104 protein-coding genes and 1 tRNA gene (2 of these 105 cut by a window edge) are annotated in these 115,343 nt (G+C 52.9%); 32 read left to right on the forward strand and 73 right to left on the reverse strand.

Going from position 1 to position 115,343, the window contains the following annotated elements:
• From BM477_RS01840 to rpmE, 19 genes are all read right to left on the reverse strand, one after another.
• On the reverse strand, positions 1 to 33 hold the beginning of the coding sequence (locus BM477_RS01840; protein ID WP_075360980.1) for an alpha/beta fold hydrolase. 738 nt of this gene lie to the left of the window's left edge; 33 of the gene's 771 nt are visible here — the first part of the coding sequence; it begins with the start codon at positions 31 to 33; the stop codon falls past the left edge of the window.
• 42 nt (positions 34 to 75) lie between these two features.
• The gene (locus BM477_RS01845) at positions 76 to 381 is read right to left on the reverse strand and encodes a hypothetical protein (RefSeq protein ID WP_075360981.1); all 306 of its coding nucleotides are present in this window, start codon (positions 379 to 381) and stop codon (positions 76 to 78) included.
• A 28-nt stretch (positions 382 to 409) separates the two neighbouring features.
• Positions 410 to 1,606 (reverse strand): N-acetylglucosamine-6-phosphate deacetylase, encoded by a 1,197-nt coding sequence (locus BM477_RS01850; protein WP_075360982.1) that lies wholly within the window; start codon positions 1,604 to 1,606, stop codon positions 410 to 412.
• A 35-nt stretch (positions 1,607 to 1,641) separates the two neighbouring features.
• Complete coding sequence (gene nucS / locus BM477_RS01855) at positions 1,642 to 2,337, reverse strand: endonuclease NucS (RefSeq protein ID WP_075360983.1); 696 nt, start codon at positions 2,335 to 2,337, stop codon at positions 1,642 to 1,644.
• Between the two features lie 45 nt (positions 2,338 to 2,382).
• Positions 2,383 to 2,820: a DUF2550 family protein gene (locus BM477_RS01860; RefSeq protein ID WP_075360984.1), complete on the reverse strand. Its 438-nt coding sequence runs from the start codon at positions 2,818 to 2,820 to the stop codon at positions 2,383 to 2,385.
• Between the two features lie 4 nt (positions 2,821 to 2,824).
• Positions 2,825 to 3,085: a F0F1 ATP synthase subunit delta/epsilon gene (locus tag BM477_RS01865; protein ID WP_075360985.1), complete on the reverse strand. Its 261-nt coding sequence runs from the start codon at positions 3,083 to 3,085 to the stop codon at positions 2,825 to 2,827.
• Positions 3,086 to 3,087: 2 nt separating this feature from the next.
• Positions 3,088 to 4,548: a F0F1 ATP synthase subunit beta gene (gene atpD / locus BM477_RS01870; protein ID WP_084543645.1), complete on the reverse strand. Its 1,461-nt coding sequence runs from the start codon at positions 4,546 to 4,548 to the stop codon at positions 3,088 to 3,090.
• 8 nt (positions 4,549 to 4,556) lie between these two features.
• Positions 4,557 to 5,477, reverse strand: coding sequence for a F0F1 ATP synthase subunit gamma (locus tag BM477_RS01875; protein WP_075360987.1), 921 nt, complete (start codon positions 5,475 to 5,477; stop codon positions 4,557 to 4,559).
• A 3-nt stretch (positions 5,478 to 5,480) separates the two neighbouring features.
• A complete protein-coding gene (atpA, locus tag BM477_RS01880) occupies positions 5,481 to 7,109 on the reverse strand; it encodes a F0F1 ATP synthase subunit alpha (RefSeq protein WP_075360988.1) in 1,629 nt (542 codons plus the stop codon).
• Between the two features lie 29 nt (positions 7,110 to 7,138).
• Positions 7,139 to 7,951, reverse strand: a complete 813-nt coding sequence (locus BM477_RS01885; RefSeq protein WP_075360989.1) for a F0F1 ATP synthase subunit delta — start codon at positions 7,949 to 7,951, stop codon at positions 7,139 to 7,141.
• On the reverse strand, positions 7,951 to 8,499 hold the full coding sequence (locus BM477_RS01890; RefSeq protein ID WP_075361196.1) for a F0F1 ATP synthase subunit B: 549 nt from the start codon (positions 8,497 to 8,499) through the stop codon (positions 7,951 to 7,953). The genes BM477_RS01885 and BM477_RS01890 overlap by 1 nt, the downstream gene beginning before the upstream one ends.
• A gap of 5 nt (positions 8,500 to 8,504) precedes the next feature.
• Entirely contained in the window at positions 8,505 to 8,708 is a 204-nt protein-coding gene (gene atpE, locus BM477_RS01895; RefSeq protein WP_075360990.1) for an ATP synthase F0 subunit C, read from the reverse strand.
• Between the two features lie 53 nt (positions 8,709 to 8,761).
• Positions 8,762 to 9,577, reverse strand: a complete 816-nt coding sequence (gene atpB / locus BM477_RS01900; protein WP_075360991.1) for a F0F1 ATP synthase subunit A — start codon at positions 9,575 to 9,577, stop codon at positions 8,762 to 8,764.
• Positions 9,578 to 9,696: 119 nt separating this feature from the next.
• A complete protein-coding gene (locus BM477_RS01905; RefSeq protein WP_075360992.1) occupies positions 9,697 to 10,104 on the reverse strand; it encodes a hypothetical protein in 408 nt (135 codons plus the stop codon).
• A complete protein-coding gene (locus tag BM477_RS01910; protein ID WP_075360993.1) occupies positions 10,091 to 11,218 on the reverse strand; it encodes an MraY family glycosyltransferase in 1,128 nt (375 codons plus the stop codon). The genes BM477_RS01905 and BM477_RS01910 overlap by 14 nt, the downstream gene beginning before the upstream one ends.
• On the reverse strand, positions 11,215 to 11,862 hold the full coding sequence (locus BM477_RS01915; RefSeq protein ID WP_245792809.1) for an L-threonylcarbamoyladenylate synthase: 648 nt from the start codon (positions 11,860 to 11,862) through the stop codon (positions 11,215 to 11,217). Before BM477_RS01915 ends, BM477_RS01910 begins: the two co-directional genes overlap by 4 nt.
• A gap of 49 nt (positions 11,863 to 11,911) precedes the next feature.
• Positions 11,912 to 12,781 (reverse strand): N5-glutamine methyltransferase family protein, encoded by an 870-nt coding sequence (locus BM477_RS01920; protein ID WP_075360995.1) that lies wholly within the window; start codon positions 12,779 to 12,781, stop codon positions 11,912 to 11,914.
• A gap of 8 nt (positions 12,782 to 12,789) precedes the next feature.
• The gene (gene prfA / locus BM477_RS01925; protein ID WP_075360996.1) at positions 12,790 to 13,887 is read right to left on the reverse strand and encodes a peptide chain release factor 1; all 1,098 of its coding nucleotides are present in this window, start codon (positions 13,885 to 13,887) and stop codon (positions 12,790 to 12,792) included.
• Positions 13,888 to 13,990: 103 nt separating this feature from the next.
• Entirely contained in the window at positions 13,991 to 14,203 is a 213-nt protein-coding gene (rpmE, locus tag BM477_RS01930) for a 50S ribosomal protein L31 (protein WP_075360997.1), read from the reverse strand.
• 217 nt (positions 14,204 to 14,420) lie between these two features.
• Between rpmE and BM477_RS01935 the strand changes: the two genes are divergently transcribed.
• Positions 14,421 to 16,415 carry a DUF6541 family protein gene (locus BM477_RS01935; RefSeq protein WP_075360998.1) on the forward strand — a complete coding sequence of 665 codons (1,995 nt, stop codon included), beginning with the start codon at positions 14,421 to 14,423 and terminating at the stop codon, positions 16,413 to 16,415.
• Positions 16,416 to 16,427: 12 nt separating this feature from the next.
• Here the strand turns inward: BM477_RS01935 and BM477_RS01940 are convergent, their stop codons facing one another.
• From BM477_RS01940 to BM477_RS01990, 11 genes are all read right to left on the reverse strand, one after another.
• On the reverse strand, positions 16,428 to 17,174 hold the full coding sequence (locus tag BM477_RS01940; RefSeq protein WP_075360999.1) for a class I SAM-dependent methyltransferase: 747 nt from the start codon (positions 17,172 to 17,174) through the stop codon (positions 16,428 to 16,430).
• A gap of 80 nt (positions 17,175 to 17,254) precedes the next feature.
• A complete protein-coding gene (gene rho / locus BM477_RS01945; protein ID WP_075361000.1) occupies positions 17,255 to 19,159 on the reverse strand; it encodes a transcription termination factor Rho in 1,905 nt (634 codons plus the stop codon).
• A 163-nt stretch (positions 19,160 to 19,322) separates the two neighbouring features.
• Entirely contained in the window at positions 19,323 to 20,303 is a 981-nt protein-coding gene (locus BM477_RS01950) for a homoserine kinase (RefSeq protein ID WP_075361001.1), read from the reverse strand.
• A gap of 86 nt (positions 20,304 to 20,389) precedes the next feature.
• Positions 20,390 to 21,634: a hypothetical protein gene (locus BM477_RS01955; RefSeq protein ID WP_075361002.1), complete on the reverse strand. Its 1,245-nt coding sequence runs from the start codon at positions 21,632 to 21,634 to the stop codon at positions 20,390 to 20,392.
• Between the two features lie 4 nt (positions 21,635 to 21,638).
• On the reverse strand, positions 21,639 to 23,315 hold the full coding sequence (gene argS, locus BM477_RS01960; RefSeq protein ID WP_075361003.1) for an arginine--tRNA ligase: 1,677 nt from the start codon (positions 23,313 to 23,315) through the stop codon (positions 21,639 to 21,641).
• Between the two features lie 59 nt (positions 23,316 to 23,374).
• Positions 23,375 to 23,953, reverse strand: a complete 579-nt coding sequence (locus tag BM477_RS01965) for an SGNH/GDSL hydrolase family protein (protein WP_075361004.1) — start codon at positions 23,951 to 23,953, stop codon at positions 23,375 to 23,377.
• 30 nt (positions 23,954 to 23,983) lie between these two features.
• Positions 23,984 to 24,059, reverse strand: a tRNA-Arg gene (locus BM477_RS01970).
• 84 nt (positions 24,060 to 24,143) lie between these two features.
• A complete protein-coding gene (locus tag BM477_RS01975; RefSeq protein WP_143230173.1) occupies positions 24,144 to 24,902 on the reverse strand; it encodes a glycerophosphodiester phosphodiesterase family protein in 759 nt (252 codons plus the stop codon).
• A 65-nt stretch (positions 24,903 to 24,967) separates the two neighbouring features.
• Positions 24,968 to 25,858, reverse strand: coding sequence for a M23 family metallopeptidase (locus BM477_RS01980; protein ID WP_158024334.1), 891 nt, complete (start codon positions 25,856 to 25,858; stop codon positions 24,968 to 24,970).
• Positions 25,859 to 25,953: 95 nt separating this feature from the next.
• Positions 25,954 to 27,006 carry a hemolysin family protein gene (locus BM477_RS01985; protein ID WP_075361007.1) on the reverse strand — a complete coding sequence of 351 codons (1,053 nt, stop codon included), beginning with the start codon at positions 27,004 to 27,006 and terminating at the stop codon, positions 25,954 to 25,956.
• Complete coding sequence (locus BM477_RS01990; protein WP_075361197.1) at positions 27,003 to 28,313, reverse strand: hemolysin family protein; 1,311 nt, start codon at positions 28,311 to 28,313, stop codon at positions 27,003 to 27,005. The genes BM477_RS01985 and BM477_RS01990 overlap by 4 nt, the downstream gene beginning before the upstream one ends.
• A gap of 225 nt (positions 28,314 to 28,538) precedes the next feature.
• On the opposite strand from BM477_RS01990, the gene BM477_RS01995 reads away from it, so the two are divergent.
• Positions 28,539 to 32,219, forward strand: a complete 3,681-nt coding sequence (locus BM477_RS01995) for a multifunctional oxoglutarate decarboxylase/oxoglutarate dehydrogenase thiamine pyrophosphate-binding subunit/dihydrolipoyllysine-residue succinyltransferase subunit (RefSeq protein ID WP_245792811.1) — start codon at positions 28,539 to 28,541, stop codon at positions 32,217 to 32,219.
• 53 nt (positions 32,220 to 32,272) lie between these two features.
• Positions 32,273 to 32,848 (forward strand): GDSL-type esterase/lipase family protein, encoded by a 576-nt coding sequence (locus tag BM477_RS02000; protein ID WP_075361008.1) that lies wholly within the window; start codon positions 32,273 to 32,275, stop codon positions 32,846 to 32,848.
• Between the two features lie 76 nt (positions 32,849 to 32,924).
• Here BM477_RS02000 and BM477_RS08605 read toward each other — a convergent pair whose 3' ends face one another.
• The 3 genes from BM477_RS08605 to BM477_RS02010 form a co-directional block, all read right to left on the reverse strand.
• Positions 32,925 to 32,999: a 50S ribosomal protein bL37 gene (locus tag BM477_RS08605; RefSeq protein ID WP_418214809.1), complete on the reverse strand. Its 75-nt coding sequence runs from the start codon at positions 32,997 to 32,999 to the stop codon at positions 32,925 to 32,927.
• Positions 33,000 to 33,126: 127 nt separating this feature from the next.
• Entirely contained in the window at positions 33,127 to 33,399 is a 273-nt protein-coding gene (gene rsrA / locus BM477_RS02005) for a mycothiol system anti-sigma-R factor (protein ID WP_075361009.1), read from the reverse strand.
• Positions 33,392 to 33,997: a sigma-70 family RNA polymerase sigma factor gene (locus BM477_RS02010; RefSeq protein WP_075361010.1), complete on the reverse strand. Its 606-nt coding sequence runs from the start codon at positions 33,995 to 33,997 to the stop codon at positions 33,392 to 33,394. Before BM477_RS02010 ends, rsrA begins: the two co-directional genes overlap by 8 nt.
• A 133-nt stretch (positions 33,998 to 34,130) precedes the next feature.
• On the opposite strand from BM477_RS02010, the gene BM477_RS02015 reads away from it, so the two are divergent.
• The 5 genes from BM477_RS02015 to BM477_RS02035 are packed head-to-tail and all read left to right on the forward strand — an operon-like array spanning position 34,131 to position 41,544.
• Positions 34,131 to 34,655: a DoxX family protein gene (locus BM477_RS02015; RefSeq protein WP_075361011.1), complete on the forward strand. Its 525-nt coding sequence runs from the start codon at positions 34,131 to 34,133 to the stop codon at positions 34,653 to 34,655.
• Positions 34,652 to 36,067 (forward strand): 3-phosphoshikimate 1-carboxyvinyltransferase, encoded by a 1,416-nt coding sequence (gene aroA / locus BM477_RS02020; RefSeq protein ID WP_075361012.1) that lies wholly within the window; start codon positions 34,652 to 34,654, stop codon positions 36,065 to 36,067. The genes BM477_RS02015 and aroA overlap by 4 nt, the downstream gene beginning before the upstream one ends.
• The gene (gene rsgA, locus BM477_RS02025; protein ID WP_075361013.1) at positions 36,064 to 37,098 is read left to right on the forward strand and encodes a ribosome small subunit-dependent GTPase A; all 1,035 of its coding nucleotides are present in this window, start codon (positions 36,064 to 36,066) and stop codon (positions 37,096 to 37,098) included. Before aroA ends, rsgA begins: the two co-directional genes overlap by 4 nt.
• Positions 37,099 to 37,150: 52 nt before the next feature.
• The gene (locus BM477_RS02030; RefSeq protein WP_075361199.1) at positions 37,151 to 38,404 is read left to right on the forward strand and encodes an exonuclease SbcCD subunit D; all 1,254 of its coding nucleotides are present in this window, start codon (positions 37,151 to 37,153) and stop codon (positions 38,402 to 38,404) included.
• The gene (locus BM477_RS02035; RefSeq protein WP_075361014.1) at positions 38,401 to 41,544 is read left to right on the forward strand and encodes an AAA family ATPase; all 3,144 of its coding nucleotides are present in this window, start codon (positions 38,401 to 38,403) and stop codon (positions 41,542 to 41,544) included. Before BM477_RS02030 ends, BM477_RS02035 begins: the two co-directional genes overlap by 4 nt.
• A 6-nt stretch (positions 41,545 to 41,550) precedes the next feature.
• Here the strand turns inward: BM477_RS02035 and BM477_RS02040 are convergent, their stop codons facing one another.
• Genes BM477_RS02040 through BM477_RS02050 form a run of 3 tightly spaced genes read right to left on the reverse strand, consistent with a single transcriptional unit; the run spans position 41,551 to position 44,134 of the window.
• The gene (locus BM477_RS02040; protein WP_075361015.1) at positions 41,551 to 42,009 is read right to left on the reverse strand and encodes a DUF6912 family protein; all 459 of its coding nucleotides are present in this window, start codon (positions 42,007 to 42,009) and stop codon (positions 41,551 to 41,553) included.
• A gap of 40 nt (positions 42,010 to 42,049) precedes the next feature.
• The gene (locus BM477_RS02045) at positions 42,050 to 43,492 is read right to left on the reverse strand and encodes a CpaE/TadZ family protein (protein WP_143230174.1); all 1,443 of its coding nucleotides are present in this window, start codon (positions 43,490 to 43,492) and stop codon (positions 42,050 to 42,052) included.
• A gap of 6 nt (positions 43,493 to 43,498) precedes the next feature.
• A complete protein-coding gene (locus tag BM477_RS02050; RefSeq protein WP_075361017.1) occupies positions 43,499 to 44,134 on the reverse strand; it encodes an SAF domain-containing protein in 636 nt (211 codons plus the stop codon).
• Positions 44,135 to 44,282: 148 nt separating this feature from the next.
• On the opposite strand from BM477_RS02050, the gene BM477_RS02055 reads away from it, so the two are divergent.
• Positions 44,283 to 44,501, forward strand: coding sequence for a helix-turn-helix domain-containing protein (locus tag BM477_RS02055; protein WP_075361018.1), 219 nt, complete (start codon positions 44,283 to 44,285; stop codon positions 44,499 to 44,501).
• Positions 44,502 to 44,508: 7 nt separating this feature from the next.
• On the opposite strand, the gene BM477_RS02060 is transcribed toward BM477_RS02055, so the two are convergent.
• Positions 44,509 to 45,036 (reverse strand): hypothetical protein, encoded by a 528-nt coding sequence (locus BM477_RS02060; RefSeq protein WP_075361019.1) that lies wholly within the window; start codon positions 45,034 to 45,036, stop codon positions 44,509 to 44,511.
• Positions 45,037 to 45,140: 104 nt separating this feature from the next.
• On the opposite strand from BM477_RS02060, the gene BM477_RS02065 reads away from it, so the two are divergent.
• Together BM477_RS02065 and BM477_RS02070 are read left to right on the forward strand one after the other, a co-directional pair.
• On the forward strand, positions 45,141 to 45,914 hold the full coding sequence (locus BM477_RS02065) for a LysM peptidoglycan-binding domain-containing protein (protein ID WP_075361020.1): 774 nt from the start codon (positions 45,141 to 45,143) through the stop codon (positions 45,912 to 45,914).
• On the forward strand, positions 45,911 to 46,450 hold the full coding sequence (locus BM477_RS02070; RefSeq protein WP_075361021.1) for an Rv3235 family protein: 540 nt from the start codon (positions 45,911 to 45,913) through the stop codon (positions 46,448 to 46,450). The genes BM477_RS02065 and BM477_RS02070 overlap by 4 nt, the downstream gene beginning before the upstream one ends.
• A 5-nt stretch (positions 46,451 to 46,455) precedes the next feature.
• Here the strand turns inward: BM477_RS02070 and secA are convergent, their stop codons facing one another.
• The 6 genes from secA to mtrA all read right to left on the reverse strand — a co-directional run bounded on the left by secA (position 46,456) and on the right by mtrA (position 55,295).
• The gene (secA, locus tag BM477_RS02075) at positions 46,456 to 49,287 is read right to left on the reverse strand and encodes a preprotein translocase subunit SecA (RefSeq protein WP_245792813.1); all 2,832 of its coding nucleotides are present in this window, start codon (positions 49,285 to 49,287) and stop codon (positions 46,456 to 46,458) included.
• A 171-nt stretch (positions 49,288 to 49,458) separates the two neighbouring features.
• On the reverse strand, positions 49,459 to 50,109 hold the full coding sequence (gene hpf / locus BM477_RS02080) for a ribosome hibernation-promoting factor, HPF/YfiA family (protein ID WP_075361022.1): 651 nt from the start codon (positions 50,107 to 50,109) through the stop codon (positions 49,459 to 49,461).
• A 191-nt stretch (positions 50,110 to 50,300) separates the two neighbouring features.
• A complete protein-coding gene (locus tag BM477_RS02085; RefSeq protein WP_075361023.1) occupies positions 50,301 to 51,041 on the reverse strand; it encodes a ComF family protein in 741 nt (246 codons plus the stop codon).
• Positions 51,042 to 51,126: 85 nt separating this feature from the next.
• Positions 51,127 to 52,806, reverse strand: coding sequence for an LpqB family beta-propeller domain-containing protein (locus BM477_RS02090; protein WP_075361024.1), 1,680 nt, complete (start codon positions 52,804 to 52,806; stop codon positions 51,127 to 51,129).
• The gene (gene mtrB / locus BM477_RS02095) at positions 52,803 to 54,602 is read right to left on the reverse strand and encodes an MtrAB system histidine kinase MtrB (protein ID WP_075361025.1); all 1,800 of its coding nucleotides are present in this window, start codon (positions 54,600 to 54,602) and stop codon (positions 52,803 to 52,805) included. The genes BM477_RS02090 and mtrB overlap by 4 nt, the downstream gene beginning before the upstream one ends.
• 12 nt (positions 54,603 to 54,614) lie before the next feature.
• A complete protein-coding gene (gene mtrA, locus BM477_RS02100) occupies positions 54,615 to 55,295 on the reverse strand; it encodes an MtrAB system response regulator MtrA (RefSeq protein WP_075361026.1) in 681 nt (226 codons plus the stop codon).
• A 128-nt stretch (positions 55,296 to 55,423) separates the two neighbouring features.
• On the opposite strand from mtrA, the gene BM477_RS02105 reads away from it, so the two are divergent.
• The 5 genes from BM477_RS02105 to BM477_RS02125 are packed head-to-tail and all read left to right on the forward strand — an operon-like array spanning position 55,424 to position 60,630.
• Positions 55,424 to 56,557: a DUF7847 domain-containing protein gene (locus BM477_RS02105; protein ID WP_075361027.1), complete on the forward strand. Its 1,134-nt coding sequence runs from the start codon at positions 55,424 to 55,426 to the stop codon at positions 56,555 to 56,557.
• A 6-nt stretch (positions 56,558 to 56,563) separates the two neighbouring features.
• Entirely contained in the window at positions 56,564 to 57,184 is a 621-nt protein-coding gene (locus BM477_RS02110) for a DUF4129 domain-containing protein (RefSeq protein ID WP_075361028.1), read from the forward strand.
• Positions 57,181 to 58,311 carry a DUF4350 domain-containing protein gene (locus BM477_RS02115; protein ID WP_075361029.1) on the forward strand — a complete coding sequence of 377 codons (1,131 nt, stop codon included), beginning with the start codon at positions 57,181 to 57,183 and terminating at the stop codon, positions 58,309 to 58,311. The genes BM477_RS02110 and BM477_RS02115 overlap by 4 nt, the downstream gene beginning before the upstream one ends.
• On the forward strand, positions 58,308 to 59,336 hold the full coding sequence (locus tag BM477_RS02120; RefSeq protein ID WP_075361030.1) for an AAA family ATPase: 1,029 nt from the start codon (positions 58,308 to 58,310) through the stop codon (positions 59,334 to 59,336). The genes BM477_RS02115 and BM477_RS02120 overlap by 4 nt, the downstream gene beginning before the upstream one ends.
• 1 nt (position 59,337) lies before the next feature.
• A complete protein-coding gene (locus BM477_RS02125) occupies positions 59,338 to 60,630 on the forward strand; it encodes a DUF58 domain-containing protein (protein WP_075361031.1) in 1,293 nt (430 codons plus the stop codon).
• A 55-nt stretch (positions 60,631 to 60,685) separates the two neighbouring features.
• On the opposite strand, the gene BM477_RS02130 is transcribed toward BM477_RS02125, so the two are convergent.
• Positions 60,686 to 61,684, reverse strand: a complete 999-nt coding sequence (locus BM477_RS02130; RefSeq protein WP_075361032.1) for a stage II sporulation protein M — start codon at positions 61,682 to 61,684, stop codon at positions 60,686 to 60,688.
• 18 nt (positions 61,685 to 61,702) lie between these two features.
• On the opposite strand from BM477_RS02130, the gene BM477_RS02135 reads away from it, so the two are divergent.
• Positions 61,703 to 62,575: an RDD family protein gene (locus tag BM477_RS02135; protein WP_075361033.1), complete on the forward strand. Its 873-nt coding sequence runs from the start codon at positions 61,703 to 61,705 to the stop codon at positions 62,573 to 62,575.
• Here the strand turns inward: BM477_RS02135 and BM477_RS02140 are convergent.
• The 3 genes from BM477_RS02140 to BM477_RS02150 are packed head-to-tail and all read right to left on the reverse strand — an operon-like array spanning position 62,539 to position 64,123.
• Complete coding sequence (locus tag BM477_RS02140) at positions 62,539 to 63,453, reverse strand: cation diffusion facilitator family transporter (RefSeq protein ID WP_075361034.1); 915 nt, start codon at positions 63,451 to 63,453, stop codon at positions 62,539 to 62,541. The two genes, BM477_RS02135 and BM477_RS02140, sit on opposite strands and share 37 nt — an antisense overlap.
• Positions 63,454 to 63,455: 2 nt before the next feature.
• Positions 63,456 to 63,662: a Trm112 family protein gene (locus tag BM477_RS02145; RefSeq protein WP_075361035.1), complete on the reverse strand. Its 207-nt coding sequence runs from the start codon at positions 63,660 to 63,662 to the stop codon at positions 63,456 to 63,458.
• 35 nt (positions 63,663 to 63,697) lie between these two features.
• Positions 63,698 to 64,123: a DUF3499 domain-containing protein gene (locus tag BM477_RS02150; protein WP_075361036.1), complete on the reverse strand. Its 426-nt coding sequence runs from the start codon at positions 64,121 to 64,123 to the stop codon at positions 63,698 to 63,700.
• Positions 64,124 to 64,190: 67 nt separating this feature from the next.
• Between BM477_RS02150 and BM477_RS02155 the strand changes: the two genes are divergently transcribed.
• A complete protein-coding gene (locus BM477_RS02155; protein ID WP_075361201.1) occupies positions 64,191 to 64,661 on the forward strand; it encodes a metallopeptidase family protein in 471 nt (156 codons plus the stop codon).
• A gap of 22 nt (positions 64,662 to 64,683) precedes the next feature.
• Here the strand turns inward: BM477_RS02155 and BM477_RS02160 are convergent, their stop codons facing one another.
• From BM477_RS02160 to BM477_RS02170, 3 genes are read right to left on the reverse strand one after another with little or no spacing between them, the layout of a single operon-like run.
• Positions 64,684 to 66,171: a DUF5719 family protein gene (locus tag BM477_RS02160; RefSeq protein ID WP_075361037.1), complete on the reverse strand. Its 1,488-nt coding sequence runs from the start codon at positions 66,169 to 66,171 to the stop codon at positions 64,684 to 64,686.
• Positions 66,168 to 69,311 (reverse strand): glycosyltransferase, encoded by a 3,144-nt coding sequence (locus BM477_RS02165; RefSeq protein WP_075361038.1) that lies wholly within the window; start codon positions 69,309 to 69,311, stop codon positions 66,168 to 66,170. Before BM477_RS02165 ends, BM477_RS02160 begins: the two co-directional genes overlap by 4 nt.
• Positions 69,308 to 69,607 (reverse strand): WhiB family transcriptional regulator, encoded by a 300-nt coding sequence (locus tag BM477_RS02170; RefSeq protein ID WP_075361039.1) that lies wholly within the window; start codon positions 69,605 to 69,607, stop codon positions 69,308 to 69,310. The genes BM477_RS02165 and BM477_RS02170 overlap by 4 nt, the downstream gene beginning before the upstream one ends.
• 165 nt (positions 69,608 to 69,772) lie before the next feature.
• Between BM477_RS02170 and BM477_RS02175 the strand changes: the two genes are divergently transcribed.
• From BM477_RS02175 to BM477_RS02185, 3 genes are all read left to right on the forward strand, one after another.
• Entirely contained in the window at positions 69,773 to 70,495 is a 723-nt protein-coding gene (locus BM477_RS02175; RefSeq protein ID WP_075361040.1) for a hypothetical protein, read from the forward strand.
• Between the two features lie 101 nt (positions 70,496 to 70,596).
• Entirely contained in the window at positions 70,597 to 72,120 is a 1,524-nt protein-coding gene (locus BM477_RS02180) for a polysaccharide pyruvyl transferase family protein (RefSeq protein WP_075361041.1), read from the forward strand.
• Positions 72,121 to 72,141: 21 nt separating this feature from the next.
• A complete protein-coding gene (locus BM477_RS02185; protein WP_075361042.1) occupies positions 72,142 to 73,137 on the forward strand; it encodes a glycosyltransferase family 2 protein in 996 nt (331 codons plus the stop codon).
• On the opposite strand, the gene BM477_RS02190 is transcribed toward BM477_RS02185, so the two are convergent.
• The 10 genes from BM477_RS02190 to BM477_RS02235 all read right to left on the reverse strand — a co-directional run bounded on the left by BM477_RS02190 (position 73,138) and on the right by BM477_RS02235 (position 86,735).
• Entirely contained in the window at positions 73,138 to 73,869 is a 732-nt protein-coding gene (locus BM477_RS02190) for an ABC transporter ATP-binding protein (protein WP_075361043.1), read from the reverse strand. It lies immediately after the preceding gene.
• 1 nt (position 73,870) lies between these two features.
• Entirely contained in the window at positions 73,871 to 74,749 is an 879-nt protein-coding gene (locus tag BM477_RS02195) for an ABC transporter permease (protein ID WP_075361044.1), read from the reverse strand.
• 51 nt (positions 74,750 to 74,800) lie between these two features.
• The gene (locus BM477_RS02200; RefSeq protein ID WP_075361045.1) at positions 74,801 to 76,696 is read right to left on the reverse strand and encodes a glycosyltransferase; all 1,896 of its coding nucleotides are present in this window, start codon (positions 76,694 to 76,696) and stop codon (positions 74,801 to 74,803) included.
• Positions 76,693 to 77,877 carry a UDP-galactopyranose mutase gene (gene glf, locus BM477_RS02205; RefSeq protein WP_075361046.1) on the reverse strand — a complete coding sequence of 395 codons (1,185 nt, stop codon included), beginning with the start codon at positions 77,875 to 77,877 and terminating at the stop codon, positions 76,693 to 76,695. Before glf ends, BM477_RS02200 begins: the two co-directional genes overlap by 4 nt.
• The gene (locus BM477_RS02210; RefSeq protein WP_075361047.1) at positions 77,867 to 78,475 is read right to left on the reverse strand and encodes a glycosyltransferase; all 609 of its coding nucleotides are present in this window, start codon (positions 78,473 to 78,475) and stop codon (positions 77,867 to 77,869) included. The genes glf and BM477_RS02210 overlap by 11 nt, the downstream gene beginning before the upstream one ends.
• Positions 78,472 to 79,881: a glycosyltransferase gene (locus BM477_RS08525; protein ID WP_075361048.1), complete on the reverse strand. Its 1,410-nt coding sequence runs from the start codon at positions 79,879 to 79,881 to the stop codon at positions 78,472 to 78,474. Before BM477_RS08525 ends, BM477_RS02210 begins: the two co-directional genes overlap by 4 nt.
• A gap of 41 nt (positions 79,882 to 79,922) precedes the next feature.
• On the reverse strand, positions 79,923 to 81,959 hold the full coding sequence (locus BM477_RS02220) for a DUF6541 family protein (RefSeq protein WP_075361049.1): 2,037 nt from the start codon (positions 81,957 to 81,959) through the stop codon (positions 79,923 to 79,925).
• Between the two features lie 48 nt (positions 81,960 to 82,007).
• Positions 82,008 to 83,309, reverse strand: coding sequence for a nucleotide sugar dehydrogenase (locus tag BM477_RS02225; protein WP_075361050.1), 1,302 nt, complete (start codon positions 83,307 to 83,309; stop codon positions 82,008 to 82,010).
• 89 nt (positions 83,310 to 83,398) lie between these two features.
• Positions 83,399 to 85,453 carry a DUF6541 family protein gene (locus tag BM477_RS02230; RefSeq protein ID WP_075361051.1) on the reverse strand — a complete coding sequence of 685 codons (2,055 nt, stop codon included), beginning with the start codon at positions 85,451 to 85,453 and terminating at the stop codon, positions 83,399 to 83,401.
• 103 nt (positions 85,454 to 85,556) lie between these two features.
• A complete protein-coding gene (locus BM477_RS02235; protein WP_075361052.1) occupies positions 85,557 to 86,735 on the reverse strand; it encodes a glycosyltransferase in 1,179 nt (392 codons plus the stop codon).
• 108 nt (positions 86,736 to 86,843) lie between these two features.
• On the opposite strand from BM477_RS02235, the gene BM477_RS02240 reads away from it, so the two are divergent.
• Positions 86,844 to 88,436: an asparagine synthase-related protein gene (locus BM477_RS02240; RefSeq protein ID WP_075361053.1), complete on the forward strand. Its 1,593-nt coding sequence runs from the start codon at positions 86,844 to 86,846 to the stop codon at positions 88,434 to 88,436.
• Between the two features lie 6 nt (positions 88,437 to 88,442).
• On the opposite strand, the gene BM477_RS02245 is transcribed toward BM477_RS02240, so the two are convergent.
• Together BM477_RS02245 and BM477_RS02250 are read right to left on the reverse strand one after the other, a co-directional pair.
• Positions 88,443 to 89,726, reverse strand: coding sequence for a glycosyltransferase (locus BM477_RS02245; RefSeq protein ID WP_075361054.1), 1,284 nt, complete (start codon positions 89,724 to 89,726; stop codon positions 88,443 to 88,445).
• A 34-nt stretch (positions 89,727 to 89,760) separates the two neighbouring features.
• Positions 89,761 to 91,044: a lipopolysaccharide biosynthesis protein gene (locus tag BM477_RS02250; protein WP_075361055.1), complete on the reverse strand. Its 1,284-nt coding sequence runs from the start codon at positions 91,042 to 91,044 to the stop codon at positions 89,761 to 89,763.
• Between the two features lie 164 nt (positions 91,045 to 91,208).
• Between BM477_RS02250 and BM477_RS02255 the strand changes: the two genes are divergently transcribed.
• Positions 91,209 to 92,168 (forward strand): glycosyltransferase, encoded by a 960-nt coding sequence (locus BM477_RS02255; protein WP_075361056.1) that lies wholly within the window; start codon positions 91,209 to 91,211, stop codon positions 92,166 to 92,168.
• Between the two features lie 12 nt (positions 92,169 to 92,180).
• Here the strand turns inward: BM477_RS02255 and BM477_RS02260 are convergent, their stop codons facing one another.
• From BM477_RS02260 to BM477_RS02275, 4 genes are all read right to left on the reverse strand, one after another.
• The gene (locus tag BM477_RS02260; protein ID WP_075361057.1) at positions 92,181 to 93,308 is read right to left on the reverse strand and encodes a glycosyltransferase family protein; all 1,128 of its coding nucleotides are present in this window, start codon (positions 93,306 to 93,308) and stop codon (positions 92,181 to 92,183) included.
• A gap of 99 nt (positions 93,309 to 93,407) precedes the next feature.
• Positions 93,408 to 94,400 carry a Gfo/Idh/MocA family protein gene (locus BM477_RS02265; RefSeq protein ID WP_075361058.1) on the reverse strand — a complete coding sequence of 331 codons (993 nt, stop codon included), beginning with the start codon at positions 94,398 to 94,400 and terminating at the stop codon, positions 93,408 to 93,410.
• A 1-nt stretch (position 94,401) separates the two neighbouring features.
• Positions 94,402 to 95,505: a DegT/DnrJ/EryC1/StrS family aminotransferase gene (locus tag BM477_RS02270; protein WP_075361059.1), complete on the reverse strand. Its 1,104-nt coding sequence runs from the start codon at positions 95,503 to 95,505 to the stop codon at positions 94,402 to 94,404.
• The gene (locus BM477_RS02275) at positions 95,505 to 96,104 is read right to left on the reverse strand and encodes an acyltransferase (RefSeq protein WP_075361060.1); all 600 of its coding nucleotides are present in this window, start codon (positions 96,102 to 96,104) and stop codon (positions 95,505 to 95,507) included. Before BM477_RS02275 ends, BM477_RS02270 begins: the two co-directional genes overlap by 1 nt.
• A 208-nt stretch (positions 96,105 to 96,312) precedes the next feature.
• Between BM477_RS02275 and BM477_RS02280 the strand changes: the two genes are divergently transcribed.
• The 4 genes from BM477_RS02280 to BM477_RS02295 all read left to right on the forward strand — a co-directional run bounded on the left by BM477_RS02280 (position 96,313) and on the right by BM477_RS02295 (position 100,028).
• Positions 96,313 to 96,990, forward strand: coding sequence for a glycosyltransferase family 2 protein (locus tag BM477_RS02280; protein ID WP_075361061.1), 678 nt, complete (start codon positions 96,313 to 96,315; stop codon positions 96,988 to 96,990).
• A gap of 5 nt (positions 96,991 to 96,995) precedes the next feature.
• Positions 96,996 to 97,409, forward strand: coding sequence for a DUF2304 domain-containing protein (locus tag BM477_RS02285; protein WP_084543649.1), 414 nt, complete (start codon positions 96,996 to 96,998; stop codon positions 97,407 to 97,409).
• A gap of 97 nt (positions 97,410 to 97,506) precedes the next feature.
• Complete coding sequence (locus BM477_RS02290; protein WP_075361062.1) at positions 97,507 to 98,673, forward strand: LCP family protein; 1,167 nt, start codon at positions 97,507 to 97,509, stop codon at positions 98,671 to 98,673.
• A 32-nt stretch (positions 98,674 to 98,705) separates the two neighbouring features.
• Complete coding sequence (locus BM477_RS02295) at positions 98,706 to 100,028, forward strand: LCP family protein (protein ID WP_245792815.1); 1,323 nt, start codon at positions 98,706 to 98,708, stop codon at positions 100,026 to 100,028.
• A gap of 3 nt (positions 100,029 to 100,031) precedes the next feature.
• Here BM477_RS02295 and galE read toward each other — a convergent pair whose 3' ends face one another.
• The 4 genes from galE to BM477_RS02315 all read right to left on the reverse strand — a co-directional run bounded on the left by galE (position 100,032) and on the right by BM477_RS02315 (position 104,235).
• Positions 100,032 to 101,018 carry a UDP-glucose 4-epimerase GalE gene (galE, locus tag BM477_RS02300; RefSeq protein ID WP_075361063.1) on the reverse strand — a complete coding sequence of 329 codons (987 nt, stop codon included), beginning with the start codon at positions 101,016 to 101,018 and terminating at the stop codon, positions 100,032 to 100,034.
• Between the two features lie 65 nt (positions 101,019 to 101,083).
• Positions 101,084 to 102,394: a sensor histidine kinase gene (locus tag BM477_RS02305; protein WP_075361064.1), complete on the reverse strand. Its 1,311-nt coding sequence runs from the start codon at positions 102,392 to 102,394 to the stop codon at positions 101,084 to 101,086.
• A 31-nt stretch (positions 102,395 to 102,425) separates the two neighbouring features.
• Positions 102,426 to 103,112 (reverse strand): response regulator transcription factor, encoded by a 687-nt coding sequence (locus BM477_RS02310; RefSeq protein WP_075361204.1) that lies wholly within the window; start codon positions 103,110 to 103,112, stop codon positions 102,426 to 102,428.
• Between the two features lie 49 nt (positions 103,113 to 103,161).
• Positions 103,162 to 104,235 (reverse strand): adenylate/guanylate cyclase domain-containing protein, encoded by a 1,074-nt coding sequence (locus tag BM477_RS02315; protein ID WP_245792834.1) that lies wholly within the window; start codon positions 104,233 to 104,235, stop codon positions 103,162 to 103,164.
• Between the two features lie 38 nt (positions 104,236 to 104,273).
• Here BM477_RS02315 and BM477_RS02320 point away from each other — a divergent pair, with 38 nt between their 5' ends.
• Positions 104,274 to 105,002 carry a Maf family protein gene (locus BM477_RS02320; protein WP_075361065.1) on the forward strand — a complete coding sequence of 243 codons (729 nt, stop codon included), beginning with the start codon at positions 104,274 to 104,276 and terminating at the stop codon, positions 105,000 to 105,002.
• A 55-nt stretch (positions 105,003 to 105,057) separates the two neighbouring features.
• Here the strand turns inward: BM477_RS02320 and fdxA are convergent, their stop codons facing one another.
• The 3 genes from fdxA to typA form a co-directional block, all read right to left on the reverse strand.
• Complete coding sequence (fdxA, locus tag BM477_RS02325; protein ID WP_075361066.1) at positions 105,058 to 105,405, reverse strand: ferredoxin; 348 nt, start codon at positions 105,403 to 105,405, stop codon at positions 105,058 to 105,060.
• Between the two features lie 125 nt (positions 105,406 to 105,530).
• The gene (locus tag BM477_RS02330) at positions 105,531 to 107,246 is read right to left on the reverse strand and encodes a VanW family protein (protein ID WP_075361067.1); all 1,716 of its coding nucleotides are present in this window, start codon (positions 107,244 to 107,246) and stop codon (positions 105,531 to 105,533) included.
• Positions 107,247 to 107,286: 40 nt separating this feature from the next.
• The gene (gene typA, locus BM477_RS02335) at positions 107,287 to 109,206 is read right to left on the reverse strand and encodes a translational GTPase TypA (protein ID WP_075361068.1); all 1,920 of its coding nucleotides are present in this window, start codon (positions 109,204 to 109,206) and stop codon (positions 107,287 to 107,289) included.
• A 333-nt stretch (positions 109,207 to 109,539) separates the two neighbouring features.
• Between typA and BM477_RS02340 the strand changes: the two genes are divergently transcribed.
• From BM477_RS02340 to BM477_RS02355, 4 genes are all read left to right on the forward strand, one after another.
• Entirely contained in the window at positions 109,540 to 110,520 is a 981-nt protein-coding gene (locus tag BM477_RS02340) for an ABC transporter permease (protein ID WP_075361069.1), read from the forward strand.
• 4 nt (positions 110,521 to 110,524) lie between these two features.
• Positions 110,525 to 111,457, forward strand: coding sequence for an ABC transporter permease (locus BM477_RS02345; RefSeq protein ID WP_075361070.1), 933 nt, complete (start codon positions 110,525 to 110,527; stop codon positions 111,455 to 111,457).
• On the forward strand, positions 111,454 to 113,562 hold the full coding sequence (locus BM477_RS02350; protein WP_075361071.1) for an ABC transporter ATP-binding protein: 2,109 nt from the start codon (positions 111,454 to 111,456) through the stop codon (positions 113,560 to 113,562). Before BM477_RS02345 ends, BM477_RS02350 begins: the two co-directional genes overlap by 4 nt.
• A 181-nt stretch (positions 113,563 to 113,743) precedes the next feature.
• Positions 113,744 to 115,343, forward strand: the 5' portion of a protein-coding gene (locus tag BM477_RS02355) for an ABC transporter family substrate-binding protein (RefSeq protein WP_075361072.1). The gene runs 86 nt beyond the window's last position; 1,600 of the gene's 1,686 nt are visible here — the first part of the coding sequence; its start codon is at positions 113,744 to 113,746; the stop codon falls past the right edge of the window.

A 115,343-nucleotide genomic window follows, 5' to 3' on the forward strand; every position in this document is an offset into this window, starting at 1 on the left:
GTCATGATTCCAAATTTGGTATTTCAGGTTCATATAACCGCCTCTTTTTCCGTCTTATTTGGATGTAATCAGCCGCTAATATAGTGGCCGAAGCCCACGATCCCAGCAGTGCGTGTGCCAGTGCCGACGTTGCGCTAAATCGGCTTCCGGCCCAAACAAAGAATCATTTGGCCAGGCCACCACATGAGCGGATCCAGTAGGCACAATCTGACCGCAGGCAGGACAAGTGTAATCCTTGACAGCGGCACTGATACGGCGAACCGTATATGGTCTGCCATCTGGTCCACGTTGAGTGACGGGGATACTAGCTATCCGATTCATATCGAGGGGGCGATGCCCCGCCGAGTAGTCTCGTTTCTTCGAATGACGCCGTTTAGGCATAGTCAGGCAAAATAATTAGTCTGCGGTGTTACTTAACCAGCTGACCGCGCCGGTACACCTTCACGCAATCCAGTTCGGGGGTGGTCACAACTAGATCAGCCCGCTTCCCAACGGTAAGCGAACCAATCGTGCCATCATTGAGGATTGCTGCGCCCTGCACAGAAGCGCAGTAAACCATGTCGACGATTGGCATCCCAAAATCAACAAGTTTCTTTACCTGATCCATCAGGTGGGAGGTACCTCCCGCAATGGAGTCACCTCCTGCGAGTCGAGCGACACCATCCTTCACTCGCACTGCCTGCGGTCCGAGCACATATTCGCCGTCAGCCATGCCTGCAGCTGCCATAGCGTCGGTTACGAACACCATGTTCTCACGTCCGACCAGTTCATAGACATCGCGAATAATATTGAAGTTCAGATGGATGCCATCTCCAATCATTTCAACAATCGCTCCGCCTTTAGTGGCGTCAGCAATGAACTCCATGATTGGCCCTGGATCGCGGTGGTGAATCGGCCGCATACCGTTGAACAAGTGGGTGATGGTAGCACGCCCACTCAAGCGGTTCGGCTCATTGTCCAACAACTGGCGAGCATCCTCAAGCGCGGCGCGGGCATCCTCGGGTGCTGAATCGCTGTGTCCAAAAGAAGGTAATGCGCGGCCAGATATCAGCACCCCATTCACGCCCTCTCGACCCAAAATATTAGGTTTCTCAGGGGCAATAGTCATGGTTTTAACGTGGCCGCGACCAGCTTCGATGAGTTCCTTGGTGAGCTGGGGGTCTGGATCAATGATGAAGCGGGGATCCTGAGCTCCGCAACGCTCTTTAGAAACAAAGGGGCCTTCAAAGTGGATACCGGCGAGCTCGCCCTCATCGCACACGTCCGCCATCAGCTGTGCACGACGTTTCAGGACATCGGGAGCAGCCGTAACGCAGGAACCCACCATAGTGGTAGTGCCGTGGCGACGGTGTTCCATTACCGCCGTACGTACGTCGTCATGAGTTTCCGCATCCGGGAATGATGCTCCACCACCGCCATGGCAGTGTACATCAACTAAGCCAGGAAGAATATAACCGTCGATTGTCTCAGCGCCGGACAAATCAAAAGAAGCTTCAGCAGCGGGACCAACGAAAGTTAGGGTGTCGCCAACAAATGAAACGACGCCATCTTCGATGACGGCATCGGGAGTAACTACAGAACCACGTAAAATAATTTGTTCACTCATGACTCCATTATGTCACTTTTGCGCACTCATTGTCATTAGAACAATCGTGATTGTACGTCGTCAAAACCGCGCAGAGCATCATAGTCAACGACTATGCACTGGATTCCTCTATCCTCAGCTAGGACTCGCGCTTGGGGCTTGATAGTTTGCGCCACATATAGTCCGGTGAGGTTCTTCAGGAGCGGGTCGCGACCCAACATTTCCAGGTATCTGGTGAGCTGTTCGACACCCTCGATACCTCCCACACGTTTGACCTCGGCGATTACTGCATCACCCTCGCTATTGCGTAGCATTAAATCCACCGGACCAATCGGGGTTGGATACTCTCTACGCACGAGGGTTAAGCCTTTGCCAAGTACCTCCGGCTGGGCTGCTAATAGTGCTTGCAGGTGCGCTTCCACCCCATCTTTTTCTAGGCCTGGGTCCTCACCCAGCTGGTAGGAGATTTCGGAAAACACCTCAAAGATGGTGATTAACAAACGGTCATCACTTTTTTGAGCTCTAACTTCCCAGATCTCTTTAGCCCCAAGTTCACTCTGTTCAGGTGATGGCTCACTCACCGTTAAACGGCAGGGTGCGCTCATCCAGTTCAGCGGCTTGTAGGAGCCTCCATCAGAATGAACTAGAAGTGAACCGTCCGCTTTTGCCATCAGGACCCGAGGCGCGCGATCTAGGTGCGCAGTTAGGCGCCCAGAGTAGTCGACGGAGCATTCGGCAATCACAATACGCATGAAAGAAAGATAGCCCTTCTACAGTAGTTTCGGTTTTAGCTAGGTTTAGCTGGGGAAAGGGGAATCAGCAAAAATATCATCGGCAACCGGAGGGGCTGAATCAACCCAAGAGACCAGTCCCCGATAGGAAGACTCATGCATCGCTAACCAGCGAACGCCTTGCGGATCTACTACACGCACCTCGACGACATCAGAGCCTTCACGGCGAACCAAATCTGAGAACAACATGGTGCCACGTCGGAAACGATATTTGGGGCGCAACGAGAGAGAAACCGTGCGATGCCACTCTAAAGAATCTGTTGAGTATAGACCGATACCGCTGGTCCACTGGCTCTCCCCTTCTAAATGAAGAGCCAGTTCAAATGAGCCAACTCGTCGGGCAATCATTCGCACTCGATAAAAGTACAGCAGGATTAACCCAACAATAATCGCCAAGCTTGAAAGAACGCCAACGGTCGCAAAGAACCAGAGTGCCCCTTCCATGCTTTTACGCCCCAGCAACACTGCCGCTATGCGCGGCAACCGTGACGACGTCGGAGTCAATAGAGAAAATACCGCCTGCAACCACGAACTTATGGACCTGACCATCGTCGGTAATTCGGACGCTACCTGATCCCAGTACTCCAATCAGGGGCTCGTGACCTGAAAGCACACCAAGCTCACCGGTTTCAGCCGGAAGTACAACCATACTGCCGGAACCGGAATAGAGCGTTTCGGTGCGGGTCACCACTGACACGGTCATCGCCATAATCAGTTGCCCTCGTCCTCAGCCTGAAGACGCTTCCAGTTGTTCTCGAGGTCCTCAATGCCACCGATATTGTAGAAGGCCTGTTCTGCAACATGATCATATTCGCCATCGGCAATGCGGCGGAAGGCTTCAATGGTTTCTTCCAGCGGCACAGTCGAGCCGGGAACGCCAGTAAACTTCTCAGCCATGTAGGTGTTCTGAGAGAGGAACTGCTCAATCCTACGGGCACGGGCCACAGTGACCTTATCCTCTTCAGAAAGTTCATCAACACCCAAAATTGCGATGATGTCTTGGAGTTCTTTATTTTTCTGCAAAATCGACTTAACGCGGGTAGCAACCTGATAGTGCGTTTCACCCACGTAAGCGGGATCAAGAATACGCGAAGAAGAAGTCAACGGATCCACAGCTGGGTACAGGCCTCGGGAAGCGATTTCACGGTTCAATTCCGTGGTCGCATCCAAGTGGGCGAAGGTAGTAGCCGGAGCCGGGTCAGTGTAGTCATCCGCCGGAACATAGATGGCCTGCAGTGATGTAATCGAGTGACCGCCAGCTGAAGTAATCCGCTCCTGCAGTAGACCCATTTCATCTGCCAAGTTGGGCTGATATCCCACCGCTGAGGGCATACGGCCCAGCAAAGTGGAAACCTCAGAGCCAGCCTGAGTAAAACGGAAGATATTGTCGATGAACAACAATACGTCCTGGTTCTGCACATCACGGAAGTACTCGGCCATGGTCAAAGCTGACAATGCCACGCGTAGACGAGTGCCCGGCGGCTCATCCATCTGACCGAAAACGAGCGCGGTCTTATCGAACACGCCGGCTTCTTCCATCTCGACGATTAGGTCATTACCTTCACGAGTACGTTCACCCACACCGGCGAATACAGAAACGCCACCATGGTCTTGAGCCACGCGCTGAATCATTTCCTGAATCAGAACTGTCTTACCAACACCGGCGCCGCCGAACAGACCAATCTTGCCACCCTGAACGTAGGGGGTCAACAAGTCGATAACCTTAATACCGGTTTCAAACATCTTGGTCTTCGACTCAAGCTGGTCAAAGTTCGGGGGCTGACGGTGAATCGGCCAACGCTCAGTAATCTCTAGGGTCTCGCCTTCCTTCAGGTTTAGCACCTCACCAGTCACGTTGAAAACGTGGCCCTTGGTTACGTCACCAACCGGGACTGAAATGGGAGCACCAGTGTCACGCACGCGCGCACCGCGCACCATACCATCAGTCGGCTTCAGCGAAATCGCACGCACCATATTATCGCCCAAGTACTGTGCGACCTCGAGAGTAATCTTTGAGGTCTTCTTGCCACCGTCCTCTGTCTCCAGATCAACCTCGATCTCGAGGGCGTTGTACATCTGCGGAATCTGATCCGGCGGAAATTCGATGTCAACGACGGGGCCAATCACACTCGCGATCCGACCGACGCCGGCATTCTGATCTTTCGTAGTCATTTGATTCCTCATTCCTTAGCGGCGCTCAGTGCGTCTGCACCAGAGACGATTTCGCTGATTTCCTGCGTGATTTCCGCCTGGCGAGCCGTATTTGCCAAGCGAGTGTAGTTAGTAATAAGTTCCTGAGCATTGTCAGTAGCAGTGTGCATGGCGCGCTGACGGCTCGCCAGCTCTGAAGTAGCAGCCTGCAAGAGCGCGTTGTTTACGCGGGTAAAAATATAGAGAGGGAGAATCTGATCCAAAACTGCTTCTGGAGATGGATCAAACTCATAGAGCGGTTCAGGGTTTGAGTCCCCGTCATTCTCGTTAGAAATTGGAGCCGAGCCAGAATCCACCACAGTCAACGGCAGCACCTGACGGACCTCAACATTCTGTTTCACCATATTTTGGAACCGCGTGAATACAAGATGCACTTCGGAGACCGCTGAATCAGAATCCGGGTCCAAGAAACGCTCGAGAATCTCATCTGCAATCTCGGAAGCCATACGCTTTGAAGGAGCATCAGACTCACCGCTCCACATCCGTTCTACTGGACGGTTACGGAACTTGAAAAAACTCGCTCCACGTCGACCCGAGGTGTACAGAACAGGCTCTTTGCCTTCTTCCTGCAGTCTTTCCAACAGGTGTTCAGTCGCCCGCAGAACCGAAGCAGAATATGCGCCAGCCATGCCGCGATCAGAAGTCACGCACACCACTGCAACCCGGTTGGTGTCCTCGCGATTACGGGTCAATGGATGATCGAAATCCGTGTGCAAAGCAACCGCAGCTACTGCTTGGGTTACTGCCCGCTCGAAAGGACCGGACTGGTCGGCTAGCGTTCTAGCTTTACCAATCCGGGAAGCAGCAATGAGTTCCATCGCCCGGAACACTTTCTTCAGTGTTTCAGTCGACCGAATCTTCTGCTTATAGATTCTCTGTTTGCCACCCATTTATCAGGCCTTTGCGCCGCCGCGAACGATTTCTTCACGAGTGGTTTCTGCTTCCGGCTCGCTGGCACTGTCGACAGATTCTGCTACCGCTCCGCGGAATGTGCCGGCGAAGGCTTTAAGCGCCTCATGCAATTTGCTTTCGGTATCCTCATCCAGCTTGCCGGTATCACGGATGGTATCCAGTAAGTCGTAATTGGAGTGCAGGTAGGAAAGCATTTCCTTCTCGAAGCGACGCACATCGCTGACTGCTACGTCATCCAAGTAGCCGTTGGTACCCGCCCAGATAGAGGCAACCTGATCTTCCACGCTGTAGGGAGAGTACTGCGGCTGTTTGAGTAGCTCCATCAAACGCTCACCACGAGCCAACTGGCGGCGGGTAGTGGAGTCCAAGTCCGAAGCGAAGATAGCGAACGCAGCCATGGAGCGGTACTGAGCCAAAGTCAGCTTCAAAGTACCGGCAACCTGCTTCATTGCCTTAATCTGCGCTGCGCCACCGACACGCGAAACCGAAACGCCGACATCGACAGCGGGACGCTGGTCAGAGTTAAACAAGTCGGACTGCAAGAAAATCTGACCGTCAGTAATCGAAATTACGTTAGTCGGAATATAGGCAGAGACGTCATTTGCTTTGGTTTCAATAATCGGAAGGCCAGTCATAGAACCGCCACCGAGCTCGTCAGAAAGCTTCGCACAACGCTCCAGCAGACGCGAGTGCAAGTAGAATACGTCACCGGGGTAAGCTTCGCGACCCGGTGGACGACGAAGCAGGAGAGATACTGCACGGTAGGCTTCAGCCTGCTTGGAGAGGTCATCAAAGACAATCAGAACATGCTTGCCACCATACATCCAGTGCTGTCCAATGGCAGAGCCAGTGTAGGGAGCCAAGTATTTGAAGCCGGCCGGGTCAGAGGCAGGAGAGGCCACGATGGTCGTGTACTCCATTGCGCCGGCATCTTCCAAAGCGCCGCGCACGGAAGCAATGGTAGAGCCTTTCTGGCCGATGGCTACGTAAATGCAACGAACCTGCTTATTCGGGTCGCCGCTACGCCAGTTTTCACGCTGGTTCAAGATGGTGTCAATAGCAATAGCAGTTTTACCGGTCTGACGGTCACCAATAATCAACTGGCGCTGTCCGCGGCCAATCGGAATCATAGTGTCAATAGCTTTTAGACCAGTCTGCAAAGGCTCATGCACAGACTTACGAGCCATTACACCAGGCGCCTGTAGTTCAAGCACACGACGCCCTTCAATATCTTCAATCTCACCACGTCCGTCAATTGGACGACCAAGCGGATCGACTACACGCCCGAGGTATCCATCACCAACGGGAACCGAGAGAACTTCGCCGGTGCGGTAGACACGCTGGCCTTCTTCGATACCGGTGAAGTCGCCCAGCACGACGACACCAATCACGCGTGGCTCGAGGTTCATTGCCAAGCCGAGGGTTCCATCCTCGAAGCGCAGTAGCTCATTCGCCATGGTGCCAGGCAGTCCTTCGACTTGAGCAATACCGTCGGCCGCAAGGGTTACGTGCCCAACTTCCTCGGTCACCGCTTTCGGCGGTTGATAATCCTCCACGAAGCTATCAAGGGCAGCCCGGATTTCTTCGGGACTAATGTGTAAGTCAGCCATAGTTAGTTTCCTTCAACTCTTTTCTTATCTCACACGCCCAAGCGTTGCTTCACGCCGGCGATGCTTGCCTGTAGGGTTCCGTCAATGGCATCACTGCCTACCCGCACGCGCAAACCACCAATAAAGTCGGGGTTGACTGCAGTATTAATACTGACTGGACCATATTTTTTACTTAAAACACTGTGCAGACGCTGGAGCTGCTCTTCAGACAACGGCGTAGCAGACGTGACGCGAACCAAACGCTTCTGGCGGGCATGAGCAACCCGTGAAGCTACCTGATCCAAGGCCGCCACCGTGGACGCATGCTGCGGATGCGACACCAGACGGCTAACCAGATGCAAGGTGGAGGCAGTAGCCTTCCCTGCAAGAACTTTTCCGACCAGAGCCACACGCTGCTCTGCGTCAAGTTGCGATGCTGGAGATAGCGCAATACGCAAATCGCGGTTCTCCCGCAGAAGATTACGAATCAATCCCAGCTCATGCTGAACCTCAACCAATTGATCTGCCTGTCGAGCCATCTCAATCAGCGCATCGACTCCAAGCTCCTGCAGAGCTCGAATCAAATCCTTTTCGGTTGACCAACGCGCCGCAACCAGAGTCTTCATCACAGCTTGTGTAGGTGCCAAGACTTTTCCGTCCAACAAGTGATCTGCTAGGGATTGCTTATCCTCTGCGGTACGAGACGGGTCAGAAAGGGAACGACGCAGAGAGCCTTCCTCTTTCAAGACGTCGGCAAGCGCAAAAAGCTCTTCGGCGACGCGTTCGGCCGAATGATCGCCGAGCAGGCTCGCATCCAGAGTATTACGCCCCGATTCTAGTGCTTGTGCGCTTGCTGTACGCATTATGCCTCCTGCATTGCCAGTTCGTTTTCAAGGTCATCCAGGAAACGATCAATCACGCGGTTCGTCAGGTCCTGATCGCGAAGCTGTTCCCCGACGATCTTTTCAGCCAATTCCGTAGCCAGCCCGCCAACATCGGTGCGCAGACTCTTCAATGCGGCCTCACGCTCAGCGTTAATCTGGGCGCGCGCGACCTCATCAATGCGCTGCGCTTCCAAAACTGCCTGCTGCTTAGCTTCAGCGATAATCCGACTGGCCTCATCATTTGCCCGAGTGCGAATTTCTGCCGCCTCACGGTGTCCTTCTTCACGGATTGCTTCAGCGTCCTGACGGGCTCGAGCTAGAGAAACACGTGCCTCTTCGGCTTCATCAATCCCCTGCTGGATAGTTTCCGAACGCTCATCCAGAACAGTTCGAAACTTCGGCATCACATACCGGAGCATCACATACAGGAAAGGTAGGAACGCTACAACACCCCACACCAAGTCATAGGTGTGTGGCAGAAGCGGGTTGTGCGTAGCGCCGTCCGCGGCGGCGCGTACCAAGGTCATCAACACTAGAAGATAAGACCTGCAACTAGACCAAGCAGACCAAGTGCTTCAACGAAGGCGATAGCAAGAATCATGTTCGTGAACAGAGGGCCGCGCACCTCAGGCTGACGAGCCAAAGACTCCTGAGTCTTAGCCACCAGCATACCAATGCCGATTGCAGGGCCGAGAGTCGCTAGGCCGTAGCCAATGGTAGCGATTGAACCGGTCATATTATTTCCTCCTAATAGAAGATAGGACGCTTTGGTCCTACTGTAGTTTTCAGTTAGTGTTCACTAACCGACAGTTGGATGTAGACAGATGTCAACATGGCAAACACATAAGCCTGAACGACGGCGACCAGGAGCTCCAGCGCAATCACAAACAGGGAAGCAAGCAAAGTCAGCGCGCCGACCGCCTGAATGTAACCCTGAGCGTAAAAGAACAGGTAATGAGTACCAAAGAACGTGAGAGCTAGCAGAATATGACCAGAAATCATATTGGCTAGGAGACGGATAATCAAGGTGGCGGGTCGTACTACGAAAGTTGAGAAAGCCTCAATCGGGGTGACGAGGAAGTAAATCGGCCACGGCACACCCGACGGGAAGAGTTGAGACTTAAAGAATTTGAAGAAGCCCTGCTGAGCGATACCCGCGCCAATGAAAAGCACATAGGCAAAAATCGCGAAGACAATTGGGGCTCCCACGACGGATGATCCAGCAATATTCATGAACGGCAACACACCAGTGATATTAAGTGCAAATACGCCCAAGAAAATAACCGTAATCTCAGGGGTGTAACGACGCGCCATCTTCGGCGATTCAATCACTGATTCAACGATCTGCACGCGAGCAAAATCAAGCACCAACTCAAGCGCTGACTGGAAACGCCCCGGCACGAGCTTGGCGCGAGAGGCACCCACTGCAAATAAAACCGTCACAGTAAACAAAGAGAGTAGACGAATCAGCATAATGCGGTCAAGCGCGAAAGCAGTTCCCGCGAACAAAATTGGCTCAGGGTAGAAATCCCCTAATCCGGGAAGCTCTGGGGCATCTGCGCCCACCATGAGGCCCGCTGTGTTAACCAGCAGTTGGAAACTCATTAAGAAGCCCCTCCGCGATGTTCGTCGAGTGAAATCATTACCAAAGTATAGTCTACACGTTTGCGTCCAGTCTCTCTGCTCATGTGGCAAAGAACCCTGAACCTATTTGAAAATGTGAGCTACCGCTCCATGTTCAAGCTGTTTGGGTAGTACTTAATCAAAGCGACCGCTTCGGCAATCAAGGTACTAAGTATTCCCACTGCAATCACAATCATGGCACATATATTACAAATCGGCAGGTGACGCGCCAACACCCCCACCACTAGTACCATCACCATCTTAAACAAAAAAGAAAAGAGCGCTATCGGCAACATATGCGTAGAATGATTCGCCAAGGCTTTCAGCTCAAAAATAGTTGCGGCAGTAAGCAGTGCTAAACCGAAACATCCAAGCAGTGTTCCCCAAATGCCGGCGCTTCCCGCCAACCACCATGCTAGGCCAACTGCGATTACCCCCTCGGCCAATACCACCACGGAAAGCGCTAGGGCTACCCGCTTCTGCGCTTGATTCTCACTAAACTTTCCCACGGGCTTCCTTTCCTAGGCGCTCCACCCGGCGACGCCAACTAGGAATCAATCCGACCGTTAAAACTGTGGCTCCCACAGTAGAAGGGACCAAAATCAGCAGCATCTGCCACCAGCTCAAAACCACCAAAGAAGCCATACAGAAGGCCACTACCGCGGACCATACGTAAAGCAGCAAGACAACTCTGGTATGGGAATGTCCCAAACGCAGGAGCCGATGATGTAAATGCTTAGTATCAGGATAGAAGGGCGACTTACCCTTTAATGTCCGCCTAAACACCGCCAAAGTCATGTCCAGCAAGGGGATAAACAAGACCGCGAAAGGCAAGAGGATTGGTACGATTGCAGAAACTTGCCTGGTTGACTCTAACCGGTTGGGATCAATCTGGCCAGAAACAATAATGCCAGCTGAAGCCACAATCAAACCTAATACCATCGCCCCGCTATCTCCCATGAAGATGGAAGCAGGATGGAAGTTAAACAGCAAGAAGCCAATACAGATTCCGACCAGCGCCACGCACACCAATGATGCTAAGGACGCATATGAGGGCGCCTGCATAACCCTAGTTAAGAAATAGGAATAGGTGAAAAAGGCTGCCGCGCCGATCGCCAAAGTACCAGCCGCTAGACCGTCGAGGCCATCGACAAAATTGACGGCGTTAACAGCTGCCACGACCACAATCACGGTTACTAATGCCGACAGTCGCGCAGAACCAATCGTCACACCAAAAACCGGGAAAGAAATCAGTTGCACTCCCTGCCATGCCATTGCGCCCACAATAATGAACTGTCCAGCCAGCTTCGTGTACCAGTCCAAATCCCAAATATCATCAGTCACACCCAAAGCGCACATAGCGATAGTCGCCCAAATCAGCGGCCAAGCCTGGGAAGAATCAAAAATCGGCTGCAGATATGGCATCGAATAAGCCATCAGCATGGCTCCGGTAAAACCCACCGTCATTGCCACTCCACCTAGGCGAGGAATCGGATGCGCATGCACATCGCGATCACGCACCGGCGTGAGTACCCGCGCCATAATGGTGAGCCGACGAATAATCGGCGTCACCAAGGCGGTGAAGGCAACAGCAATCAGCAAAATCAGCAGGTAAACTCTCACGACTGAGTTTCCTCCACCGTGACAGAAAGCGCCGAAAGTGCCTGGTTGAGTTCTGCAAGGCTGATTGCTCCCATGCGAAGAAGCCGAGGGCGCACTCCAGTTACGTCAACGATGGTGGAAGGGACTCCCCCGTCCACTGTGCCTCCATCGATGTAAATATCAACCTCTTGATGGAAATACTCGATGGCCTGAGAGCAACTCAAAGCCGGCGGGGCCTGCGTCAAGTTAGCGCTAGTGAGAGCTAAAGGCCCCGTATGCTCCAGAACAGATAAGAGTTCACCGTGGTCGGGGATGCGGACCGCTAGGGTGCGTAAATCCCCAAGGACTGAAACATAGTCTGCGCGAGCGGGCAAAATTAATGTCAAAGCACCCGGCCAGAAAGCCTGAGCCAGAGCCTGCGCTACGGCATTAAAATCTGTTACCACGGCAGAAAGATCAGAAATCTTGGCGGCCACCACTGGCGGCGGCATCTGACGCCCTCGTCCCTTAGCAGCTAACAGTTTTCTTACTGCCTCCGAATCGGTGGCCTGCGCACCAATTCCGTAGATTGTGTCGGTGGGGGTTACCAGCAGTCCACCCTCAGCCACGACCTGCGCAATCCGAACGCGGGCATTCTCAGTCAAAGGCGTTGACACAGTTTCCACGATACTCACCTGTCCATTTTTACATAAGAGCGGTTAAGAAACCTGCCAACTACCGGCGGGCCAATAAAAATCGGTCCCGACCGGCTAGATCCAATCCGGTTTCTGCGCTACTAAAACCTTGTTGAAGTGCAGTTTCACGGGTGGCTTTACCTTGCGTATCATCGTGCTCCATCACAAGGGCTCCCCCGCTGACCAGCGCCTGAGCTGCGAAGTCAATAATTTGGTGCGGGATTTGCATTCCATCAACCCCGCCTCCAAACAGTGCGGCGTGAGGATCATTCTCAATCACGTCAACGGGTAGTTCAACCCCTGCTGGGACATAAGGAGGGTTTGAAACAATTAGGTCCCAGCTCTCCCCCTGCCACCATTGTCTCCATACCGTCACGTCCTCGTCGCGTATCAGGATTTCTGCCCCAGCTTGGTCTGCGTTCTGAGCCGCTAGCTGCCGGGCGGCAGCGGAGATCTCTACCGCAGCAACTTGAGGATCAAGGCCGAGAGCTCTCAACTCTGTCTGCAAAGCAATCGCAATAGCTCCCGAACCCGTACAAAGATCCATAATCCGTAACCGGGTTTTTCCAGCTGCAGCTAGACGCCTAGCCTCCGCAATAGCGGATTCCACCACCATCTCTGTTTCAGGTCGGACAATGAACACGCCTTCTCGGGCCTTCAGCCGCAGGTGCCGGAAATACATGTCGCCGGTAAGCAGCTGGATGGGTTTACCAGCTATCCTTGCCGCCACCAATTCTCGCATCCGAACGGTTTGTTCTTCTCCGACAGTAGGCGGTGCCAGCACTAGGTGCTCCACCTGCAGGACGTATTCTGCTAGGGTTTTGGCTTCAACCGCGGCCGACGGGTAGCCGGCCGAGGCCAGAGCGGCCTCCGCTTCAATGAGGAGAGAACGCAAGGAGGAAGCGGACATGGGTGGGTTTACTCGGCGCGACCGTTGGCGTTAGCTAGGCGTTCCGCCTCATCCATCTCAATACAGGACTGGATAACCGGACCCAGTGCCCCATCCAGCACTTGGTCCAAGTTGTATGCTTTGTAACCGGTACGGTGATCAGAGATTCGGTTCTCCGGGAAGTTATAGGTGCGAATCCGCTCCGAACGGTCTACCGTGCGGACCTGAGAGTGCCGCATATCTGCTTCCGCAGCGGCGCGTTCGGCCTGCGCTTCCGCTAGGAGGCGGGCACGTAATACGCGCATAGCGGCCTCCTTGTTCTGCAACTGAGACTTTTCATCCTGCATGGAAACCACAATGCCCGAAGGAATGTGGGTGATACGTACTGCGGAGTCAGTCGTGTTCACTGACTGGCCACCTGGACCAGAGGAACGGAACACGTCAATCTTCAGCTCATTCGGGTCGAGGGTGATTTCATCATCGTTATCGTCAGCCTCCGGCATCACTAAAACACCGGCAGCGGAGGTATGGATCCGGCCTTGGGATTCGGTAACCGGCACGCGCTGTACGCGGTGCACACCACCTTCGAACTTGAGCTGCGCCCAGATCCCCTCTTCGGGGCTAGGATTTCCCTTGGCCTTGAATGCGATCTGTGCATCTTTAATGCCACCCAAGTCCGAGGGCGTAGAAGAGAGCACCTGCGTTGCCCACCCCTTCGTTTCCGCGTATCGCATGTACATGCGCATTAAATCTCCGGCGAAGAGGGCAGATTCGTCGCCGCCTTCACCAGCCTTAATCTCCATGATGACATCGCGGATATCATCCGGGTCGCGCGGAGCGAGAACCTTAAGCAGGGCGGCATGAGAGGATTCGAGCTCTGCTTCCATGCCGGGGAGCTCAGCGGCAAAAGAATCATCTTCACCGGCTAGTTCGCGGGCAGCTTCCAGCTCGTTTTCCGCTTCACGGTACCGGTTCACGGCCTGCACAATCTTGCCTAGCTCAGCATAACGGCGGCCCAGTTTGCGGGCTTTAGCCTGATCGTCGTGGACGGTCGGGTCGCTCAACTGTTTTTCTACGTCCGCGTATTCATCTAGTAGCGGTTGTACTGCCGCCAGCTGGTCAGTCATTCTTTCCTCACAAGATTTCTAAAGTGCACTCATCCGCACTGATTGTACTGTAAACAGGTACGGCAAAGCGCCGGCGGAATTCCGCCGGCGCTTTGCAGATAAGCTACTTATTACGCTTGCCGTAACGAGCTTCGAAGCGAGCCACACGACCACCGGTGTCCATAATCTTCTGCTTACCGGTGTAGAAGGGGTGGCAGGCTGAGCAAACGTCAACACGCATGGTGCCTGAGGTCAGGGTTGAACGAGTGTCGAACTCGTTGCCGCACGTGCAAGTCACGTGGGTCGGAACATACTCGGGATGGATGTTCTTTTTCATGTTTATCTCCTTAAGGGATTCGAGGATGCCGGGTCCACAGTGAAATCCACTGCGGTGAACCGGAAACGCCGAACTATTATCGCATAGTTAAACGGCGATTCTCTACCCCAGATTCCTGCTTTGCGTGTGATTTCTAACCCATTGGGCAAACTATTTTCTCTGAGAGAATAGTTTTCTTTGATTATCTAAGATAATCTTAGCTGTGATGAGTTTCTTAATGTTTGTATTTCTGCTTTTAGCGTTGCTTGTTCCCGGCGCGGTATTCGGGTATTTCTTAAAACTGCGTGGCTACATGCTAGTTGCTGCAACGCCCCTGTTATCTGTGGCGCTTAGCGGCCTGCTTGGTGTGGTTTCCGGCTTCACCCCCCTGCCATACAGTATCTTCACCTATCTGATTTGGTCAGCTCTAGGATGCGTCGTAGCTTGGGCGATTTCCCGTTTCTTCCAGCCCACCGAGTCATTCCTGACAAAGTCGGTTAGTGGGAAAACTGTCGTAGATTCATGGGAGTCGATTATCGCGCTGGTAACCGGCCTGGTCTTCGGCTTCGGCATTTTTGGTTACGTCTTCTTCAAGTCAATCGGAGATATCACCCTAACGCCCTCACTTTGGGATTTGCAGTTCCACGCAAATCTAGCCCGCTGGATTGCAGAAACCGGCGAAGGTTCACCTCTCACCGCAGCCTCATGGGCGGGCAACACTCCGTTTGCGAATAGTGGCTTCTATCCGACCGGCCTGAACCAGTTTGCCTCCTTGCTTGGCGCAGATAATGTGATGCTGGGACTGAACCTAACCGAAATCATTATGATCGGTCTCTTTGGTGCAGGAATGTCCGTGCTGGCCACTGTGGTCTCTCGCCGCTACCTGTGGCTCCCCATGTTCACTGTAGCTGTAAGTGCTCTCTTCCTGACCTACTCCACCAAGCTCCATGCCACCGGCGGACGCTGGTCCTTCGGATTTGGTTTTGCCCTAGTCCCCTGGGTTTTTGCTCTGTTCTGGCTGTTGGCAAGACGCACTCTTGCTAACCCCAATCAGAACGAAATTGCCCGCACTGTACTGATCGCCTTGACCGCCACTTTTGCGCTTGGAATTGGGCATCCTGGCGCCATCTATAGTCTTGGTTTCGCCCTGATTCCCCCAGCTATCGCCACGGTTTGGATCCATCGCAAAGACTCAACCAAACGCCTACTCGCCTTGGTTGGCGCCGCATACATCAGCTTGTTAACCGTGTTCCTTGGAGTGTGGGGACACCTCTATATTGGTGCAATCTCCTATCCGCAGCTTTCCGGTTTCAAGCGCGCTTTGGTGGAAGGCCTTTCCGCGGGAGAGATGTCACGCTGGTATCGCGGTTATGAGCAGGTCGGATCATACTGGGTGCTGATCTTGATTCTGGCGTCCCTCGCCCTCGTCATCTGGCGTGGTCAGCGTTGGGTGCTGTTCAGCTACGCAGGCGGACTACTCCTCTACATCACTGCCACCTACAAGCAGTTGCCCGGCGGCCGGTTGCTCCCTTGGTATGGTATTTTGCAGCCGCTTTACAACGACAGGACACGTTCTGCCAGCTTGCTGGCGGTTGTCGGGCCGCTGCTCATCACGATTGGCGCCGTCCTGTTCGCGCAGTGGCTGACCAAGCGCATGCGAGTACGGAAGAATCCTGATGCATTTATTCGTAGTCTTCCCGTAGCTGCCGCTGTAGTTGTGATTATCGCAATGGCGATTAGCACCGGCGGATTTCGTGCAGATGAGCGCTTCTATATCGTCAACTCGGTAGCCCGGGTCCAGGACCGGAATTTCTTGGAGCAGGACGAGGTCGCTATGATGCGCGAATTCGCTCAGCATTATCCTGAAGCTAAAGTCATCGGTCATCCAGCAACAGGTTCACCCCTGTTCTATGCTGTGGCTGGGATTCCGGCGCTTCCTCGATACTCCAGTATTAATGTTTCTAGCCGCGAATACCAGACCATGTTGCATGTGGCTGATATTACTAAGCCCGGTGGCGCGAAGAAGTACTGCAAATCCTTCCAAGAGGAAGGAATTGAGTTCTTCTACACCGACTCCGAACAGTACCGCGGCGGCGAAATGGGTTCCAAGAAGTCATACCAACAATTGGTGGATTTGGCCGCAAAACCTAGTGGATTAACTCCGATTATGTCAACTGAGACAGCTGTGATTTACCACTTGGACCCGTGCTTCCCTGACTTTGTCAAGAAGTAGCCCCAGCGCCTACTATTCGCTATCTAGTTGCGCTTGCCAATGATAGGTGAAGTACGGTAGTGAAACTAGCGAAGTCTCTGAGATTTGCAGGTGCTCACGCAAGTACCAGCTCAGATTAGCCTGCATACGCTCTTGCTGTGCCCTAGGAGAGGTCAAATATGATGATCGGGTCCGGCCCAACCTCAAGATGTCTTCGATTCTTAGTTTTGCACACCAATAATGGTCAGTGCGCACCGGGGTTGCGAAGCCCCCAGTGAGGGTTGGGATCTGATCGGGGCGGTGCACATCCCCTGAACGCATAATTCTAGTCAGACGCTTCACCCAAGGAACCCGAACATCTAGCTGGTTATAGATAATATGTACTGAGCTGCCCGGCACAAGGATTCGTTTCAACTCTAGGCTGGTCGCCTCCGGATCACACCAATGCCATGACTGTGCGAATACCGCTCCAACCCTAGACGCTTGCGGCAGACCAGTTTCTTCCGCAGTGCCCTTTCGCACCGTCACAAGCCCACCTTCTAGGGTGCGAAGCTTCTCCAGCATTGAGTCAGCAGGTTCAACTGCATCCACTGAGAGACCAGCCCTAAGTAGCATCCTCGTCATTTTGCCTGTGCCCGCGCCGAGCTCAACCAAACGACTGGTATCCTCCCCATCTGCCACCCGCAAGGCTACAGACTTAATCTGCTCAACCACCGCAACCGGATATTCTGGGCGCACCTGATCGTACAGTCCAGTTTCGAATATATACGGATTTGCCATGGGAGGGCACCAGTTCCTTCTACTACAGATAATAAAATGGCCCTCACAGGTTAAACCATGTGAGGGCCATTTAAGAAGTTTTACTCAGCGACAGGCGAGTTCTTCGCCACTGTCATCAAGAACTCCATATTTGAGTTAGTATCCTTCAAACGAGAGAGGACCAGCTCTGCGGCCTCTTGAGTTTCTAGAGCACCAAGGACGCGGCGGAGGCTCCACAGAATCTTAAGCTCCTGCGCTTCGAACAATGCCTCCTCACGGCGGGTGCCGGAAGAGTTAATGTCAACAGCCGGGAAAATACGCTTATCAGCTAGCTGGCGAGACAGGCGCAGTTCCATATTGCCCGTACCCTTAAACTCCTCGAAGATGACTTCGTCCATCTTCGAACCAGTCTCAATCAAAGCGGTAGCCAGAATCGTCAATGAGCCACCACCTTCAATATTGCGGGCAGCTCCGAAGAATCGCTTCGGTGGGTAAAGCGCAGAAGCATCCACGCCACCGGAAAGGATCCGCCCTGAAGCGGGGGCGGCCAAATTGTAGGCACGACCCAAGCGGGTAATAGAGTCCAACAGAACCACTACGTCTTGCCCCAGCTCCACCAGACGTTTAGCACGCTCAATGGCTAGCTCAGCTACCGTGGTGTGGTCAGAGGCCGGACGATCGAAAGTAGAAGCAATCACTTCACCGCGCACGGTGCGCTGCATATCGGTGACTTCTTCGGGACGTTCATCCACGAGGACGACCATCAAATGCACTTCGGGGTTGTTCACCGTAATAGCGTTAGCAATCTGCTGCAAAACAATCGTCTTACCGGCCTTAGGCGGGGAGACGATCAGACCACGCTGCCCCTTACCAATCGGAGCGAAGAGGTCAATCACGCGCGGGGTAATGGCTTTAGCGGTGGTTTCTAGGCGCAGCTGCTCATTCGGATACAGGGGAACCAACTTAGAGAACTCAACGCGCTCTTGCGCCTGTTCCGCATCCATACCATTAATGGAGTCCAAACGAACCAGAGCATTGTACTTCTGGCGGGGCCGCTCCCCTTCCACAGTGGGACGGACAGCACCCTGGATGGCATCACCTGAACGCAAGCCCCAACGTCGTACCTGGCCCAAGGTCACGTAGATATCGTTCAAACCAGGCAAGTAGCCGGAAGTACGAATGAAAGCATGATTGTCACGAACATCCAAGATACCGGCAACCGGCACTAGGTTGTCATTGCGGTCATCTGCAGACTTATCTTCATTATCGCTTTCATCGCGATCATTGTTGCGGTCGCTATTGCGCCCGCGACGGTTATTGTTACGATCGCGACGGTTATTGTTGCGGTCGCGGCCACGGCGGCGGCGGGTGCCGCGCTCATCATCATCGTCATGACCATTGGTGGAGTGCTCCTCCGGAAGCGCAATCTCATCGAGAGACTCAACCTTGTCCCGGCGACGCCCACGTGAACCAGACTGCTCAGTGCCATCTTCGCGCTTTACTGACTGCTTATTTTCATTCTGCGTGTTATCACTAGAGTCATTAGTTCCGGAAGCCTTGCGCTTCGCCTGAAGTTCAGCCTTCACGTCAATCTGGACGGCTGGACGGTCTTCGTCCTGACTATGCGGAGCACCAGCCGGGGCACTAGCGCGACGCCGGCCACGTCCACGACCACGCACCGGACGCTCATGTCCATTTTCACGCGGCTTAGAGTCGCGTGGAGACACTACCTCGGCTTCTCCCCCCTTAGCTTCTACAGAATCATCTGATTTCTCTGCTAAGACTCTAACTGGCTGGAAACCTTCTGTCTGCTGACGCTTTGGTTTCCGGCCACGTTTCGGGGCGGTCCCTGATGCTACGCGAGCCTCACGGATTAGATTGATTAGCTCGGGACGACGCAACTTCTCTGTGCCGGTTAGTCCCATTTCTGCAGCTAATTGATGGAGTTGGGCTACACGCATAGCGGAGAGCGGGCCCGTTTTGTTGGTATTGCTATTGTCGCTCACTGGATTCCTTAAACTTGACTTATGCTTCTTGATCGAAGCATGACGTAACTATCGACTAGAGATAGTGAGACAACCGTAAAAGACGGTTAATACCCGAGAACGCGACATGTTCAAACGGGCTAAAACAGTTTTCTTAACTGTTAAGACTAAAACTATCAAAAAACTAATCTATTGTCACTATTTCAGCACCATTTGGGATATGTGTGACACGTCCCGCCTTCCAGCCGGCATTTTGTGCGGCAAAAATGATTTCTTTATTCACCTTTCCCAGCGCCGCAACCGAGGATCCCAAACCGGCAATGAAGGCCGGTACTTGTGACTGGCGAAGCCACTGCACCATTTCTACAGTGGCCGGGATAACTGGATGCAAAGCTTCCAAAAGGCCTGGATTATCAGTAACAGTCATGTTCGAAAAAACATCCGCATCACTGTTCAGCAGTTTCGCTCCATACGCAGCAGCCCTAGTATTGGCGATTTCAACTTGGGATAGATCTAGTGTCGCCCCGCGCGCGGCGGTCACCAAATCAGTAGAGCTAACTTCCGTATCGGGAATGAAAAGGGTAAATACTAGCGGCTGCACCGGACGCAGATCAGCGATTTCAATCCAGCGTTCACGCGCGCCACCGTTCGCGGCTGGTAGCAGCGCCTGTTCCTCCGGGGTGGCGCCGCGAGGCAAAGCGAGTTGCACACCCCCACGCATGATGGCGGAGGCCGCAGCAACATTATCTAAGAGGTCCCAAGCTAACTGGTGCATAGTCGCATCTGCAAGTTCGGGTGGGTTTCCCAAGAATCCTCGCGCCGCCATTAAACCAGCGGTAATTTGAGCGATGCTATCCCCCAGCCCGCGATAGGCCGGGATTGCTCTGCCGTAATGGATTTCTAAGCCAGCTTGCGGTTGTCCAATCATGTCTATGACATGCCGGAAGGCTCGAACTGTGAGATTCTCGTCGCCTTCGATACGGGTATATTCACCCTGTCGGATAGTGACCGTGGTGGGCGCAATTGTCGTGGCTATCCGGACCCGATCCCAGATGCTAACCGCACAGGCCGCCCCACCTGAAGACAGCATAGCCGAACCCAGCACCCCGAAACCATTGACAGTTGCGGGGATGCGCATGTTTAGCCGAGAATGCTGGTATCTCATGGCCTCTAAGCTACCTTAACCATCCCGCTTAAAGTGAGTGACCCGCCCATGAGTCTGCGCACAGGCAGTTTTCTTTTCCCTATTTCTTAAGCGACCGACACTGAAACTCTGTTAATCTCTGGAGCTGCCTGCGCTTCTCCGGTCATGGGAAGGGCAAGAATATCGCCTACTTGAACATTCCCAGGCACTATCAGTTGCGCTCCCCCACTAACTTCCGCAAGTTGTGCGGGACTATTAGCAACGCGGTTAGCGAGGGTGGCACAGTAGTCCGGGCACCTTGTGGTTTCCATTTGTTTCCGAGGGGGAATCGGCCCACTCAACATCAGTTTTAGTGCAGCGCCCGCGGCCTCGGAAGTTTCCTCTACCTTCGTGACTTCCACTAGGGTGACTCCGGCTGAGGCAAAAAGATTCTGACTGGCACAAACTAGTACCTGCGGGACTTCCTGCTGCTGTTGCTGCGTGTACAGATGCAAAAACTCCGCAGCAGATTTTGCCCAAGTAGTCGGATTAAGCACTGGTTCCACGGTCGGCAAATAATGCACACCCAAACCATCAGCTAGTTGAATCAGAGTAATCTGCTGGCCCTGCTCAATCAGTTTGCCCCGCAAATCAAGCAGCTGAAAGTATGACTCTTTTAGCTTTTCCTCTTGTCTTACCGGTACTGGATAACAGATGCGTAAACCAATCAGATTCCAATTGTTTTGGGACAAAAGAGGCAAAAGCACAGACCAGTTTTCCTCCGCAAAACCAAGTTTTGCGGAGGATGCCGTAACCGGTATAGAAAGGATAATCTCCCTCTCTGGGGGGAGCTGTAACTCTTCATTCAGGAGCAGCTTCAAAGCCGCAGACGCATCCAGAACGTACCTCACTAATCCTGCTTCTGCCGCACGATTAAGCAAGGCTGAAGCTTGCTCTCCCTCAGTCTCCTTTAACACCACCAGAACCTGTTCGGATTTAATCTGCAGGTCTTTGACTACGTCTAGCTGCGCTAAGCTGCTAATCTCGACAAGCAAACCAGATTGAAGCAGGCTTTGGAGCAGTAACCTTGAAGCAATCTGTTCTATTGGGAAGGAAACTTCAGCGCCGGCCAGACCATAACCGTCCCAGAATTCTTCTCCCCACGCAAAATTCCATACGGTTGCCCGGCCTTGCAGGTCATCCTCGTCAATAATCCGCAGTGACGGCCCATGCAACTCACGCAACTGTGAGGCAGTAAGGTTCCCGAAGGTTAGCTCTCCCTCGTCGTTACGGGAAACACTCCACGGCCAAAACCCAGCTAGCTCACCTGGTTGCGGGCAGCTGAAAGCGGCAGGATTACAACTTGCCGGCATCTACCTACATCCGTTCCGGAGCAGACACACCCAATAGCGCCAAACCATTCGCTAACACCTGGGTAACAGCGTCATTGAGCCACAGCCGTGCAACATGCTCCGGCATAACTTCACCCTCACGCGGGGTAACCCGGCAGGAGCCATACCAAGTGTGGTAGGCGCTGGCGAGCTGCTCAAGGTAGCGGGCCACGCGGTGTTGCTCACGCAAAGTGGCAGCTGTAGCTACAATCTCAGGGAACTGCGCCAAGGAACCCAGCAGCTGGTTATCCGCTTCGGAGCTCAGCATGGCAGGATCAAAGCCCAGTTCACGTTTGACCCCGTAATTTTCCGCATTTTTGTGCACATTGCGGGTGCGGGCATGCGCGTACTGCACGTAGTAAACCGGGTTCTCATTGCTGGAAGATGCTAACAGATCCAAATCAATATCGATATTTGAATCCATGGAAGAGCGAGCCAGGGCGTAACGAGCGGCATCCACGCCCACGGCGTCCACCAAATCATCAAGGGTGACGATGGTGCCGGCGCGCTTAGACATGCGTAGCGGCTGGCCGTTCTTGAGCAAGTTCACCATCTGACCAATAATGATTTCTAGGTTCTCCTTCGGGGTGTCACCAAACGCTGCACACATCGCGTACATACGGCCAATGTAGCCATGATGATCAGCGCCCAGCAGATAGATGGCGGTGTCTGCGCCACGCTCACGCTTGTTCAGGTAGTAGGCAATATCGCCACTGAAATAGGCGGCCTGACCATCTGACTTGATAATAACACGGTCCTTATCGTCACCGAACTGTGAGGTCTTCAGCCAGACAGCGTTATCGCGGTCTTCAATCACACCGCGCTCACGCAGACGCTCAATCGCTTTGTCGACTGCACCAGAGGTATGCAGGGAATCCTCATGGAAGAAGACATCGAAATCGGCACGGAACTCGTGCAGGTCTCGCTTAATCTCATCGAACATCAAAGCCACGCCGTTAGCGCGGAAGACTTCCAGAGCTTCCGTGTCAGGCAAATTGGTCGGGTCAGTCTGGCCGGCTTCAGTAACTAGCTTAATAACTTGTTGCGCAATATCTTCGATGTATTGGCCACCGTAGCCGTCCTCTGGCACTTCTTGCCCGCGGGCGCGGGCCAGAAGTGAGTGCGCGAAACGGTCGATCTGGGATCCGTGATCGTTGAAGTAGTATTCGCGGGTCACCTCTGCCCCTTGAGAGGTGAATAAACGAGCCAGGGTGTCGCCCACAGCTGCCCAGCGGGCCCCACCTAGGTGGACAGGGCCGGTAGGGTTCGCTGAAACATACTCTAGGTTAATGCGCTTGCCGGACATGGTTTCCCCAATACCGTAAGCAGGGCCGGATTCCACAATAGTACGAGCCAGCTCTCCCGCAGAAGCAGCTGATAAACGCACATTCAAAAAGCCTGGACCGGCCACTTCCACTGCGGAGATGCCAGCTTGTGCGCCCAGCTTTTCTACCAGCAGGGCAGCAAATTCTCGCGGATTCATACCGGCACGCTTCCCGAGCTGCATAGCAACATTGGTAGACCAGTCACCGTGGTCACGGTTGCGGGGCCGCTCCACCTTGACCGGATCTGGGACTGCTTCAGCTTCTAAGTTGAGCTGGCCATCAGCAATCAGTGAGAGCAAGATAGTACGAATTAAAACAGCAAGTTCTGTAGGAGTCATGCAACTAGATTAGCGGGTGGAAAGTCTCAGCGCAGTCTTAGTTGCCTAAGCGTGGTGCTTTACACGTCGAGGAGGCGGGCAATGGTATCTTCAATCGCTAGAGCCAGCTCAGCGTGTCCGCGCATCGATGGGTGAATCCCGTCGTTGCTGAAGTTGCTGGGAAGTCCTTGCAGAGGACCAATTAGGGCATCAGAAAAGTAGAAACCGTGCTCTGCGGCGGCTTGCTCTAGGTACATGCGGAGCCGCCCTGACCGTTCAGATAGCTCGGGAATTGGGTAGAACATAGTGACCAGCACCGGGGTGTGTGGATGCGCCGCTTTTAGTCTGGAAAAGTCTAATCCAATCGCCTGTGCTACTTCAGCGTCACGTTCACGCATTAGTGGGATATCGTTAACGCCAAGGCAAGTCACAATTAGATCTGCTGACGTATCACGGACTTCATCCAAAAATGAGTTATCACGACCAGCAGTAGTTTCTCGCTGAGCTAGGAAACCCATGCCGTCTTGGGAGAAGTTTCGTTCTTGGGCGCCGAGGCGAGCTGAGACGAGGGTGGACCAGCGATAGTCTGGAGCGCCAGCGCGAGCATAACCGCTCACAATCGAATCACCGTAAAAAACAATCACTGGACGCTTAGGCATTTGTTTACCCCTCTTTGGGCGATAATTGAGTGGTACCCCGAACAGGATTCGAACCTGCGACCTTCTGCTCCGGAGGCAGACGCTCTATCCACTGAGCTATCGGGGCAACTGTGCAATGATAACACCTCTTTAAACTTTGATGCTAAGGCAAAGCCAGTTGTGCCAAAACAATCACAGTCAAAAATTTAGATTAGCGTTTTATGACCTGCGAAACTTCCAGCGGGTAATCAGTGATAATGGCATCTACGCGGTGCTTATCACCGATCAGTGAGGGAATCATGTCTAGCTCATTGATTGTCCAAACATGCACGTCAAAACCAGCTGAGTGCGCGGTGGCTACGAATGACGGGGTGATCACGGGGACCAAATCAAAAATGGTCCGCACCGGAACTTGGGCAGCTAGCACCCTGTCATTGAAACGAGACTGCCCAGAGAGAATAAGTTTGCGCAGCTGGGCTTTTCTCGATTGCGTGCTACCGGGGAGATAACGAACCGAGGAAAGGATCATGAGACGCAGCACTTCGAGCGGACTCAGTGAGGTCGCAATCCTTCCCTGCGTTCGGGCGCGCAGCGCCTGCAGTCTGCTATCTGAAAAAGATGAGATACAGACCCTCTCTTGGGCATTCGTGTCTTGCACAGCGGAGAACACTGAATCTAAAGCCCCTTCATCTTTCATATCGATATTGAAATATGTGTCAGGGAAAGCAGAGAGCGCTTCATCAACTCTCATTAGGGTTGAACTGTCGTGGAGTTTAATCCGCTTGATTTCATCCCAAGTGAGTGCTTGAACCGGAGTGGAAACATCTGAAACAGTAGAAAGATCGGGATCGTGGATGAGTACGGCAACACCATCTTTGGTGGTTCTCGCATCAGTTTCAATCACATCTGCAGGTAGTTTAACTGCAGCTTCGAAGCTGGCCGAAGTATTTTCCAGGTAATGCCCAGACATTCCCCGGTGTGCTACTACTAATGGAGCGTGCGGACGCCCCCAAAGTTCAGCAATCACGACGGCCTCTAGTTACAACCGTCACCGTCGTTAATGTGCCGGGCTTTATGCTGACTCATCCAACTCTGCGGGTCAATCGCGGTGTTGGTTTCTGGCGCGTTCCCCTTGTGCACTTCAAAATGAACGTGGGGACCCGTTGAGTTTCCACTAGAACCGAGCTTGCCAATTCTCTGACCAGCAACTACTTTCTGGCCCACCTTCAGAGGAGATGATCCGCTAATCATATGGCCGTAGACTGTGGAGACGTTCAGATGGGAATGATAAATCTTCACCGCGTAGCCAAGTCCGTTTGTCCCGCCAACGCTCAATACCACTCCGTCAGAAGCGGCCACCACCGGCGTCCCCATGGAACCGGCCATATCGACACCAGAGTGGAGACGGTAAACGCCAAGCACGGGGTTTACCCGCATACCGAAGGGAGAACTGAAGTGATAGGAGCCGTTTGCCAGCGGCCAGAAAAGCGCAGGCTCGTTCTTTTCCTCCGTCAGTGCAGTCCTGGCTCCATTCGCAGAAGCCTTATTGTTCAAGCATTTGTCAATTTCCACCTGATCGCGAATAGCGGCGCGAGTGGCTGCGGCCGGATCAGTATGCAATGTGTCAGTGTCTGAAACATCTACCTGTGTCTCCAGAGAGGACCAGGAGGCATTGTAAATGCCGGCACTGGCAAAAGAGATTGCTGGGGTTGCCACACCAGAAACTGGAATCACCACTGTAACGGCTGCGAGTCCGCCGAGTAATGCGACTTTAGCCGCAGAAATCAGGGCGGAGCGCTGAATAGTCTTATCTGACCTGCGCTGGAAAGTAGAGGAAGTTTGAGGGGAGGATGAAGACTCTTGTGCCCTTAAGCTAATCCGTGACGGAATACTGGGATGGGATTCCATCTCGTTCTGCTCTTTCACAAGCATCTCCTCTCTTTGCCCACTATCACAAAATGATAACTGATAAAAATCTTTTTAGCTACGAAACTTGTTTTAAGTTCGCGTATATCACCTTTTTACTGCTCTGTACGCTGCATTGTGTCGCGCACTTCACCAACCAGAGCTTCAATAATGTCTTCTAGGAAGATGACGCCAATCTGCTGGTTCGCTTCAGTAACGATTGCGACGTGGGTAGCGGAGCGTTGCATCTGCTGGAGCACGTCCTCAATCTCAACCTCTGGACTGACGCTGGCCAGTGACCGAATCCGCCAGGCATCAATCGGCCGTTCCCGCGCCTCGTCTGAACTCTTTTCAGACGCGTAAAGGACATCCTTAATGTGGATATAGCCAACTAGTTGCTTCTGCTCATCTTGGATTAGGAACCGAGAAAAACCAGTTCGCGCAGAGGCTCGCTCGACCTGGGCGGGGGTGGTATCTTCGGGGAGAGCCACAATCTTATCCACCGATACCATCGCGGTCCGAGCAATCTCTTCAGAGAACTCTAGGGTGCCACTGAGCAACCCAGCTTCGTCATCAAGGAGACCTTCTGCCTGGGAGACTTCCACGATGGAGGCAACTTCTTCCAGGGTGAAGGTAGCAGCCACTTCACCCCTTGATTCGATACCGAATAGTCCCAGCATCCAGTTCGCGAAATGGTCTAGTCCACGCACGATAGGGCCGAGAAGGCGTTCTACCCAGACCAGCGGAGGGGCAAGTAACAAAATGGCTTTATCAGGAAGCGCTACCGAGAGGTTCTTCGGAACCATTTCGCCGAACACCACATGCGCGAAGATTACGATGGTAAGAGCGCCTGCGAATCCGAAGATGTGAGAAGTTGAAGATGGCAATCCCAAGCTCACCAGTGGATTATGAATCAGATGGGCGATAGCCGGTTCAGCAACCGCACCTAAACCTGTTGAGCATAAGGTCACACCCAGCTGCGCGGTCGCCAGCATCACGGTAACGTGCTCGATTGCCCACATGGCACTGACCGCACCACGGCGTTTGGCCGCCAATAAGGGCTCAACTTGGGCACGCCGAGCCGACATAACTGCAAATTCTGACCCCACGAAGAATGCGTTGGCGAGCAGCAGGAAGATAGTTACGGCTAAAGCAGTAGTAGTGCTCATTTGGTTTCCTCCTTCACTGCAGTAGCTATGGGGTGCACCAAAACTGATTCCACGCGCCGTTTTTCCATGCGCCGTACCGTAAGTTGTGCCTGCCCGGATTTAACGCTGTCACCATAGCGCGGGATTCGCCCTAGCGCATGCATGATTAGCCCACCCAGAGTTTCGTATGGACCCTCATCGAGGACCAGAATCGAGGTGAGCTCCCCAAGTTCATCAGGACGCATAGTGCCGGGAACAATCCAGTCATTTCCAACGGTCCTAGAGCCCGCCCGGGTCCGCCGGTCGTGCTCATCTGCAACTTCTCCGACGATTTCTTCAACAATGTCTTCTAGGGTGAGCAGACCAGAGGTTCCCCCATATTCGTCAACTACGATTGCCATCTGGAAACCACCGTCACGTAGCTCCACCAGTAGCGGAGCCAAGGAAGCGGTTTCAGGAACGCGGTGTGCTTCAGTCATTAATGACTGGCTGGTAACTACTACGTTGTCTCGCTTTTCGTAGGGAACAGCGATGGCACGTCGCAGGTACACAATGCCGAGGATGTCGTCGACGCTATCTCCAACTACTGGGAAACGTGAATGTCCGGTACGCGAAGCTAATTTGATTACGTCAGCCGCTGTCTGACTTTCACTAATGGAATGCATAGTGGAGCGGTGCGTCATCACGTCCACCGCGAGTAAAGAGCCCAAACCGACGGTCTTAGCAAATAGGGTTGCGGTGGAAGGATCCAGTACGCCTTCTTCAGCGGAGTGACGCACTAGGGAGGCTAACTCGGTTGCCGAGCGGGCTGAAGAGATCTCTTCTGCCGGTTCCACCCCCAACTTAATCAGAATCCAGTTTGCTGTACCGTTCAGGACATAAATCAGCGGCCTAAACAGCGTGGTAAAAAACACCTGTAGGGGCGTCACCCAGCGGGCGGTCGCCAAAGGGTCGGCTAGAGCCATATTTTTCGGAATCAGTTCACCAAAAATCATAGAGAAGGCGTTCACTAGGACAGCTGCAACCAAAACTCCGATGGTGGTGGCCAAAGTAACCGCTAAACCGAAACTATTCCCCAAATCAGCGAAGAACAAACTAAGGGAAGTCTGGGTGGTGTAACCCAACAAAATGGTGGTCAGCGTAATCCCAATCTGCGCACCGGAAAGATGGGTGGATAGTTGTTTTAGCGCTTTCGCAATTTTCGCAGCACTCTTATCGCCACTTTCCGCACGGCGTTCTACGGTCGCGGAGTCTAGGGCCACCATCGAAAACTCTGCGGCCACGAAGATTGCCGTACCGACAGTTAGGACGACACCTAAGACAATCATCGCAATATCACCCCACACGGTGCTCACCAGATTTCATGAGGTAGTCCGCCTAGGTTTCAACGCGGGTCTGTCAGACCCCTTTTCTTTATCCATCTCGTCCATCATAACGGTTCTAAGCTCAGGTCGACAAAGATATTAGAGTTGGCGTCGTGTTGCCGTTGAGTTATTAGGCATTTCGTCCTAATGTTTAACTAATGTAAGTTGGCAGACTAATGGAGACTTAGCGTGACAATTCAAAGACGAAACTCAAAGCCGGACTCGTTCTCCTTTGTCCCCTCCCAGCAGGCACAGAAAATTCCCCCGCGCCCGCCGGTCGGACACGATGATCTTGAGGTGGCTCCGGCTTCAGAAGCTGCTATGCCAGAGACCTCCACACCTCAGACTCTTCCAAACTCGATTGATATTTCGCGTTCTGATCTCCCCCCTCTTCCCCCGGTACGTGTTGCCCCACCAACCTCCACCTATGTGCGCACCCGAACTAAAGCCACCACGGAGCGCGGCACTCTAGATGATGAGTCAATGGAGACTCTACATGGCGTGTCAGCAGCTATTGCACGCAATATGGAAGAATCCCTGCAGGTCCCCACCGCTACTTCTGCTCGCACCCTGCCAGTGCGTGTGATGATTGAGAACCGTCGATTGATTAATGCCCACTTGGCACGTACCACCGGCGGCAAGGTCTCCTTCACTCACTTGATTTCATACGCTTTGCTGGAAGCTATGATTGAGCACCCCGACATCAACGTGCGTTATGAGCTCAAAGACGGGAAACCCGCGATTCACCGAATGCCCCATATCGGCTTCGGTATTGCTGTCGATGTCCCCACCAGAAAAGGCCGCGCTCTATTGGTTCCCGTATTGCGTAAAGCCGACACTCTATCTTTTCCAGAGTTTTGGCGGGCTAGCCAGGACCTCATCGACCGAGCACGCGCAGGCAAACTCACCAATGATGACTTTGTTGATGGCACTGTCACTTTGACGAATCCTGGCGTCATCGGCACTGTCCATTCGGTGCCTCGACTGATGAAGGATCAGTCTTTGATTATTGGCGTAGGCGCCATGGACTTACCAGCAGAATGGGCTGGTGCTTCGATTAGGCAGCGTGCTCACGCTGGAGTTGGCAAGGTCATGACGGTGACCTCTACCTATGATCACCGCGTGATTCAGGGCGCACTATCGGGCATGTTGTTGCGTACCGTGGAGCTAAAGCTTACCGGCCAGGATGGCTTTTATGACCGTATCTTCGACTCGCTACGACTGCCGATTGAACCATTACAGTGGGCGCAAAACCATGACTGGGACGCCCACAATCAGATGGGTAAGTCAGCCCGAGTTTCCGGCCTCATCCATGCCTACCGTTCCCGCGGACACCTCGCTGCTGACACCGACCCGCTACACTACCGCGTGCGCCGTCACCCCGACCTACGCCTAGAACAGCATGGGCTTTCCATTTGGGATTTGGATACAGAGTTTCCTACCGATGGTTTCCGCGGCACTGACAGTCTGACTCTCCGCGAGATTCTTAGTCAGCTCCGTGACACCTACTCACGCTCGGCCGGGATTGAGTACATGCATATCCATGATCCGGCTCAGCGCCGGTGGATGCAAGATCGGATTGAACGTCCCTATGAGAAGCTCAGCACTGATCATCAGCGACGTATCCTCTCTACCTTGAACCAAGCGGAAGCTTTTGAAACCTTCTTGCAGACCAAATATCAGGGCCAAAAGCGTTTCTCCCTCGAAGGCGGTGAAACCCTAATTCCGATTCTAGAAAGCATCCTTTACCATAGCGCACAAGATGAACTGGATGGGGTGGCCATCGGGATGGCACACCGAGGACGTTTGAATGTACTAGCGAATATCGCCGGCAAGTCTTACGCACAGATTTTCCGAGAGTTTGAAGGCGGCACAAATCAGGACCTCTATGCAGGCTCAGGCGATGTCAAGTATCACCTCGGCACCGAGGGCACATACACGGCCTCAAACGGCAAGCAGACGGCCGTGTATTTGGCCGCTAACCCTTCCCATCTGGAAGCAGCCGACGGTGTCCTTGAGGGCATCGTTAGGGGCAAGCTTGACGCTTTGGGGACGGAGGCTTCGGTGCTCCCAATTCTGATTCACGGTGACGCTGCCTTCATTGGACAAGGTGTCGTCTACGAAACCTTGAATATGAGCCAGCTAGCCGCTTACCGGACCGGCGGTACCATCCATGTGATTGTCAATAACCAGATTGGCTTCACGACCGGCCCCACCTCGGCCCGTTCCACTAACTACTGCACGGACTTGGCCAAGGGCCTGCAAGTTCCCATCTTCCACATCAATGCGGACGACCCTGAAACTGCGGTACGGATTGCACATCTGGCTTATGACTACCGTCAAACTTTCAATAAGGACGTCATCATTGACATGGTTTGCTATCGTCGTCGCGGACATAACGAGGGTGATGATCCTTCGATGACACAGCCCGTTATGTATGGTCAGATTGATTCTCTCCCGTCGACTCGCGAAGTTTACACCCGCAACCTAATTGGGCGCGGTGATATTACCGAAGCACAGGCCTCCGCTGCCTTGGCGGAGTACAAGGAACATTTGAACGAGATCCTGACGCAGACCCGTGAAGAGGTCGAGAAGTCCGATCAGGGCAATGACTCCGCAGATATTGCAAACTCTACCACCGCTGTGCACGGTCTGGATAAACCGGATGCTCAGCTACCTGGTACTGCTCAAGTATTGGGCTGGCAGTCCGCGGTATCGCCTGATATTTTACGTCATATCGGATCAGCACATGTCAATGTGCCGGAAGGATTCTCCCCGCATCCGAAGCTACGTCAGCTGCTGGAGCGCCGCCAGAAGATGTCCACTGAGGGACACATTGATTGGGGCTACGCTGAGACTCTCGCCTTTGGTTCTTTGCTACTGGAGGGAACTCCGGTCCGTTTGGCTGGTGAAGATAGCCGCCGCGGCACCTTCGTGCAGCGGCACGCCGTCCTCCACGATCAAGAGACTGGCCGCGAATGGACGCCCCTGCAGAACCTAGCTGAAACACAGGGTAAGTTCTCAGTCTACGACTCTTCGCTTTCAGAATTCGCTCCAATGGCTTTCGAGTACGGCTACTCGGTAGAACGGCCAGACGCCCTCGTCCTGTGGGAAGCCCAGTTCGGTGATTTTGCTAATGGGGCACAGACCGTAATGGACCAGTTCATTTCTTCTGCAGAGCAGAAATGGGGACAGCGATCTTCCGTTGTTCTATTGTTGCCGCACGGCTTCGAAGGACAGGGTCCAGACCACTCCTCCGCACGCATTGAACGCTACCTACAGCTATGCGCAGAAGACAATATGCTGGTCACCCAACCCTCTACTCCGGCAAATTATTTCCATCTGCTGCGCACGCAAGCATATCAGCGTCCCCGTAAGCCGCTAATTGTTTTCACCCCGAAGCAGCTGTTGCGTTTGCCTGCAGCACAGTCCGCGGTGGCTGATTTCACCAAAGGAGGCTTCCTGCCTGTTATTGGTGAGCATGATGAACGCATCCTCGGCGATTTAGCACAGGTGAACCGCGTGCTACTTTGCAGCGGTCGAATCTACTACGATTTGTTAAAGGAACGCGAAGCGCGACAGGACTGGTCCACTGCAATTATTCGACTTGAGCAGCTGTACCCCTTAAATGTTGAGGCCATTAGCGCCGCTCTTACACCATTCGGTTCGGCTGAGCATGTCTGGGTCCAGGATGAGCCGAAGAATCAGGGAATCTGGTCTCACCTGGCTTTGAACCTACCTCACGAGGTCACAAATGGTCCGCTACGTGTCGTTTCACGACCCGCGGCCGCTTCCACCTCTACAGGTTCGCCGAGGGTGCATCGAACCCAAAATGCCGCCATCTTGAAAGCGGCGTTTGACCGCGATTAGTTCAGCACTGCCGTATGATAGGGGCATTGAACTAAAGCCAACAAGGAGTTGTCATGACCCGACTGATTATTCTTGGTGATGAGCTAGTCGCTGGAACCGGAGACATGCGTGGTTTAGGCTGGGTGGGCCGTGCCGTCGCACGCACAGAGTTTACTTCTGAAACTCACGTGATTAGTTTGCCAGTCCCACATGAGAATACCTCTGATTTGGCTGCTCGCTGGGAATCTGAGGTCATGCGCCGGCTAGGTCCTGATGACGAGCCACTCTACGCTGCTGTGGCGATGGGGGTTCACGATATTCCTGCTGGGATTGCGGGAGCTCGGACACGCTTGAATCTGGCCAATACGCTAGACGGGCTTTACAAGTTGGGGGCTCGTTGCATGCTGGTCGGGCCACCTCCACTGCCGGGTGTTGATTCAGCTTCAATTGAGGCGCTGGTTAAGATTGGTAAAGAGGTAGCCCACCGTCGTAACATCCCATGGGTGGACACGTACACTCCCTTGGTGAATCATGAGCATTGGCGCGCCGAGTTTCTAGAACCGGGGGCCAGCTACCCTGGCCAAAGTGGCTACGGATTACTAACTTGGGTGGTCCTACACGAAGGCTGGTACGAGTGGCTTTCTGCCTAGGCTCTCTAATCGTATGACTGATTAGAATTGCAGTAACCCCGCATTTTCATGCGGGGTTACTGCTTAAGTTTATTTATCACGCGTTGGGACGACGGCCATGATTAGCGGCGTTCTTCTTCCGTGCGCGACGTTTGCGACCACGCTTTGACATGATGCTCCTCCTCGTTCCATCGGCTCGCCGCCGACCATAAGGAGCGGTCTCGCGGCATTACAACCTCTTTAGTATCTCACAATCAGGCTCAAGCACAAACTGACTGGTCTAACTGTGTTCAAGTTAATCATCTCGGGTTCTTTGCGCGAAAGCGGATTTCTTGTTTAATTCTCAGTCTCAGACTAGCCGGAGCTTGCTGTACGCAGGCTGAACGCAAGATTTCCCGTAGATGCGCTTCCACGTCCACTGCATCTCGGCAGTACTGGCACTTATTGATATGCACATCTACGCGATGCTGAGGATCTTCGGAGAGCTGACCATCCATGTATGCAAAGAGGTTTTCCAGCACTTCCGCACAGTCTCCACTCTCGATACAGTCTTCGATTTTATCTTCACTCATTGTTGACCCCAATACCGTATTCAGAAGCTAAGTCCTGTAGTTGTTCACGCAGCTGCCTCCGCCCCCGATTTAACCGTGACATCACGGTACCAATCGGAATCTCAAGTGCCGCCGCAATTTCCTTGTACGACAATCCTTCAACGTCCGCTAGGTACACAACCATCCGTCGTTCTTCGCTCAGCGAATCCATTGCCTTCGCAATCTCATCTGAGGGAATTGCATTTAACGCTTCAGCTTCAGCTGAAACTAGGCCCGTCCCATCATGTTTGGCTGCCTCATAGAGCTGCCAATCTTCAACCGTGTCGGTTCCATTCCGCTGAGGGCTACGCTGAGCTTTGCGATAGGAGTTGATAAAGGTATTTTTCAAGATGCGATACATCCAGGCACGGAAATTAGTTCCTTGCTGATATTGTCCGAAGGCAGAGAAAGCTTTCGCATAAGCTTCTTGCACAATGTCTTCTGCATCTGCCGGGTTACGGGTCATCCGCAAAGCTGCAGAGTAGAGTGCATCGAGCATTGGCAAAGCTAGTTCCTCAAAGCTTCCATTCGAAGGAATCTCCGAGACTTCATTTTCGGCTAAGCTTCTTTCAGTTTCCATCAGTTAAGAGCCTACCGCCTTTCTGCTTTCCCTGACGTGTCAGAGTGCTAAACCCGATACAATAGCAACTGAAGCTAAGAATACACTCCTAGTTTCATCTACAGTTCAGCATACACAACCCGGGAATAACGCCATGAATATTTTAAGAACTTTGATTCGCCCCATGATAGCCGCTCCCTTCATTGCCGATGGTGTTGACGCGGTCCGTCGTCCGAAGGCGCACACCAAGAAAATGCAGCCCTACGCCCCACTGTTGCGCCGTTGCGGTTTGTCTTATGTAGCTGACAATCCGGTGTTGGCGACTCGAGTTACCGGTGTAGCTACCATTGTTGCCGGTAGCCTTTTGGCGGTTGGGAAGTTCCCCCGCACGAGCGCAGCCGTACTTACCGCGATTTCCATTCCAACCTCAGTTATCCAGACTTCTGCGGAGAAGACCACCGCAGATAAGATTTCTAGCGGCATCCATCGGGGCGCATTGACTGGCGCGATGGTTCTGGCAGCTTTGGATCGTCAGGGTGAGCCTTCCGTTGCCTGGCGAGCTTCCAACTGGATGAATCGTCAGCGCATTCTAGCTGCCGCTAAGTGGAACTCATTGCGAGATTCCGCAGAATCTGAGCTGGACGTCGCCCGCTCAAATGTTTCCGCTCTGCTCGGTTGAGCATTTCAGATTCGCTCTGGGAGGCACCTGCCGCCCGAGGTCCAGTTACTGGAAAGATTCGGGTTCCCGGCTCCAAGTCTTTAACTAACCGTGAAATGGTTCTCTCCACTTTGGCGGATGGTCCTTCCCTGTTGCGCGGCGCACTTTGGTCGCGCGATACGCAGCTAATGCTGGATGCCATCAAGTCCCTTGGCGCTAAAGCGAAGGTAGTTCTTCCTGACTCTACTTCAACCAGTAGAGTCGACATTGAGGTTAGCCCCGCGCATTATTTGTCTTGGCGTGCAAATACTGCGCAAGCCACCTCTGGCTGCGAACGCACAGGCAGCGCGATTACTTTAGCCGAGGTCGATTGTGGCCTATCCGGTACGGTCATGCGATTCATTCCGCCTCTGGCTGTGTCCCTAGGCGTTAGCGCCCGCTTTGACGGTGACCCGCAGGCTTATCTTCGACCACAGGCAACCCTGATTGACGCACTTCGGCAGCTCGGAGCCGTCATTGTGGAGCATGGTGATCCTGGATCTCTGCCTTTCACAGTGCAGATGCCCTCCGAATCAGCGCGACTTTCCTCTCCCGCTGAGAGTTTGACTACTCCCGTAGTCACTATCGACAGCTCCGGTTCTTCCCAGTTCGTTAGCGCTCTATTGTTGATCGGCGCTGCTCTCCCTCAGGGATTATTCTTACGTGCCCGCGGCAAACTTCCTTCCCTAGCCCACGTAGAAATGACGATTGACTGCCTGGCACAGCGGGGCGTCACAGTCCATCAAGTCAAATCTGGCTACCTTAACGAATGGAAAGTTGATCCCGCTCCGATAGCTATGCGTAGCGTCCGGCTGGAAACTGATTTATCCAACGCAGGCCCTTTCTTGGCCGCCGCAGCAGTGACCGGGGGTGAGGTCAGTATCTTAGACTGGCCCGAGCACACGACCCAAGCCGGTGACGCGTGGCGGGAGATTATGCCCCGATTGGGGGTAAAGATTAGCTGGGAGAACGGAACTTTAACCGCACGGGGGCCAGCTGGAGGCGCCTCCGCCCTGCATGGCATTGATTGTGACCTGTCGGCTTACGGAGAACTGACTCCCACCCTCGGCGCCATCTGTGCTCTCTCCTCTGAGCCGTCTCGGATTCGCGGGATTGGCCACTTACGTGGTCATGAAACCGACCGCCTTAAAGCGCTGGTTACCGAGGTTGAACGTCTGGGTGGCAGAGCCCGGGCCAGCAGGGACGAGATTGAGTTCCTCTCCCCCGTCACGAAGCCAGGAGTGGTGGAAAGCTATCATGACCACCGGATGGCGACTTTCGGGGCTATTCTAGGGCTTAAGCTACCTGGCCTGCGGGTAAGAGAGATTGAGACTACCGCGAAAACACTACCCGATTTTGTGCAGTTATGGAGCAGTTTGGAGGGGCTAGCATGAGCCGTCGTGATACTGGCACCGATGATCCTCGGGTGAAGGTGCGCCCGGGAAAGCGTTCTCGTCCGCGTTCTAAACTGCGTCCGGATTATTCTGATCGCCCAATTGGTCACGTGATTGGCGTGGACCGTGGCCGTTTCCGGTTGCGGATGGAATCTGGCGAGAATGTCGATGCGATTAAAGCGAAAGAGCTCCCTAAGGGTAGCGTCATTATTGGCGATCGAGTTCGCGTTACCGGTGATGTGTCAGGACGTCCCGATACCTTGGCGCGCGTGGTCGAAGTTTTGGAGCGGACCTCAGTTTTACGTCGCTCCAGTGAGGACCGCGATGTTCGCGTGGTGGAGAAAGCCATCATTGCTAATGCTGATTTGATGGTGATTGTGGTTGCTTTGGCTGATCCTCCGCCGCGTCCACGCATGATTGATCGGTGTTTGGTGGCGGCTTTCGCTGCGGGGATGGACACGCTGTTGTGCCTGACGAAAGCTGACTTGGGTGAGCCTGACGATTTACGGGTTCTCTATGAGCCTTTAGGGGTTCCCGTAATGGTGACCTCTTTAGCTGAGGGCACTGAGCAGGGCGTCTCCTTAGTGCGCGATTATCTGACTGACCACACATCTGTGTTGGTTGGACATTCGGGCGTGGGGAAGTCTACGCTTTTGAACGCGCTGATTCCAGGGGCGGGGCGTTCTACCGGCGCGGTGAATGAGGTGACGGGCCGAGGGCGCCATACCTCGACATCTGCAGTGGCGATGGAGCTTCCCGAGGGCGGATGGGTAGTTGACACACCGGGGGTGCGTTCTTTCGGCTTGGCCCATATTGATGTGGATACAGTAATTGCGGCTTTCCCGGACGTGGCCGAAGTGATTGATACGTGCCCGCGCGGTTGCACACATGAGGCTGACGCACCAGATTGTGCTTTGGATCCGTGGATGAAAGAAGCGGGCTTGGAAGAGCCGGAGAGGCTTCGCCGCGTGGCTCGCGTCGAGTCTTTACGACGGTTGTTAGCTTCACGAATTGATGAGCTAGATTCCTAGAGGTTTCGTGGACTTCGCTTAAATGTCCCGCGGCCCTTATAGGATTGATGGCATGAAGATTTTACACACCTCGGACTGGCATATCGGCAGAACGCTGCATGGCGCGGATCTCTCTGCCGCGCATGATCTGTTTTTCCAGGATTTGGAGCAGATCATTAAGGCCGAGGAAGTGTCAGTCCTCTTGGTCTCCGGCGACATTTTGGACCGCGCAGTGCCCTCTACACAGTCTCTGCTGCAGTTGGAGCGGGCGCTGGAATCTTTAAGCCATTTGTGTCCTGTGGTGATTGCGCCGGGAAATCATGACTCTGCGGCCCGGCTTGGGTTCCTTTCTTCTCAATTGCGTGATCGGGTGCAGATTATTGCGCGTGACAATCGTGTCGGCCGGGCCGTAGAAGTCACTGACAAGAACGAAACTGTATTACTTTATCCTCTGCCCTATCTTGATCCTGATATGTGGCGGGAGGTCCTAGCTGATGAGCTTGGCTCTGTCCTGCCCCCTGCTGAGGACGAGGGCGAGGGCGATCAGCTTCTCAGACTACCGCGCTCTCATGAGGCGGTGATGGCGGCTGCTTTGCGTCGCGTCGGTCGTGATTTGGATGAACGCAATATCTCCGCACAGGATGAACAGCGTCCGCCGGTGATTGTGATGGCTCACGCTTTCATTACTGGTGGCGCGGCTTCGGATTCTGAGCGTGATATTTCAGTCGGTGGCGTGGATAGTATTCCTGCTGCTGTGATGTTGAGTTTGGGTAATCCGACTGGCCTTCCTGATTTGCGTTTAAGCTATGTAGCCTTAGGCCATTTGCACCGCCCACAAATAGTAGCGGACCAGCCTAAGCTCCGCTATTGCGGGTCTCCAATTGCTTTTTCTTTCTCTGAAGCTGGGCAAAAGAAGTCTGTGCTGTTGCTAGAAACGGATGGACCAAGTATTTCTGCTCGTGAGGTTGAACTGTCTGTGTGGCGTGAAATCTACCGGCTTTCTGGTGCAATGAATGAAGTCATGTCTCACCAAAACGATCCGCAGATACGGGACGCCTTTGTTGAGGTGACCGTGACTGACACTGTTCGACCGGAGAGCTTCCACCAGCGGATTAAAGCATCCTATCCCCATGCGCTTGTGATTAGACACCTGGCGGAGCGCCCCGCCTTACCCTCGCATGCCCCAGCTTCAACTCAGGCAACTAGAGTTCAAGATGTGCTGGTGTCTTTCCTAGCAGATATGAAGGGCTCAGACCCAACTGAAGGGGAAGTGAAAGTTCTTCTGGATGCATACGATAGCGTACGGTCAGAAAGGAACAGCGGATGAGACTATTGAAACTTACTTTCGCCGGAATTGGTCCGTTCCCTGGAGAGCACACAATTGATTTTGAGTCTGCGGAGGACTCTGGACTATTTTTGCTGGAGGGCCCCACCGGTTCAGGAAAATCCACGATAATCGATGCAATCACCTTCGCCCTCTTCAACGATGTCGCTGGTGAGAAAGACTCATCAAAAGACCGGATCCGTTCCGATTTTTGCGCCCCTAGCGACGCTAGCTTTGTCCGCTTGACCTTCTCTGTTCCTCGCGGCACCTATGTGGTTGAACGTACCCCACAGTTTCTGAAACCGGGTAATAAGTCAGCCACCCCGGGTAAAGCCACCCTGTGGCGGGTGGATTCTGAGTCTGGAGTCTTAGAGCCAGTTGCTACCAAATCGAACCAGGTGGGCGCTGAGATGAGCCAGCTATTGCCTTTGAAAAAGGAACAATTCCTGCAAACGGTTGTGTTACCACAGGGCAAATTCAATACGTTCTTAAGCGCAGAAAGCGGGGAGAGAGAGAAAGTCCTGCGCACCATCTTTGGCACTGAAATCTACACTCTCATCATTGAAAAGCTCAAACAACAAGCCCATGAGTATCAAAAACAGATTGATGCCAGTGGCGCCTCTCTGGTCTCCGCATATGAATCTCTCCAAGAGTCTATTTCCGCGCTTAAGTTAAACCAACCAGTGCCGGAACTTGAAACACCTGATCTAGGAGCCTTGAAGCAGTACGCCAGCCCTCTGCTTTTTTCTGGAAGCCTAGATAATCTACAGGCTGAATTAGCCGCCCACGTGCAGCAGCTAGAAGATAGCGTAGAGAAATACAGTATTGCTGCCAATGAGAAAATGGATACGGCTAAAGTACGCCAAGACGAAGCTACTTCAGCTCATGAAGCGGGCAAGCGCCTAGTTAAGCTACTCAAACAGCGCGAAGAAGCTATCTCCCATCGAGAGGCGCTCGCCTCACAATCCACCGAGATTGAAAAGCAACGCCGCTCTCTGCAGCTTGCGCACCGGGCGGAGCTAGTACAAAAAGCCTTAACCCGAGAACAACGCGCTGAGACTAAGCAAAGAACAGCGTCAGAGGAATCTAAGAAGAAGCAAACGGCGTGGAATCAGTTCTTCTCCTCTGCCACCGGTAAAAAACTCACTTCACTCCGGCCTATGGTTGTGGCACGGGATGAAGAGAACCTAATTGAGCTAGAGCCGCTTTCCGCAACTGTTTCCTGCCCAGAAACTGCTGAACAGCTTGCCGGTAGCGGCTATCTTGAGCAAATTGCTGAGAGCCTTTTAACGGCTAAACAGGTCGAATCCGAAGTTGCTTCTTTAGAGAAACAAATCAAACAAGCTGAAGTTGAAAACGGCCAACAACTGGATTCATTAAAAGAGCTGGAGGCAAAACTCAAACAGCTACCCGACCAGCTCACCAAAGCAAAGGAGCTCCGCGAGTCCCTTACGCAACAAAGCAGCCAGGTACAGGCTTTGGAGCTCACGGTAGACAAGCTCCAGGAAGTCGAAAAACTCTTCAAAGAGCTCGGCTCCACGCAGACTCGGGAAGCCAAAGCCGAAAAGCAGTTCAAGACAGCCGAGGCAGCTCTGGTGGAAGCTGATGCGCAGAAGAAATTAGCTCAGACCATCTGGGAAGAAGGAGCGGCAGCTCGCCTTGCCAAGGAGCTGGACGAGGGAGCTCCCTGCCCGGTCTGCGGTTCCAAGGCCCACCCGTCCCCTGCCGAAGGCCAAGCAGATTCTTGGGAAGAAGACACCTACAAGGCAGCCCAAGAGCGTCTCGACAAAGCCCTTGCTGAGTGGAACCAGCGCAAAACTGAGCTGGATACAGCGAAAGCACAAGAAGCAGAGCTAAGGGCCCGCATCGGAGAGCGCAAAGCAGCAGACACCTTAACTCTCCTCTCCGAAGCTCAAGAAAATCTGACGCGAGCCCACCGCGCAAAAGAACAACTCCCTGAAGCTGAAGCTACCCAAAGCCGCCTAGAGGAAGCATCCCAGAAGCTGGCTACACAAATCAGCCAGCTACGAGGGCTATCTCAAGCCCAAACTCGAAAGGTCAAAGCCTTAACTGCGCAAAAAGAAACGGCCACCAAGGCACTATCTGCATGGCTTTCCCCTTTCAGTAAGGTTAGCGAAGCACAAAAATCACTCAACCAAGCCACTGAAGCGCTAAGTGAATACCGTAAAGCCGAAGCGAACCAGAAGCAGGCTGAGAATAGTTTGGCGGAAGCCCAGGCGGAGAGCCGTTCTGAACTGTTAGAGTCACCCTTCAAAACCACTGAAGAAGCCCAGGCGGCTCGGTTAACCGCCAGTAAACTGACTGAACTTGAGGAAGCCATCAAGACCTACGACGCCGATCTAGCTAAGACTTTAGGAGTTCTAGAATCAGAAGAAATCATGGCTCTGCCCAAGGACATTACCCCTCCGGATCTAGCGGAACTAGCCGAAGCTACCCAGAACGCTCAGAAACAGTATCAGGAAACCTCCAGTCTAGCCGGCACTGTCGTGACACTGACGCAGCAGGCAAAGCAAAATACCGACCGCTTCCAAGAGCGTTTCCAAGAACTCGCAGACTACTATAAGCAGAATCAGGAGCTTCTCAGGGTCAGTGCCCTAGCCCAAGGCAGAGGCTCTGAAAATGATGAGTCCACTTCCCTCTCAACCTATGTTTTGCTCTCTCGTTTAGAAGACATCTTGGCACACGCAAACCCGATTCTGTCGCAGATTTCGGGCGGCAGATACCAGCTAGCCCGGACACACAAAGAATCACGTCAGCAGTCTCGCTCAGCTGGCTTAGGGCTAGAGATTATTGACCATCAGACCGGCCACCAGCGTTCCACCAAGACACTATCTGGAGGTGAAGGGTTCTACACTTCACTATCTCTCGCTCTTGCTTTGAGCTCAGTAGTGACTTCAGAAGCCGGCGGGATCAACATAGAGACCATGTTTATTGATGAAGGATTTGGCACTCTCTCACCCGAGTATCTAGACCAAGTAATCAGTGAGTTGCACAAGCTCTCCAAAGGTGGAACCACAATCGGCTTGATTTCCCATGTTAAAGAACTACAAGAACGCATCGCTGACCGGATTACCATCCGCACCAACATGGATGGACACTCCACTTTAAAAGTCAGCTTCTAAGGCAAATCAGGACTGCTGAAAAGTCCTAATAATCCGCATCCGCTCAGAGGCGTCATACCAAGCTAATGAGGTCTCAGAGAGCTCCTCCCAAGCGGATTCGTCTCCCTGGGCAGTTTGCGTTACTAACGTCTCTACGCCCTCGTCATCAATCAAGATAGAGGCAACCTGCTTCCAACAGACTGGGGAAAGTAACTGGATGGAACCGAAATCCTCCGCATCCGCATCCGAAACCTGATCCGGCTCCACCTCAGCTGCCACCACCATCCGGCGGCCAAGCCAATCGTTGCCTTCCAACACCACCGAAGCCATCGCGGCATAATCAGAAGCCAACTCTTCGCACTCCAGCTCACCATAACCATACTCTTCACCCAAAGCGAGTATTCGAGGGGTCACAGCATAGGCTAAGCCCGGTTCAATCCGAGTGGCAGACAGAACAGTTAACGAAGCAGGAATATAGATACGCACGTCTCTATCTTGTCACGAACTGCGCAGAAGTGGAACCGAACTAGCCGTGGCGACGCCAAAAAGCCCAGCGGAAGGCTCTTTTCGCTGGCATGCTAGCCTCATCCGAGAGCAGGCTGATCAAGTCTTGTATAGCAGTTAAGGATCTCTCACTCTTACGCACCTCAGGCAAAGCTACCCCCTGTAGCAAAGCTGTTGGTATCGCTTCGTCCTCCCAAATCAGTAAAAGCGGACGCCCTCCAGACAAGGGTTCCACGATGCTTCGGATCTCCGCTTCAGCTGCTGGGCCGCTGCTAGCTGAGCTAACCCGGTTCACTACCAAAACCTCTTCCTCGCAGGGGCTATCCTCCAGCAGTGCCACTAGACGAGATATTCCAACCGGGTTGCCCGGGGCAACAGTTACTACCTGGTCGGCGGCAGCAACTATCCTCGCGGTAATGGTCTCACGTGCAATAGCAACATCAAAGTCATCTGATTCATCCGGTAACCAGGCAGCGGTATCAACGATTACATAATCAGCCAGTTTGCGCGCCTCATCCAATACCGCTGTGAGATCCTCAGGGTGCACCTCACGCCACCTCTCTGCCCGGGAAATACCTGAAAGCAACAGTGAATCAGGTCCCGTAGCATGCAAGAGTCGAGACAAAGTATGAATATCCAGACGGCCGCGTGAAGCCATTCGGCAAGCCACCGCAATTCCTGCCCATTCCGGTCTTGCTCCCGCCATTAGCCCTAAAGACGGAGCAGATAGGTCACCGTCAACGATAATCACCTTCTTACCGCTTCGTCCCAGCTCAATACCGGTCAGCAAGGCTAAAGTCGAACGGCCCGGAGCCCCCTCGGTCCCCCGCACCGCAACTACTCGTCCCAAAGGCTTAACATCCGCTGCCAAAGCAACGCTATCGTATTCTTCTGCAGCGTTCTCTAGCTGAGTGAAAGGCAGTACAGAATCATCAGCCGCATTCGCTCCCCCTGCACGTCGAGAAGGAAAACGTGTAGCTAACTTCTTTTTCTGAGCGGATTCTTCAATGCCCTCATCAAAAGGATCCATACTCAGTAAGTCAGCCACATGATCATCTTCTAGCTGTGCAGGGCTGATAACAGTACCGCTTGCAGCTTCAGTCGGCTGAATCGATGCCCGGAGATCTTCCAAACCCTCCAGACCCGTCACAATAGAACCCGCATTCGCTTGGGTTATCACCAGTGATACACCCATATCTGTGAGCTCAGTAGCACGCTCGGCGGCCCCCAAAGCCACCACGTCTAAACCGTCATTTAGCAAATCCGAAACCACCGCACGTGAAAGCTCAGCGGTATCCTCAAGCACGGCGATGGATCCTAATCCTGCAGTCGCTGCCGCGGTTAACTCAATCAAATCCGCACAGCGCCGAGCTACAGCGAAATACGGGTGAGCCTGCAGAAGCTGAACTAGATCAGCCTCCAGCTCGCCTTCGAGACACAATAAAACTGTTCTCTCAACCATCATGACTTCCTATTTGCGATGGGTGGGGACAAGAATCAACTGTTTGTCCGCACCGATTGCATCAATAACGGAGCCGAGGGACCCTTTCGGTACTGCAATCTCAACTTCATTACCGGCATTGACCCCAATACTGGTCTTCCCCTGTCGAATATCCATCACGACTGCCTCAGCAGAAAGCAAAGAAGACTGCTCCTGTTCTTGATCGACGCCACCCCTTGCTTTAACTACAGCCCAGACCTGGACGAGATCTCCCACCTGTGTCTGCGCTGGCAGAGGCTGCTTTGGCGAAACCACAATACGCGAATAGTCTTGAGGAGTACTCGATAAGGAAGCGACCGGAATCAGCTCACCTGCTCCAACTGATCGAGTCAAAGTCTTCCCTACCGGGCTATCTGGCGCAGACGCATAGATAGGGTCACCTGGAACCCTGATATCTACGATCCGGATATCAGATTCCGAAACAGTGGCCCCAGCAGCAAGAGGTTTTGCCGCAATATAGGCAGAAGTTCCAGCAGAAATGCTCTGAAATAGCCACGCCCCCAACAAAGCAGATATAACCACTAAAAATACGCCGGCAAGAAATCTACGGTCACGCAGCAATCGGGCCTTACCGACCCCGATTTCAGTAGCACTATTGTTCTTCATGCGTTCAGCATTTCATAAATGTCTGGTATTTCTCAGCAGTTTTCCAAAATTGGTTAGTTATCCACAGGACTTTTTGTTGTAGTCGCAAACTTATGCACAATTATGAGGATCAAGTTGATATCGGGCGTATTCGTGTCATCATTGAACTATGACACGTTTTCTCACTCTTGCTGATGTCTCAGAACAACTCTGCATTACGCCTGCGGCAGCGCGCAGTTTAGTGCTATCCGGTGAGCTTCCCGGCATTCAAATTGGCGGCCGTAAGCTGTGGAGAGTCGAAGCTACAGAGCTAGAAAACTACATCCAAAGGCTCTACGCCCAGACTAGGGAAAAAGTAGAAAACGGTAGTTTCCGTGACGAAGCATAGCGGTGATCTATTGACGCCTTCTCGCAGGTAGCGAAACTGCCAGCAGAGCACTTTTTTGTAAGGTGAGGAGACTGCGTTGCTGATCCACTAAAAAATCAACCCAGTCATCTCCAGCAGCGACCATCTCTCCCAACCAGTCACCTCTGCGAGAAATCCAGCGGACTTTTGCACGTCTTCGCACCATTTCCCTGATTATCGAGTTCAAAGTAACCCGGCTCTCAATCTGATTTAGAGGACGATGCGCTCTTCCTAAGCGAGACACTGCAGCCAGGCCAGACACTGGAACCAGGTAATCTCTTTCCTCACCATGTCCAAGTAGCCAGTCAGGCCCTACCCTTGCTACCGTCACGCTAATTACTGTGCCATCAAGCAAGAACAACTCAACAATTCCACCTCGGACAGAAGCTAAACGCTCACAGAGGGAAATCGAAGCCTTTTCAGCTTCTAATAGCTCGGCTTTCAGAGCGTCGCCTTCAACCCTCAACTGAGCTTCAAACTGGCTTTCTAGGTCAAGAAAAACTGCATCAATATCCATAGCGACATTATGACATATCCACAACCAAGAAAACCCTATTGACATCAAACACTATCAAATGACATCATAAGCATTGTTTAATCGAACCATGTTATGGAGTCACAATGAATACAAGTCTGCAACATTCTCAAACAGACGGGGGACCATTCAAACGCGCCGCCATTATTTCCGCTCCCCCGTTGCTGTTACTGGCAAGCGGGGCTGCACTGTACCGAACCATACTGAGCACAGATTTCTCCTTCCTTCCCCAAAGCGCAGCAGACTTCAATCTCATCGTGCTGACCATTGTCCTCACTACAGGGTTAGGGATTGCCCTGTGGCAAACTCTCTGGTTGCTGATCGCGCTCTACGCTAGAGCCTCTGATTCAATCACGGCTGCAAACCTAGTTCGAAACCGCGGACCCAAGTGGATAAATCTGCTACTTGCGTCTTCACTAAGCCTAGGAACAGCTTGTGGAGGTTACGCCACTGAAATCCAGGCAGCCGCGTCCACAGTTTCCGATACCTCAAACTACCAGGCATTGGAAGTGCTACAAACTGATCCCACAACAGATTTAACCCTCGCGAACAATCCGAGCTTCCGAGTCTCTGACCTTAGGTGGGGTGCAGCTCCCGAAATCTCACTAGGACAAACTAAATCAGTTGAAATAGTCGCAGCACCAGAGCTCTCCACCTACACGGTACAAACAGGAGATTCACTGTGGAAAATAGCCAAATCACATCTCGCAACTTTAGGCGAAGCAAAAAGCAATCATCACGTCCATCAGTACGTACTAGAAATCTACCGGGAAAATCGCGCAGTAATCGGCGTGAACCCGAATCTAATCATTCCTGGAACGCAACTTGCTCTACCAACCTTGAAGGAGGCTGCAAAATGAGCATCACTGTGGAAGCTGTCCCCTCTCTGATTCCAGTCGGCAGCAAAAGGTCTCCCATTCAAATAGGGAACCAATCGTGTCACGTTCGGCGAGCGCGCGGAGAGTTCGCACGAAGCCATGGCCCGGCAGAGCTAGCCCTCTTCCCCGCTACGAATATTGAGTCTCTTCCGGACCGAGGGTGGGATCCGCAGCCAGATGAGCAACCCCTAGTACCGCATCCCACCCAATGGGCTAAGGGCATCACCCGAATCATCTTCGAATGCATCATGGGGCGACGTGATTACAGCACAGTGAGGCAATGGATACACCCCTATGTGCTGCGACGTCTCGAAGCACTCAACCGAGACTGGGATAAAGCAGAAATCAAACGCGCCGGCGGCCTAATGAAAGTAGGCCCGATTAATCTCTGCCTGCCACGTCCAGGAATCGTCGAAATCTCTACCACCGTAACGATGGCGCAGAAAATTCACGCGGTAGCAATCCGCATGGAAATCATCCGTCGCAGATGGGTCGTCACCGCCGTGGAAACCCGCTAACAGAACTACTTCTTACGTTTCTTCTGCGCGCGACGTTGAGCCCGGTTCAGACCCTGTTCAGCGGGTCGGCTAACCTGCACACCAGTAGCAGAGGAAGCCGAACCATCGTGCTCACTGGGCCCTGAAGTGGTTACATTCTTGGGAGCTGCATGGCGCTGAATCAAAGAAGGATTAGCGAAAGTTGCTTTCGGCTTCGGGTGCTCAGCCGCTTCAGCCGAAACCTCACCCTGCTCCACAGCGGCCCGCTGAGCTTCAGCTTCTTGAGCCATTCGCGTCTCCGTGGCGCGCAGGTTATTCACCGCGACAAAGAGCTGCTGAACCGTGTCCTCACGAATCGCCTTCATCATGGAGGTAAACATGTGAGCACCCTCAGAAGAATACTCAACTAGCGGGTCACGTTGAGCCATCGCGCGCAGACCAATGCCTTCCTTCAGGTAGTCCATCTCGTACAGATGCGCGCGCCAGAGACGATCCACGTTGTTCAACAATACAATCCGTTCAAGTTCAGCCATCGGCTCTTCACCGAACTGTGACTTCGTGAACTCTGATTCGCTCACATAGTCTTCTGCCTCAATGTAGGCATCACGTAGTTCTTCCAGTAGTGCATCACGAATATCGCGGGCAGACACATCGTGTTCTTCCTCGGCACGAGTCAAAAGAGCCTTCAACCCATCACTAGGCTCAAAGAAGGAAACCAACGTACCCCTCAACTGGTCCAGCTCCCATTCGCGCGGGTCAGGATCGGAGGCACTTTCCGCAATCAAAGAGTCAACGAAAGCTTCAATGAAGAAATCCATCTGATTGCTCAGGTCTTCACCTTCCAGCACCCGCCGGCGCTGCGAGTAAACCATTTCGCGCTGCTCAGTCATCACGTCGTCATACTTCAAAACATTCTTACGAATGTCACGGTTACGGCTCTCCACCGAAGCCTGTGCTGAAGCAATCGACTTAGAAATCACCGACATTTCCAGCGGTTCATCCTCAGGATAGCTAGAAGACTGCATGATGGAACGGGCCATGCCAGAAGCGAAAAGATTCATCAGCTCATCTTCCATCGACAGATAGAAGCGGGATTCACCAGGGTCGCCCTGACGTCCAGAACGGCCACGCAGCTGATTATCGATGCGTCGCGACTCATGACGCTCCGTGCCCAGCACGTAAAGACCGCCTAATTCCACAACTTCATCATGTTCAGCCTGGACCGCATCCTCGGCATCCTTCAGGGCTTGAGGCCAAGCGGCCTCGAACTCATCGGGGGTCTCATTCGCGGTCAACCCCTGAGCTTTCAAATTAGCGATTGCAATATGCTCGGCGTTACCACCCAGCATAATGTCGGTGCCACGACCAGCCATATTGGTAGCTACAGTAACTGCACCCTTGCGACCAGCCAAAGCTACGACAGCGGCTTCAGATTCGTGCTGCTTAGCGTTCAAAACAGTGTGCGGGATACGCTCTTGACGCAACAGCTGCGACAGATACTCAGAGTTCTCAACTGAAGTAGTACCCACCAGAACCGGCTGCCCCCTACGGTGACGTTCCACAATGTCAGCCAACACTGCACGATATTTACCGGCCGTAGTCGGGTAAATCAAATCTTCCTTATCCTGACGAATCATCGGCTTATTCGTCGGAATCGGGACCACACCAATCTTGTAGGTTTCCGCGAACTCCGCTGCTTCAGTTTCAGCGGTACCGGTCATGCCCGAACGGGAACCCTCCGGGTAGAGACGGAAGTAGTTCTGCAAAGTAACTGTAGCTAAAGTCTGGTTCTCTGCCTTGATCTCCACGCCTTCTTTGGCTTCAATCGCCTGGTGCATGCCCTCGTTATAACGACGGCCCGGCAACACACGCCCAGTGTGCTCATCAACAATCAAGACTTCACCCTTGGAAACGATGTAGTCTTTATCGCGCTTGAACAGCTCCTTAGCCTTAATAGCGTTATTCAAGAAACCAATCAGCGGCGTCCAGGCAGCTTCGTAGAGGTTATCGAAACCAAGCTGGCGTTCCACCTCATCGATGCCTTCTTCCAGCACCCCGACAGTGCGCTTCTTGCGGTCAACTTCGTAGTGGACATCCTCCTCAAGACCATCTACCAGTTTTGCAAAGGTCAGATACCATTCATCATTGGAGCCATCTGCCGGACCTGAAATGATCAGCGGGGTACGGGCCTCATCAATCAAAATCGAGTCAACCTCATCGACGATGACGAAGTTATGTCCGCGTTGCACCAAATCCTCTTTCGCGGTGGCCATGTTGTCACGAAGGAAGTCAAAGCCCATCTCATTGTTGGTGCCATAGGTGATATCGCAGTTGTACTGCTGACGGCGCTGGGCGGGAGTCTGACCAGCCATAATACAACCGGTAGTCATCCCCAAAAAGCGGAATACTCGACCCATCAGTTCTGACTGGTAGGAAGCAAGGTAATCATTCACGGTAACTACGTGAACACCCTTGCCCTCAAGAGCGCGCAAATATGCGGGCAAAGTAGCGACCAGTGTCTTACCTTCACCAGTTTTCATTTCCGCAATATTGCCGTAATGCAAGGCGGCGCCACCCATAATCTGCACATGGAAATGACGAAGCCGTAAAGTCCTCGCGGAAGCTTCACGCACTGTCGCGAAAGCCTCAACCAAAAGATCATCCAGGCTTTCACCCTCGCTCAAACGGTGCTTGAACTCTTCAGTCTTCCCGGCAAGTTCTTCATCGCTAAGCAGTTTGAAATCCTCTTCCAGAGCATCAACTTGGTTAGCAATAACTTCGAGCTTCTTAAGCGTCTTACCTTCACCAAAACGCAGAATCTTATTACCTAAGCTCGAAAGCTTACTTCCAATTCCCACCGGGTTCTCCTTACAGAAAAAAAACTGTTTACACCTAAATCTTAACCAGTCTACGCAAAAGTCGCCGCCCTATTTGACTCATTCACTCTCAGCAGAGTGCAATGCGGGGTGTGAAACCTCATCGTTTCACACCCCGCATCGACTACTTTTTGTTAAGAAACCCGATGACAGCTAGTCAGCAACCACCGTGTTCAACCGCAGCACGCCGTAGGTCCAGCCATGACGATGGTAGACAACGCAGGGCTGCCCGGTCTCAATATCAATGAACAGGAAGAACGGGTGGCCGACCAACTCCATCTGATACAGAGCCTGATCGACTGTCATCCGGTCCGCCTCATGAAGCTTCTGCCGTACAACAACCGGAGAATCTCCCAGCTGTTCTTCCACCGCCTCGCCTACTTCCTGAGGCACCGTCATCGACTCCTCATTCCTAGGGGCAGCTGAGAACAACTCATCTTCAGGCATAGTAATATCCACTGCACCCAAATCCACCGGGCTGTCCTTCTGGTAGCGGCGACGATGATCTTTAATCCGGTCGCGGGCCCGACGTAGACGCTCATAGAGCTTACCGACAGCTAGATCCAAAGCTGCGTAACGATCAGAAGAATTCGCTTCAGCGCGAATCACTGGACCCTTGCCAAATACCGTAATTTCGACGCGCTCGGCAGTGTCAGCCTGACGCGGATTACGTTCATGAGTCAGTTCCACGTGGACTGCCGTAGCACCCCGATAAAACTGGCTTACTTTAGACACCTTCTCTTCCACATATTCACAGAAATTCGGATGAATCTCGGCGTTGCGGGCGGTAATGTTGATGTCCATAATTTTCTCCTTGAGAGCTTAGAAAGATTAACGATAAACAACAGCGTCTTTGCTGCTGCACCTAGAAAGTTCCACCACCCCTTTCTCGCTGCATTCAGCGCCTATAGGATCCTTATTCCTCACATCATACCGTAGTGGCATACGTCTCACTGTAAAATCTTTAGGTATTTCGCTGGAAGAAAGATAACCATTCAACCGACAGTGGCCGCCTGAGTTGAAGCACAAGCTACCGCAACGGCTACCACTGCGGCGCCAGCTCCGCGAAGAGCGTTCACACACCCTTTCAAAGTGCCACCCGAAGCAACCACGTCATCTATTAACACCACACGAGCAGAATGCGGCAAAACCCCATCAAATGCACTGATTTGGCCACTGCGGAGGTTTCTCTGCGCCGCAGACCGGCCGGCTTGACTCCCTCGTAAAGCGGAAAGCTGGAGAGCGCAGACCACCTCAACCCGACAGCTCTCCCCCAGTTGTCTGGCTATCTCCACCAAGGACTTCGCCACCTCATGCGACAATTCGGCAGCCACATACCTGCCTGACCAGCGCCGTGCCAAACCCGAAGGTGCCGGCACCACATACAGAGCTCCGCGACAGTCAATCGACTCCCACAAGCGCTCAGCCAAATACTGACCGACCACCTCAGTCCACTTCTGCGGGTCAGCTTGCCCGTCATGCTTCGCAGACAAAACACAAAGCCGTGCCACTGCCCGGTAGCGGGCAGCTGCCACAAAAGTAGAGACCTTCAACAAATCAGCATAAAAACCCTTCTCCACACCGCCAGAGATGACCTCACTAAAACAGCACTCACACAGCTGCTCTCCCTCGGCCCCGCAACCCAAGCAAAGTGAAGGAAACAACAGACTCAACAGCAAACGCAAGCCGACACCAAACTGGCGAAACAGTGCTCGCACAAAAACGATTACTCTCATGCTCCCAGCAGAGCAGAAAAGCGCAAAGAAATCGCCTTAAGAAAAGTCAGGTCGGGGAAAACAGATATCCACAACTCGTCCCATATCAGCCGGAAGTTGCCACCGCGGAAACATTGCGCCCCACCGGAATCCAATGCCGACCATCCAACTGGAACAGCACATTATCATCGGTTACCACATACAAACGACGCGCCCCAATGGCAGCCACAAAAGCCCGAGACTTCGGATAAGCCGGCTCCTGAGAACGCAAACCACCCAAAGGCCAAGACAGAATCGAGGCCTCACCCGACGCTTCGGAGCGCAACAAGATTGCAGCGGCAGTCGCAGAAGTCCACGCCGGCAAAATCAAAGAATCATGAGGTAGCGGCACAGAAGCAATCAGATCAACAGAAACAGGTACACCCCTGTCGTCACGGTTAATCCGCACCAAATCCGCCGCCCGAGTATCCCCACCCCGGGTAGCAATCGCATGCACGCCGGCCGGGCTGACCACAAAACTCAACAGCTGATCAGTCGTATAACTAACCGGAACGCGGACGCTCTCACCGCTTGCCCTCACGGCAGTCACAGCACCAGACTGCTTCGTGGGCACCCAAATCCAGTTCGCATAATCAATACTGGGGGCACCCACGTACTCCGCACTCAAAAGCTGCCGCGGTGACTGATTCTCAGAAATCGTCCAAAGCTCCCGCTCCGCATTCACAAAAGCTACCGGACTGCCCTTAATCGGACCGCGCGCCGGAGAACTAATCTCCAAATCCCCCGCTTTATCTGCAGACAGCAACACTGTGTCTCCACTCAAAGTACGCAGATTATTGTCTGATACCACCAAGACCTCAGTGCCGGAATAAGCAGGACCTGCCGGAGGTGAAACTGTCACTAGGTTATCGTTCAAAGTAACTTTCACCGAGGTTACCGAAGGCAACTGGCTTAAGGTCGCAGAAATCTGCCACTGCAACAAAGATTGAGCCTCATCCGGTGGTGTCGCATCTGGCACCTGAAGGTTAACTAAGGCTTGGCCATTTTCCACTGCAACAGTACGCGAAGGCAAAGAAGTGCCCGCTGGCAGCGCGGTCGCCACGGATGAACCCAAGTCCGCGGAAGGGCCGTCCAAAAGATGCTGAGTCAGATAGGTGACCGTCTTAGACTTTGGTACCCAGCGTAAATCTGGAACCAAAATGGTTTTATCCGGTGACAGATAGTAGATCGGCAACCGCTGATAGGAGGCATCAAAAGTCCCCTGAGAGATAGTAATACCTGCAGGTAGCTCCGAGATGCGCCACTCCCCTTCCTCGTCTTGAGCGAAGCTGAAGGTGCCAACCAGCTTCCCGCCCGGGGAACCAACCTGAAACTGCCCCGAAGCGTCAACCTGTCCAGTGGCGGCAATCGTCAGCTGGGCTTTCTCTTGGGTTTCGCTGAAACCAATTTCTGGGACCTGATCATTGCCGTAGATACGAATGCTGCGCTCAGGTTCCCAGCCGCGGCGCGCGGTAGAGAGCAGGTACTGACGAGCTGCTTCAAAGTCATTATTGGTCGCCCCCGCGCTACAAGCAGCCATGAAACCGCGCATAATATCCAGCTGGCTAGAGCCTTTTCGTGGTAACGGTGCAGTCTGCATCGAGCGCCCTTCTGGGGGCAGATCACCTTCAGAAACATGAACTGAGCCGGAGCTAGGAAGAGAGCCGCAGGCGGACAGTAGTAAGGTTCCAACTAGGGTAATCACCAGCGCAAAGGACTTGCGCCGAGAGGGACGCTGCGTTCTCATTCCGACTCCTCCGGTTCCTCATCATCTAGCGGGTAGTCAGCCAAATAGTAATCAGGAAGCTGCACTGTGAGCTCAGGATTTTCCTCTTCGGTCGGGCCACCTGGGACGTCCTCAGGCCAGATTGACAAAGCTCGCATCCCCACAATTGCGCCGTGCCGAACCGGAATTGTCATCATAAAAGCCGACCCGACCCCGACCACGCCGTAAGCTTCAAGCAGGCCATCATGGACGTTGACATCTTCCTTCGCGATGGCCAGTCCCAGGCCAGTTCCACCAGTGGTTCGTGCCCTTGCTGGGTCCGCGCGATAAAACCGATCGAAAACCCGGTTCACCACTTCTGGGCTCATCCCAATACCAGCATCGAAGACACGGACAGAAACACAATCTAGCTGTTTAGCGATAGTAATGGTGACACGGGAGTGGTCTGCATGCTCGATAGCATTTACCAGCAGGTTACGAATCACGCGTTCAATACGGATCTCATCCATTTCGGCTCGCACCGGGCTTTGCGGGGCGTCGAGGGTGACTTCCACCCCAAGCTTCTGAGCGAGGGTATCCGCATTCTCGATGACTCTTTCCGTAACGGCAATAATGTCTTGATATTCAAAATCCGGTATGGTTGCCTGCGCGTCGTAGCGACTGATTTCCAGCAGATCAGCCAGCATCGTATCGAAACGATCAATTTGTTCGTGCAGGAGTTCAGCGGAGCGTTTCGCACCGGCAGGTAATGTGTCGCGCTGGTTGTAGATAACTTCTCCCGCCATCTTTATGGTGGTGAGCGGGGTACGTAGCTCATGTGAGACATCAGAAACGAACTGCTGCTGTAGTTTCGCCAGCTCATCATATTCGGCGATGGTGGTTTCTAGAGATTCAGCCATTCCGTTGAAGGAACGGCCCAAGACAGCCAGCTCGTCCTCTCCCTTGACCTCTACGCGAACCTGGAAGTCTCCTGAAGCTAGCTCCCGCGTAGCCTCAGCGGTACCACGCACGGGACCTAGCACACGGTAGATAATCAGCCAGACCAGCAAAGCCAAGACGAACAGCAAAACAATTGACCCACCAATCACGGTACGGAGCATAGTGTCCACTGTCCGGGCTTCAGATTGTAAGCTGTAGACTAGGTACATTTCGTAGTCACCGGCAGTCGGTACCGTAATTCTTTGCCCAATCACAATGCCGGGAGATTTCAAACCGTCAGGGTTAGTGACTTCCACGGACTGCCAGAACTGACGGTTTTTGGTGTCCTTTTCCACCCGGGCACGGAGCTCAGTGGAAACCAGTTCAACTAAGGACCGATCTGGATCAATCACTTCGTTGATAGAGCTAATACTCTCCGTGCGCGGAGCCCGCAAGAGTAGAACACCTATGGCCCGCGCCCCCAAAGCATTGTTACGAGCAGAAGAGACAACGGATACGGCAAGTTGCTGAGCCTGATCAATAGTACTGATGGTAGCTTCAGAGAAACTCCGGTCAGCTACCGCGAAGCGAATCGCCGCGTCTGCTTCAACCTGGCTAACCCGCTCATTGAAAACATCAGCCCGAATATGGCTGGAAATGAACACCGACAACCCGGAGACCATCAAGGCACCTAAAACCGTCAGCAGGATTGAGGTGCGCACCGGCAAAGAACGATTGAAAAGATTAACTATCGGGTTATGCCTTAGGAAGAATCTAATCCGCCTCCTGCCCTTCCTTTGAGAGCTCTGATTAAGGGGAGGATCCGCAGGAATCACACCAGATTTCTTGAATGCCTGCATCACATGCAGGGCACCAGTGGATGCCGGTGGTTCAGCCATAACAGCTAAAACCTAGAGGCTGGCGCCGGAACGGTAGCCGATGCCGCGGACTGTCAAAATTACGGTCGGATTTTCCGGGTCGTGCTCAACCTTGGAGCGCAGGCGCTGGACATGTACGTTGACCAGACGGGTATCTGCCGCATGACGGTAGCCCCAGACTTTCTCGAGCAGCTCATTGCGAGAGAATACCTTCCACGGCTCACGTGCCAAAGTAGCCAGCAAATCAAATTCTAGTGGGGTCAAAGAAATTATTTCACCGTCACGGGTCACCTGATGCCCTGCCACGTCGATTGACAAATCCGCAATTGAGAGTTTCTCTGCCTGCGGCTCATCCGTACGACGCAAGCGAGCCCTTACTCGGGCCACTAGTTCCTTGGCCTTGAAAGGTTTCTGCACATAGTCATCAGCTCCTGCTTCTAAACCAGCCACCACATCCATGGTGTCTGATTTTGCAGTGAGCATAACGATCGGGACATCAGATTCTTTCCGGATGCGACGGCAGATTTCGATGCCATCCATACCGGGTAGCATCACGTCCAACAAGATTAAATCTGGGTCAACGCGATGATAAGTATCGAGGGCACGAGCCCCATCAGCACAAAAAGATGCTTGGAAACCTTCGGATTCCAAAATGATACCAATCATCTCTGCCAAGGCGACATCGTCATCGATAACTAAAATACGTGCATTCATAGAGATAATAATGACACGAAACTGTGTCCAACATCCGATTATTAGTCGGCGCGTAACGCCTTTTGACCGTCTAAACTGCTTTCAGAGACATATTTACGTCTTTGCAGATTAAGTTAAAGGAGCGCAGCATGCCGGAACACAACCAAGCAGAAAATCCGTGGAACTGGGGAAGCTCTGAAGCAGACAACGCTTCGCCAACCCCCGACACGCCCAGCCCTGCCTCGGGGACCCCAGCCAGCTCTTATGCCCCCGACGGTGCCCCACAGTACACTCCGGCCCCGAATTTCAGCCAAAATCAGGCTAACCAACAGCCGGGAATCATTCCACTGCGCCCGCTTACTATCTCTGATTTACTAGAAGGCTCTTTTGCTGCTGTCCGTTCCAATCCGGGAGTCATGTTCGGCCTCTCCGTAATTGTGATGAGCATCGTGGCAGTCATCTCCGGTCTCGCTAACTTGTGGAGTCCGCTTGATGACGTCTTTGCAAATCTTGAGAATAACCCGAACATGAGCGACGATGAGGCCATCGAAGCCCTAGCTGAAATGTTTACTTCAATGACCACAAGCTTGGTTGGTCCCGCCATTTTAGAATTCTTCGCTGTCATTATTCTGACCGGTCTACTCACGTATGCGGTATCTCGCGCAGTAATTGGTAAAGTTACCTCACTGTCTGCAACTTGGAGCAACACGAAAGGCCGTGTTCTCCCGCTAATCGGACTAACCATCCTCACCTCGATTTTGACTTTTGTTGTTGCTGCAGTAGTGTCTCTCATTTTCTCTATCCCGCTGATTCTGCTGGCATTCTCAAACCCCGAGGATGCCCTCAGCGGCATCGCTGGTGCTACCGCGCTGTTGATCGCAGGTATTTTCGTTGCGTTTGCCGCGCTGGCTTACATCAGTGTGAAGCTTTTGGTGGCCCCAATCGTCCTAGTTCTTGAAGGTGCCGGCCCGATTGAATCGATTAAGCGTTCTTGGAAGCTCACGAAGGGTTTCTTCTGGCCCACACTGGGTCGCATGATTTTGATTGGCATTATCGTAAGCATAATCGGCCAGGTCCTTGGCCTGATTGTTTCCGTTCCTGTGACTTTGGGATTTGCCACTCAGCCGGGCCTCGCACTCGCGTTGAGCGCATCCGTCGGAATCTTAGTGTCTGGTTTGATTCTGCCCGTTCAAGCCGCCTATAACTCCCTCATTTACGTCGATCTACGAATCCGTAAAGAAGGCTTGGCAACAAGCTTGCTCCAAGAATCTGCCAACAGGTAGCCAACCGTGATCTGGAGAGCAGAGCTGACTCCTGACGGCCCAACTGCAAGAGATTGGGCCGAGGAAGAGCTGTCTCGGCTAGGCTATAGATCAGCGGAGAACCCGCTAGCAAAATGGATCGCTCGCTTCTTCAAGTGGCTGTTTGGATTCTTCGATTTCGGAGCCACCGATGGGGATATCCCTTGGCCGCTAGTCGCTCTAGCCATCACAGTGGGCTTAGTAATTATCACGGCTCTTCTGTCACGGCCTTACCTGTTGAAACGTAGCAAGCAGAAGCTGGCTGTATTTGATGAGCAGGTCACCCGTAAGGAGCTAGAAAAACTCCTCAAAGAACAGATCACGAAGTCAGATTGGACTCAGGCTGTAATCACGCAGTTTAGGATTATGGTAAAAGCTCTTGACTATCAGGGAGTCTTAGTTGAATCACCTGGTCTCACTGCCTTAGAAGTCTCTCAGATATGTGCCGATCAGGAGCCTCTCTTGGCCGGACCTCTGTTGAAAGCCGCCACCACTTTTAATAATGTGCGCTACGGAGAGCAGACGGCAAGCGAAGCTGATTTTAGAGAGCTTCAAGAAACCAGCAAAATGATAGAAGCGAAGTCGATTGCGGCGAAGGAGGAGAAATGACCTCTTCCGCTCCGCAAACTGAACGCACTGGTTTTTGGAAGGCTTACCGGGCCCGGATTATTCTGATTACGGCAATCCTTTTGATATTGGCTCTGCTATCTGTAGTAATCTACTTCGCTCCAAACCGCGAAGCACACTCGATTGATAGCTACCGCCCCGATGGTAGTGCCGCAGTTGCAAATATTGCCGCCAATCATGGAATGAGCTTCAAACAGGCAGAAACTCCCCAAGCGGCTCTCCGTCTGGCTCAAGACACAAACCATACCGTGGTTTTACTCAACCCCGAACTGCTACGTCCCGAAGTGGCTGAAGAGGTTAACAAGCTCAGCAACCCAGTGGTCATCATTGCGCATACCGATCTCAGGATGGATAGGCTGGGCTTCAGAATGGAACCAATTGCTAATGGGATGACGCTCAATCCTGACTGCTTAGCTCCGGTAGCTAGAGCCGGACAGATTACGAGCTCCCTATTCGGTGTGGTGGCAGAAACGGGAGACGAGGGTTGTTATCCTGCACAATCTACTAGTACCTGGGTTCACCGTCCGGCCAATGAAACTCGCGGCGATCGCTACGTCATTGTTGGAGTTTCGCGATTGGAAAATCAGCATCTTGCTGAGCGGGGAAATGCCTCTCTGCTTTTGTCTACCATTGGCGCTCACAGCGACAATGTGATTTGGTGGCTGGGCAACACAGACCCTTTGGAACTTCCTGTGGATAAGCAAACCCCTCCTTATTTGAATGAAGTTTTGGGTCTCCTTCTGGTTCTGTTCCTGGTTTCAGCTTTCGTGTACGGACGTAAATTTGGGCCTCTGGTTCCTGAAGAGCTTCCGGTAGTGGTCCCTTCCTTGGAGACAGTTCGAGGGCGCGCTAGTTTGTACCGTCGCTCGCGAGACTACGAACATATGGCACAGAGTATGAGAGCTTGGACTTTAAGCCGGATATCTTCTCAAATCGGCATCTCACAGACTTCCAGCCGACCGGAGGTTTTGCAGGCGGTAGCAAAAGCCACCGGACGGCCCGAAAGTGAAATAGACTCAATCCTGTACGGGAACCATCCGAAGACTTTACAAGACTTAAACACTTTGAATAAACAACTCAACCAGCTTGAAAGCGAGGCTACTAAATGAGTGAGGCCACCCCGATTAACACGACCGGCGCTGAAGGAATCCCCTCCCGCAGATCCGTCGAGGGAGCTAGCCCTTCCTCAGCCAGCCGCAATTCCTTGGTCAAGCTGCGTGGTGAGATTTCAAAAGCTGTTGTCGGCCAAGATGCAGTGGTTTCTGGCATTGCTGTTGCACTAATTGCCGGTGGACATGTGCTGCTGGAGGGTGTACCTGGCACAGCAAAGACACTGTTGGTGCGCACCCTCGGCCATGCCCTCGATCTGGAAATGAAACGCGTCCAGTTCACCCCGGACCTGATGCCTGCCGACATCACTGGCTCTTTGGTGTATGACTCCAAGGTGGCTGATTTCAAGTTCCGTCCCGGACCGATTTTCACTAATCTCCTGTTGGCTGACGAAATCAACCGCACCCCTCCAAAGACACAATCCGCCCTGTTGGAAGCTATGGAAGAGCAACAGGTGACAGTAGATGCAGTTACCCGCAAACTCCCCTCGCCTTTTATGGTCTTGGCCACTCAGAACCCAATTGAACAAGAAGGAACCTATCCGCTTCCTGAAGCTCAGTTGGACCGTTTCCTATTCCACCTGAATTTTGAGTTGCCATCCCGAGATGAAGAGATTGACGTGCTTTCACGTCACGCACACGGATTCAATCCACGCGATTTGAACTCGGTTGGGGTACAGACCGTGACTACCGCTGAGGAGCTTTTGCAGGCCCGACTAGAGGCCGCAAATCTGGAAGTGAATCAGGCGGTCCTCACCTACATTGTAGATTTGGTTCGCGCTACCCGTAGCCATCCTGCTATCAGTCGCGGAGTTTCTCCCCGTGGCGCGACGGCTCTGCTAGCTGCGGCACGCGCTTGGGCGTGGCTGTCTGGTCGCTCATACGTCATCCCTGATGATGTAAAGATTTTGGCTCTGCCTGCCATGCGCCACCGAATCGCTTTGAAACCAGAAGCTCAGCTAGAGGGTTTAACCGCCCCACAGTTGCTGAACAATATCCTCGCTGCCGTGCCGGTGCCACGCTGACATGTATCTCACTCCGCTCGCTATTTTGTACACGGCTTTGGGTCTCATCCCACTGCTGTTAGTCCCCTCTGTCTGGACGCTGATCGTGTGGATTGTGGTGGGCGGTGTGCTGGTGCTGGTGGACTTGTGGTTAGCGCACAGTCCTCAGCTACTCACGGTGGAACGCACTACTTCACAGTCGACTAGGTTGGACAGTCCCGCGCGGTCCACTTTGACACTACGTAACCCTACCGGTGAGAAATACCGGGGCCAAGTCAGAGACGCCTGGCCACCCTCAGCGCAGGCAAATCATCCAGTCCATAGTTTCCACTTGGATGCGCAGGATGGTTCACGAGTCGTGACCGAGCTGCTTCCTTCCCGACGTGGGACCGTAACGGCCGGACCGATAACGATTCGGTCCCGTGGTCCTTTAGGCTTAGCCGGACGCCAGGTCTCTTTGGTCAGCCCGGCTCAAGTGCTGGTCCTGCCGCCTTTCTACGCACGCCGCCATTTGCCTTCACGCTTGCAACGTCTCAACCAGATTAATGGCTCTACCCCGCTGATTAATCGCGGTGCTGGTAGCGAGTTTGATTCTTTGAGAGAATACGTTCGCGGCGACGATATCCGTGACATTGACTGGCGTGCAACGGCCCGCTCACGCGACCTGATGGTTCGCACCTGGCGCCCCGAACGAGACCAAGATGTCATCATTATTAATGACTCTTCCCGAAATTCGGCTCCACGAATCGATGGTTTCCCTCGTTTGGAGGCACAGATAGAGACCGCTCTTCTGCTGGCCGCTTTGAGCTCCCATGCTGGAGATAAGGTACATTACCTTGATGTGGAGTCCTCAGTCAGGGCCCGCGTTACCGGTGTTGGGGCCAAGCAGATTGTTCATGCTATTGCTGTGCCAGCCGCGTCGATTGATGCGACTCTGGGGGAGATCAACTGGAATCTCATCCCGCATGAGGTCAGCAGATTGACCAGCCATTCAGCTTTGGTCGTGATTTTGACTTCGGTTGATTCCACGTCTTTAGACTCTGGACTCATGCAGGCTGTGGTTCAGCTAACTGAGCGCCATAAAGTGATTTTAGCTTCGGCCGTCGACACTAAACTCAAGCAAATGGCCCTAGGAGAAGATCCTGAGACTGACCTGTACGAGTCAGCTGCAGCGCAAATTACTTTGCTCAATAGCCAGGGAGTAAAAACCGAGTTCGCTTCCTTAGGTGCATACCTAGTAGAGGGGTCGGCTGAGGAGCTCCCCCCTCTCGTGGCAGATAAGTATCTGTTGCTGAAATCTATGGGGGCACTATAGACCTAAGCCCGGGTGGAATAGGGACAGTAATAGTCTGACCCGAATCTGATGGCTTCTAGCTAACCGGCTGATAGTAGCCGCTGACGGCTTCGCTCCCAATTCCGGTGTGGCCTGCGTCTGCGTCTGCGGCACGCTTCCCCAGAACCAGGATATAAATCCACAACAAAATTGTGGTACTGGCACCGATTGTAATCTTCAGCCACACCGGCAGGCTGGAAGGCGTCAGGTAGGCCTCTTCAATACCGGAAACCAGTAGAATCAAGATTAGTCCGATGCCGATAGTTAAGAGGGCTCTACCTTCCCTCCCCATCGCTTCCATTCGGGTTCTTCTGCCTGGCGCTAGTAGCGACCAGAACATCCGCAGTCCGGCACCGGTTGCCACGTAGATTGCGCTTAGTTCTAGCAATCCATGGGGCAGGATGTAGGAGAAAAACAATCCGGGAGAACCAAAATAGCTGACGATCGCGGCGGTTTGTCCCAGCATTGTGGAGTTACCGTACAAAATATATATTGGCACCACGCCGGTAATCCCGGTGACCGCGGAGACTACCGCTAAGAGTGCGTTATTCGTCCATACCTGTGTACCAAAGAGAGCGGCAGGATTCTCAGAATAGTAGTTGACAAAGTCGTCGTTAGCGTAAGCTCTCAATGCGGATTCAGGGGCTAGGGATAGCAACAAATCCTCGTTGTTATACCAGTAGAATCCGAATGCGCATGCCACCGCGATACTGAAAGCATAGGCTGCAATAATCCACCATCTAGCGAGATAGAGGGCCGCGGGTAACTCCGCTGTGACGAAACGGGAGACAGTCGCCATTGGATGTCCACGTCGGCGGGTCATTTGCCCGCGCGCCCGCTGAACCAGATTGGAGATATATCTCACAGTATCTACGTCAGCGTTTTCCTGTTTGATCCGTGATAAATCGGCAGCCACAAATCGGTATAATGCCGCCATTTCGTCGGCTTCGGCACCAGAAATCCGGCGTTTAGCCAGTAATTCTTCTAAACGCTGCCACTCTGGTCTTCTCACTGCTTCTAGCGCATCAATGTCCACACCTGTACAGTGCCATATATGAGTACTGTTTTTCTAGAGGAACACGACATTAAACGTGAAGTAATTGTCACGGGTGAAGCTGTTGAGCTGGAGATTAGACCGGCCTCAATAATGGCGAGAGTTGCAGGTGCGATTGTTGATGCCGCATTTTCTTTGATCCTGTTATTCCTCCTTGTCTCTGTTGCCGGGGATGCTATGTCTCGGATTACTGACCGGATTGCTTTGGATACTACTTCCAAAGTGTTGGTGCGCTTGTCTATGGTGGCCGCATTTATGCTATTGCCAGGCATAGTCGAAGCTTTCACGCATGGCAGGAGCCTCGGCAAGATACTGGCGGGCACCCGCGTAGTTCGCGACGATGGCGGAATTATTTCCGCCCCGCAAGCTTTTATCCGCTCCATTGTCTGGCTAGTTGAGGGCTGGACGACTCTGGGCTCTGTGGCTATGCTGACGGCCACTTTATCCAAGCGAGGAAAACGCCTGGGTGACATGACTGCTGGAACCTACGTCGTCTCTGTGCATGTTAATCACAACCGGGCTTCTTTGGTGATGCCGCCGCAGCTGACACAGTGGGCCTCTCATGCCAGTTTTGCCCCGCTCCCCACCAACTTGAGTAACAGCATTAGTTCTTTCCTACGCAATGCTTCTATGCTTAACCCCGGGGTGCGCACTCAGACCGCTACTCAGCTAGCTCATGAAGCTGAAGCCTATGTGGCACCGGCCCCTCCCGAAGGTACTCCCCCAGAGCATTTCCTAGCGGCCGTGAGCGTAGCTCGACGAGATATCGAATACCGTACAGAATCTAGCCAGCGCAGAGCAGTTTCACAAGCACGCGCGCGTGCCCAGCGAATTCCTTATGACCTCGCTGAACCGAAATCTGGCTCTAAGTAGATTTCGCATTTAAGGGTAGTGAGGCTTTCGGCCACCGCCGTTTCTGCCTGATTGAGTTTCTCGCTGATTTGATTAGTAGTCAGTTCTGATGGTATCCCGACTTTCGCTACCACCAGCAAGGTATCGGGTCCAAGATGCAGGGTCCGTAGGGTCCAGATGTTCAGCCCAGATTCAGTGAGTACCTTCCGGATTAGTTTTAGATTGTCGGGGGTGGCGCCCTCGCCTACCAGCATGGACAGGGTTTCGGAGCCGAGGAAGGTTGTCACAACCACTAGCAGCATACCGATAACCGCGGAGCCGAGGGCGTCCCAACGCCCATCCCCGGTCCAGAGGGTCAATGATACGCCCACCAGAGCTACCACCAGACCCAGCATCGCTGCGATATCTTCCAGCAAGATGACCGGAATCTCCGGTGCACGTGACTGCTTCAGATACGTGAACAGCGGCATCTGCCCGCGTAGTTTGCGGGCCTCTAGCACTGCTGTGCGTAGGGAATTCCCCTCCAGCAAAATACCAATCAGCAGCACTACTATAGGCACCCAGTGCCAGGCAGTAATGGGGTGCGGGTCCACGAACTTGTGGAAAGCCTCATAGAGAGCGAATAGGCCGCCGAGTGTGAAGAGCACAATGGAGACCACAAAGGCCGTAATATAGCGGGTGCGACCAAAACCAAACTGGTGAGTCTCATCAGCCTTACGGGTGGATCTGCGACTGCCAATCAGCATCAGGAGCTGATTTCCCGAATCCGCGAATGAATGGATTGCTTCCGCCAGCATTGAGGATGAGGAGGTCAGAATCCAAGCCGCCAGCTTGGTGACCGCGATTCCGAGGTTGGCGACTAGTGCCGCGATAATAGCTTTATGTCCGCCGCTGGCCATATCTAGTCCTCTACGATTTCAAGTTCTGGCCAAGTGAAGGCCGCGGTAGGTAGCAAAACGGGAATTCCGTCAATGATTTCGTAGGCGTACTGCTGGCTTTGGGTAACCAGATACATTTCTTGATCTTTGGTGTAGATCCCTAGGCTGTCCCCGGTTCTGGGGCAGCGCAGGTGTTTGGTGAAATCCTCTAATGGGTTGGGCTGGCTCACTGGTTTTTCTTCCTCTTGGCTCTGGCGGTTGGTGATTATTGGCCCTCGCCCTCGACCACTCGAAGATAGCCGTGGCGCTTGCCGGGGAGCGGACCCCCTGCTTTGGTGGAGGCGGCAGGTTGTTTCGGTGCGGCGGCAGGCCGGCCAGCGCTGGAGTGACGCACTGATTGCCTAGTGATGGCCTGAGCTCGCATGGCGGCTTCGCGGACTGCTTCGGAGAGCTCTTCGAACTCCTCATCGGTCGGTTCCACGTCCGTGAAGTTATTGACTAGACGAACTACTTGCCAGCCGGCCGGGGCGGTGAATCGCACTGCGTGTGTGGAGCAAAGATCGTAGCCTCTGGGGGTGGCTTTACTGGAGAGGGGACCAATCACGGCAGTAGAGTCCCCATAATCGTAGGTTAAGGTCGCGGCGGCGCGGGCTGAACAACCCGGTTTGGCGCAGATTCTAGCAATGCTCACCGGCTCATTCTATCATCGGGCGGGTGGGCTCCGGCCGCGACAGGGCGGGCTGCGCTACAATCACAGTATGCCTAATCTTGTCTGGAACACTGCGGTTAATTACGATGAGTCCGCTGGCGTGGGACGACGCGCGTTGCTGCACCACCGCCGTGACCGTCATGGCCGGGCGCAGCGGGGCCCATTGTTGGTTCCCACGGTTCCGGGGTGGAAGTCGATTCGGGATAGTTTCGACGATTTGAGCGCAAAATGTTTAGCTGATTTAGCGCAAACTTTCCCGCCCGCGCAGGAAGTGGAGTTGTGTGTGGAGGATGTTCCCCCTTCCGACGCGGCCCCGTGGGAGCGTAACGGTGTCCGTTTAGCGCGTTGTTTTGACCGTGATCGCCGCTCCGGCTTGAAGCCGCGGATTGTGCTGTACCGTCTACCGATTACGCGCCGCTGCTCCCATCAGGAGGCCCTAGAAGAACTGGTGAGAACGCTCTTAGTGGACGCCTTAGCGACCTTGTACGCCGTTTCCCCGGAGGATGTTGAGGGCTGGTAAGCTGGGGGATTTCTTCCCCCGCTCAGGGCCGGGTGTCGAGGGTGTATTGCCCACCAACTGAGCTGATTGCTTTAACCACCTGGGTGGAGATGGCAGCTTTGCCGTTTGGTAGTCGATACTGCACTGCGGCGTAAAGTGGCCGGTCTGCTTCAAAATCTGCAGAGCTGGGCAAAGCGATGGTGGTCGAAGATTGCGCGGGTACTTCTTTTGGTACTCCCCCAACCTTCAAGGTAGCCACCTGCGCATGCGGGTTCACGACCAGTAGATCGGCTTTGATTCCTTGCGGGACCACCAGTTCAGCATGGGTGACCTGCTGGCTGACCCCAACCAGCGCGTAATCGCTGGTGATGCCGGCACTGTCGGTTGCTGGTCGGGTCACCACTTCGTCCGTAGGATCCTCATCTAGCTGTGTGGTCAGTGCGGTTGCAGCGATAGGCTGAGTGGATTCAATAAATAGTGGTTCCAAACCAGTTTGGATACCGCCTAAATCCAAGGGCAGGACGGATCCTGCTGAAATAGTGAGATCTTCTGCGCCCGCAACCGGATTTAGGCCCTCACTGGAAAGAGTGCTGACTGTCACGCTAGTGGTTTCCTCCCCGGGATTAGTGATCCATAGCGTACCGCCGGCAGCTGAGAGGTTCGTTCCTGCTAGCACTAGCTTGCGGGCCGGGTCAGGTAGTGCTGGAGCCCATTCGCGTCCGTGACTGACTAAACCATCGTTACGTGTGGTGGCTAGGAAGGCACCAATCGCGGGGCCGTCAGTTTCCACTTTCAAAGTGATGATTTCTGCTTCGCTGATTTGGCCAGCTAGCTTTATCCTTTTCACGCTTTTGCCAGCAACCAAGGTTTCTGGAATGGAAGGCAACGGGCCACTTGCACCCCAACCGGTGATGGTCACTTCGGTTGCAGCGGGAGCCGGGTTGACGAGGATGAGGTCAGCCGTGTTACCACGGTCCGTTGCGGCTCCAGATAGCCAAGTGATGCTAGCCGCCCGACGGCACTGCGTGCTACTCAGTGCTTGATGTCCAGCTCCGGTGATACTGTCTGCCCGTAAAGAAATGAAGGGTTGAGACTGGTTCTCCCCAGAAATAATGAAAGCGGAATCATCTACTTGTGTGGGGCTCACAGCAGCACCGGTGAGTGTGGTTAGCTTAGCGGCTGTGGAGCTGGTCCCAAAACCAAATTTTTGGGTTGCCTGTCCTTGAGTTCCGTCGGGCATAATGACGGTCTGTGGGGTGGCTTCAATTACTGGAGGGCAGATCTGCTGAATGGTGACGTTACTTAGTTCAATCTGGGTGTAGGGAGAGTCCTCCGGGGCTTGCGCCGGCATCCACCGGTCAGCAAGTCCGAAAGCCAGCACGCCACCGGCGACTATCACCAAACTAGCCAGTCCCACAATTGAGCGGGAGATGACCCGCCCATAGTTGAGTTTGGGAGCTTCCCTGGTCTCATCAGGGAGTTGCTGCGGGCTCGCCTTTTCTGCGCTTACAGTTTCGGGTAATTCGCTCATGCCTGCCTCCTTCGATAGGAGAAGATAACGCCGGAGGCCATTAACAGGTACGAGAGAGCGCACGCGGCCTGCCACCAGCGCAACCAGTCACGTGTCCAGGTCACCGCAAGCTGACCCCCGTTAGGCATTTTGAAAGACTGCATATCGCCTGGAACTGGCTCAAGTGGCTGTCCGTTTACAGTCGCTTTCCAGCCGCTGGAATAGTTTTCCGCTAGGTGGAGGATGCCCGAGGTTCCCGCCGGCAGGCTGGTTTTGATGTTTAGTGGACCGGAGGGCACCAGGATACGGCCTTGATTATTTTCCACATAAGCACGCAAAGCGATTGCTCCCGCGTCTGAAGAAGTGTCCGGGGAAGCTACGCGCCAGGTAAGTCCGGCTTCGGTAGCACCAATCGCCTCGAGGCCTTCAGTGGCTTCTAACTGCGATTTGACTCGCTTGCCAGCGCGGGTGTCCCATTCGGTGAGGACTACTTGCTCAACCGCATTATTTGCCAAAAGTAAGGGGAGGTTCTCACCGTGCTGACCAGATCGCAGCTGTCCCATCGCAATGCTGAAGCTATCGGTAGCGGGGGCAGTCTCACCGCGGGTTCTAGTGTGAGCGTCCTGAACGTCCAAGATAGCGTTATGTTCTACGTATGTGGCTCCAGCATGACGCCAGATTCGAGCTTGCATGGCTCCGTTTTCACTAGCGGTCAAGACCAGGACACGCCCTCGGCGCTCAGACTGGCTGGCCTGTTCCGCGGAGGCAGGAATCGCGTAATGCGTGCCTGCTACGGTCGCAGAAGGGAGCTGCCGGGACACATAGGCAGCTGCGCTGGGGGCAACCATTACGGTCGCAGTAGCCAAAGTCATCACAGCCGCAGCTACCACCGCTGGGGTGGCCCAGATAGCTTTCCGAGGGCGCAATACCCAGGCCCGGTCATAACCTGCAGCAACTATCACAATCAGCACACCCGCAACCATTAGCAGGCCGATTCCCGGCCAGGCATTCACAATCTGGTCGGTCGCAGAAACCGCCAGGTTACGAGAGATAACGGTCGCGCCAGCCACTGCGAGGGCAAGTATCCACAGTCCTCTGACCAGCCAGCCGCGACGGCCTGGACGAAGCGTCACTAACAGCGCGGCAAGCGCCGCAAATGCAAGGGGGAGGCTCCACATCCACCATGGCCCGATCAGGCTCAGGGCCGAGGGCGCTGTCGGCCATCCCGCGGCCAGCTGCAAAGAGTTAGCCACCGGGGTGACCACAGGTTTATCGATGGAGCCGAACAGCGCCTGCCAGGCATCGTTGCGGTAGGCGTAGGAGAGGAAGGGGGCAATCTGAATGCTTGCCGGTAACGGCAGAAGCAGTGCGGAGAAGCGCCGAGAACGGAAAGTTATCAGACCGAATATGCTCAGCGCCCAGGCGGCCACGATGAGGGCGGGTTGCGCGGCGACTGCGACCCATAGCGCCAGGGCGGCAATAGTCAGATGTCGGGTGCGCTGGGAGATGGAACGTACCACTACCCCACCGGCAGCCCCAGTTACGATTTCTGATTTATGTAAAAGTCCACCACGCATGAATCCCCAGATTACGTAGGGGGCCGCAATTGAGAACATGATGACGGAGACTCGGCCTTGCGCCACAGAGATCCAGTAGGCAGGCAAGCTAATCCAGGTGAGCGCCGCCCAGATTCTCAAGGGGAGAGCCCGCGTGAAGGTTCCAGCCGCCAGCCAGGCACCCAAAGCTGCCAGCACCGGGGAAATGAACAGAAGGACACGCAAGGCGGCCGGGAGTTCGATTCCGAAAACAGCAAACGGAGAAAGTAAGACAGCAAAGACCGCCAGGAGCGGATCCGTGGGGGCTTCAGCTCCCAGACCTTGCGGAACCCATGCCGTCCAAGCATAGCTCCAGAGGGTGGACAGGTCCGGCGGCAAAGTGAGGAAGGCGGAGCCGGTCAGTCCCACTAGCCGCGGACCCCAGAAGATGAAGGCGGCAACAAAGGCGGCTAAGAGCACTATCAGTAGGCCGAAAAGGGAACGCTCCCGACGAACTTTCAAGCCTTGAGCGGCGACCGGTTCAAGGACTTCAGTGGGCAGATTAGCGCGTTGCACACGCCGGTCAATCCACCGGTACTTGAACATGGTGTGCGGGCTAACTTCCAAACGTCGCAAACTAGATGCTGGCACGTTCGTAACCGAGCGGGTGCGGTTTCGGGCAGCCATAATCTTGCCCGTCAGGGCGATAGCTTTCAATAGTGCTTTTAGCTCTTCCCACGCGAGAGCGGGGCTGCGGGAAATCACTCGCACCAAGGCACGCCCGACCTGCAGGAAGGGCAGCAACAGCATCAATATGGGCAGCTGCCATAGTGGGGCAGCTAGCATCCAGTTATAGATTTGAGCGGCTTTACGGGACCCGAAAGATCGGGAAATGTTTTCTGTTTCATGATCTTTGCGTAGGCCCCGATAGGTGGCTTCCGCATGATAGGTGATGGCTTGGGGTTCAACAATCACACGCCAACCGGCAAGGTGGGCACGTCGACCGAACTCTAGACCCTCCCCAAATTTGACGAGGGAGGGATCTGTGCCGCCTAAGCTCTCCCAAAGTGACTGCATGACCAGCATACCTGCAGTGGAGACTGCCAGTACGTCCTCGGTGTGATCGTATTGTCCCTGATCTAGCTCTCCGCGCAGGTGATCGTAGCGGCGCCCACTACGGGTGGCTGCGATTCCTAGTTCAAGTAGTTGCTCCGGATGATCCCAGCTACGTTGCTTGGTGCCTATCACGCCGACTGTTCGAACCGTAGCAAGACGGGACACCAGTTTTTCTAAGCAATCAGTTTCCGGAGCAGAATCATCGTGCAGGAGCCACAACCACTGATTGTCAGTAAGGTTTTTGTCCCCGTTTTCTGCGTCTTTAGTGACGCTGAGTGCGTACTGTACGGCTGCACCAAGATTGTGGGCTTGGGGATTGGCCAGATACTGCCATTTATTTTCAACGCAGAGACGAGAAAGTGTGGAACTGTTTGTTTTTTCAGCAACATCAACCACAGTCACAAGATCTGGTGCGTGACTTTGTGAGTTGAGTTGTTCTATCGTGCGCCCGCAATAAGGAGTGAATCCGTCAGTCACCAAAATCGCATGAACAAACGGCTGAGAGCTCATTCCGCGGCTTTCTTCAGTTTCCGCCGTTCGCGTTCGGATAGTCCGCCCCAGATACCAAATCTTTCATCATTGGCCAGTGCGTACTCGAGGCATTCTTGACGAACTTCACACATTGCGCAAACGCCTTTAGCTTCACGGGTCGAACCGCCCTTTTCCGGGAAGAAAGCCTCTGGGTCAGTCTGCGCGCACAGCGCCTGTTCTTGCCAGGCTAGAAGACCATCATCAAATAAGTAGTCCACATTATCTGCGGTCAGAGGCGTCGACAAGATGTCGCCATCACCGAGGATGTTCCACATATCGCCCCTTTCGAACTACTTCTAATATTTCAAATCCATAACATGGTGTGTCACAGTCAAAGTGCAAATCACATCCATGTAACTTGGAGTGCTAGTCGTAAGAATAGTCCATTTTTATCGCTTTGGCACCCTTTTAGGGAAATCAAATTATGTAAAAATAGAAATATGCAACTAAACACGCTGATTTCTCATCACAATCTGGCTATCGTGACATATGACTCAAGCGGCCGTAGATTGCCCTTGACTACCAGTCTAGTGGCACGCTGGATTGGTAAATGCGCGCACGCCTATCAACAGTTACTCTTTCCCCCTGCTGATTCAGTGGAGATTCAAATGCCAGCGCACTGGCGTAGCATCGTTTGGACGCTAGGGGCCTGGTATGCAGGACTATCGACCGGAACGAGGCCGCAATCCCCCTCGCCCTCGGCCATTGTGAGCGACCAGCTAGAAACCCTAGAAGCCAGCGAAGCGGCAGTCAAAATCGCCCAAAGCCTTGAGCACCTAGCAATCCGCTGGCCGGGTAATCTCCCTTGGGAAGTCGAGGATGGAGCGCAGCTAGCCAATGAGCAACCTGACGCGCCGCCCTCCGTCACCCAGATTGCGCCGGAGCAGTTATTTAGCGTGGCCCAGCTGAACGACTACCGACGCTACATAGAGTTAGTGGAAAAGCTTTCTCCACAGACTCTGCTAGTAATAAAAGCTGGCCTAGCCCCAACTTCAGCCAACCAGCTATCCTTATTAGTTGCAGCCCTCTGGCGGGTATTTTCTGCCTACACGCAACTAGAGCTGCCCACGGTAATGCTAGTACCGCCAGAAGTGCCAGCAGAGAACGAGGCTCGTTGGATCCAGCAAGAAGCCCTAGACCGGCAGGTCCATCACCTACCTTAAATAACTCAATCACCGCAACAACTCAATGTTAGGTCTTCCCACTGCTACCCTAGCTGCGGATTCTAGGCTAAAATCGAGACAGTCTCAGAGAGGTAGGTATCATGCACATTGCTGTGTTAGCTGACGTCGGCCAGCCGGTTTACCATGTTGGTGATGAAGCTATCGGCAGAGAAACCGCCCGGCAGCTCGTCTCGCGTGGGCATCGCGTCACCATGCTGACCCGCGACATGGTAGCTACTTTGCGTGAGTTCTCCGACTTAGACGCTGATGCGGCCTGGACCGTCCCCTTCCCGATTGCCCCAGGAAGGCGCACCTACGCCTACGAATGGGCGCTGAAAGTAGCTGAACGGACAGTGGATAACCTGCATCTCTCCGCTCAGGAAGTTCCCTATCCAGAGAGTGAACTATTTACTTTAGTGCAAGAGATTTCTAACGTAGATGCCGTCCTAATTGCCGGTGGTGGTTCTTTCAACTCCAAGTATGGCTGGTTGTTTTTAGAACGACTGCTGGTGATGAAGATTGCGCAGCTTTGCCACAAAAAGGTGATTGTTACCGGGCAGACCTTAGGGCCGGCGATCACCGCTGAGGATGCCGCCAGAGCTCAAGAGTTGCTCGATTATGCACTTGCGGTAGGGTTCAGAGATCAAGGCTCACTACAGTTATCTCATCAGTTATTCCCGTCGGTTTATGCCGCGGCTGGTATTGATGATGCTTCCTTCTGGGGACTGTCGGAGGCGGAAAATACTGCCACGGCAACCACTGAAAACCTCCCCCAGTATGTGGCCTTTTCTCTTTCCGGGGAGAGCCACGACATCCCGGAACCAGAAGCCGTAAAAGCTTGGGCTAAACTGGCTGATTACACCTACTCTGTGACTGGACTTCCCACCTTATTTATCCCCCACATGGCGCCTCCCCGTTCAGGACAGTGGGACGAAGATTTTCAGCATCGCGTGGCGACGCAGATGACCACCCCATACTTGGAACTGTCGGTGGAGGACGCCGACGCTTCAGCACGCCGGCTGCGGCAAGTTTCTTTGATGGTCTCTAACCGTTTCCACCCGATTGTGTTCTCTTTGGCACGCAATATCCCGGTACTGCCGGTAGTTGCCTCATCGTACTCACAACAAAGGATTGACGGCTTGCTGAATAACTGGGGACTGCCTGACCGAACCGTAGCAATCTGGCACCTATTCGGCCCAGCTGGACACTCAATAATCGATTCAGTCTGGGAAGAACGCGATGAATATTCAGTTTTTGTCGGAAAACGTAAGAGTCATCTACTTGAGTTCTCCCAGAAGTGGTGGAACTCTATTGACGATATCTTCCGTGGAGGTAACGGAAAACTACCTAATCTAGTTGAGGCCAATTCACGTTTCGCCACTCTATCCAGCCCCTACCTTCAGTTAGTCAACACGCATAACTCTTTTAGCTCCCAGATCGTGGCGGAGATAGCGCAGCTGGAAGAAGAACGCGAAGCTGACCGATTAGATTTCATGCAGTCTGGCCGCCAAGATGATCCTTTTGGTTTGATTGGGCGCGCTGACGCCTTCGCTGACGCCAGATTTCATTACGATCACGTTCATGGGTCATGGATGCCGAGCCGCCCTGAATGGGCTCAAAACTAAGAATTAAGAGGAGAACCGGGAATGCAAACCACGCCGCGAGTCTCAATTATTGTGAGAACCAAGAATCGCCCTCTGTTCTTAAAACGCGCCCTGCTAGATATTTCCGCGCAAATTTTTAGTGATGTTGAAATCCTGCTGGTGAACGATGGCGGTGACCCTCATGAGGTTGACAGGATTGTAGAGTTATCCCCCTGGAAGAAACGCACCACGGTTATCCATAATGAGTCATCTTTAGGTATGGAGAATGCTTCAAACCTAGCGATCAGCCGCGCCCAGGGTGAGTTCATTTGTATCCATGATGACGACGACACCTGGCATGCCAGGTTCTTGCACGCTTGCGTGGAGCATCTAGATGAGCATCCAAAAGACGCAGCAGTCGGTGTTCGCACCGAGATTATCTGGGAGAGGTTAGAGAAGGACCAGATTATCACCGAGGGCAGAGAGATCGCTTGGCCAGAAATTAGGGCCATCACCTTCAATGCCCTGCTAAGGCAGAATCAAGCAGTCCCGATTTCTTGCCTCTACCGTGCCAGCATTATTGAGCAACTGGGCGGCTTCCGTGCTGACCTGCCCGTAGTGGGAGACTGGGATTTCCACCTGCGACTGGCCCGCTACCATAACTTCGCCTTCATAGATGGCATGCCTCTGGCTTTCTGGCATCAAAGAAAGGGGCAAACCGGCGTGGCTGGCAACTCTGTAATTGCCATGTCCGGCGCACACGCCTACTATGACGCTTTGGTTCGCCGCGAATATCTGGGAGATGAGCTCTCCGATAATCAGGTCGGACAGTTACTGGTGCAGGGAGCAGAATTTCAATTCCTTCGCTCAGAACTGGCCATGCAGATGCATCTGGTACGGGAGCTCTCTGCGCAGGTTACTAGTTTGCACACGAAACTAGATGAGCAGAGCGCACACTTCAATGAGCAGAATAACTGGCTGCTACACAAAGCGGATAATGCCTCACTCTACGCGGTCCTACGCCGTCTGGCCAAAAAACTGCTGAGAAAAGGCAGCTAGCTAGCCTCTCATTTGCTTAACCACATCACCGGTCGGGCCGTCCATTACCATTTTTCCGTGTTCTACTAAGATGCCCCGCTCGCACAGCGCTGACACCATGTCTAAATCATGAGAGACAATCACTAGGGTCTTTCCGGAGTCTCTCAGGTCCTTGATACGCCTGATGCACTTCTTTTGGAAAGGCTCATCCCCAACGGCTAGAATCTCGTCAATCAAGAAGACCTCAGGACTGCAGTGGATCGCGACAGAGAAAGCCAGTCGCAAGAACATGCCGGAAGAGTAAAACTTCACTTCCGTGTCCATGAACTTTTCAATCTCAGAGAACTCAACAATACTGTCGTACTGCTGCTCAATCTCATGCTTTTGCATACCTAAGATAGCGCCATTAAGGAAAACATTTTCGCGGCCAGTCAGGTCGGGATGAAAACCTGCCCCAACTTCAATTAGGCCCGCTACCCTACCTCGGGTTAAGACGGTTCCTTGATCTGGGTGTAGCACCCCAGAGATAAGTTTCAGAAGCGTTGATTTACCTGAACCGTTGTACCCCAAAAGGGCGACAGTCTCTCCCTCGTTCACGGAGAAACTAACCTCATCCACAGCACGGAAATGGTTGATGCCCACATCCTGCCGGGTGAGCGCCGCAATGGCAATATCTTTCAACGCGCGACGATGACGAAGGGTAAATTCCTTGGTGACACTGTTGACGATAATCCTAGGTTCTGTCGAATCCATCTTATAGCTCCTGTGCGAATCTACCCTCGTACTTTTTGAATACCCACTGCCCCAAAAACAGCAGCAGAGATGATACTACACAAGCCACCACAGTCATCCCCTTCAGAGACTCCATAGTGGCGGTGGCACCAGTTAGCGGAGACCAGAAGCCGAAATGGAATAGCTCAACCGCGATGGTGAGGGGATTGAGCAGATACAGATTGTATAGCCAGTTGGGGAAGGCGTTCTCAACCATCGTGAGACCGTAGAGCACCGGAGACATCCAGACCGCCACCAGCAAAATCAGATCCACAATATTCTCAGCGTCACGGTAGAAAACATTGAAGGTGCCGAAAATCAGGCCGAGGCCGAGGGCGGTCATCGTTACGATTATCACGCCGAGAAGGATTGCCCCTAGGGACAGCAGAAGGGTCTGAAAGCCCGGCCAGGGAGTTTGATCTATGACAGCGTACGCTAAAGTCCCAATTAGTAGCACAACCACTTGCGGGAAAAGGTGAACCATTGCCACCCAGACGCTGGAGACTGGAAACATTTCTCGCGGCAGATAAATCTTCTTGATTAAAGGCGCATTCCACACCAGGGTCCTGGTAGAGTTCGAAAGCACCTCAGAGAAATAGTTGATTACCACCATTCCAGCAAATAGGTAGACTGCATAGCCTTCTAGGGTACGTCCAAGGGAGAGGAATACCCCCATCGCGAGGAAGTACACCAGAAACTGGGTGGCTGGCTTCACGTAGCTCCACAGCATGCCGAGGACGGAGCCGTGATAGCGAACGCGTAGTTCTTTTTTCACTACCAGTTTTAGCAGATAGAACTGGAAGAAAACATCCACTAAGCCACGCCCACGCCCTGGGGCTACTAATTTTGACTGTTGTGCCATAGATTAATCCTTGCGTGTCTGCCTTCGATATCACTGGGTTTGTAGCAACAACTATGCTGCAGACGAACTGTCCAACCCTAGTGTCTTCTCCCAAGCCTGCTCGCTAACTAGGTCGGGCGAAGCATCCCGGTAGAGATGCTGCAGGCGTCTCCAATCCGCGAAAATCTTTCGGTGCAGTTTAACACTCTCTGCCAACATTTCTTTGAAGAGTTTAGGATCTCGGTGATACACGGACGCGGCTGAGCCGTCGGAATTTGACACAACAGCAGAATCCAGCTGGGACAGGATAGCCCACTCAGCTTCGGAGAACTTCACTTCCATCTCCGGATGCACACGAGAACGCGAACGAACCGGTAGGAAAGCTTTAAGCACACCCTTGGCAAGGAGCCCCATGCGTACTAGGCGGGGTCCTGGTTCAACGATACGAGGGGTAATCGCAGGATTGTCCTTATAGCTGACTGCGGGGAGTTCCTCCGGAGATTCATGCATCTGCGCATCACTGTATTCGGCTTTCATGCGCCGTACTTCAGGCACGATGGTCTCGATACTTGCATGGAGATGGCGAGGCCCTGAGAGCACATCCTTGAGCGCCTTCTGGCGCACTGCCACCACAGAGTACTGTTGGCTGAGCAGGTGTTTGACATCAGCTGAAAAGGAATGCTTGAGTAGCTCTATGCCATTGTGAGAAGGTGAGTGGATAAGTGCTGCCACCATCCGGTTACGCTGATGGAAGTATGCCTGCCAATCCAAGGAATCATCCTTATCGGTCCAGGGCACGTGCCAAACCGCCATACCCGGCAATGACACTGTTTTGACTCCGACAGCAGCAGCGCGTAGACCGTACTCGGAGTCATCCCATTTAATAAAGAAAGGCAATGACAATCCCAGTTTCTTCACGGTGCTGGTGGGAATCATACACATCCACCAGCCATTGTAGTTACCGCGGGCCAGTTCATGGAACTTCTCCGAAGTACGAAGGGGTGAAAGCGCAAAGTCGTGCGCGGCCAGATCGTCATGAATCGGCCCCCACCAGAACTTGCGCAGCTCCACTGCTTCAGCATAGGCGTGGAGCAAGGTGCGTTCATACATGGAGAACATGTGACCGCCCACAATCGTCTCATTGGGGCAAAATGATGAGAAGATGGCTCCGCGTGCGATACTTTCGGACTCCAAACGGACGTCGTCATCTAGCAAGATTACGTAGTCAGAGTCATTATGGATCGACTCATACATGCCCCTAGAGAACCCGCCAGAACCTCCCAGGTTAGCCTGGTTAATAATGCGGAGGCTAGAGCCCAATCTCTCTGCAACCTCGGGGAAATCGGCCTCATCTTCGACCTTATGATTACCCTGGTCAACAACGACAACTTCATTGAGTACCTGTGCGACAGCGTCGGAGTTAGAAATTTGACGTAGTGAACGAACACAGTCGGCAGCCCGGTTGAAGGTGGTAATAGCGATAGTGATGGAAGGGTTCGGCGTGGTTGGAGAGTCTTCAGTCAACCATTCTGCTGACTCGATCTTGAGCTCTCCATTACCGGCCTCGGCTTCAAGCCAGTACCAGCCACCGTCACGGAACTTAGACAGTGGTAGCTGAAACTCAGTGTCCAGTTTCCCATCTACTTTGACTGATTCAATCTGGTAGCAGTTTGCTTTCGCGGAGGAGCGGAACACCATGATGCGCCCCTGGCCGGAAGCTTTCACACGCAGACTTACTGTACGCACAGTGGTGTAGTTAAACCAGTATGAGGCTGCAAAAGCATTGAAATAAGTTGCGAAAGATGCGTAGCCGTGCGCCGGCAGGGTTGCCCAAGTACGACCGTATTCGGTGAATTTTACGCGGGCGGCGCTACCATCTGAGGAGAGGAATCCTTCCGCGTACAGCGGCATCAGCGTAGAGTTTGCTTCCGCTGAAAAAATCAGTCTTTGTAGCTGGGTCTTGCTCATGCGTTTTTTCCTCCGTTGATGGGTGCACCGTTTTCGAAGTGCGGACGCACCTTGTTATCGAATGCACTTAGCGCCGAACCAATCGCCATGTGCATATCAAGATACTGGTAGGTGCCTAAGCGGCCGCCGAAAAGCACGCCATTTTCTTGGGCTGCTTTCTCACGGTAGCGTAGCAGTGCTTCACGGTCCTCGTTTGAGTTGATGGGATAGTAGGGTTCATCCTCGGCCTCAGCGAAACGGGAGAACTCACGCATAATCACAGTCTTATCGGACGGGTAGTCGCGTTCTGGGTGAAAGTGGCGCGGCTCAATGATGCGGGTGTAGGGCACTTCCGCATCAGCGTAGTTCATCACCGAGGTGCCTTGGAAATCGCCCATTTCCAGGTGCTCCGTCTCAAAATCAATGGTGCGCCAGGACAACTTGCCTTCTGAGTAGTTGAAGTAGCGGTCTAGCGGGCCGGTGTACACGACAGGTACCTTGCCGACTAGTGCTTCTTGATTCCAAGGCTGAGTGGTATCAAAGAAGTCTGTGTCGGTATGGATGGTAATCTTCGGGTTGTCCGCCATTGCTTCCAACCATGCGGTGTAGCCTTTGGTGGGCAGCCCCTCATAGGTGTCGCTGAAGTAGCGGTTATCGTAATTGTAGCGCACAGGGAGGCGGGAAATGATGGAGGCCGGCAGGTTCTTCGGATCGGTCTGCCACTGTTTGCCGGTGTAGTTCTTAATGAATGCCTCATAGAGGGGGCGGCCAATCAGGGAGATGCCTTTATCGTTTAGGTTTTCTGGGTCTTTACCAGCTAGTTCTCCGGCTTGCTCAGCAATCAGCGCGCGGGCTTCATTAGGGGTGTAAGCCGCTGAGAAGAACTGGTTGATGGTCCCCAAGTTGATTGGCATGGGGTAGACCACGCCTTTATGGTTCGTGTACACCTTGTGCTGGTAGTTGGTGAAGCTGGTGAAACGGTTAACGTATTCCCAGACTCTCTGGTTAGAGGTGTGGAAGAGGTGCGCACCGTACTTGTGGATTTCAATCCCGGTTTCAAGGTCAGTCTCGGAGTAGGCGTTTCCTCCGATGTGTGAGCGGCGTTCGATGATTACAACGTTCAGGCCGAGCTCGTTGGCACAGCGTTCCGCGATAGTCAGTCCAAAGAAGCCCGACCCTACGATCACAATGTCAGCGTTCATTCTTTATTCTCCTTTTGTTGTCTTCAAAATTACCACGATGTGCCGCGATTAAGCTGCTCACGAGGTTTTGCAGGTTGGCGGCGGACTGGATTGGGCTGCCGATGGTATCGATTTGGAGCGCGGCAGCACTGGGGCTATTTTGCGCTCTCGCAGGTAACGGCGAGGGGATATCGGTTAGGTCCTCGATTACTTGGGCAAGCCCGTGTCTTTGCGCAAACTGGGCAAATCTAACCTGATGTTCATCCACGTGCTCCCCCAGTTCGGGGCGTCGTGGTAACACCAGTGGATGATGTCCGGAACGCACCCATTCCATCATTATGGAGGGCCCTCCTTGGGTAATGAGTAGGCTCGCCTGCTCTTGTAAGTGCTCGCTTTGTTGCCGTGTCAGATACGGGATTACCTGCAGGTTGGCGGGGAACGGTTTTTCGGGAGCCGAGGACGATCCACTTTGCAAAACAACGGTGACTGCGGGATGGCGTTGCGCGTAGTCGAGCGCCATTTTTACCATCCGCGGAAACCCAAGGTGGTGCGTACCAGTCATGAAGACAACGCATGGACCATCAGTGCTGAGCGTGAGTTCGGTTTCGCGTCTGCTCATAATAGCGGCCCTATCACAGTAGCGTTGGGATAAATTCTAGTCTGTTCTTCCCACTGCACACAGAATTCATCGGCAAAGTGGTAGCAGATTCGTCCCGATAGTGAAGGAAGATCAATCCTGTCAAAGACTTCAATATAGACCGTCGGGATACCTTTTAGTCGAGCCACTAAAACAGTTAGGGCCCCGAGGGAGGCTCCTGCTGAAACCACCAGGTCTGGCCGAGACTCTGTGACGGTATTCCAAGCGATTGAGAAGGAGCTGACTAGATCACGCCAGCTCCGCTGTGGGGAGTGGTGTGCCCAAACTACATTTTCCTGCCGTAGCGCATCTAAAGCATCAGGGGTGTCGAAGGTAAGCCAGAGGCTGCGATGCTGGCGATACCACGCCTGCAGGTTGCGTAGCTGGGTCAAGTGCCCGCCCGATGATCCGGCGAACAGTATCCGAAGGGGGCCTCGCTGGCCTTTACCTTCGTCGATCAGCCGTACCGCTGATTCTGCTGGGGTGTTAGTGAGAATCTGGGCGCTGGGAATTGGTTTGGTGCTGAGACCTTCCCTGATTCCTTGATATCCCAGGCGCAACATTTTCCGGCGTTGAGTGGAATGAGAGAGCATTTTGGCCCAGCGTAACACCATTGATCCGCCCCATAGGACCCTGTCACGCAAGCGCAAATGTTTAGCCCGCAAAAACCACATTTTGTTTCTGGATTCGTAGTAGAAGCGGTCGCCAGGGTCATCTGTCGCGGAGGCTAGGGCTTTGGTGCGGTGCTCCACCACTGAGGCTGGCACGTAAAGTCCCACCCGGTTACGAAGAATCCGGGCGGTGTATTCTAGGTCGTCATTCCAGATGAAATAGTCAGCTTCGGGTAGACCGTCCGCGATGATAGCCCGGGCATCCACCAGAATGGAAACGAATGAGGCCGCCCGCACGGGGATAGCTCCTAACGCTTCAGCATGCATGATTTGGGGGGCTTCTAGAAGGGGACGGCGCCGATGCGTGTTCATGGGATGGGTTGCTCCATCAATCCAGATAGCTCTTGAAGCTAGGACGGCGGGGGTGCCCGGATACTCACTGTGAGCTTTTAGCAGTTCCTCTAGAGCAGTCCTGGTAGGAATCGTGTCATCGTCCATGATCCAGACTAGGTCGGCTTGTTCTTCAGTGACTGCCAAGGCAATGGCGGCGGCAAAGCCGCCCGCTCCCCCCGTGTTGCGCGGCAGTCTTCTGGTAAAAGTGACAGCTGTATGCTGTGCTATTACCTGTGGGGTTTCGTCTGTGGAGGCGTTATCAACTACTACTACTCCATCCACGGGTCGACTTTGGGAAGCTAAAGCGTCTAAGCATTCGGTCAGCAGTGCAGCCCGATTGTAGGCCACCAGTGCGACTACAACTCGAAGGTGCCGTTTATTCATAAGTATAGGGTACGCCATATTTTATTTTGGAGGCGTTCCTGTTACGGCGCGGGCATAGGTTCTGGCGTTACTTCACCGCAGGCGGTAACTTTGAGCAGTTTCTTGGGTCCTTCGCGATCTACAATCGTCGCAACATCGTAGTAGTCCAAGAAGCGGAGCCCATCATATTTTGCCAGGATTCTGGTGGCAGGATCTCCCCAGAGGTATTCTGAACCAAAATCCAGAACGTAGGGAGCGTGGTACTTATGTACTATTTCGCAGACTTTCGGGTCGGTTTTTGCGTTAATCAGATTCTTTGCCAGGTAGATCGCGTCGGGGTCTTGAGTAATCTGCAGGTGCGGGAAGACTGCTTGTCGCCTTGCGAGTGCCTGCACCAGAGCCGAACCATTCCAGGGGTTGCCCAAGACCCGGTATCCTTCAGGAATAGTTTCGGGGACGCGTTCTATGAGTTTGTATTCATCCTCGTCAAGTAAACGACCGAAGCTGTCATAGGCGTAATCGTAGTTGTTGTGGATTTGTTTCAGAGTCAAAGAAACGTGCGGCGAGAGCAGTGCCGGAACGATAACGAATACCGCTACCAGTGCCAACACCCTATCCCGATTGTTGCTCAGGAAACCCAGATAGGTGTGTTGGTAGTGTTTTTCGATTTTTTCGAGGCCGAGGAAGGCTTGCACCCAAATCGCCAGCTGTTGGAGGCCGTAGGCAAACACCAGCACGTTTAGGGTAATAGTGATGGTCGCAATGCGGACCGCGTCCCCGTACCAGAATCCGTAAATGTAGCTCCGCCAGGGGCCTTCGATCATGGTCGCCGCCAGCAGCATGATTTGCGCAAAAACAAAAGAAACTACCAGTGGCCATGAGCGGCTCTTGATTAGGTTCCATATTCCCACTAACAATAGTAGTTGTAGCAAGAAGCCGTAGCGCCAGTTCATCGCTGGCCAAGGGAATCCGGTAGTGCCGCCGAACAGGCCGACTAGAGCACGAATTGGCTCATCTGCAAGGTGGGCCGCCCAGTCAACCGGGCGGGTCCGCAGGCCTCGCACCACGTGATTTTGCATGGTCAACCAGTTTACGGCCAAGAAAAGCCCAGAGGTCAGTAGTACAGCTACGATGAGGGCGGGCACTTTGCTAATTCGAGAAATCCGTTTTCGTAATACTTTGTACAGGTATTCGGCAATAAAAGGGAGACAAATTAGGAATAGGTAGACCCCTGTCGAAGGATGGGAAAGCATGATGCCCGGGACCAGTACGGCACCAAGGAGTAGCACCACCAGACGGTTCCACTTATACTCGCTACGGGTGATGTAAATGAACAGTCCCAACATCAGCGGTAGGTAAGTATAGGAAAGCAGTGTTGGGTACAAAATCCCGTGGTAGAGCAACAGTAGCGGGAACTGACCAAAAATGAAGGAGGAAAGCACTCCTAGGATTGTCAGTCTAATATCGGAGTGCCCGAGGATCGTCAGGGCTACATACACGGATGCTGGCCACATCACCGCTACTACTATCACGGTGAATACATTTGTTGCTACTACCGCATCAACCCCGCTGATTAGCGCGATTGCGGAAATTACGTCATGCCATGCCGCTGGGTAAAACACCGGGGTGGCGGTCAGCATGGTGATATTGGTAGAGGCGGCAGTGTGGTTATGCATGAACCACTCAACTAGGTTGAGATGCCATACTGAGTCGAAACTTTGCCCGAAGGCATCAGGTTTCCCAATGGCTCTCATGATGACAATGCTGGCCACGATAATCACAAGGATGAGGGCCGCAACTGATCGCCATTCAAATACCGGTTTCCGCCAACCTTTTCTGACGGTTGCAATCCCTAGGATGAGAGAGAATCCTAGCACCCACGCTAAGGTAAACAAGAGCAGGTTTCCCCGCGCCCAGGGAATCCCCAGCTTATCGAAAGCGATGGCCAGGATACCCAACACGCTAACTGAAATGAATGGAGAAATACACAGGGCAATGATTCTTGGGTTTCTCCAAAACGCTAGCCGTGAGATTGGGTATCCCAGTAGCACCAACCAAATACCGGCACCTAAGATTAGTCCAATAAACGTGATAGACATTTATGAACCTTTCTAGGTGCCGGTATCTGGAAAGTAAACTTGTAAAACTTAGTTCGCTGCTACGTCGCCGATAACTAGGCGAGGAGTACCAGTCCACAGATTAGGATTAGTAACCCTGCGGCCGTCCAGCAGGACTTTAACTCCGGGAAGATCTGCCGGGGTAATGGTACGGTATTCCGCATGGTCAGCCTGAACGATAGCGGCATCGACCGGCTCTCCTAGGTGATAGGCGTCCCAACCGAACTTCGCTAGTTCTTCATCGGTGTACATGGGGTCATGAACTAGAACCTGTGCGCCAGCTTTGCGGAGCTCATCAACAGTAGCGAAGACACCAGAGAAAGCTGTCTCCTTGACGCCACCGCGATAGGAGGCGCCTAGTACCACGACCTTCATACCTGCCAGAGAACCCAGCAGCTCCGTGACTCTTCCAACCACATAAGACGGCATTGAAGCGTTGAAGGTACGGGCGGTACGCACAACTGAAGCATCCGGGTCAGTGGATAGGTACAGTCGCGGGTACACCGGGATGCAGTGACCACCGACTGCAATACCTGGGCGGTGAATATGACTGTAGGGCTGTGAGTTGCAGGCATCAATCACGCGTTGCACATCGATGCCCTCTTTGTCTGCGTATACTGCAAACTGGTTTGCCAAACCGATGTTGACATCGCGGTATGTGGTTTCGGCTAGCTTTGCCATCTCGGCGGCTTCGGCGCTCCCCATATCCCAAACACCATTCTCACGCGGAAGGTCGGGGCGCTCATCAAAGCTCAGCACGGACTCATAGAAATCAATAGCAGCCTTAGTGCCTGCTTCGCTAAGACCACCAACTAGCTTCGGGTAACGGCGAAGATCTTGGAAAACCCGCCCGGTCAGTACGCGCTCCGGGCTGAATACGAGGTGGAAGTCTTTACCTTCGGTCAAACCGGAAATTTCTTCGATCATCGGCTTCCAGCGGTTACGGGTGGTTCCCACCGGCAGGGTGGTTTCATATGAAATTAGAGTGCCAGGGGTGAGGTGCTCAGCCAAAGATTTGGTGGCCGCATCCATCCAAGCAAAATCCGGTTCCCAAGTCTCATCGTTGACGAACAGAGGCACCACCAAAACGATTGCGTCTGCACCCGGGACGGCTTTTGCGTAGTCAGTAGTGGCCTGTAGTTTGCCTGCCGGAACCAGTTCAGCCAGCTTTTCAGCGAGGTGTGCTTCGCCAGGGAAAGGCTCTTTTCCTGCATTCACGGTTTCAACGGTGGAGGGATTCACATCAACGCCGATTACTTCGTGTCCTGCGTCCGCAAACTGGACTGCCAGAGGCAAACCGATCTTTCCTAATGCTACGACAGCGATACGCATAGTTTTTCTTCTCCTCAAGAAACGAATTGCTAGTGGCTATCTTAACCTGTTTGTGGTAGTTATGGGTGACCGTGCGGCTGTCATTATCCTCACGGGAATAAAACGTTCCGTGGAATCGGAAGATGCCGCTGCTGGCAGTAGTCAATCCTCCACACCTTAACACCTGGAGATTGATCAATCAATGTGAAACCTCGGCTCGTATCCACGTTGAAAAGTCCCGGCGACCGAAAAGGCAAATAATGCTCCGAGAACTGCGCAGTATTATCTTCATAAAAGTATAAAATATGATGCCGGTTCAAAAGTTTGCATACTGATGGATCCTGTTTGAGGTCCCTAAAACGGCGACGCAAATACCATCCATCTTGGTCCAGATTAGAGTAATTCTGTTGTTTAAGTGCCACCGGAATCCCTGCCGTGACAGGAAGCAAGCCCGAACCATTTGCAGCTTCGCCTAACACTAGGTGTCTACCATCAAGTTTATGTTTCAAACGGTGGTGTAGCTCAAGCTCACCAGGACCCAGTTGAACCATATGCCAGTTAGGGTGCGGGTAGTAAAGCCTAGAAACCAGAGTAGCTCTGGTTACACTCACACCTCCAAGCGAGAAAACCAAAAGTATGAGTAACAAAACCCGAGCTGAAATTGCAATAGAGGTAGACATCCTCTCTCGTCCCTCAACTAAGATTCTTTGTTCCACCCACCGAATAATCAAGCCGGCATAGAAACGTATTCCTTGAGCGGCCAATGGCACGGCGAGAACCGCAAGAACTGACATTAGTCGAAGAGGATCAGAGAACCAAAGCGCCGTAATCGGTGTTGCGATGGGGATGAACACCAAAGCACCCAAGCAGATGACAAAGAAAAATGCGTAGCATGCCACCAACCATTGTGATTGTTTTCGGCATAGCAGCCAAATGGCTCCCGTTACTGTAAACAACCCAACAAAACCGATTGTTATATCTCCCCATATACTTGCTGACCAGTATGTGTAGATTGAAAGCGTAGAGGCAATCTTGGTGAAGGCATCCGACCAGCTGATATATTCTGGAGCCCCCTCACTCAAACGGCTAAGCAGAGACCGCCGACCAGCAAATAATAAGACCACCACGATGACGAAAAGAATCGCGAAGTGGATAACAGTCTTCCTCGTCATCTTTCGATGGTGCAACATATAAACCACTTGCATAGTCAGGTATGTCAGCACGGGGAACAGCATGACGACAACCGCTACCAGAGTCGAGGGGTGAGCCAAAGCTGCACCTAACCACAGCAAGAGCAACAATAAAGGAGATACGATTCGGTGCCGAGGCCAAAACTCCCATCTTGGGAAACGCTGCCGGATTAGATGTACTGAAATGGCCAGCAGTCCCGGTAGCACACTGATTCCCAACCCATTGGGCCAACGATCAATAAGGTATGTGATTACCGTGGGGGAGATAGGCGTAACGAAAACTATAAACGGTAGATACAGTAGCACTCCCCTGTCGTAGTGAAATACCGTATCTGTAAACACCGAGATGGTGTGCAACCACACCAGCGGTAGGACCATTATTGAGGCATTTGTTGCAACAACCACCGTCGTAGGCGTTGCTAGGAGCGCTACGAAGGCATGCCAGATTGATGGATAACTAACGCTAACCGACTGCAAACTATACAGTGAAGACAGCGAAGACAGCATGGAACCATTACCGCTCTTGGTAATAGTCCAGACCCCATTCATGTGAAAGATGCTATCTGAATGTTGCGGAATCACTCCAGCAGTACCCGTAATCAGAGTGGTTAAAAGTATTAAGAAACCTACTCCTGCAGCATAGTATCCAAATCTAGGAAGCTGTAACGGGGTTCGTTCTGTGCTCACCTCGTCGAGAAGATTATCAACCGGGAGAAGCCGTTTGAGTAAGGAAATAAGAAGCAAAAGAACAACAATTGCCAGCAATACCGGATACAGACTCCATCGTATTCCGACTAGATGGAATAGCATTCCCAATGAGGCATACATCAAAATAGTAACAATAGGGGAAGCCGCACGAGCAATCGCTCCACGCGCACCCAAACTGAGAAATAAGAGATACCCCGGGACATAAAGCAACAGCAGGTATCCCAATCCCAAGAGCACACTGAGCAAGGAATATCCTACTACTGTCATCTCGCTCCTCTAATAAATCACGCTTCTAATGGCTGATTAGCAAAATCAGCTTACGTAAGAAACTCTGATACCCAAAATCATCCCGCCTACAGTATCAGCATTCTTACGTCTGTTTGTAGCGATGCACACAAGACTCAACGAACTCTGCAGCAGCCACTCCCGTGACTGACATGGACCTGTTCGCTACTACCCACTCACGGATGCGTACTCGGTCTTTGGGATTGTCTAAGCGAGAAACTCTGAGCATAGCTTCGGCTACGGCGGTTGAAGTAAACTCCTCTGCGTACTCGCCTAAATCATTACTCTGGATTTCTGCCACAGCAGGGCCAATCCCCGCATAGACAATCGGTGACCCGCAAGCCCATGCTGCATAAACTTTAGTGGCGTCTGCGAAATCATACCCCTGGTTAGGCTTAAGCGAGGCTAGGCAGGCAACGGCACCCTTTTGCCAGCGAGCAGCTTCAACCGCGGGTAGCAGTGGAGAAATAATAATCTGGCCACCTGATTCTTCAGCAATCGACTCAATTTCAGCAAGCTCGCGGCCTTGGCTAAGGTAAAGCACCTGGTAGTCCGAAAGCTCAGGTAGTTCTCGAATCGCACGCGCAAAAATGACAGCTGCGTGAATCTCCGATACCGTTCCAGCGTACACGAAGTATTTTCCTTTGATTCCCATGGCAGCTTTTTCTGCTTGAGTTAAATCAGGCACGTCGGGAGAGAACACTTCAGTATCAGTCCCATTCTGAATAGACACGACATTACGTCCACCCAAATCTTTGACTCTGGAGGCCACCCCATCATTAACGGCAATAATGCCAGTTGCGCCGCGTAGTACCAGCCGCTCAAGCCAACTAACAGCAGAAACCACGAAATCTGGAGCCACCGTTTTAGCCGCGTCGGTCCAGATGTCAGCCGCATAGTACACATAGGGCCGTTTCCTGAGTGCACACGCAGCCCGAACTATTAGACCTGTCGTCGGCGGTGGCTCACTGATTGCAATACAAAAGTTACGCGCGAAGAGCAGACGGAAGAATAGAGGGATATCGAAACTCGGATACTCCAATAACCCACGCACAAAGCCTTCTTTATCTCGTTTTACTGCAGCTCTGCTAATCTCGACACCGGGAATCTCAATATCCTCCACCTCTGCGGGTAGTTTCCCTGTCATTACTCTCACTGACTGAGTGCGAGCCAGAGCTCTTGCAAGTGCTTTGAGACGGAAAGCCGCGGCACCAATTTCCGGGGCAAAGATTCTAGTCGCTAAGACATAATCGCTTTGGGGCATTCCAATCCTTCTCTCCGTGTTTGCGTGACCGCAAAACACCAGTATAACGCGCGTATAGGTGTTATATACTAACCAGAGTTTATACCGGCCAAAAATATAGAGGCGATTATGAAATTGATTCAGCATTGGCAGCGGCTACGTCCTGTTTCCTCAGACTCTTCTCTCTACTATTTCCATGGCTTAGGGATTGACCTACCACACGATTTTGACGTGACTGATGATAGTTCAGTGCTACACCTTAGATCTCACTACGCTCTGGCTGAGGTAAAGCCTAAGGAAGTTCAATTGGTTACTGACCAAATCCGTTCCTTCCCCCTTTACTATGCAGTGACCGAAGATACTGTTGCAGTTTCTGATGCCCCCTACTGGATTGCGAATCAGTTGTCACTACCAATCGCTGAAGACCGCTATCAGTTAGTTGCAGAAACCGGATTCACTTGGCCCGATCAGACTTTTTACCGCGGCCTAAATCAAGTCCTTCCAGGCACTCGTCTAACAATTTCGCTAGATTCAGGAGCGGTGAAAGAAACGACTCTCCACCAACCTCTGTTTTCTGATACCCGAGATGATATTGATGAAACTGAGTTTGTCTCCCAGCTCAACAGTGCACTAGATACCACAATGGAAAGAGCCATCGCAGCCTGTGGGGATTCCAAAATCCTAGTCCCCCTTTCCGGAGGTCTGGACTCTCGTCTGATTGTTACTTGGCTTGCCCGCCATGCAGTTCCGAATGTCCTCTGCTTCACCTATGGTCGCCGAGAGTCTAAAGAGATCAGTATTTCTGAGCAGATTGCGAAAAACCTAGGATTGGATTGGACAGCTGTTTACCTCGATGATGAGGCGGTAAAGGCAGCATGGCTAGACCCTGATACCGCTGACTTCTTGAAATACTGTGCCGCTGGCGCGTCTCTTCCCCACGTTCAAGACTGGTACGCTTTGCGTCGTTTAAAGGAACAGGGTTTGGCCTCCGAGGGGGATGTCGTGTTTCCTGGACACACGATTGTCGATAACTTTCACAATCACGAAATGCTGGAGCATCTTCCAGTTGAGATCCGCGAAGTAATCACAGTAGTTGAATCCAAACATTTCGTGATGAAGCCTTCTGTTGAAACCGGAGCCGGCCGAGCTAACTTCAGGCTTCATGTTGGGAGGTTCCTCCAAGATCAGAACTATGACGGCTCAGGGAATAGTTTGCAGCGTTGCATAGAAGGATTAAATGTTCTGACCCGCCAAACCATGTATATTAACAACTCGATGAGAGCATATGAGTTCTTTGGTTTACGGTGGGCAATCCCAATGTTGGATAGAGAATTTACCGATATATGGTGCTCAGCCCCGCTAGATCTCACTATCACTCGTAGAGTTTATGGAGATTGGATTCAGAATAGCTATCAAAGCCAGACTGGAATCAAGCCAGTGCTTTATGCCGGGGTGACGACCTATATTCCACAGTCAATAATGCGAACACTACGCAAGGTATCCAGCCTAGTGGGATTGACCACTGTTGTTAACAGATACTATTCTACGAAGGCCTGCCTACATCACCCGATGGGATTCGATTTATTCTATGGAACCACCACTAAATGGGAGCAGATTAGTAGGTTCTCAGCTGGCGCAAGCTCTACCGCGATTTGGACCGATCAGTTCTTAAAAGATACTTGGCAGCCAGATCTGAACCTATTTCACACACAGAGGGAATAGCTAAACCTATAGATCGGCAGTGGCATCACTATTCCATATATCCTTGGACAAAAAGTCTGCCATTTTTTGGTACTGCACTGACTGCTGTGAGCGAGTTGCCCACCCTTGCCTAGCCGCAATGGAATATTCTTCGAAAGTGTCACGGCTTAGGTTCATTAGTCGTTGAATCTCTTCGGCTATCGTTTCCTTTGACGAAGAAACAGGAATGATTCTGCCATTCACTCCATCTATAACAATTTCTTTCGTGCCGCCGGCATCAGTAGCTAACACGGGCAGTCCAGCCGATTGTGCTTCCATTATTGTTACGGGAACGCCTTCTCCGCTTGATACATTAACGAACAGAGAGAAATCAGACTCCTCATAAAGATTCACAATGCTCTCGTTAGATTGATGTCCAATTAAGGCATAGCTCCCCGGCTCTAACAGCTGTTCAGCCTTCGCTCGCATAGCCTCAAGCCGTTCTTCGTTAAATTCACCAATATGTGTCCAATAAACCTGTTCACCGCGTTTTTGTAGCTCTGCAATGCTGTCAAGCAACAGGCCGACTCGCTTATACGGGGCCATATGGGAACAAGACACGATATGGAATGGAGAAGTTTGGTGACGCACGATGGGCTTGCTGCCGGGAACACCTAGGCGAGCAACAATAATCTTATTGCGCGCTTCCGGCATAGCTCTGTGCAGAAACGCTGCCGCATAGTTAGAAATAGGAAAGACCCTATCTAAATAGGTCAGAAGATACTTACGGGCCGGAATATAGCGATAAGGAGTGTCATCTTCATCAACATCATATGCGTGAGCTCGCGACACCACCTTCACGCGGGGATGATCGGCCAAAAAAATGTCGCGAATATGGACTCCTAGTGCAGCTCCGGTGTGGCACCAATAGGAGTAAATTACAACCTCATCATAATCGCTGAATCGAATCTCACGTAATATACCCTGGATCTTGCTGTAAAGCTCTTTAACATTGGCTGCAAACCGTAGGTCAATTGCCGTAGTTATAGGGCGACGGAAGTTATATCGGACCATACGTTTCCGCTCTAGAGCTATTAACGGAAGCCATTTTAAAACTACCAAATACGGGTGCGAAACTCGCGATTTCGGAATCAAATAAGATTCCGTACTTGATGGAAGTGTCCTAGTTTGCTCTGCCCCAACCCGATAACGCACAGGCACAACCACAACTTTGTCAAAGCTCTCATTGAGGTAGGGAATTTCTTGTTCAAAAAACTCTTCACCCTTGTCATAAGGGTAAGAATCTGTAAGCATTAATAATAGTTTTGACATCTTTCCCCATTCCTAGCCAAGTTCTAGACGGTAACTAGGTCGCATCATCGACTGGCTCTTTTCTATCGTACTCTTTTGCTGAGTACACGGACATAGTTATCATAATCAATAGCATGGAAGCCATCAGCACTGCAAGGATACGCACAGTTAGCAAAGGTGGATAAGGTGTAGTCCAAAGAAAAGCTAGTGGGACGACCGCATAACCTATAGCAAAACCCAACAGGCGCTGCTGCTGCTCAGTCACAATAAAAATATATGAAATGGGTGAAGAAGCTAGCTGGATATAGAGCCACGGAACAAGTGCCTGAGCATAATATCCAGAGTTTACCCATTGAGCACCCAGATACCACGGCACAATATACGGTGCGACAAAATACATTGCAACAAATGGCAAGATACCAATCAATAAAGCACGCTTAATCGCGTTTACTACCAGCGGAGCCATCTTCCCACGCTCCACAGTCGCTAACTGTTGGAAGAACACTTGAGCGATAGCCCCATTAATCAGCGCCACCGGCGCCTCCGTAATTGCCCAAGCCTTGAAAAACTCTCCACCCACAGCGTGGCCAAAAGTGGCAGTTAAGAGCAGGATAATGCCATTGAAACGAACCGCATCCACCAAGGTGTTTGGCCCGTTTAGCAAAGGCATCTTCTTATACCTGAACGCCAGCTCTTTCATGCTTGGAGTTTCCGGAGCAACGGGTTCCCGCACATCCGCACTCTTACGGAAAATGGTAATCCACGCAGCCGCCTGCCCCACAATCATCCCAATTAGCAAGCCCAAGACTGACCGAACACCGGCAAAACCCAAGCCAATCTGAGTAACCAAAATCCCGATGCTCTGTTGAGCTCTGTTAATCGCGATGGCCTTGTAGTTAAGCTTACGATTCAACCAGTATTGGATAGCAGCAGAATCCGCCACCAAGAACACAGAAACGCCCGCTACCAACAAAATCCTTGACGAGATAACTCCGTAACGGTCAACAATAAATGGGTACGCGATCATTGCAGCCATCGTAGTTATAAAAGCAACCACCAGGATTGACCTAGTAGAAAGGCGCTTCAGCTGGCGGGCTTCATCGTCAGTATCTGGCAACATGATAGTCATGTCGTAACGCAGTGCTGCAATCGAAATAACAATGGCTGTAACAGACATATACACAGCCAACTCACCGGTAACTTCTGGGGTATAGAGGCGTCCCAAGATCGGTTGTAGAAGTAAGCCTACCGCCTGAGCGGCTGCGGTACCACTCACCAAAGTCAGCATGTGTTTAAGGAACGGGGATCCAGATACACGGCGTTTCAGCCACTCTTTCATCCTCGTCTCCTTCCAACAAATTAGCCCCGAATAGAGTTTATCGACTGCAACTACAATACACTGTCACAGCCCTAAACAACTTGTTAGGCTACGCCTCCTTGAATACTTATTAGCTCACCAAACAGTTATAGTAGAAATTACTGAACACCAGCTGGGAGAATTAAATGGCCTACAGTGAAGATACTCGCGTCTTACACATCAACGATGTTGCACGCGTCGGTAGCATGATGACGAACTATGCGCGGTCCCAAGGACGACACTGGGCTCTTGCAACAATCCCACCTGGGAAACCAACCCTAGCCTCAGTTAAATCTCGACTTGATGATCTGCTGACGGCTTCCCAAAGGATTAAACCTGCGGACATACTACATATCCACTACGCGCCAAACGGCTACTACGGCTGGGGTTTCGATGGACCTTTGGTGATTCATTTTCACGGAACTGACCTACGTCAAGACCTTTATCAGCCAATCAAACGCCAGCTTATCCAACAATCCGTGAAACGCGCTTCCGCAGTCGTTTACGCGACTCCAGACATGGAAACAGCAGCAAAAGAGCTAGATCCAGACGCAGTCTATCTTCCCAATCCGATTCCGGACGAGTTCCTGACTCGGAACTACCCGCACGCAATAGCAGGTCGCATCGTATTCAATATGCGCTGGGACGATAGTAAAGGTGGCAGGGCTTTGATCGACGCCGCTAGAGAACTAGTCGTCCTAGGATACGAAGTGCATGGCATAGATTGGGGAACCCACCGGAACGAAGCAGCCGCAGCTGGAGTTAAACTACGCCCACTGATGCCAGCCGATGAGTTTTCTGACTTCTTGGCTACAGGACAAGCAATCATTGGACAGCTTTCTATTCCCGCACTGGGAATCTCCGATATGCAGTCACTGGCCACAGGCCGCCCACTCTTGATGGGGAAGCAAAACTCAAGCGCACCCATCACCCCAGTCTCGCCTGAAACCTTGGTGGCAAATACTGTAGATGTTATGCAGTCGGAAATGACCAGTGAAACAGAAATGCAAAGAGCTCAGCTCCAACGTGAGTGGCTGAGAGACAATCACAGTGAAGCCCAATGCCTTAAAGCTTGGGAATCACTATATCGAAAGCTCCTAGGCTAGTAGGAACCAGATCTAGATCTGGCCTCTCCTATCGCAAGCTGCTAACTCTTGGGCCACTTGGGAAGCTCGAGCCCGCCAGGTATGCTGAGGCCGAGCCCTGTAAACGTTTTCTAGCTTAGCGGCATATTCGTCTGGATTTGCGGCAAGTTCAGACAATTGTTTTGCAATTGCCTCTGCCTCATACGGAACAGTCCACCCAATGGCACCATCGTCAACTTTCCGTCCCGTCAGTGTTCCGGATATAGCCATGATCGGTTTGCCGTGCCCTATGTATTCATACATCTTAATTGGGGAAGCGAACCGCCAGTAGTCCCCCGGTTCAACTACGAGGGAAGCGATATGAGCCTGCTGATAGTACTTTTCTAGTTCCACTCCGGTCGCATGCACGATTTCTACTGAATCACCCAATAAGGGTTCATATTCTGCCTTATTTGCTTCCCACTGTGGTTGCAGTACGCAGCAGATTAGCCTGACGCCAGGAACCAAATTTACAGCTTTGAATAGCTCGTGCAGACTATAAATTGGACGACCTAAACCACCGACATAAAACAGTGTTACAGGCAGGGAGTAATCAACTGGCGTGTCTACTGTGTTAGAGCCCGGAGGCAATGCCGACAACTTCGGATGCTTCAGGATAGGTATTTCGTTAAACATCTGCTCTGAGGGTAAGAATACAATATCCGCGTACTTATCATAGGAAAGCAAGTCCGCTTTATAGAATCCCCTTAGGACCCGACCGAGCACGGGCGGGACCTTAGTCAAATACTCTGGATACTTCCAAAAGATATCACGGTAAAAGAGACCCAGAGGAATCCCATTTTCTGAGCACCAACGATAAAACGCGTAATCTACCAGTGGATGGCGCGGAAGGTGATCCGAATCAGTCAGCCCTTGCGGCATAGTAGATGACTCCGAATAACAAAACTCAATCCTGCCACCAGAATTCACGTAGCGGCGCACCAATTCAAACTTGCGTTTACGCTCAGTTGAGGAGCCTTCGATGGCCATGATCCGATAACCCAGTTCTGCAAATGCCTCAAACATCCTCTGCGGACGCAACGCAGAACCCGATTTGCGATCAGAGTTCAACACGAATGGAACATGGTAAATCATTACCGGCTGCTCAGACTTCACAACCATTTTCTCTCTCCAACCTACTAGCTTGTACTACTAGCATAAAGGACGGCGCATACTGTGCCACTTTAGGTACACAGTATGCGCCGTCATCAATTAAAGCAATCAGAGCTTAATCAGCTCTCCCCCGGCCTGCGCAGAATCCAAAATGGCCTGTACAACCTTTAGAGCCTGAACGCCCTCGCGCATGGAAACATGATCTTCCCGCACGCCCAAAATAGCGTCGCGGAAGTTCTCCTGCTCTACCCGCAAAGGCTCACGCTTCTCAAATGCGAAGCGGGTAACTTCACCCTCTGAAACGCCACGGAAAGCAGCCACCTGGCTCCACTCCAAAGGGATTTCACCATTACGGTAGAAGGTCAAATCACCCATCGCGGTGTCAGCGACGAAAGCACCGGTTTCACCCGTAACAATCGTGGTGCGATCCTTGAATGGGGTAAGCCAGTTCACCAAGTTAGAAACCAAGACGCCATTCTTCATGCGACCAGAAACCGTGACCATGTCCTCATGCTCACGTCCGGAACGGTAAGCGGTTTGAGCGGAAACAGCCTCATAGTCTGAGCCTGCCACCCAAGCGCACAAATCAACGTCATGCGTGGCTAGGTCCTTCACCACGCCCACATCAGAGATACGGGCCGGGAACGGCGACTGACGGCGGGTAGCAATCTGGTAAACCTTGCCCAGCTCACCAGCAGCGATGCGCTTACGCATTTCCAGCAAAGCCGGGTTGCAACGCTCCACGTAACCGACTGCACCAACCAGACCAGCCTCTTCAAAAGCCTTAGCAACACGCTCGCCGGATTCCACATCTGCAGCAATCGGCTTTTCCACCATGGTGTGAACGCCAGCAGCAGCCAGCTTCAAAGCAGTGTCTTCATGGAACACCGTCGGAACAGCGACCATTGCAGCGTCCAAACCAGCAGCAATCAGAGCATCCACATCAGGCAATACCTCAAGGTCGCCTGCGACGCCCCACTTGTCACCAGCTGGATCAGCTACAGCGACCAAATCCATGCCCGGAGTCTCACGAATCACGCGCGCATGATGGCGGCCCATTGAGCCCAGACCGATTAGGCCAACACGAAGATCTTTCGCCATCTCAGGCACCTGCCTTAGCCAAAGTGTTCACAGCTTCCACAATCCGCTCCAAATCCTCAGCGGATAATGAGGGGTGAACCGGCAAGGACAGACAAGTCTTCGCAGCTTCCTCAGTAACGGGCAGTTCCAGACCCGGGGCGTAAGGAGCTAGAGATTCCAAACGGTGGTTCGGAATCGGGTAGTAAACGCCAGAGCCTACCTGGTATTCCTCACGCAGAGCCTGAACGAAACCATCACGGTCTCCGCTCTCCACCCGAATCGTGTACTGGTGGTAGACGTGGGTTGCCCCCTCGGCCACCTTCGGGGTAATAACGCCCTCGAGGTTCTCCGTCAGGAACTTTGCGTTCTCTTGGCGGGTCTTGGTCCAAGCATCAACCTTGGTCAACTGAACCCGGCCAATCGCAGCATGAATGTCGGTCATACGGTTATTCAAACCGACCAGCTCATTAGCGTACTGACGCTCCATGCCCTGGTTACGGTACAGGCGGACCCGACGGGCCACCTCGGCGTTCTCGCAAGAAACCATGCCGCCTTCACCAGAGGTCATATTCTTGGTTGGGTACAGGGAGAACATACCGAAAGTACCGAACGCACCTACCGGAGTGCCGTCGAGGGTGGCGCCATGAGCCTGAGCGGCGTCTTCGAACAGCATCAAGCCATGTTTGTCAGCAATGGCGCGCAGTTCCTTCATCGCAGCCGGGTGACCGTACAGGTGCACCGGCATAATAGCTTTAGTCTTCTCAGTGATAGAAGCCTCAACGGACTTCGGGTCGAGGCAGAAGTGGTCCAGCTCAATATCGGCGAAAACCGGGGTAGCTCCAGTCAGTGCCACAGAGTTACCAGTCGCGGCAAAAGTGAAAGAAGGAACGATAACTTCATCCCCTGCCCCGATGCCGGCGGCCAGCAGACCCAAGTGCAGGCCTGAGGTGCCGGAGTTTACCGCCACACACTCACGACCGGACACAAAGTGCTCGGAGAACTCTTCTTCAAAAGCCTTCACCTGCGGGCCCTGCGCAACCATACCGGAACGCAAGACTTCTTCCACAGCAGCCCGCTCTTCAGCCCCAATAATGGGCTTAGCAGCAGGAATCAATTCGCGAGTCATCAGTTCTTGACCTCTTTCATAACAGAATCTTTAACTTCGTAGAGAGCGCCAGAGACCGGGCAACGCCACAGGTCTTCCTCGCCCTCAACTAGCTCCAGCTTAACGCCGGACTTGCCTACCCAACCAATCTGGCGGGCAGGAACCCCAGCCACCAAAGCGAAATCGGGTACGTCTTTGACAACGGTAGCGCCGGCAGCAACAGTTGCCCACGCTCCAATGGTGACAGGTGCAACGCAAACAGAGCGCGCACCGATAGCTGCACCTTCCTTAATGGTTACCCCCACCGGCTCCCAATCGTGCGCAGACTTCGGAGTGCCATCAGCATTAATGGCCCGAGGGAAATGATCATTAGTAAGGACTACAGCCGGGCCAATAAAAACCCCGTCAGCTAGGGATGCCGGCTCATAAACCAAAGCATAGTTTTGAATCTTGCAGTTATTTCCGACGTGGACACCTGTACCAATGTAGGCTCCCCTACCGACGATACAGTTCTCACCTAGCACGGCATCTTCGCGAACCTGCGCCAAATGCCACACTGATGAGCCTTCCCCAATAGTTGCATTGTCAGCAACATCAGCGGAATCAACAATCCGAACCATACGCTTCTCCTTAAATAATCAGCGTCGTACTACCGCATACAATACACCTTAAAGCGCAGCGCTTAGAAGGCTTTAGTCCGGGAGTCGTGTCTCAGCCCACCCTAAAATCTTCTGGTGTCCATAGCGATATTATCGCCGATAGTGCTACCGTAAAGACAACCGAATATATTTCACCCCAATATTTGAGAGAGAATTCACGAATCAGAGCATGGAAAATCAGATTACAGACACCTGGTTGGTCATCCCGCTATATAACGAGGCAAGCGTTATTGGCGGCGTGATTCGGAACGCCGTAAAGACCTTTCCGAATATTGTTTGCATCGATGACGGCTCCAAAGACGGATCCGGTCAAATTGCTTTAGAAGCCGGCGCGCACCTCATTACTCACCCGGTCAACCTAGGTCAAGGAGCGGCATTACAAACCGGCATCGATTTCGTAGTCAAGATGACTGACGCTAAATATTTGATTACTTTCGACGCTGACGGCCAACACCGGGTAGAGGACGCGCTCACCATGAGAAACCGCGCAGAAGCAGAAGACTTGGGTATCGTATTTGGTTCCCGCTTTCTAGGACAGCCCGTCGAATCAGGACTACTAAAACGCATCCTCTTGCCACTGGTCGCCCTCGTTTCCCGCTACCGTACCGGACTCAAACTAAGCGACGCACACAATGGCTTAAGGTTAATTCGTCGGGATGCCGCCAGCCAAATTAGACTTACCCAAAACCGCATGGCCCATGCCTCTGAAATTATGAACCAGCTGGCAGGCACAAAACTGCCCTATGCCGAACAGTCCGTACATATTCTCTACACGGACTACTCCCGTTCCAAGGGGCAGTCGATGCTAAACTCAGTCAATATTTTAGTTGACTTGATTTTGAGGTGAACAGCATGACCCTAATTACTGCCCTCCCCCTCGAAATGGATTTAGTGGATTTACTTATCAGCGGTCAATGGCTGATTAAGACACTGCTCGTGGTAATGATTTCAATTGCCGGCATATTCATGCTTCGTTCCTCTGATGGGGATAAAAGCCTAGCGGTACGCAGAATCGCCACCCTGCTGTTTATGCTATTTGCCATTATTGCCGTGCTGCAGCCACTGCTAGTGTCAAGAATTGCCTTCTACCTAGGAATCGGCCGCGGAGCCGACCTAGTTCTCTACATCTTGACGGTTGCTTTCTTCGCTAACCTAGTTACCAACTATCGCCGCACTATCTATCTAGAGCAAAAGAACACAGACATTGCCCGCTCCATTGCACTAAATAGCGTACAGTATCCTGAAGGCAGACACCCAGAGGCCTGAAGCTCTGGGCACTAGCAACTGGATCTCGTATCACATCTCACTGACCCAACCCCAGCCAAATATCACATTTAAGTAAAGCACACGGTAGAATTGCCCTGTGCAATATTTGAAACCGCGTCAGCGCAAGAGAATAGTAAGACACTCAGACACCAACCGGAAATCATTCCGTTGGGGTAGAGCCCTCTTACTCGTTATCTTCGCCTTCATTCTGGCTACCTCAACCGTGTTAGCATACAAGTATGTACAGCTACACTGGGCACTTCAAAAAGGCATCATTGATAACTCCCGCCTAATCGATCAGCCAACTTCCACGATTGAGATTCCCTCGGACTCATACGAAGGCCGTGCTGTCAATATCCTCCTAATGGGCCGGGACAATATTGACGAAAATGGTAGGGTGCGTCCAGGTGACTCCGGTATGGGCATGCGTAACGACACCACTATCATCATGCACATTTCAAAAGATCGGAAGCGCGTAGAACTCATCTCGATCCCCCGCGATGCCCTAGTCAAGCTACCCAGTTGCCGTCGTAGCGATGGCTCCACAGCGCCAGCAGAACGCGGAATGTTTAACTCAGCCTTCGCTCGCGGTGGCGCACACGGAGATATCGGCTCAGCCGCCGCCTGTGCCATTAACACCGTTCAGTCTATTTCCGGCATTCATATTGACGACTTCGTAGTAGTAGACTTTGCTGGATTCCGTGGCATGGTAGACGCCCTCGGTGGGGTGGAAATGTGCTTCGATAAACGCTACGCCGACCCGCACTACACGGGACTGGACGTGGGGCCCGGTTGCGTCAAAATGGACGGTCTCAAAGCTACCAACTATGCCCGCGCGCGTCATCTCACGAACACTGACGGCTCTGATGTCTCCCGCATCGGGCGTCAGCAGCGCCTTTTGGGTGAGCTGATCTCAACTGCCTTACAGAAAGGCCTGTGGGTGCAAGCGGACTTTGCTCAGCAAGCGCTAGAGAACTCAAATATGTCCCCTCGCTTGGGCTCCGTCCCCACCCTGCTGGGTCTGGCCACTTCACTTAGCTCCATCAACCCGGAGCAGGTTGTCTTCACCACCGCTCCCTGGACTGAGGCTCCCTCCGACAGGAACCGCGTGGTGCTAACCCGGCAAGCTGAAAAGATTTGGGAGGCCCTCCAGGAAGATCAGCCTTTGCCTGACGGAATCGAGCGTAAGGATGTCCTCGGCAATATTCGATCCACTCAGACCCCTGAGCAGCCAGCTAAGGCCCCCTCGACAGAATCTAACTAGCGCGAAAAGCACCCAGCGAAAGGAAGCGACGCATGGCACCAAATGAGGTTCCTTCTATACCGCCAGCACGCAGACGTCGCCCTGACACGCCGCCTCAAGCTGGTGGACAACCGTCCTCAGTTCCCCCTCGTCGCTCTCATTCGCAGGGGCCGACGCAGCCCATCTCCCCCGCAAAGTCACCTGACGCCCAAATGCCCTTCAAACCGATTACGGTGCCGCCGCGCCAGAGCCGATCTCAGCAGCCCCCATCAACGGAGGGCGCTACTCCCCAGCCACAGCCGGTCGTGATTCCACCGAGAGCCCGACAGAGCGCCCCTGAAGCGGCAAGCATCCCCCCTAGTATTCGGCCAAGGACGCAAGGGGCGATCTCACCCCAGGGTCCATCCGTACCCCCAGAATCGCCTGCGAAAGCTCGAAAGAAGCGCAGGAAGTGGCCAATCGTGGTGACGGTGGTAGTGGCCGCACTGATTGGCTGGCCGGCTTTCCTTTACTCCAATGCCAGCTCCAAACTAGAGCATATTGAGGCACTCTCCGATGCTCCAGCCACCGCTGGCACGACCTATCTGATTGCTGGCTCTGACCGGCGCGGAGACGAAGGTGGCATCGCAGCGGATGGAACCGAGGGCGAACGCACCGACTCAATGATTTTGATTCATAAAGCCGACAATGGGGTAGTTTCAGTCGTTTCCCTACCTCGCGACGCCGATGTGAAGATCCCCGGGCATAAACACAATAAGCTCAATGCCGCTTTCTCCTACGGGGGCGCTCCCCTGCTGGTATCCACCGTGGAGCAGCTCACCGGCATGAAAGTCGACCATTTCGCGATTGTGGGAATGGGTGGCGTCTCTCAGATTGTGGACGCCATTGGCGGAGTCAATCTTTGCCTTGACTATGACGTGAATGACCAAAACTCAGCGCTGAACTGGAAGAGCGGCTGCCACGACGTGGACGGCCCTACCGCTTTGGCTTTCGCCCGGATGCGCTACGCGGACCCACGCGGCGATATTGGAAGACAAGAACGCCAACGCCAGGTTATTGCGCAGGTCGTGAAGAAAGCAACCAGCCCTAGCACGTTGATCAACCCGGCATCGCAGTACCGCCTCTCCGGTGCGGGCGCCCAAACTGTCCGTGTAGACCACTCCTCCGGGCTAATGGATCTGGCGCATCTGGTATTCGCATACCGTTCCGCCTCGCAGGCAAATCTGCTGGGAACCCCGCCGATTAAGAACCTAAACTACCGTGCCGGGCATGGTTCCTCGGTACAGTTAGACCCCGAGCTGGCGCCCCAATTCTTCAAGAAAGTGAAGAACGGTAGCGTACAGCCCGGGGACTTCAATCAGTACACGGGAAAGTAACTGCTAGAGTTCAATCCGGTTCGGGCCTGCCTGCCAGGCTGACCAAGCGGATTCAATAATCTCCGGCAGATAATGCTGAGCCTTCCAGCCCAGAGTGACGCCAATCCGAGTCGGGTCACCAATCAGCTGCGGCGGATCTCCAGCACGACGGCCCTGAATCTCAGGCTCAAACCCAATGCCGGTAGTTTCACGGATCTGATCGATAACTTCCTTAACAGAGTTACCCTGACCTGTCCCCACATTGAACACATGGTGCTCCATGGTGGCGTCAGTGTTCAGATAGTCCAAAGCTGACAGGTGGGCTTTCGCCAAGTCCAGCACATGAATGTAATCGCGGATGCAAGTGCCATCAGGGGTCGGATAGTCGGTACCGAAAATCTTCGGGGAATCACCTTTCGCCAAGCGTTCCAAAACCATTGGAATCAAGTTCAAAGCAGCCGGGTCACCAAGGTCATCCCAGCCGGCACCGGCAACATTGAAGTAACGCAGACCGGCCCACCGCAAGCCCCAAGCACGCTCACAGTCAGCCATCATCCATTCCCCAATCAGCTTGGTTTCCCCATAAGGGTTGATCGGTTGCTTGATGATATCCTCATCCACGACCTCAACCGGCGGCATGCCATAAACCGCGGCTGAGGAAGAGAAAATAATGTTCTTCACGCCGGCCTGCTCCATTGCGATAAGCATATTCGCCAAGCCGCCAACGTTTTGCTGGTAGTACCACATCGGCTTTTCAACCGATTCGCCTACCTGCTTACGGGCCGCGAAGTGAATGACGCCAGTGACGCCCAGATCCTCCATGGCCTTAGTCAGAATTTTCACGGCATCAGGGCTAGCGCAATCCAACTGGATAAGCTGCGCGCCACCGATCCGATCGACAGTTCCATAACTCAAATCATCGACCACTACGACTTCTTCGCCGCGTTCTTGGAGTAGTCGAACAACATGTGCACCAATATAGCCGGCCCCGCCGGCAACTAAAATACTCATGCCCTCATTTTACCAACTCTAGCGCTCAGACTGCTAGTCTCTACGGCCGAGAACTTAAAAGGGAATCAGCTCATCCGGGAACGTCTACGGCCGACTGCGATAACTGCATCCCTTGGCGCTTCTTTGGTAAACGTCGCTGCCTGCAAAGAAATAGTGAAGACTGGAGGGCGCCGTCTTGTAAGCTCCAATGAACCACCATCAGAATGAATTAAGTCCTTGGCGATCCCCAATCCCAAGCCGGTTGATCCTTGACCGGAGAAACCCTTCTCGAATACCATCTCAGCGATTTCGTCGCTCATTCCCTCGCCCTCGTCAGCAACCTCAACGGTGAATCCGCCAGTGATTCCCCCTCGAGCGCTCACGCGGGTAGTCCCCTCGCCATATTTCAACGAGTTCTCCAGCAAAGTAGCCAAAACCTGACTCAAAGCAGCCGGAGTAGCCATCACGTTGCCGGTGGAATCATCCTGAAACAACAGTTCGCGACCCGCACGCTTAAACACCTCTTCCCACTCTTCCTGTAAGGGAGAGAAAATCTCCAAAATCGATAGGGACTGAGCAGTACCTCCGCGACGACTCTGCGCTTGAGACAGCAGCACGTCAATAATGTCTTTCAAACGCTCCACCTGGGAGATAGAAGCCTTCGCTCCCTCTATAATTTCCGGATCATCACTGAGGTACTCTAGCTCTTCCAGACGCAGCAGCAACGCAGTTAAGGGAGTGCGAATCTGATGGGAAACATCACGGGAGAACTGTCGTTCAGAAGCAATCCGCTCCGCCATTCTCTCAGAGCTGCGTTGCAGCTCAGCCTGCACCAGATCAATCTCTTCAATCCCTGATTTATTTGGGGCCCCACGAAGCTGACCAGAGGAAATCTGCTCCGCCTGAGCAGCCAAAAACACCAAGGGCGCCGAAATCTCACGGGCTGCCTTTCGAGCAATCAAATAACCGATCACCAAAGCAACGGCAACCGTGATAGAAACCGCGAACAGCAGCTGAATAATCTTCCCCACCGTGTCCATAGCAGAACGCTCCACCACTAAATTAGTGAAAGGATCAATCCGGGCAATGGAAACCATTTTCAGACTATCTGGACTCTGCCCAACATGCACATCTTTGCCGTTACGACGCTCCAGAGAAATGCTATCAAGGGGCGGATGAGAATCCGAAAGCCAAGTCTGTAAAACGATGTCGTCCTGCAGTTCCAAACCACCCCGCGAATTCGCGATACTCTTTGCAATGGTTGCGACCCGTGTATCGAAAGCAGCCTTATCGTTTTCCCACAGCATGAATGAACCCAGAATAGCTCCGGGCAGAGCAATCAGAAGGACTGCCACCATGACGGCAGTTACGGTGGCGCGAATAGACAGCTTATGCATTGAGGTTTAAGCGCTCTACAAAGCGACAGTGTCAGGCGTCCGCAGCAGCTTCAAAACGGAAACCCATACCGCGCACTGTCGCAATATAGCGAGGATGCCCGGCATCGTCATCCAACTTTCGACGCAGCCAAGAAATATGCATATCCAAGGTCTTAGAAGAACTATTCGGATCGGTACCCCAAACCTTACGCATCAAAGTCTCACGGGAAACCACATTGCCAGCTTCGCCGACTAGCGTTGCCAACAAATCAAACTCTTTAGCGGTCAGCTGGAGCTCTACCCCACTACGGAAGGCCCTATGTGCGGACAAATCTACCCGCACATCCTGCGCAGTCAAATCACTACTGGAGACACCCTCGGCAACTGAACGCCGCAACAAAGCACGCACACGAGCCATCAGCTCAGCCAATCGGAAAGGCTTAGTTACATAGTCATCCGCACCAGCATCCAAGCCAACTACCATATCGACTTCTTCAGCCCGGGCGGTCAAGATTAGAATCGGCATCTGCAGCCCACGAGCCCGAATCCGGCGAGCCACATCCAGCCCCTCCATATCAGGTAACCCCAAGTCCAAAACGACAACATCACAGTTGTCAACAGCCTCCAAGGCGCCCGCGCCAGTTTCGTGGACTACAACTTCGTAACCTTCACGCCCTAAGGCTCTTGCCAAGGGATCGCGGATGGCTGAATCATCCTCTACCAAAAGTACTTTACTCACAGAACCCATGATAGACCATAAACTTTCTTTACGCTAACTTTACTTACTATTATTCCGCACTATTCCGCTTCAAAGCAAAGGTCGGCACCTCACCGAGGCCTTGCAATTCCACGGTTCCGCGCGGAGAAACCTCATACTTTTTACCCCAAGCGGCAGTCTTTATCAACTCGGCAGTGCCAGCATCGGTAAAAATTTCACCGTGTCCGGCTTGGTCAACCAAACGGGAAGCCAAGTTTACGGGAGGACCAAACACGTCACCCGAACGAGACACCACAAAACCATCTACCAGTGACGCGCGCACCGGCAGCACTTCAGTCTCCTCCGCGAAACGCTCCACCAAAGCACACACCACATCCGTAGCAGTTTCCGCATCATCTGCAATGTAGAGGACAGCGTCACCAATCGTCTTGACGATACGCGCACCACGGGAAGTAATCACGTCACGGGAAATATACTCAAATTTTTGAATCAATCGTGACAGTCCCGCGGCACCTAAATGCCTCGTCGTTGAAGTGTAAGAAACCATGTCAGCGAATCCCAAGGCTCGGCGCAGAGGATACTCATCCGGAGCAATCTCGTGACGATACCGCAAAGCGTACTGGTTAGCGGTCCGCTCCAACAGCTCACACATGTGCCTTCGCCACGCGTAAAGGGTTTGTTCCTCAAGCAACAGATAAATCCGCTGAATCTGATCCAAAGCCACCAAGCGGGCAGAGGTATCATCAATCGCGTGGGCGCGAATATTGGCCTCTACCAAGGTTTCCAGCTGCCATAAAGCCAACCGGTTTGCTGTCTGCGACTCTGCCCGAAGCAAAGAAATTAGAGCCGACCCATCCAGCTCACCGGAAGACACCAAAGTGTCACTGGCACGCAGAATCTGTACGTCTAGGTCTGTGAAAGTCACAGCATCTGCGTCAAGGTTACGAAAACCCATCGCCCGCCAGAAGTCCTTTGCGTCCTGCTCACTCACCCCGGCAAGCTCCGCCAGCTGGCTTTGCGTGTATTGAGGATTTCCCCCAATCATCCGCTTACGCAGCCGGTCAATAGTGGAGTCACGGATTTCATCCGACTCCGCACCAGCCCACCGATTAGAATCAAATTCGGGAACTTCCCTAGGGTTCATTTCGCTCACTCTTATATCGTAGGACTAAAATGTATTTTATGGCACAAAAAACACAGGGTTTGCAGATTACCACGATTTTGGCTTCACAGTCGCCTGCTCGACTTGAAACCTTAAGATCTGCTGGAATCGAGCCGCAAGTTAAAGTTTCTGAAGTGGACGAGGACGCCGTCCAAGCCGCCCACACCGGTGAATCCTACCCCGGTATCGTGATGGCGTTAGCCACAGCGAAAGCGCAAGAAGTCTACCGAGAACTAAAGCTAGCTGACAGCACCTCCCCAACTATTGTGATTGGTGCGGACACCATGCTGGAGATCGAGGGAGAACTGATCGGCAAACCGCACCGGAAAGAAATCGCCCGCCAGCGCTGGCAAGCCATGCGAAACAGCGAAGGTCAACTACACACCGGCCATTGCGTTATTTTCAATCCCGCCCTGCTGCAACAGCTTAATCCCGCCGATGCGCCAGACGATGCAACAGTTTCACCCCACTATTTACGCACCGTGGGAACTAACTTCGTGTCCATCTCTGCCACCGAAACCACCCTCGTCCATTTCGGAAACCCAACCGATGCGGACCTGGAGCGCTACCTGAACACCCCGGAGCCCCTGCATGTGGCTGGTTCCTTCACCGTAGACGGCTTAGGTGGCGCCTTCATTGATCGGGTCGAGGGAGACTACCACTCAGTCGTCGGAATATCCCTCCCCCTCCTGCGGCGCATTCTCAACAGTGAAGGAGCCAACTGGACTGATCTCTGGACGGCAAACTAAAGGGGCCTACGGGCGCAAAGAGCGACCCGTCGACCCCAAATAGTTAACTACTCGGTTACTGGTAGTTGTTTTCGTCTTTCCAGTCCTGGTTTTGCGGCGGCAAAGCAGCGATCATCGGATCATCGAAATCCAAAACCCCAGTCATGCTAGCCCCACCAGGTGATCCGATTTCGGAGAAAAACTCTGCGTTGGCGCGAGTGTAATCTTCCCACTTATCGGGGACATCATCCTCATAGAAGATTGCTATAGTTGGACAGACCGGCTCACAAGCGCCACAGTCCACGCACTCATCAGGATGAATATATAGAGTGCGCTCACCTTCATAGATGCAATCGACCGGACACTCCGCAACACAGGCCCTATCTTTCACATCGACGCAGGGCTGAGCAATCACATAAGTCATTTCTTCCTCCTGAGGATTCTCTGCTCATCATCTTACGCGGAAGGAATGCGGTTGGCTCACTGGCTCATTAGCTGCCAGCGATAGCGTTGCAAACCTCACGCGCGACTTGGAAAACAATCACGCCTCTAGCCTTCAGGTTTTTCCAGTTTGTCCTTATCGCATACTACCCCGTTATCAGGCTGGTATCTCCACGACCAGTTGATTGGCTTCCCGGTCTTATCTCCATGCGTGGTTTTACGTGTCACCCGAACGGAGAAACCAGCATTCCCAGGCGGGTACGCATGACAGTTTGCGTTGGGATTATGCACAACCTTGGCAGGGGTAATCCCCATCTTGCCAGAAGTAGTGGTCTCCACGTTCCAGTATTTGGTAGACCAAACTCGCACGTGTACGCGACCGCCTGAAAGCCAGCCTTGGAACATCATTCCGTAAGGGGTGTTGTTCGTAAATTTGAGATCGTGCACTCCAGTCCACAAAGTACACTCACGCCCCATCGGGTAGCGGTTAAAGTAACGAGAATGCGGTTTATGCTCAGTGATGTCATAGCCAGCGAAGAAAGCTGCATTCAATGTGGTTACACACACCTGAGAAAGACCGCCACCTAGAGCCTGCTCATGACGTCCTTGCACCAAAACACCGGAAGAGCGGAAACCGGCTTCAGCAGTAACCGGGCCAAGTGCTTTTTCGAGGGAGAACTCCTCACCGGGCTTAATCAGCACATTCGAAATATTTTTCATGCCTAAAGCGAGGTTGGCGTTGCGGTCACGGTTGCTATTATGCGGGGTGGAAAACTCACTAACGATCTCTTTAATGCCCAGCTGATTCGCCTGCTCAGTAGTCAAAGCTGGCTTCGTCACGGAAAGTTCCAGTGTGGCGGTACGCTCCGGGCTGGCCAATGCAGCTTCAACCGCAGCGGCCAGCTTATCGCCAACCACTCCGACGCCCTGAGCAGAAGGCTCAATCACCGGCTTGGAGTCTTTGATGTAAATCTTGGCATCCTTCGCGGGTTGCGCCCACTGTGCTACTTTGCTGCCCAAAACTGCGGCTAGCTTCTCCCAGTCAGTGTTCATCTTCAAAGCGCCATTTTCCACATCGAAAGTGGTTACGGCGGCGATCTCTTTACCTTCAAGGGAGCCTGACTGGTCCGCGGCTTCAAATGTCAGCGGTGCCTCTACTAGCTTGCGAGCGGTCTCTGCGGCTTCCTCGGCCTGTGCGGTCGCGACCTCCGGAGTGACGGATTCGTAGACGGCTTCTACTGTAGCGGCACCCATAGACCATGCTCTCACGACCGCGTCGGAGGTACCCTCTACCTGCACCGTAATGCCCGGGCTGGAAGGAGTCACATTTGCCGTGGTGTCAGCGAAGTTCACTGCAGCATTAGTCGGCTCACGGTCAAGCTCAGCAGACAGTTTCCGCATTGCATCATCACGTGCTTGCGGTGCCATCTTCGGGCTTAACTCTACTGCCTGCCCACCAAAGAAATTATGCCAAAGGCGGGCCGGGTTCAGCGTAAAACCGGTGAGAGAAGAGACTAGTTCCTGAGCGTCCAGCTCAATCCCAAGCTCTTGAGCTGTCACCTGAGCTGACTGATCTTCTGCCTGCACAGTAATGGGTTGAGTGAGGCTAGCTTGAAAAGCCTGCTCAATCACGGTGGTTGCTTCAGTGGAGGACAGGTGGGAGATATCTTTACCCAGCACGGTTGTGCCGGCAGGGACCTTATCAGCCACGATTGCCTGCAGCACCACGAAAGTGCCCAGCAGAACTGCAATCACAACTCCTGTCACGATCGCAATCCTACGCCTTTGCGGGGTGAAGAAAGGCTGCTTTTCAGCTTCGCTCATCAGTTACTCCCTACCCTTTTGAAGTGACGCTAGAATCAGTCTACTTGTTGGCGCGACGCTCGCGGGCCGCCACCTTGAAGCGCTCTTGGGCATCCAAAATAACTTTGCGGATGCGAACCGAATCTGGGGTGACCTCAACGCATTCGTCGTCAGCCGCGAACTCCAAGGATTCTTCGAGGGTGAGTTTACGTGGGGGAATCAGATTCTCAAACTGCTCGGCCGTAGCTGAACGCATGTTGGTCTGTTTCTTTTCGCGAGTGATATTGACGTCCATATCCTCACCGCGCGGATTTTCACCCACAACCTGACCCTCATAGACTTCAGAGCCGGCCGGGATAATGAAACTGCCGCGCTCTTGCAGCTGAGTCATCGCGTAGGGGGTGGCCTGACCGGCACGGTCAGCAACCAAAGAACCAGTCAAACGACGCTCGATACTACCCTGCCAGGGCTCATAACCTTCAGCGATCGAGGCGGCGATACCGGTACCGCGGGTTTCAGTCAGGAAAGAGGTACGGAAACCAATTAGGCCGCGCGCGGGCACCACGAACTCCATGCGAATCCAGCCGGTGCCATGATTCGACATGGTTTCCATCCGACCTTTGCGGGCAGCCATTAGCTGCGTCACAACACCCATGTGCTCTTCGGGAATATCAATGGTGATTCGTTCCATCGGCTCGTGACGAACGCCATCAATTTCCTTGGTAACTACCTGCGGCTTACCCACCGTCAGTTCGAAACCCTCACGACGCATCTGCTCAACCAAAATAGCCAAAGCTAACTCACCGCGCCCCTGGACTTCCCAAGCGTCAGGGCGGGTAGTAGGCAAAACCTTCAAAGACACGTTACCAATCAGTTCACGATCCAAACGGTCCTTAATCTGACGGGCCGTAACCTTAGCACCCTTCACGCGACCAGCCATCGGTGAGGTATTAATCCCGATGGTCATCGAAATAGCCGGATCGTCCACTGTAATTAGCGGGAGCGGACGGGGATCTTCCAGATCAACCAAAGACTCACCAATGGTGATTTCTTCAATTCCTGCGACCGCGACAATATCGCCGGCATGAGCTTCCTCGGCGGGCATCCGGTCAAGCCCCTCGGTACGCAAAAGCTCAGAGACCCGAACCGTGCGGGTAGTACCGTCGTGACGCGCCCAGCCAACTGACTGTCCTTTACGCAAAGTACCGTTGTGGATACGAAGCAAAGCTAGACGACCCAAGAAAGGGGAAGCATCCAAGTTGGTGACATGGGCCTGCAGCGGGGCCCCCTCCTCATAGGTGGGGCCGGGAATACGCTCCAAAATGGTCTTAAACAAAGGCTCCAAATCATCATCCGGCTCACCACCATCGGCTGGCATATTTGCGGAAGACTTACCGGCCTTAGCGCTAGCGTAAATCACCGGCATGTCCAGGATCGAATCCAGATCAATCTCATGACCCTCATTATCGAGGTCCTGTGCCAGCGCCAGCAGCAGCTCCTGGGTTTCCGAGACAACCTCCGCAATCCGCGAATCCGGACGGTCAACCTTGTTGACCACCAGAACTACCGGCAGGTTTGCCAGCAAAGCTTTACGAAGCACGAAACGAGTCTGCGGAAGCGGCCCCTCAGAGGCGTCCACCAGCAAAACGACACCATCAACCATGGAGAGGCCACGCTCCACCTCGCCACCGAAATCGGCGTGCCCGGGGGTGTCAATCACGTTAATGGTGACGCCCTCGGTCAGGCCTAAAGCCTGAGCGGCCGGGCCACTGTACTTAACGGCCGTATTCTTAGCCAAAATGGTGATGCCTTTTTCTCGCTCAAGGTCACCTGAATCCATGACGCGCTCACCGGTTTTCTCTACCGTGTCACGGTCACTAAAAGCACCCGACTGCCATAGCATGGCGTCAACCAAGGTAGTTTTACCGTGGTCAACGTGTGCCACAATCGCTACATTTCGCATATCTGAGCGAGTAGTCATCAAATAAATCTCCGTAACGCCCTATTTATGCAAGGGCTAATCATCTATATTTCAGTTCAATAGTACTTTCCCAAGAATATCGCACTCCGCCCCCCAGCAACGGGGCGAAAGTAGATAAATACAGTGCAACTCACACCCCGAAAAAGTAAAATCTACCACTCCAAAAAGTCAAAATATGACGGCTCATTCATTTATAGGTAAATTATCTTTATCTCCATGAAGACTTGGATGGTCTGTGAGTACACCCTTACGATCCGCCTATTTTTCTTGAGTCTGGGTCGGGTTTTTGTTGCCGCGAGCCGTCATTTAGTATTGTAATGAAGGGAAAACAACGTGATTAAATACGTGTTAAGGAAAATTGTTTCATGGCTTGTCATGATCTTTTTCGCCACGAATATTACGTACTTCCTAGCGACCCAGTTCCTGGATCCTCGCGCGAACTACGCTGAACGTAAACCACCGATTCCCCCTGAGCAGATTCGGTCCCTTCTGGAGCCAAAGAATCTTTATCCCGAAACTCCGCTGCTGGAACGCTGGTGGAACTGGCTGACCGGGATTTTACTGCACTGGGATTGGGGATTGTCGCCCACCGGGTCGTCAGTAAACGAATCAATTAACTACTCAATGTGGGTTTCTGCCCGTCTCTTGCTGGGCGCAACCATCATTTCAACCATTGTTGGCATCAGCCTCGGTATCTACACAGCTTCGCGCCAGTACAAATTGGGTGACCGAATCTGGCAAGGCGTTTCTGTAGTCTCCCTAAACACCCACATTGTGGTGGCAGGGCTACTTGTTGTCTTGTTAGGCATTGCTTTCAACAATGCAGTGGGCACCACCGTCTTCTACGTCTCTGGATCCAGCACTCCCAATGTCTCGGGATGGTGGGCAGTCGTTGACAGTATGCAGCACCTTTTCTTACCCACAGTGGCGCTGATTTTGGTCTCCTTCGCGGGGACTCATCTCCTACAGCGTTCCCTCCTGTTGGACAATATCAATGCTGACTACGTGCGAACCGCCCGCGCTAAAGGCCTCCAACGGCACCAGGCAATCCGTAAGCACGCCCTTCGCACCTCAGTGATCCCAGTTGCCACCCAGGTAGCTTTCTCCGTTCCTGGAATTTTCGCGGGCGCTATTCTCACGGAAACCATTTTCGGCTGGAACGGCATGGGTAAGTATGCCATCCAAACCCTAGCCAAAAACGATGTTCATGGTCTGGTTGCCAGCGCCGCTTTCGGTGCGCTAATGACCGCAATCGGTGCAATCTTAGCCGACATTGCAGTGGTCGCTTTGGACCCGCGAGTGAGAGTGAGCTGAAAGAATGAAAAATAGTCAGACTAAGCCAAAAACTACAGATGAAACTGCCAAAAAACTGAGCGCTCCGACTTCTAAAACCACTCTTTACACGCGCCGTTTTCTACGCAATAAACTTGCAGTTTTCGGAGTCTTCATCCTCTTAGCGTTGATTCTCTTTGCGATTATCGGCCCCTTGGTGTCCCCCTGGCATTACAGCGACTCAGATTTCCTCTCCTTACGTCAACCACCAAACTCTAATCACTGGTTTGGCACCAACGCACAGGGTAACGACCTTTTCGCTCAGACTGCGCACGGCGTAGGACGATCCCTAATTATCGGTTTTGCAGTGTCTATCTCAACTACTTTGATTGCCGCTGCCGTAGGTACCTCAACAGCCTATTTCGGGGCACTTGGACCGGTCGGGCGATGGGGTGAAAAACTAATGCTAACCCTGATTAACTTCCTACTAATCATGCCGGCCTTCTTGATTATTGCCTTGCTGATTAACGCCCTAGGAGGATCTTGGCAGCTCTTGATTCTGGTCTTGGTGCTTTTCGGCTGGATGGGTGCCGCCCGTGTGATTTGGTCACTGGCCATGTCTTTGCGCGAACGCGAGTTCGTGACTGCCGCCCGCTATATGGGAGTTGGCTGGCTGAAGATTATTTTCCGCCACATGATCCCAAATATTGGTTCGCTCTTGATTATTCAAATGACCCTTGGCGTGCAGGCTACCGTGATGGCTGAAACCTCATATTCTTTCCTTGGCTTGGGTGTAAAACAACCCGATGTTTCACTCGGTTCACTTCTCAGTGGTGTAGGAGATATCCTTTATTCTGCTCCTTGGCTGTTCTATTTCCCAGCCGCTACTTTGACTTTAATCACCCTGGCTGCCGCCTTCATCGCAGATGGCCTACGTGATGCCCTTGACCCCAACTCGGCTGCTGGAGGCAAAGCATGAGTAACCCTAATACCCCCGTTATCTCCGTCCGTGATCTGACCGTCTCCTTCCCTTCTGAAGCTGGCCGCGTTGATGCCGTCCGCGGCGTCAACTTCGACCTGATGCCGGGTCGTTCACTTGGTATCGTAGGCGAATCTGGTTCAGGTAAGTCAGTGTCTTCACTGGCTATCATGGGCCTGCTTCCAGATACCGCGACCGTGAACGGTTCCATTAAACTGAACGGTTCAGAACTGTTGGGTCTTTCCGATGAGGAAATGTCGAAGATTCGCGGCCGCGAAATCGGGATGATTTTCCAAGATCCACTATCTTCACTGACCCCTGTGTTTACCGTGGGCGACCAGATTGTGGAAGCTTTGCAGATCCATCAAGACATTTCCACTAAGGACGCTTTCAAGCGTGCAGTGGAGCTCTTGGATCTGGTGGGTATCCCCAATCCAGACAAGCGAGTTAAGTCTTTCCCGCATGAATTTTCTGGGGGCATGCGTCAGCGCGTCGTAATCGCTATGGCGATTGCAAATAATCCGAGGGTGATTATTGCTGACGAACCCACCACCGCCTTGGACGTCACTATCCAGGCGCAGATTCTGGAAGTACTCAAGACCGCGCAACGCGAAACTAATGCGGCAGTAATTATGATTACCCATGACATGGGCGTGATCGCAAACACCGCTGACGATGTCTTGGTGATGTATGCGGGCAAACCGGTGGAGCAGGCAAATGTCTACGAACTATTTGACTCTCCGCGGATGCCCTACACGATTGGTTTACTTTCCGCTATCCCCCGTCCAGACCAACGGGCGGAAGAACCTCTCATCCCGATTGAGGGCAACCCTCCACTAGTTATTAACCTGCCCCCAGGCTGTCCTTTCGCTGATCGCTGCCCGATTGCAGTTGATGAGTGCCGGGTGAAAGAACCAGATCTGGAACCCATCGATACTGGGCATGGGGAACGCTCTGAGGGGCACTCTGCTGCATGCATTAGGAAGGAACATATCTTCCGGAAGCAGCTAGATGGAGTGCCAATGTACCCCACTCCAGCGAAGCCGGTTGAGGCTTTAGCAGGAGTGCCGCGCTCCGAGCGGAAACAGGTCTTGAAAGTCGAAGACTTGCACAAGCATTTCCCGCTTTTACAAGGAGCCATATTTAAGCGCCGAATTGGCACAGTTCGAGCCGTAAATGGCATTGATTTTGAGCTCCATCAAGGTGAAACTCTTTCGATCGTGGGAGAGTCGGGCTGTGGTAAAACCACCACTTTGTTGCAGATCATGGATCTAGGTGTGGAACTGACTGAGGGCAAGATCACCCTTGCCGGCAAAGACGTTTCTGCACTGTCACGTAAGGAACGCAGGGAAGCCCGCCGCGACATCCAAATGGTCTTCCAAGATCCGATGGGCGCGCTAGATCCGCGTATGACTGTCTATGACATTATTGCGGAGCCTCTGCGCAGCCTTGGTTGGGACGGAGACCTTAATGAGCGTGTCACAGAGCTGATGGATTTGGTTGGTCTAGACCCAGCCCACGTGGATCGATTCCCAGGTGCTTTCTCTGGCGGCCAGCGCCAGCGGATTGGCTTTGCCCGCGCCTTGGCTTCGAACCCGGCAGTGGTAGTACTTGACGAGCCTGTTTCAGCTCTGGATGTATCTATCCAAGCCGGCATGATTAACTTGCTTGATGAGCTTCGGGCCAAACTGGGCCTGTCTTATGTTTTTGTCGCTCACGACCTGTCAGTGGTACGGCATATTTCACATCGTGTAGCCGTAATGTATTTAGGGCGTTTCGTGGAAGTCGGAGAGGTCGATGAGCTCTTCGAAAATCCGCTTCACCCCTACACTAAGGCTCTGTTGTCTGCGATTCCAATCCCGGACCCGACCGTAGAGCGTGACCGCGCGAGGATCACCTTGGAAGGCGATTTACCCGGCCCTGCTGACGGAATCACCGGCTGTGCTTTCAAAGCACGGTGCCCGCTTTATAAGATGCTACCTGCAGACAACCAGGCACTCTGTAACTCTACTGAGCCACAGCTAGTAAGCCATGGAGAAGACCACGAAGTAGCCTGCCACTGGATTGGTAAAACTGAGTCAAAATCCTTGCAGGCTAATGCCTAAGTCGTAGCACCCCTGAAGGCCACGCCAAAACTTGTGATTATCCTAACTTTTCACACATTTTGGCGGATTTTCGGGACTTTACAAAAAGCAAATAACATTAAGATTCAGGTAAAGTGATAGCTAAGAGTTTGGTAGCTACTCTTCTTTACCTTAAGCTGCACAATCCTAAATGGAGCATTAGATGAAACATATACTTAAAGTTACGACAGTTGCAATGGCAGCTGGCGCCCTTCTATTGTCCGCTTGTGGCACCGGCACCACCGGCCAGTCCGGCACCGGAGAGGGCGGCGCACCGCTTCAGATTAAGGCCACTGATTATTTGAAGGTTGATTACGCCGACTTGAAAGACGGAGGGACTCTCACCTTGCCGGTCTCTCAGGTCACCGATCAGATGAACTCCTTCCATGCTGATTCCACCAACGACACCTCAGTTATTTGGTCTTGGTACAATCCTCAAATCGCCCTGTTCGACGATCAAGGTGAATGGTACCCGAACCCTGCCTATATCACTGAATGGAAAGATGAAGTGGTGGACGGCAAAACTCAGGTGACCTTCACTGTGAATGACAAAGCTAAATGGAATGACGGCACCCCCATTGATTGGACCGCGTTCGAAGCTACTTGGAAGGTCAGCAACGGCAAAGACGCTGCCAACTTCCCCGCCAATAATACCGGTGGCTACCAGCAGATCGAATCCATCACTAAGGGCGACAAAGATAACGTCGTAGTAGTTAAGTTCGACCGCGTATTCCCCTGGTGGAAGCAGACTTTCGAAACCCTCTACCACCCCAAAGCTGTTGATCCTGAGATTTTCCAGAACGGATACATCAAAAATGCTCACGGCGAATGGGGTGCAGGCCCATACAAGCTGGAAAACATTGATTTCAACGGCGGCTCTGTCACCTTTGTCCCCAACGAGAACTGGTGGGGCGATAAGCCGAAGCTGGAGCGCGTGACCTTGGTAGCGAAGGATGATCAGGCTGAAGTTGCCGCCTTCAAGAACAAGGAAATCGATATGATTGCTGTAGGAAATGCAGATCGTCTCGCTCAAGTTGCTGATTTAACTGACATCACCAAGTACACTGCTCCTTCCTTGTCATTGGCTTTGATTCAGCTCAACGCCGACTCTGAAGTCATGAAGGATAAAGAGGTTCGCTCTGCATTCTTCCACGCTATTGACCGTGAAACACTTTTCAAGATTCGTTTCCAAGGAATTGATTTTAAGGAAGATCCGGTTGGCTCTAACCTAGTTCGCCCCAGCCAGAAGTCCTACCAGGACAACCTCGGTGAACTAGGCAAGTTTGACCCCGAAAAAGCAAAGTCCATGCTGGAAGCTGCCGGATGGACCCAAGCAGAAGGCCAAGAGTACCGGACTAAGGATGGTAAGACACTGGAGGTTCTGATTCCTAACTTCTCTACCAACCCGCTACTTAAAAATATGTACGGTGCAATTCAGTCCATGCTGAAAAATGTGGGTATCAAGCTCAACATTGATCAGCGTAGCGCGGCTGATTTCCAGAAGACCATGGCTGATAAGAGCTTCGATTTAGTCCTCTCCGGTCTGACTCTTTCCAATCCGTTTGGAATGGGTGACCTAGGACAGGTCTACCGTTCTGACTCTGAACTGTCTAAGACCGGTCTTGGCTCCGCTGAGCTGGACAAGAAGATTGAAGAAGCTGAACACCAGCCCACCGAAGCTGAAGCCGTAGAAGCCGGCAACAAGGTTGAGGCCGAAGCTTTGGCTCAGGCCGGCTGGTTGCCTATCTACAATGGCCCCGTGA

It is taken from the genome of Boudabousia marimammalium, from assembly GCF_001936115.1.
Taxonomy (GTDB): Bacteria; Actinomycetota; Actinomycetes; order Actinomycetales; family Actinomycetaceae; genus Boudabousia; species Boudabousia marimammalium.

Bases quoted from the DNA above. Each gene is read 5' to 3' on its own strand.
- BM477_RS01940 (WP_075360999.1), bottom strand. From the start codon at position 17,174: ATGGCAAATCCGTATATATTCGAAACTGGACTGTACGATCAGGTGCGC.
- BM477_RS02125 (WP_075361031.1), top strand. From the start codon at position 59,338: ATGTATCTCACTCCGCTCGCTATTTTGTACACGGCTTTGGGTCTCATC.
- BM477_RS02285 (WP_084543649.1), top strand. From the start codon at position 96,996: ATGACCCTAATTACTGCCCTCCCCCTCGAAATGGATTTAGTGGATTTA.
- BM477_RS02175 (WP_075361040.1), top strand. From the start codon at position 69,773: ATGCAACTAAACACGCTGATTTCTCATCACAATCTGGCTATCGTGACA.
- rsrA (WP_075361009.1), bottom strand. From the start codon at position 33,399: ATGAGTGAAGATAAAATCGAAGACTGTATCGAGAGTGGAGACTGTGCG.
- BM477_RS02160 (WP_075361037.1), bottom strand. From the start codon at position 66,171: ATGAGCGAATTACCCGAAACTGTAAGCGCAGAAAAGGCGAGCCCGCAG.
- glf (WP_075361046.1), bottom strand. From the start codon at position 77,877: ATGAACGCTGACATTGTGATCGTAGGGTCGGGCTTCTTTGGACTGACT.
- BM477_RS01845 (WP_075360981.1), bottom strand. From the start codon at position 381: ATGCCTAAACGGCGTCATTCGAAGAAACGAGACTACTCGGCGGGGCAT.
- BM477_RS02180 (WP_075361041.1), top strand. From the start codon at position 70,597: ATGCACATTGCTGTGTTAGCTGACGTCGGCCAGCCGGTTTACCATGTT.
- BM477_RS02235 (WP_075361052.1), bottom strand. From the start codon at position 86,735: ATGCCCCAAAGCGATTATGTCTTAGCGACTAGAATCTTTGCCCCGGAA.
- BM477_RS02045 (WP_143230174.1), bottom strand. From the start codon at position 43,492: ATGATGGTTGAGAGAACAGTTTTATTGTGTCTCGAAGGCGAGCTGGAG.
- BM477_RS01935 (WP_075360998.1), top strand. From the start codon at position 14,421: ATGTTTGTATTTCTGCTTTTAGCGTTGCTTGTTCCCGGCGCGGTATTC.
- BM477_RS02190 (WP_075361043.1), bottom strand. From the start codon at position 73,869: ATGGATTCGACAGAACCTAGGATTATCGTCAACAGTGTCACCAAGGAA.
- BM477_RS02090 (WP_075361024.1), bottom strand. From the start codon at position 52,806: ATGAGAACGCAGCGTCCCTCTCGGCGCAAGTCCTTTGCGCTGGTGATT.
- BM477_RS01985 (WP_075361007.1), bottom strand. From the start codon at position 27,006: ATGAGCACTACTACTGCTTTAGCCGTAACTATCTTCCTGCTGCTCGCC.
- BM477_RS01990 (WP_075361197.1), bottom strand. From the start codon at position 28,313: ATGATTGTCTTAGGTGTCGTCCTAACTGTCGGTACGGCAATCTTCGTG.
- BM477_RS01965 (WP_075361004.1), bottom strand. From the start codon at position 23,953: ATGCCTAAGCGTCCAGTGATTGTTTTTTACGGTGATTCGATTGTGAGC.
- BM477_RS02065 (WP_075361020.1), top strand. From the start codon at position 45,141: ATGAATACAAGTCTGCAACATTCTCAAACAGACGGGGGACCATTCAAA.
- BM477_RS01850 (WP_075360982.1), bottom strand. From the start codon at position 1,606: ATGAGTGAACAAATTATTTTACGTGGTTCTGTAGTTACTCCCGATGCC.
- BM477_RS01875 (WP_075360987.1), bottom strand. From the start codon at position 5,477: ATGGGTGGCAAACAGAGAATCTATAAGCAGAAGATTCGGTCGACTGAA.
- BM477_RS02280 (WP_075361061.1), top strand. From the start codon at position 96,313: ATGGAAAATCAGATTACAGACACCTGGTTGGTCATCCCGCTATATAAC.
- mtrA (WP_075361026.1), bottom strand. From the start codon at position 55,295: ATGAATGCACGTATTTTAGTTATCGATGACGATGTCGCCTTGGCAGAG.
- BM477_RS02010 (WP_075361010.1), bottom strand. From the start codon at position 33,997: ATGGAAACTGAAAGAAGCTTAGCCGAAAATGAAGTCTCGGAGATTCCT.
- BM477_RS02195 (WP_075361044.1), bottom strand. From the start codon at position 74,749: ATGGCACAACAGTCAAAATTAGTAGCCCCAGGGCGTGGGCGTGGCTTA.
- BM477_RS02345 (WP_075361070.1), top strand. From the start codon at position 110,525: ATGAAAAATAGTCAGACTAAGCCAAAAACTACAGATGAAACTGCCAAA.
- BM477_RS02230 (WP_075361051.1), bottom strand. From the start codon at position 85,453: ATGACAGTAGTAGGATATTCCTTGCTCAGTGTGCTCTTGGGATTGGGA.
- BM477_RS01955 (WP_075361002.1), bottom strand. From the start codon at position 21,634: ATGCCGGCAAGTTGTAATCCTGCCGCTTTCAGCTGCCCGCAACCAGGT.
- atpB (WP_075360991.1), bottom strand. From the start codon at position 9,577: ATGAGTTTCCAACTGCTGGTTAACACAGCGGGCCTCATGGTGGGCGCA.
- BM477_RS02320 (WP_075361065.1), top strand. From the start codon at position 104,274: ATGGCACAAAAAACACAGGGTTTGCAGATTACCACGATTTTGGCTTCA.
- BM477_RS02035 (WP_075361014.1), top strand. From the start codon at position 38,401: ATGAGACTATTGAAACTTACTTTCGCCGGAATTGGTCCGTTCCCTGGA.
- atpE (WP_075360990.1), bottom strand. From the start codon at position 8,708: ATGACCGGTTCAATCGCTACCATTGGCTACGGCCTAGCGACTCTCGGC.
- BM477_RS02225 (WP_075361050.1), bottom strand. From the start codon at position 83,309: ATGCGTATCGCTGTCGTAGCATTAGGAAAGATCGGTTTGCCTCTGGCA.
- rpmE (WP_075360997.1), bottom strand. From the start codon at position 14,203: ATGAAAAAGAACATCCATCCCGAGTATGTTCCGACCCACGTGACTTGC.
- BM477_RS02200 (WP_075361045.1), bottom strand. From the start codon at position 76,696: ATGAGCAAGACCCAGCTACAAAGACTGATTTTTTCAGCGGAAGCAAAC.
- BM477_RS02350 (WP_075361071.1), top strand. From the start codon at position 111,454: ATGAGTAACCCTAATACCCCCGTTATCTCCGTCCGTGATCTGACCGTC.
- BM477_RS01950 (WP_075361001.1), bottom strand. From the start codon at position 20,303: ATGAGATACCAGCATTCTCGGCTAAACATGCGCATCCCCGCAACTGTC.
- BM477_RS02305 (WP_075361064.1), bottom strand. From the start codon at position 102,394: ATGCATAAGCTGTCTATTCGCGCCACCGTAACTGCCGTCATGGTGGCA.
- rsgA (WP_075361013.1), top strand. From the start codon at position 36,064: ATGAGCCGTCGTGATACTGGCACCGATGATCCTCGGGTGAAGGTGCGC.
- BM477_RS02085 (WP_075361023.1), bottom strand. From the start codon at position 51,041: ATGAGAGTAATCGTTTTTGTGCGAGCACTGTTTCGCCAGTTTGGTGTC.
- argS (WP_075361003.1), bottom strand. From the start codon at position 23,315: ATGACTCCTACAGAACTTGCTGTTTTAATTCGTACTATCTTGCTCTCA.
- BM477_RS01885 (WP_075360989.1), bottom strand. From the start codon at position 7,951: ATGCGTACAGCAAGCGCACAAGCACTAGAATCGGGGCGTAATACTCTG.
- BM477_RS02270 (WP_075361059.1), bottom strand. From the start codon at position 95,505: ATGACTCGCGAATTGATTCCTGCTGCTAAGCCCATTATTGGGGCTGAA.
- atpA (WP_075360988.1), bottom strand. From the start codon at position 7,109: ATGGCTGACTTACACATTAGTCCCGAAGAAATCCGGGCTGCCCTTGAT.
- BM477_RS01975 (WP_143230173.1), bottom strand. From the start codon at position 24,902: ATGTCTGGGCATTACCTGGAAAATACTTCGGCCAGCTTCGAAGCTGCA.
- BM477_RS02220 (WP_075361049.1), bottom strand. From the start codon at position 81,959: ATGTCTATCACGTTTATTGGACTAATCTTAGGTGCCGGTATTTGGTTG.
- BM477_RS01860 (WP_075360984.1), bottom strand. From the start codon at position 2,820: ATGGAAGGGGCACTCTGGTTCTTTGCGACCGTTGGCGTTCTTTCAAGC.
- BM477_RS02265 (WP_075361058.1), bottom strand. From the start codon at position 94,400: ATGGCGAAAGATCTTCGTGTTGGCCTAATCGGTCTGGGCTCAATGGGC.
- BM477_RS02060 (WP_075361019.1), bottom strand. From the start codon at position 45,036: ATGGATATTGATGCAGTTTTTCTTGACCTAGAAAGCCAGTTTGAAGCT.
- fdxA (WP_075361066.1), bottom strand. From the start codon at position 105,405: ATGACTTATGTGATTGCTCAGCCCTGCGTCGATGTGAAAGATAGGGCC.
- BM477_RS02210 (WP_075361047.1), bottom strand. From the start codon at position 78,475: ATGAGCAGACGCGAAACCGAACTCACGCTCAGCACTGATGGTCCATGC.
- BM477_RS01920 (WP_075360995.1), bottom strand. From the start codon at position 12,781: ATGTCCGCTTCCTCCTTGCGTTCTCTCCTCATTGAAGCGGAGGCCGCT.
- mtrB (WP_075361025.1), bottom strand. From the start codon at position 54,602: ATGGCTGAACCACCGGCATCCACTGGTGCCCTGCATGTGATGCAGGCA.
- BM477_RS02135 (WP_075361033.1), top strand. From the start codon at position 61,703: ATGAGTACTGTTTTTCTAGAGGAACACGACATTAAACGTGAAGTAATT.
- BM477_RS01890 (WP_075361196.1), bottom strand. From the start codon at position 8,499: ATGACCTTGGTACGCGCCGCCGCGGACGGCGCTACGCACAACCCGCTT.
- BM477_RS02315 (WP_245792834.1), bottom strand. From the start codon at position 104,235: ATGAACCCTAGGGAAGTTCCCGAATTTGATTCTAATCGGTGGGCTGGT.
- BM477_RS02240 (WP_075361053.1), top strand. From the start codon at position 86,844: ATGAAATTGATTCAGCATTGGCAGCGGCTACGTCCTGTTTCCTCAGAC.
- BM477_RS08525 (WP_075361048.1), bottom strand. From the start codon at position 79,881: ATGAATAAACGGCACCTTCGAGTTGTAGTCGCACTGGTGGCCTACAAT.
- nucS (WP_075360983.1), bottom strand. From the start codon at position 2,337: ATGCGTATTGTGATTGCCGAATGCTCCGTCGACTACTCTGGGCGCCTA.
- hpf (WP_075361022.1), bottom strand. From the start codon at position 50,109: ATGGACATCAACATTACCGCCCGCAACGCCGAGATTCATCCGAATTTC.
- BM477_RS02275 (WP_075361060.1), bottom strand. From the start codon at position 96,104: ATGGTTCGGATTGTTGATTCCGCTGATGTTGCTGACAATGCAACTATT.
- BM477_RS02055 (WP_075361018.1), top strand. From the start codon at position 44,283: ATGACACGTTTTCTCACTCTTGCTGATGTCTCAGAACAACTCTGCATT.
- BM477_RS01865 (WP_075360985.1), bottom strand. From the start codon at position 3,085: ATGGCGATGACCGTGTCAGTGGTGACCCGCACCGAAACGCTCTATTCC.
- BM477_RS02250 (WP_075361055.1), bottom strand. From the start codon at position 91,044: ATGAAAGAGTGGCTGAAACGCCGTGTATCTGGATCCCCGTTCCTTAAA.
- BM477_RS02170 (WP_075361039.1), bottom strand. From the start codon at position 69,607: ATGTGGAACATCCTCGGTGATGGCGACATCTTGTCGACGCCTCTGACC.
- BM477_RS02255 (WP_075361056.1), top strand. From the start codon at position 91,209: ATGGCCTACAGTGAAGATACTCGCGTCTTACACATCAACGATGTTGCA.
- BM477_RS02015 (WP_075361011.1), top strand. From the start codon at position 34,131: ATGAATATTTTAAGAACTTTGATTCGCCCCATGATAGCCGCTCCCTTC.
- BM477_RS02030 (WP_075361199.1), top strand. From the start codon at position 37,151: ATGAAGATTTTACACACCTCGGACTGGCATATCGGCAGAACGCTGCAT.
- BM477_RS02115 (WP_075361029.1), top strand. From the start codon at position 57,181: ATGACCTCTTCCGCTCCGCAAACTGAACGCACTGGTTTTTGGAAGGCT.
- BM477_RS02330 (WP_075361067.1), bottom strand. From the start codon at position 107,246: ATGAGCGAAGCTGAAAAGCAGCCTTTCTTCACCCCGCAAAGGCGTAGG.
- galE (WP_075361063.1), bottom strand. From the start codon at position 101,018: ATGAGTATTTTAGTTGCCGGCGGGGCCGGCTATATTGGTGCACATGTT.
- BM477_RS02245 (WP_075361054.1), bottom strand. From the start codon at position 89,726: ATGTCAAAACTATTATTAATGCTTACAGATTCTTACCCTTATGACAAG.
- BM477_RS02295 (WP_245792815.1), top strand. From the start codon at position 98,706: ATGGCACCAAATGAGGTTCCTTCTATACCGCCAGCACGCAGACGTCGC.
- BM477_RS02000 (WP_075361008.1), top strand. From the start codon at position 32,273: ATGACCCGACTGATTATTCTTGGTGATGAGCTAGTCGCTGGAACCGGA.
- BM477_RS02070 (WP_075361021.1), top strand. From the start codon at position 45,911: ATGAGCATCACTGTGGAAGCTGTCCCCTCTCTGATTCCAGTCGGCAGC.
- BM477_RS02155 (WP_075361201.1), top strand. From the start codon at position 64,191: ATGCCTAATCTTGTCTGGAACACTGCGGTTAATTACGATGAGTCCGCT.
- BM477_RS02165 (WP_075361038.1), bottom strand. From the start codon at position 69,311: ATGAGCTCTCAGCCGTTTGTTCATGCGATTTTGGTGACTGACGGATTC.
- prfA (WP_075360996.1), bottom strand. From the start codon at position 13,887: ATGACTGACCAGCTGGCGGCAGTACAACCGCTACTAGATGAATACGCG.
- BM477_RS02105 (WP_075361027.1), top strand. From the start codon at position 55,424: ATGCCGGAACACAACCAAGCAGAAAATCCGTGGAACTGGGGAAGCTCT.
- BM477_RS02140 (WP_075361034.1), bottom strand. From the start codon at position 63,453: ATGGCCAGCGGCGGACATAAAGCTATTATCGCGGCACTAGTCGCCAAC.
- BM477_RS02050 (WP_075361017.1), bottom strand. From the start codon at position 44,134: ATGAAGAACAATAGTGCTACTGAAATCGGGGTCGGTAAGGCCCGATTG.
- BM477_RS02185 (WP_075361042.1), top strand. From the start codon at position 72,142: ATGCAAACCACGCCGCGAGTCTCAATTATTGTGAGAACCAAGAATCGC.
- BM477_RS02120 (WP_075361030.1), top strand. From the start codon at position 58,308: ATGAGTGAGGCCACCCCGATTAACACGACCGGCGCTGAAGGAATCCCC.
- typA (WP_075361068.1), bottom strand. From the start codon at position 109,206: ATGACTACTCGCTCAGATATGCGAAATGTAGCGATTGTGGCACACGTT.
- atpD (WP_084543645.1), bottom strand. From the start codon at position 4,548: ATGACTACGAAAGATCAGAATGCCGGCGTCGGTCGGATCGCGAGTGTG.
- BM477_RS02260 (WP_075361057.1), bottom strand. From the start codon at position 93,308: ATGGTTGTGAAGTCTGAGCAGCCGGTAATGATTTACCATGTTCCATTC.